Source organism: Polynucleobacter alcilacus, from assembly GCF_018881545.1.
Classification (GTDB): domain Bacteria; phylum Pseudomonadota; class Gammaproteobacteria; order Burkholderiales; family Burkholderiaceae; genus Polynucleobacter; species Polynucleobacter alcilacus.
This window is the reverse complement of record NZ_JACVQD010000001.1, coordinates 214,039-329,381: the sequence shown is the minus strand read 5'-3', so window position 1 is coordinate 329,381 and position 115,343 is coordinate 214,039. Positions and strand designations below refer to the sequence as shown.

The window sequence follows — 115,343 nt, the reverse complement described above, 5'->3', positions numbered from 1 at the left end:
CTCGATACGGTTTGCAAAGCGCAAGCAAAAAATAAAAACACTGAAGTCTGGGCATTTCATATTCACCATGGTTTACAAAAACCTGCAGATGAGTGGTTAATGTTTTGCGAGAAACTAGCCAAAAAATACAAAATTCATTTTGACTTTCGACTACTGCATTTCAGTACTCAGGAAAATATTGAGGCCAGAGCTAGGACGGCTCGCTATGAAGCCTTAGCCGATCTGTGTAATGAATACGGCATTGAAGACTTACTGCTGGCCCATCATCAGAATGACCAAGCAGAGACAGTGCTACTGCAGTTGCTGCGTGGCTCTGGCGTTGCTGGCTTAGCAGGCATGCCAAAAAATAGGGAGCTCGCTACTCAGGATCACCAGATTACGCTTTGGCGTCCCTTGCTTGAGCAAACCCGAAAAGAGCTCGAAGCATATGCGCAAGCCAACAAACTGCAATGGATTGAAGACCCCAGCAATCGCAATTCTAAATATCGGCGCAATGCGATTCGTCAAAAAATTCTGCCAGCACTGGAACAAATTCAGCCTGAAGCCATTGTTAATATGGCGCGCAGCGCAACTTTACTAGGTGAGGCACAAGCCTTGCTAGATCGATTGGCTCTTCTGGATGGTAAGACCATTTTTGTTAAAGAGAATATTCAGCTAAAGCCACTGCTGGGTCTTGCCAAAAAAGATATGCCAGCTGCGAATAATGTCTTGAGGTATTGGCTCAAGACTCGAGGACTTGGCATGCCTTCGCAAGAGCGACTAGCGGCATGGTGGCAAGACTTAAACGCTGTTAAAGCAGATGCTCAACTAGAGTGGGCTCATGATGTACAGAAAATCCGTCTCTGGCGTGGCTTACTCCAGATTGCTAAAGCAGAGGAGGGGGTGTGGGTCTTCAAACCTATCCTGAGTAATAGCCTAATCTTAGGCTTACCTAAAGCATGGGTTGAAGAGGCACAGCTAAAAGGACTCATCAGCCAGCAAGAGCGGATTGGATCAGAAAAGATCCAAATCAAGGCTAATACGCCACGTAAAACCCTTAAAAATCTCTATCAGGAGGCAGATATGCCGCCGTGGGAGCGCCAAGCACCGTTACTCTATATCCATGGTGAATTAATTGCAGTGGCTGGTGTTGGTGTAAGTTACCCACATTTAGTTTCTTCGGGTAAGCGGGTTTTACCCAAATGGACTAAGGCGTGATGCCAGATTCTTTTTGATGACGTATTGAGCAGATCAAAATAGAATTTTTTATTTCGTCCAAGCTATACATTGCTACATATCCAGATTTGCCTCTTGAGATAACTAGCTCTCTAAGATGGATATCGCATGCTCGACCTACAATTGGATGCTGCGACAGAATTTGAATCGCGCCCTCAATTAACTCGAGTGTTGCCAGTGCAGCATTTTTATCAATTTGAAGTAGAAAGTCAGTGAGTCGCTCGAGATCTTGTAAGGCCCTTGGTGTAAAAACAATTCTTACCAATTCGTTACTTTCAAAGTGGATCTTTTACTGGCAATGCGTGCTTTTAAATGTTTGAAGACCTTATCAGACTCATACACTTTGCCATCTTTTAAAACCAGAGTGCGTGCATTGTTTGAATCTTCAATTAATGAGCGGCGCAGCTCTGCATTGATGCTAGCCTGTTTAATTGCCTCCACCATAAAAGCATGCGGAGTAATACCCAAATCTTTTGCAGCAGTTATTGCTTGCAATTTCACCTCTTCAGATAATTTGAGGGATGTGGTGCTGACAGGGCTCATTGTTAGTCTCCAGGTGTCACTAAAGTAACACCAGCGTAATCTGGCAAGCACGCAAAGTCAAGGTCTTGGGCTTTACCCCCACAAAACCCTGTAAAATAGTCCTTTTTTAGACCTTCAGGAAAACAATTTCCTGTTAAAGATAGGTAAATAGACGGTTTTTATGGCTCTTATCGTTCATAAATATGGTGGCACCTCAATGGGCTCAGTTGAGCGCATAGCTAATGTCGCCAAACGCGTTGCCAAATGGATGCGTGCAGGCCACCAAGTGGTTGTGGTTCCTTCAGCGATGTCTGGCGAAACCAATCGCTTGCTTGGCCTAGCAAAAGAAATCAATCCAGATGCAAGTCCCCGTGAGCTTGATCAAATTGCCTCTACAGGTGAGCAAGTGAGTTCTGGCTTATTGGCTTTAGCATTAATTCAGGAAGGGATTGATGCGGTGAGTTATGCAGGGTGGCAGGTGACCGTGCATACCGATTCCGCATTTACTAAAGCGCGCATTAAAAGTATTGATGATAAAAAAATCCTTGCTGATTTGAATGCTGGCCGTGCAGTAGTGGTCACCGGATTTCAGGGCGTGGATCCTGATGGCAACATTACTACTTTAGGTCGCGGAGGATCAGATACTTCAGCAGTGGCAATGGCTGCTGCGCTAAAAGCGGAAGAGTGCTTGATTTATACCGATGTTGACGGCGTGTACACAACTGACCCCCGTGTTTGTGAAGATGCCCGCCGTCTCGACAAAATTACTTTTGAAGAAATGCTAGAAATGGCAAGCTTGGGATCAAAGGTATTACAGATTCGCTCAGTCGAATTTGCAGGTAAGTACAAAGTTAAAACCCGGGTTCTGTCTTCATTGACAGATCCCTTGATGCCTTTAGACATCGAAATGAAGTCAGGCACATTGATTACATTTGAAGAGGACAACACTATGGAAGCCGCAGCTATTTCCGGTATCGCCTTTGCACGTGATGAAGCAAAGATTACCGTTTTGGGAGTTCCTGATCGTCCAGGTATTGCTTATCAAATCTTGGGCCCCATCGCCGACGCGAATATCGATGTAGACATGATTATTCAGAACCAATCGGTTGACGGTAAGACCGACTTCACTTTCACAGTGCCGCGCGCTGAATATCAAAAAGCATTAGACCTGCTGAAGAACTCAGTGCAAGCACATATCGAAGCTAAAGAAATCTCCGGTGATCCGAAAGTTTCTAAAGTTTCCGTAGTAGGTGTTGGCATGCGCTCGCACGTAGGTATTGCGAGCAAGATGTTCCGCACTTTGTCAGAAGAGGGTATCAACATCCTCATGATCTCCACCAGTGAAATTAAGATTTCAGTGGTGATTGACGAAAAATATATGGAATTGGCTGTACGTGCCTTGCATAAGGCATTTGAGCTAGATCAGAAGTAAAACCCATTAAATCCCCATAGAAACGGTTATCCGTTAAACTGTGGGGCGTTGCAATAGTAAGAAGTGATGAAATACGGAGACGTGGCCGAGCTGGTCGAAGGCACTCCCCTGCTAAGGGAGCATCGGGGCTAAAACTCTGATCGGAGGTTCGAATCCTCTCGTCTCCGCCAAAATGTCAATAAGAATAAGGGTCTTTCGATCCTTTTTTCTTTTCTTCCCTCAGTTGCTCCCTCAGATTCTTTTGAGAACTAGCACGTGCTAGCTAATGTTTCCTCAATAAGATCAATTCCTTAGCTACATACTTCCACAACTCATAGTAGATAAGTCACTCACAGGAGTAAATCGTATCGCACCCTTAGTTAGCCCAATAGCAGCTGCTAGAAAAAAGAATTCAACCTCCTTTTATGGATAAAAAAGATTGACTAATAATTAAACCGTCGGCATTCTAAATTTTTATATTAATTATGAAAAGGATAATATGTGCCAATTGTGTGATGATAAATCTGAGTTAAACCATGAGCCGATGCAGCCAGCTAGACGTTCATTATTAAAGCTAGCTAGTTCAACACCTCTATGGGTTGCTGGTCTGGGTGCCTCAACAATGATGGTTGGTGCCAGAGCAGACGATGCACACCCAGTCCCGAAGCCAGGAAATGTGATTTCTCCTGATCAGGCGCTCGAAAGATTAATGAAGGGCAATGGCCGTTATGTAAACGGCAATATCAATACAGACGATTCATTTAAAAGTGCGGCAGCAGCACTAAAGAATGGACAAAACCCATATGCAATTATTTTATCCTGCGCAGATTCACGTGTTAGCCCAGAATTATGTTTTGATGAAGGTCCTGGAGATTTATTTGTAAACCGAATCGCTGGAAATTATGTCACTACAGATCTTCTTGGCAGCATAGAGTACGGCGCCTTAATACTGAAGGCTCCTCTGATCATGGTGCTAGGGCATACAGAATGTGGCGCCGTGAAAGCAGCCATGAAAGCGGAGGAGGACAATACTAATTTCCCGGGCCATATTCAATCCATTTCGTCTCATATAGGTGCAGCAGTACGGTCTGCAAAACTACAAGGGGGTAAGGTCACAACAACGGATGTAGTTAAGGCTAATATCAAACTGAACGTAGCCTACCTACAGCAATCTACCCCAATCATCAGGCAGTTAGTACAGGAAAATAAAGTAAAAGTTGTTGGTGGAATATATAACCTGGAAGATGGCACGGTAAGCATGGTCAACTAAATGCCTATGGGATGAGTTTTTAGGCCAAATAAGGGGCATTAGATTACAACACCCTTATTAATAATATCCTCAGCAAAACCACCTTCGGGTGGTTTTTTTATTTCAGTTAGCAAGTGCCATGCAATTTTTATCCAGCCCTTGTATATTTACATTTTTAGGCCTTTGAGCTGCTTTAGCCTCTTGCTAAGACTACCGCCAAAGTGTTGAAATAGTTCAATCCCGAGGGGTTTTATGAGTACCGCATTAAAAAAATATTTCTATTTGACCTGCAGATTTTTTAGGTATTTATCTTGTTTTTTTGTGAGCACTTCCTGTGTACTTATTTCACCTGCTGCATGGAGCCAAACATCTAGCGCAGAAGCCATTCAAAAAAGTAACGATAACGTTGCTTTTGAATTAACTAACCCACTCTCTAATTTGCAATTGTTCTCCCTTCAGTGGAACCATAATCGTGGGCTTGGCACCAATCAGGGCGGCACAAGTCAAACGTATCAGATTTCCCCAAAGGTAAAGATTGACATTTCAGAAGATTGGAAATCCCTTACTCGTGTTTATGTGAATGCTACAAAACTACAGAATGTGAATGGGGTCAATAATTCTGGGATGGGCCCTACACAGATTGAAACTTTTTTTGCCCCGAGGTCAAGCTCGGAAACAATTTATGGAATTGGCCCTTACTTCCAGATCCCGGGAGGGCAAAGCGCAGAATTTGGCAGTGCTCAATGGGGCGCCGGTATCCGAGCGGTATTTGTAACGATGCCTAGACCCTGGACTATTGGTGTTTATGCCCACCAATCATGGAGTTTAGGTGGTTCCGCTGGAGCTGGAACGGTAGCGAGCCCTGGCACCGGCACAGTGAACACGCTGTCTATTTGGCCTACAGTTTCCTATACAACTGACGATGCATGGATTTATAGTTTGGATTCTGAGTCGGTCTATAACTATGATGCGCGTAGAACCTATAACCCAGTAAATGCCACCATAGCAAAAGTCGTGCGCATTGATGGAGCACCAGTCAGCTTTGGCATCGGCGCACGTTATGACGTTAGTAGCTATCCTGCAACCCTACAATATCCGGGAACTCCTCGTGGGTGGGGTGCAAGAGCGCAAATTAACTTCATCCTGGGTCAATAAGCGGCCAGTGAGTCAAACCGGCTCAGATGACTCCAATTGGCCAATAACAGGCCTTTACTTGTATCCCAAAATGAACCCTCATAACAGCGCAGGGGGCTTACCCTAGGTTTGGACAGAAAAACCCCATTAATCAATTGACCAATATCGAATTCATTGGCATTCTAAGTCCAACAAAACTCTTCCTTCGGCTTAATTGTTCTAATTGCCTTATTTGAGAATTGGAACATTAAAAATACAGCTTAAAGACGTTTGTTGCTGATTTTAGGTATATGAAATCAAGCAGATGTATTTCTATAAATAGAAAATAGGATGGGTCTATGAAAATATCAAAAGTTTTAATCGTTGGAGTTGCGTTGGCAATAGTTGCCTATTTTGTGGTGAATGGCATGAATAGCGGTTCAGGAACTGATAAGGCGAAAGCAGGTTGGTTTACTAAGCTCGACGCTAATGGTGATGGCAAACTTTCCCCAGATGAGCTCAAAGCAATTGATACCAACGGGGATGGAAAAATATCCGCTGAAGAGGCTAAAGCCTACGGCATACCTGAAGGGCATTTCAATAAATTGGACGTCAATGGTGACGGGTTTATCACTCAAGATGAAATGAAAACCTATGGTGGTTAAACCATCTTTATAGACGTATACAATTTAGATTGAGCTTGCTAAGGCGCTCCAATTAGATGGGGCGCCTAATACTTCAACTGGATGAAGCGCTATCCTGATTTCTAAACTTTGGAATGTCATTCGAAAAGAGTTTAATAGTAGTCATGACGGAAGATAAAGTTTTCAATCTACACTGGTTATTAATTAAGGCAAAGCCGAGGCTTTTATACGCGGTTATTGTGGGAGTTACGGCATTCTTTCTTCTCGAAGGACATTACCTTTCAACCCGCTTTTTGATGGCCTGGAGTGCGGCGTCTGCAACTTACCTCATTTTAGTATTTGTAATGATGCAGTATTTCAATAGAAAAAAAATCTCTCATCTGAGCGCACGTCAAGACGATGGCCAATTGCTGATTTACATTATTTCTTTGTTGGCGAGTGCGGTCAGTTTGGTAGCTATTTTTGTTCATGTGGGAAGCACAACTGAAATCCCCATGAAGGAGAGGGTGCTGGGGGTATTGATGACGGGGGTAACCTTCGCTATTTCCTGGCTGGTATTACATACTGCCTATGCATTGCATTACGCCCATGCTTACTACACTTATCTAAAAGAGCCTCCTGAACTTACCCCTTTAATCTTCTTAGGCACCAGAAACCCAGCCTACTCGGACTTTTTTCATTTCTCCGTGGTGATAGGTATGACTTGTCAAACCGCCGATATTATTATTGTTGAGCCAGCCATTCGGAACTTAGTGACAACACATAGTCTTTTATCGTTTGTTTTTAATGCGACCCTCTTAGGTCTAACCATGAGCTTGGTGGGTGGACTCTTATCTTAGTCATGTGCGTGTATTTTGCAGAGTCTGCGCTTTAAAGGAATCTAAATCATGGATCAAATAGAGATCATTCGGGGTGTTAGTAATGTGATGGATGCCTTAGGGGTCTCTGTTGTAGCCATTGGTGTTCTTTGGGGTTTATATGGCTTTGCCAAAGCATTAATTACTCAGTCCTCAGATATTGCATATAAAACCTTTCGCGCTCAGATTGTCCGTTCATTAATCTTGGGTCTGGAGATATTAGTAGCCGGTGATGTCATTCGTACAGTGGCAATTAGTCCGACTTTAACCAGTGTGGCGGTTTTAGGACTGATCGTTCTGATTCGCTGTTTCTTAAGTTGGTCTTTAACGCTGGAAATCGATGGCCGCTGGCCATGGCAGCCCCCCAGAAATGGGTAGATTACCAATCAATCGTTAGTTTACATTTGAAGGATTCAATCATGATGGCTAAGAAAATTTCCCTAAGTAAAACACTACTTAAAATAGCATTAGCCAGTTTGATCTTTTCTGAGACGGCGTATGCACAGTGGATTTTTGCTGCTCGTCACATCGAAGGGCGGATTAATCAGATGACTCAAAATGACTCGAGTGGTGCACCAGCGGTTCAACTTGCTACGGTGATCATCAACGCACCCGCAAGTAAAGTGTATGCAACTGCCGTTAATGTGGCAAGCCAAAACCCCGCTTTAACGATTACCTCTCAAGATCCTCGCAGCTTCAAATTCAGTGTCACCGAGGGGGCGAAGAGTGCATCCATCAATGTAGTGGTACTAAGCGAACAGACATCTGAAATCATGATCTCCGCGACTGCTGCGCCGCAGGGTCAGGATCCCAGCACATCTGTCGCGACAAACACCATATTTAAAATTTGCAATCAATTGAATAAGGTTTGCAAGCTCGGGGCTAATTAATCCCATAGAGCATTAATTGGCCTAAATGCGCGTTTTGAGATTGATAGCCCATTTAGCGCTGGAGTAGGAATTCGGATTCAAAATACAGGGTATTTTTTAATAATGCTCAGCTTAGGGTATTCACTAATGAGGAATAAACCTATTATTTTCAATGGGTTATGACTATATTGTTGTTTATTATCCCTATCACCATACTTATTTTTATAAATAATTGTTGCAATGCCGCAAAATACTTCTTAAAATGGTGCATCGCAATAAATTGTTCAACTCACTTAAATAAGGAATAGATATCATGTTTCAAAACCAATTAAACGACCAGTACGCCACAGCACAAGCTAAAGCAATCGAAACAGCTAAACATTTAGCTCAAGTAGCTATTGAAAGCGCACAAGAATTAGCTGAAATCAACCAAGCCGCTGCTAAAGATGCTTTAGTAGTTGCTCAAGATGCAAGCACTCAATTGATGGCTGTTAAAGATCCAAAAGAATTGTCTAAATTAGCTCAGCCTGAAGCTGCTCAAGAAGTTGCTAAGTACGCTGCTGCTTACCAAGCTAAAGTAAATAAAGTACTTCGTAACGGTAACAAAGAAGTTGCTCAAGTAGTTGACGCTTCTATCGATGACGCACGTGCTGATTTGCTGAAATTTGTGAAAGAAGCTACTAAGTCAGCTCCTGCTGGTTCTGAGGCATTTGTTTCTGCCTTCAAAACTGCATTTGAAGCTTCAATTCAACAATTTGACCAAGTTCGCGCTACAGCTACTGATGCTTTTGCAAACTTTGAGAAGAGTGTTGACGCCGCATTGGAAAACATTCAAGGCCAATACGCTGTTACTAAGCCTGCTGCAAAAACAGCACGTAAATCTGTGTAATTTAGTCTTAACTCTAGTTGTCAAAAAAGCCACCTGCGGGTGGCTTTTTTATTGCCTAAGCGCTGATAGGATCCAGGCCTATGAGCTATAGACAAAAATAAAGGGGCAGTGAGAGCCCCTTTATCTATGTGAATCACACGGCATAGGCCTATGTATTAATAGTTAGTACCATCAACCGCTTTTAAATAACCCTTAATGTATTGCGAGGGTACAAAGACATCGGTATTGACACCAGTTTTAGAAGAAATAGTGAGCTGGAAGCCATTTTTTACACGGTCTTTCAAGAAGGCATCGCTTAACTGAATAGATAGCAATTCTTTAAAGATGCACCCTCTATCTTCACATACGCCTGCTTCCCTAGAGATGACCTTAAAGGAGGTAGCAGGGCTGGTCTCCAAAACTGCTGAATCGTAGTAACGCCATTGTGAGTAATAGGTCAGCATGACAACGAGTTCATAAGTTTTAACACCTGACTGAGACTGCGTACTTCTTAAATTAAACATCTCATACGTATTGTTGGCATCCATCGTATTGATTGGAGGGCCAACATAGGTTTTTTGTCCGGCAACTGCACTTGAGCTCACCATGGTTGCTTGATATACGTCATTCACTTCCCAGGCGCTGACTACCCTGTCGTTATTGTTGCAGGCGACGAGCCCAATGCTGGCGAGTAATAAAAAAACAATGCGGTACATTTTTAGCTCCTTTTGACCCTTTGAATCATACCTTGTCTGCCTTAAAACATTCGTTTTGCCTCAAATTTTGACGGTATTGGGCTGACTTTTCCTGAAATTGCCTGAATTCTTCTCGACTAGGTGTTTTTCCTTAGTAATTAAACTTCACAACTTCACAACTTCTGTAGTATAGTTATGTTACTGGGAGGTTAAATGAAGAGACAAATACCGAAAACACATCAAGCTTTGGAATGGGTAGGGAAGGGTATGACGGCAGCTCAAGCTGCGAGAAAGATGGAAATCTCAGAATCCAGCGTGTATGCCGCCCTCAGAAAAACGAAGGCAAAAGATTTGGGATGCTGTCCTACCTGTGGTCACAAAATAAGGAACTAAGATGAAAAAGACATTATTAGCCGCCGTATCAATCTCCGTTGCAGCCTATGCTTATGCCAATACACAATCTTCAGATTCTGCTGCGTTGATTAATCAGCAATGCAAAATTTCTGCTGAGGCAGTAGTAACCTTGAAGGGTCTGCGTTATGGCAATACCTCGATTAGGAAAGATGTTTCTAGTCTCATTAATACGCATCTGAAGACACTTGAAAATCGTGAAGAGGCACAAAAGGCTCTTAATCTCATGGTAGATGACAAATCGATTGATGCTGCTACTTTAGAAAGTAAATACTGTTCATAAAATTAGCCTTTTAAAGCACTATGACCATGTTATCTATTGCTGAGTGTCCCGACTGTGGGAACGCCAGGCCATTATTTGACCAATGCCCGCATTGTGGATCGCAAGAGACACCCATTCTGAGTTCAGATACTGCGGAAATCAATATTAAACAGGGTAGCCCATTGGTAGAGGATGCCCTGGAGCAACTGACGGAGCACTTGCGCAAATCGATAGACTTGGGCATCAAGGCCATTGTGTTAATACATGGATATGGATCTAGCGGGGAGGGTGGCCGCATCAAATGGGCGATTCAGGAGGCGCTTGAGAATAATCGCTATGCAGACCGGGTTGAAGAATACTTCTTTGGAGAACAGGTCGCCTTTGGTAGTGATTCATATCGAGCTCTATTGAAGCGCCGACCGGGTCTCAAAAGTTATTTACAGCGGTTTAAAGAAGGCAATGCAGGGATGACCGTTCTATTGTTGGGTACTTCACATAGAAATGCTTAGAATAGAACTACCTTAGAATAAATCGACCATAACGAAGGAAGCATTCCGATGACCACTAAAAAGTCAGAACATCTCATTTCTACTGAGGCAGTCTCTTCTGGGGCAGATCAGTTGATTGGCGAATTCAAGGCCCTCATGGCTGATGCCGAGGCCTTGATCCATGCGACAGAAGATCATCCTAGCGAAACCATTAGTTCTATTCGTAATAAAGCCTTGGAGACAATTGCTAGCGCAAAAGAAAGCCTCTCTGGTATCGAAGGCAAGTTCAGCGTTAAAGCAAAGGAAGTAGCTGAAGGTGCAGATGATTTTGTACATCGCAATCCATGGGAGGCTGTGGGCGTTGCGGCAGGCTTGGGCTTGTTAATTGGCCTTTTTATTCGCCGTCGCTAGGCTCATATGTCACAAGAAAACTTACTTTCCTCCATAAAAAATCTCTTTGCCTCTGGCGCTTCGATAGCCCAAACGCGTTTGGAGTTGCTTTCGATCGATGTACAAATTGCTAGAAGTAAATTTATTAGTTTGCTCATCATGATTGTTTGTGCTTTATTCTTTTTATTCTTTGGCCTAGTGATGTTGGCTTTATTGATTGTGATCTATAGCTGGGAAGCAGATCGCATGCTGGCCCTAGGCCTCTTAACCGGAGCCTTTTTAAGCATCGGCTTGATATTGATCTTGCTCATTGTCCAATCCCTCCGCACAATGCCTCAATTATTCGAAGCCTCGATCAGTGAGCTTGCTAAGGATCACGAGGCGCTGTCTAAATGAAGGATATTCAAGCGCTTGAACTACGTCGCCACCAATTAATGATTCAGGCGAGCCGCGAACGTAAAGAGTTTGCAGAGCACTTTGAGCCTTGGGAGAAGCCACTTTCTTGGGCTGATAAAGGCGTGGATGCTTTCAACTTCATTAAAGGTAACCCCATTTTATGGACCAGTGCATTTGCAGCATTGGCGCATTACAAGCCCAAATTAGCCAGCAAAGCGCTGGCAGTCGGTTGGGGTGCCATGAAATTATTAAAGGGTACCAAGAAACTAATCTAAGTTTTTTGAGTCATTCAACTCGGTAACAGAGATTGATTGGAGATGCTTTGCTGTTTCAAAATCTGACAACCATTCAAGAAAGTTATTTCTCATAAGGTAATGGCACAGCGTACTTCAAAACCTTGGCTTAAAAATTATCCTATAGGGGTGCCGCAAGAGATTGCACCTCTGGAAAACGCTTCCCTAGCGGATTTCTTTGACAAGTCACTAGCGCGTTTTGAAAATCGCAAAGCATTTGAAGCAATGGGACGTTTTTTCTCTTATAGAGAGATTGATAAGCTCTCTAAAGACTTTGCTGCTTATCTGCAGACCCTCAATTTAGAACCAGGCGCACGTGTAGCACTGATGTATCCCAATGTCCTTGACTATGTCATCGCCATGATTGGTACATTGCGCGCCGGGTATGTGGTGGTGAATATCAATCCACTCTATACCCCTAGAGAGCTAGAAGCCCAATTGCAAGACAGCGGAGCATCCGTCTTTGCCGTGCTAGAAAACTTTGCGCACATCTATCAAAAAATACTGCCCCAATCATCGATTCAGCAAGTGATCGTCAGCAGCCCCGGTGAATTACTGGGATTAAAAGGACATTTAATTAATTGGGTAGCTACACGAATAAAAAAGCTCATACCTGCCTGGGACTTCGCTCATATCCCCTTCAAAGAAGCATTGCGAATTGGTGGGGGGCATCCTTTTCAGAAGCCAGATATTGGTTTAGACGATATTGCCTTCTTGCAATACACCGGTGGCACAACCGGAGTTTCTAAAGGCGCTGTATTGCTGCATCGAAATATTCTCTCTAATGTCAATCAGATTGAAGCTTGGCTAAACCCGGGCCTGAAACAGAAACCTGATCAGCAGTTAGTATTTCTGTGTGCCTTACCTTTGACCCATATTTTTGCCCTGACTGCTTGTGCTTTTCTGGGGATCGCCAAAGGGGGCTTATTAATCTTAGTTCCCAATCCACGGGATATCACTGGCTTTATAAAAATGCTCAGTAAACATCCCAACATCAATATTTTCCCCGGCGTCAATACCTTGTTTCATGCATTGATTCATCGTCCTGAATTTAAAAAGGTGAAACTCCCCAATTTATTGGTCACGATTGGTGGCGGTATGGCGGTACATAAAAAAACTGCCGATCATTGGCAGGCACTGACTGGAGTGCCGATCGCCCAAGGTTATGGTTTATCCGAAACATCGCCAGTAGTGTGTGTAAATACCCCCTTAGAAAAGCATTTCACGGGCCACATCGGCATGCCTATCCCCAGTACAGACGTGGTGATCTTAGATGATGATGAAGTAGAGCTCCCCCATGGAACTGCAGGAGAGATTGCGATTAAAGGCCCACAGGTAATGCAGGGTTACTGGAATAAACCAGAAGAGACTGAGCATTGCATGACGGCAGACGGCTATTTCAAGTCAGGGGATATTGGCCTGATTACTGCTGAAGGCTTTGTGAAAATCGTTGACCGTAAAAAAGACATGATTGTGGTCGCAGGATTTAAAGTATTTCCAAATGAAGTTGAGGATGTTTTAACGCAAATGACGGGTATCAAAGAGTGCGCAGTGATTGGCGTACCGCATCGAAAGTTAGGGGAAATTGTTAAAGCGTATGTCGTCAGAGACAATCACCATTTGACCGAAGCGCAAATCTTGCAATACTGCAAAGAGCACATGACAAGCTATAAGCGCCCCATGAAAATTGTATTCTTAAACGATCTTCCCAAATCCAATGTGGGAAAGATTCTACGACGCGAACTCCGAAATCTTTGAGACCACAAAATCATAGTGGCATAGCAATATTAAGGAATTAGGCTTGAGGTGTTTTCCCTACCATCTTAACTGCCCTCAAGAAATCAAAGTCAACTCCTTGATCTGCTTGTGTCACCGTGTCTAAGAATAATTTTTTATAGCCTCGTTCTGCCGTTGGAGAAGTAATTGGATTCTCTTGAATACGCTTGGCTAATTCAGCATCAGAAATTAATAGGCTAATTTCTCGATTTTTAACACTCAGTCGAATGCGATCGCCATTATGAACATGGGCTAATGGACCGCCGATGGCAGACTCTGGAGTGACATGCAGCACAATTGTGCCAAAGGCAGTACCACTCATGCGCCCATCAGAAATGCGCACGATATCTTTGACACCCGCACGCGCGAGTTTCATCGGAATGGGGATATAGCCAGCTTCAGGCATGCCTGGAGCACCTTTGGGGCCGATATTTTTTAAAACCAAAATATCCTCAGACGTTACATCTAAATCTGGGCTATCAATGCGGTTTGCCAAGTCTGCTGCATTTTCAAAGACAACAGCACGGCCTTCATGTTCCATGAGTTTTTCATCTGCAGCCGATTGTTTGATGATGGCTCCACCTGGCGCTAGATTGCCATGTAATACGGCAATGCTGCCACGCGGGTAGATTGGATTATTGATCTTACGAACCACATCTTGTTTGAAGCTGGGGGGTGCAGCATCAATTTCTTCACCGAGCGTTTTTCCAGTGACTGTGAGGGCATTGAGTTTGAGTAATGGTTTAAGTTCACGAAGTAGGGTGGTCATACCACCTGCATCATGGAAGTTTTCCATGTAATGATCGCCAGATGGTTTTAAATCTACCAGGACAGGAGTTTCATTACCCATTTTGTCTAAAGCTTCTAAATCAATTTCTAAACCCATGCGACCTGCAATTGCAGCCAAGTGAACAAGGCCATTCGTAGAACCGCCGATCGCCAATAGCACCCGAATGGCATTTTCAAACGCATCTGCAGTCAATATCTTGTCGATCGTCAAACCCGTTTTAGCCATTTGCACTGCACAAGTTCCAGTTTCTTCTGCAACTCGGATACGATCTGCGGTAACCGCCGGGGGTGTTGCGCCACCAGGAACCGTCATACCCAAGGCCTCGGAGATACAAGCCATCGTGCTGGCTGTACCCATGACAGAGCAAGTGCCAACGCTGGCTACTAATTGGTCATTGACTTCATCTTTTTCGATTGCATCAATCTCGCCTGCTCTAAATTTGCCCCAGTAGCGACGGCAGTCAGTGCAGGCACCAACACGTTCACTCCGATGCGAGCCAGTTAGCATGGAGCCTGTAATCAGCTGAATGGCAGGTAAGCCTGCAGAAGCCGCGCCCATCATTTGGGCTGGAACCGTTTTATCGCAGCCACCAATCATCACTACAGCATCCATCGGCTGCGCGCGTAACATTTCTTCGGTATCCATCGACATGAGATTTCGCAAGTACATGCTAGTTGGTGCAGCAAAACTTTCATGAATAGAGATGGTAGGAAATTCCATTGGTAAACCACCAGCTAACATCACCCCACGTTTTACCGCCTCCAGTAACTGCGGCATATTTCCATGGCAGGGGTTGTAGGCGCTACCAGTATTAATGATGCCGATCACAGGACGATCTAATGCGCTATTGGTATATCCAGCGCCTTTGATGAAGGCTTTGCGTAAAAATAAAGAGAAGCCTTTATCGCCATAGCTAGTCAGACCTTTTCTTAAGCCGATCTCACTAGGCTTATCCGCATTGTCTTCAGCATTATTCTTAGGCTTTGCACTCATTGTTGTCTCAGTATTGTATTTATATAAATGGCGATGGATTCAATTGTAGCCACTCAGGTAGCAAGCTGGCTATGGATTGCCGCCCCAGCGATATTGCCAAGAAATTCCCAGCATGTCATAGCTATTGTTTGTCCGCGAATAGACGCCAGTGCTGCCTGACAGGCGGATGGAGTTTTGCTTATCGATAGGGTATGAAAAGGTACTACCGAAGCGCCAGTTTTCTTGCGAACCACTGACGGGCATGCCATTGACGTAAGTTTGCCCACCTGTAAAGTAAGTCGCATCTGCAGAGATCCACGCAGTGTTCGGAAAGTAATAGATTCCATGGGCTTCGGTGGAGTAAACCGGATTTTGGGATAGGGTGTTATTTCCCATATAGCTATTGTTGCTTGTATAAATTGTTGCCATACCCGCAAGTTCTAAGCGCCAAGGACCAATTGCTTGCGATAAACCAATGCCTGGCTGAATCAGTGAACGGTTAGCGCCCACATTCAGCATCTGATTGCTGTTGTAATTGCCCCATGGAATCGATGCCGCTAGGCTGGCACCAATAATGAGATCTTGTTGGTAGCTTTGAAACTCACTATTAGACAAAGCAGGAGCACCATAGAGGTTGACGGAAGCTTTGATCAGCGGATCAGATAAACCCTCAGCAGAGGCGTTAAGCCCTTGAGCACCCGCTCTGCCAGAGCCCGATAACTCGGCATAAGGGAGCACAAGAGTAAGTCTGCCTGATTGCCCAAAAACATCTAAGACATGAGTAAGACTCACGGCTTCAGTAGTTAGCTTATAAGAACCACTTTTAGCCTGCGCTATGCCCCCAGTAATGAAGTTCATGCCAACGGGTGCGTTGGAATAAGCCCGCGCTTCTATTTCTTGGGCAATAGAGGATTGAGAAAAAACACCAGCGAGGAAGCAGAATATAACTCCCTTTAAAAGGGCGTGGTGTGAACTGACCCTCAAAGTGACAGTCCCTAACTGGGTTTTTTAGGACCAAATAGAATCAACAGCGTAGCCGAAGAGCCTAAAGATAATTTAAATCCTGTAAAAATTAAGTAAGGCCAAACAATCAGCCAATACACAAGAGCCATAGCAAAAACATGCAAAGGATTTGATTCTCCAAAAGCAGCTAATGATGTAAAAAAGTTCTTTCCATGAATCAGACCATCCACACCTACTTCAAAATAATTCAGAGCAAGCACCACGATCAGATAAAAAATCGATTCGATAAAAAGAGATCTGACGATCCCATGTTGTGGATTGACTTTAATAGGAAAGATCGCCTGTCCAATCAGCATAAATTTTGCACATAAAGCAGCCTTAATCAAGGTAAACCAAAAGATCGTTAGGGGAATGGCTCTGATGTCTAGCGCTGTTTCTCCCAGAAAAGCAAGCGCGCAAAACCAAGTTCCAAAATACAAAAAAAGAACCGAAGCCTTTTTGAGCTCATCAATAATTTTCTCTTTGAGGGTGGGGGTCTTTGGAATGGTTTCTGTATTCATATTCGTTCAAGTTTTCTACGTTATACCCTCTAGTCTAGATGATGAATCAACAATTACTACAGGAGGCTGCTTCTTCGACTGGGGCTGGCTCATGGGTATAGCGCGCAATAAACGCATGTTTCCCTTTAAGTGGTAGCTTGATCCAGACGAAATGACCGGAGCCAGGTGCTACCTCAACCGATTCGCCCTTCATATTCCACATTTCCTCTAACACGATGTCTTGATTACCCTGTGGCTCAATAATCTCGAGCTTATCGCCGACTGAGAAACGATTTTTGACATCGACCTTTACTCGACCAGAAGCATGATCTATTTCTAGAGTTTCACCCACATACAGACTTCTTCCTGAGAGGGAGTATCCACGCATGTAGAGTTGATATTCTTTATCGTGATGGCGTTCGTAGAACCCATCGGTATAACCTCGGTTCGCTAAGCCTTCTAGATTGCCAAGTAAAGTGGTATCAAAAGGTCTGCCTGCAACAGCATCATCAATCGCTGTGCGATAGGATTGGCAAGTACGAGAAACATAGTAGGGCGATTTGGTGCGACCTTCAATTTTGAAGGAGTCCACACCCATCTTCGTTAGTCTTTCAATATGCTCAACAGCACGTAAATCTTTAGAGTTCATGATGTAAGTGCCATGCTCATCTTCTTCCATCGGCATTAAGTCATCGGGTCGTTTAGCTTCTTGGAGAAGAACGACGTCACCACTGGAAGTTTGTTGGCCAGGTTTGACTTTATAGTCCCAGCGGCAAGCATTGGTGCAAGCACCTTGATTAGGGTCGCGGTGGGACATATAGCCTGAAAGTAAACAGCGCCCTGAATAAGCAATGCATAAAGCGCCATGAACAAACACTTCAAGCTCCATCTCGGGACAGTCTTGCCGTACTTCTTCAATTTCATCAAAGGAAAGTTCGCGCGACAAAATGACTCTACTAATACCTACTGAGCGCCAAAATTTTGCAGATGCGCCATTCACTGTGTTAGCCTGCACTGATAAATGAATCGGCATATCTGGCCAAGCTTCTCTAGCCATCATGATGAGACCAGGATCAGACATGATGAGGGCATCTGGTCCAAGGGCAATGACTGGAGACATATCTTTAATATAGGTACGAGTCTTAGCACCGTGGGGAAGTAAATTAGAAACCAAATAAAACTTCTTCCCTAAGTCATGGGCTGTATCAATACCTTGCTGCAGGACTTCAATCTTGCCAAAATCATTGTTGCGCACACGCAAAGAGTAGCGCGGTTGGCCAGCATAAATAGCGTCCGCCCCGAATTCGAAAGCGGTATTAAGCATGGCAAGGCTGCCGGCTGGGGCGAGGAGTTCTGGAATCTTAGTCATAGGCGCTATTTTAGTGAATACGGGCGATCTTGCACGCTTTATGACTTTCTTGCACCCAGAGCCCGCTGCAGCTCAGTTAATTACTGTATTTGCAAATGAAGTGCCCCCAATCAAGAGTATCCTAAGGGGTCTATGGTGGGCATTATCAAGACGAGTAGGAGATTTTGCTATAACTTGCCACACGCAATTGAAGGCACTTACTAAAGAATTCAGAAAGAATGCAATGCCCAAACTCACATCCAAACCCATCCTGAAAAAAGCCAGCTTAATTCTCGCCAGAGAGTATGCATTACCTAAAGATATTGCCTGGGCTTGGGTTACCTTATTGCTTTCACAAGAAGAGCAAAAGCGCGATAGCGAAGATACGCGTTATAGCCGCATTGCAGAATTTGAAGCATGGATTTTAGAATTAAACCTAGCTACCGACCCTAAACAACTGGAAGCCGGAGTAGTGAGTCCTGAGGCTGTAAAAAATGCTGCAAGAAATGTTTATGAATGGCCACACGAATATATTTTTACAGAACCAACTACGCCCAATCATCCTGATGCAAAAATCACCTATAGCGATACGATTACAAAACCAATTTTGGATGCAATTAAAGATGCTGGAGGAGCAGATGATCGTGCTGCATTGATGGCTATCCTCGAAGCTTATGCAAGAAAAGGGAATGAGCCGTTTGCAAATGTCATACCAGAAGGTATTGAATGGAAGGGCAGCAATTGGGTTGAAGGGAATAAATATAATCTTCTCACGCTGAAGACATTAAATAATCGCTTAGCCAACCTGCGTAAAAAAGAATTAATCTAATTCCTTTGGTCCTAGCAAGACTATATTGATATTTTATTTACTACTACTTGAGGTTGTTTAAAACAATCTGAAGTATTTGCAAGCCTAGCAACAAGACCAGAGGCGATAAATCGATCGCGCCTAGATTGGGAAGGACCCGTCGAATAGGCGTAAGCAGAGGTTCTACTAAAAGAGATACTAAATACTGGATTTGAGAACCTGCGCCAACCCACGAGAGAATCACGCTTGCTAAAACTAGCCCAATGAGTCCAGAAAGCGTTAAATCCAGCAGGTCAATCAAAGCAAAAATGAGCCAAGACACTGTGAAGGGAGAAATCCCCACTATCAAAGATAGGACAACAATTTTTGCTAGGACCAAAAGATAGGCGGCAAGAAGACTCGCTACATCAAAGCGACCTATGCTGCGAGTAACTCGACGCAGTGGGAGAACGATCCAGTTCGTGAGTGGCAGCAAGTAAGCCCCAATCGAATTTCCTTGACCAGTCCCAAGATTAAAAGCAAGCCACTGAAAGTAGCAGCGTAGTAGGCAAGCTCCAGCGACGATGCTCACGGTAACTTGCAGAAGAAGATTAGCAATTTGTATCAACATGTCTAGATTGTAGGGGTAATTTGGATCAGAAGATATAAGTGGAGTTAGCTGGTTTAAAAGCCTGTTTACCTTTAACAACTACTGCTCTTAGCAAGCTTAGCGAGCCCTAAAGAAAAAGCCCTTAGATTGCTCTAAGGGCTTAACTTATTTGGCTCCTCGAGCTGGGCTCGAACCAGCGACCTACGGATTAACAGTCCGGCGCTCTACCAACTGAGCTATCGAGGAATAAGCCGATATTATAGCAAGATGAAATCATCTCTTCCTACTTCCGAACAGATAGCCAAAGTACTGACGATCGCTGGATCCGATAGCGGCGGCGGGGCAGGGCTTCAGGCCGATCTCAAGGTAATTAGTGCCCTGGGCGCTTATGGTATGTCTGTGATCACTGCCATTACCGCGCAAAATACCATGGGAGTGATGCGTATTCAGGATGTGGATCTTGAGGTAGTGGAAGCCCAAATGGATGCAGTCTTTTTGGATATCGGCGTTGATGTTGTCAAAATCGGTATGCTGTCCAGCCCAGAAATCGTGCGTGTGGTTGCAAAATCCTTACGTCGCCATGGTGCAAAACGCATTGTTCTAGATCCGGTTTTACGAGCTACATCGGGTGCTAGTTTAGGTGGTGACGATAGCGCGCAAGCCATGATCACGGATTTATTTCCGCTGGCGATATTGATTACCCCCAATTTAGAGGAAGCCTCTTTATTATTGGGTCGTGAAATTTCTACGCCACAAGATTTCAAGCTTGCTGCTGAAGAGTTGTTAGAGATGGGGCCTCAGGCTGTCTTAATTAAAGGCGGTCATTTAGATAGTTCTCATACCCAAATCACAGATTACTTAATGTGGCGCACGCTGGAAGATGGTCTTGAAGTCATCCAAGCGAAAGAGTTCAAGCACTACCGTGTCAGTACTCTCAATACCCACGGCACAGGTTGCTCACTTGCTTCCGCTATCGCTACGTACTTAGCAGATGGTCATGATTTAAGTCATGCAGTAGCAAAAGCAATCGCTTATGTCGAAGCAGGTTTAGAAGCAGGACGTTTCTTAAGCATTGGAGAGGGGCCGGGACCCTTATGGCATATGCACGAATTTTATCCAACGGCATTAGCAAATAAAGACAGTAAGGGCTAAATCGCTTAGGCGTTTATTGCATTAACACTATTGCATTAAACCTTGCAAGTGTTTGACCGCAGCCTTTGGATCTTTGGCTTCTGTAATGGCCCTGACAACCGCAACTGAACCTACGCCACTCTTAGATACTGCGCGAATGCTGTCTTGATCAATACCGCCAATTGCCACGAGTGGATAGTTGTTCATCAATTTTGCATACTGATAAAGACGACCTAGGCCCTGGGGTACAGTCACCATTTTTTTAAGATTGGTCGGGAAGATTGCACCCATAGCGATATAGCTAGGGCAAAAGCGGTCTGCATGCACCATCTCTGCATAGCCATGGGTACTTAGACCTAATCTCAATCCTGCCACCCGAATTTCTTCGAGATTGGCATCCTCTAAATCCTCTTGACCCAGATGAACACCATAGGCGCCAGCATCTATAGCCTCTTCCCAGTAATCATTAATAAAGAGCAGTGTCTTGCTTTCCTTGACTGCCTCAACCGCTGCTCTGACCTGTTTACGAATTTTAAAACGATCTTCAGACTTCAAGCGGAGTTGTACTGTTGGGAGCTCTGCATCAACCATGCGTTTCACCCACTCAGCATCTGGCATGATCCCGTATAAACCTAAATGTTTTGGGCATTCTGCAAAAGCATTGGGGTTCATATTGCGAGTCCAAGGGAGTAGATCGAAATGCTCAGGTCTGTTCGGCCATTTCAAAGCGTTGAAACCACCATCACCTTGGGCCATGCGTGACCACGCCTTGCCTAGAACTCTCGCATCCGCTTCAATAAAACCCATTTCAATCGCCGCCAGTGCACCGGCTAATTCATTGTGATCAACGGCAGCCTCGTTATCAATCATAGGAGGTGGGCAGTGAAGGCTAAATTGCGGAATCGGAATGCAAAGATCATCGTTGCCATGGGCGGCAACAATTTGATTAGCAAGGTCTCGAATCAGGCTCATCTTTTCAGTCTATCAACTTTGATGCCAAAAAGGAGTTCCCACCAATGGAGTGCTCGCTTGGGCAGATGCTTGGGGTTTCATGGCGCCCGATAAGTAGGCAGAACGGCCAGCATCTACAGCCTTTGCAAAGGCGTTGGCCATCACGACAGGGTCATCCGCTAAGGCAACCGCAGTATTTAATAGAACCCCATCAAATCCCCATTCCATCACTGTGCAGGCATGTGAAGGCAGGCCTAAGCCAGCATCTACTAGGAGTGGAACTTGGAGCCGGTCACGCAATAATTGCATGGCATAGGGGTTCAAAGGACCTTGACCAGTGCCAATGGGTGCAGCCCAAGGCATCACTGCTTGGCAGCCAACATCAACTAAGCGTTGGCACAAGATGAGATCCTCAGTGCAATAGGGCAGCACTTTAAAACCATCTTTAATTAATGTTTCTGCGGTCTGCACTAAGCGCAAGGTATCTGGTTGTAGGGTGTAGTCATCACCAATGAGTTCTAGCTTAAGCCAATCGGTTTCAAATACCTCACGGGCCATTTGCGCAGTGGTCATCACTTCCTGAGGGCTATGACAACCAGCAGTATTTGGGAGTACTGGCACTGCCATCTTTTTCAATAGATCCCAGAAGCCACTATGCGCTTCTGCCGTAGCGCTTCCTTGACGACGTAAGCTAACGGTGATCATTGCCGGATTGGAGGCTTGGATAGCATTCTCAAGTACTTGTGGTGATGGGTAACGTGAAGTACCCAGCAATAAGCGACTGGCAAAACTCTCTCCATAGAGAACCAGTGCATCAGCGCTATTGAGATTGTTTGGTAAAGGTGCTGTCATAAAGTGATTAATAGGGTATTTAGATTTGCTTATGTAGGCACATTAGCCACCAGTAACTGGGGCAATGACTTCAAGCTGATCATTCTCATTTAAGAGGTATTCACCATGTTTCGTTTTGGGAACAAAATGTAAATTCACTGCTACTGCATAGGGAGGCTTAGCCTCTATCAAACTCAGCGCATCCGTAATTACGCTTTCTTTCGGCAGTTCATACTCCACTTGATTGACGATTACGCGCATAAGGGAGCCTCTTGCTGATTGACATCTTTTGTCATGCTTAAACCCAATTCCAAAGCTGTATTACTCTCACCCTGTTCTAACAGTTCGAGAGTGCAGTCCAATATCGCTGGCGCAATCATAAAACCATGGCGATATAGGCCATTGATCATGATCAAATCCGTCAGCCCTTTTTCTTTGAGGGTTCTGATTTCAGGTAAGTTGTTCTTCAGGGTAGGGCGGCATTGAGTTGCCATTTCCAAAATGCGGGATTCAGCAAATCCACTATGAACCGTATAGACAGCACTGAGTAATTCCATGGCTGAACGCAAACTCATCTCTGATAAATCATCAGACTCAATCTCGGTAGCACCTACAACATAGATGTCATTCTCTTTTGGGGCGATGTAAATTGGATAGCGCGGGTGGATTAAGCGTGTCGGCCTTCTGAGTTTCACCTCTGGGGCATATAAGCGAACCACTTCACCACGCACACCCCGTAGAGTATTCGCTGAGCTGCTGGTTGCCCAAGACTCGATAGCACCCGTTCCGCGGCAATCAAAAACCAGTTGGTAATGCGACTTTTTACGCAGCTCTAGAGGGGCAACCGGAGTATTCCAATGACAATTTACTTTTAGTTGGTTTAACTCAACTAGCAAGGCATCTAATAATTGCCGATTATCTAATTGACCTTCATTTGGTAAATACAGGCCTTGAGTAAATTGCTCAGCAACACTTGGTTCAAGTTCACGTAGCGCATCAGTATTGAGTTTTTGAGGCAGGGCGAGTTGCGAGTTGTTACGACAATTACGCTCAAGGTGTGCAGTAAAGCGCTCTGCATCGCTAGCATCCTGCCGATGCCACAAAATTAAGGTGCCATCTTGCTGAAAAAATACAGGCGCTGAAAGTTCTGCCAGCATTTGCTTCCAACGCGGTAGACTATGAATGCCCATCCGCACGACAGAATCTTCCGTAATCACCGATTCTGCTAGTGGAGCAAGCATGGATGCGGCAATCCGGGCGGCAGCACCACTCGCAGCAGCATTCCCCTGATCAAATAAATCAACCTGAGCTCCACGCCGGGCAAGCGCAACTGCTAAGAGACGACCCATCAGGCCGCCCCCAACAATGGCATACTTGCTTTGCGAGAAAAAGGCGCTATTCATGATGAGCTTAAATACACTTATTGATAAATCTCGCTACCGCGTTTACGGAACTCTGCTGACATTTCTTCCATGCCTTTGGTTGCGTCAGTGGCTGCCGTCACTTCAGCAATTGGAATTACCTTAGGCGCTATTTTTGGATTGCCATCGGCATCCAAAGTGGCGGCATAATCGCGCACTTCTTGCGTGATCTTCATGGAGCAGAATTTAGGTCCACACATGGAGCAAAAGTGCGCAATCTTGGCACCTTCAGCAGGCAAGGTTGCATCATGGTACTCACGAGCGCGCTCAGGGTCTAAGCCCAAATTAAACTGGTCTTCCCAGCGGAATTCAAAACGGGCTTTAGAGAGGGCGTTGTCTCGAACTTGCGCACCAGGTAGGCCCTTAGCCAGGTCAGCACCATGAGCTGCAATCTTGTAAGTAATGATGCCTACGCGCACATCTTCCTTATCGGGTAGACCTAGATGCTCCTTAGGCGTGACATAGCACAGCATGGCAGTGCCATACCAACCAATTTGCGCTGCACCGATACCACTAGTAATGTGATCATAGCCAGGAGCAATATCGGTAATTAATGGTCCGAGGGTATAGAAAGGCGCCTCTAAGCAATGCTTCAGCTCTTCAGTCATGTTTTCTTCAATGCGTTGCATCGGTACATGACCAGGACCTTCGATCATGACTTGAACATCATGCTTCCACGCTTTAGCAGTGAGTTCACCAAGGGTATGAAGTTCGCCAAACTGCGCAGCATCATTGGAATCTGCAATACATCCAGGACGTAAACCATCACCCAAGCTAAAGGACACGTCATACGCTTTCATGATTTCGCAGATCTCATCAAACCGGGTATAGAGAAAATTCTCCTTGTGGTGAGCTAAGCACCACTTAGCCATGATCGATCCACCACGAGAAACAATGCCAGTAATGCGGTCAGCAGTTAAAGGCACGTAGCGCAGTAGCACGCCTGCATGGATAGTGAAGTAATCAACCCCCTGTTCGGCTTGTTCAACCAAGGTATCGCGGAACATTTCCCAGGTGAGGTCTTCGGCAATACCACCGGTTTTATCCAGCGCCTGATAAATCGGTACAGTACCAATTGGAACAGGTGAGTTACGAATAATCCACTCACGCGTTTCATGAATATGTTTACCAGTGGAAAGATCCATAATGGTGTCAGCACCCCAACGGATCGACCAGACCATCTTCTCAACTTCTTCGTTAATGGAAGAAGTTACAGCAGAGTTACCAAGGTTGCCATTAATCTTTACGCGGAAGTTACGACCAATAATCATCGGCTCTAACTCAGGATGATTAATATTCGCAGGAATAATCGCACGGCCAGCAGCAATCTCAGAGCGCACAAATTCACCCGTAACCAAATCGGGGAGGTTTGCACCATAAGATTTACCAGGGTGCTGCTTCAGTAATTGCTTATAGGCAGGATCTTTGCGTAGCTGCTCTAAGCCCATCGATTCACGCAAAGCAACATATTCCATTTCAGGGGTAACGATGCCTTGGCGGGCGTAATACATCTGGCTAACATTGCTTCCGGCTTTTGCGACGCGCGGTGCACTGATGTGGGCGAATCGTAAATTTTGGGTTGCTTCATCCTGTGAGCGAGCAACGCCATACTCAGAACTTGGACCAGATAGCTGAATGGTATCGTTGCGTTCCTCAATCCAACGATCGCGCAACCTAGGCAAACCATTTTCTAGATGGATCACGATATCGGGATCGCTATAAGGGCCTGAGGTGTCATATACCGGTACAGGTGGATTAGGGATCATTTCTTCGCCAACGCGGGTAGGCAATTGCTCAATCATCCGAATCGGCGCTTTGATATCCGGACGCGAACCTTGTAAATAGGTTTTGCTTGATGCGGGATAGGCAAACTTCTGGCTGAAGTCACGTTCCAAACTTTTTAAGCTTGGAATTTCCTGTTTAGTCTTTTGATTGTCTTTACTCACGTCCATCTCCTAGCTGTTTTAGATGGACGAAACCGGGTGTCGGTCTGATGTAACTTCCCACGCCAGAATTACCTGGATCGGGTTCTAGGGTCTTTCTCAGCGCCTCTAGGCAAAATCTGCCTACAGGGCACCCCTGTTTCATCCTTAATAATATTTAACCACGAATTGAGATCAGAGCCCATGGTCCTAATTCAGAGGGCATTTAGATGGCGTAGAACACCATTTAGAGTTACTTATTGCAGCGCAATATATAGTCAGCCGTCACAAATGCCGCATCGCTGGTGAGCTCATCAGCCAAAATACGTGCCGCTGCCTCTGCAAGGGAAACTTCAATAAAGCCGCTGACTTCACCATCATGATTGGTAGGAATAAAGTTGTCAGGAAGCGCTAAGTCATAAACATAGAGCTGTTCATCATGAAATCCCCGCCCCGCAATAGGTCGTCGCATATGGATTCGTCCCACGGGCTCAATTTGATCGGCAATATGCGCCGGTACGCCAGATTCTTCCCATAATTCTCTGCGAGCACACACCCAAGGTGTTTCATCAGCAGAAATACCTCCAGCAGCAATGTTGTCTAGTTTTCCTGGATCAGTTGATTTCGTTTCACTGCGTCTACTAAGCCAAATAGAACCGGAGTTAGTGTAGCCATTGATATGCGTTGCCATACTCCGAAAACCGAAGGTACGAAAGGCGGCTCGTTCTAAATGAAAGTATTGATGCCCATTCTGATCAACCCAAGCGAAATCTTCATTACGCCACCCAGGAATGTAACCGCCTAAACGCATTAGATCTGCTAGTTGGCTAAGACTCTTGGAGAGCTCTATAGGGCGTCCTGAATGAATTGTGATTCGATCATTACTAACGGAAATCAATGGAATTGAATCTTTGCTAATGGATTCTTGAAAGTAAGGAATGAATTCAGGATTTAAGTGACCAATAATCTCATCGCCCTGAGTGCCGCGTGATAAATAGATTGGCATAAAGTCTGCGGGAGCTGAGCGAGCTGTATTTTGGAGCATCTCCTCAAGGGCTGCTAAGGTGCTGGTTGAAAGATTGGTCATGGGGCTAAGTGTAAGGGAACTCATTGCTGGGTGCAGGGGATACGCATGCTCCGGCTAACATAAAAAGTCTAGAGCAGACAAGAAATATTTATTTGTGTGTGCAGCAATTTTGTAAATCAGCCCTGCTAATTATTTAAGCAACCTAGGTGAGACTATATAAATCTGCTACTTAGGGAAACTTTTATCAATTTATCCACAATGCCTGTGGATAAGTAAGCAGTAATTCTTGGTCCCGCCGACAGGAATCGAACCTGTATCCCACGCTTAGGAGGCATGTGCACTATCCATTGTGCTACGGCGAGAGTGAAACAAAATTAAACATGTGCTACCAGCCGCATAATGCCCAAACTTGATTGGTCATCGCCACCATCATATCCGGAGCATAGTAGGCAGAAAAAATCAGCAACAATACAAAAAAGGCGAAAATATAAAACATTCTTTGCAAGAGCCGTTTTCTCTTTAGAGATCCTGATAAGTTTTTGCTCACGCGCTTACCGTTCTTGAAATAGCCCGTTCTTTCACGGGTAGATTTACTAGAAAAGCAAAGACACCAAGAACAATGGCGATCTCCCATACAACTAAATAGGAGCCTGTGCGATCAAATAAATAGCCACCAAAAAAGGCACCACAAAAACTACCCAACTGATGCGAGAAGAATATTAATCCAGAAAGCATGGAGAGATATTTAACGCCAAAGATCTGCGCCACGATGCCATTGGTTAAGGGAATGGTGGAGAGCCATAAAAATCCCATGATGGCGGCAAAGATGTAGGTATTCATTGGGCTTAACGGTAGGAGTAAAAACCCAATAATGGCAATGGATCTGCCCAAATAAATGCCAGAGAGTAAGTAGCGTTTCGGAAAGCGTTGACCCAGCATACCTGCGCTATAGGTGCCAAATATATTGAACAAACCAATCAATGCAAGCGCAGTAGTGGCAACCATTGGTGCACCTACCTCAGGATAGGATGCAGAAAGATCTTTAAGATAGGGTGCTAGGTGAACCGCAATAAACACCACCTGAAATCCACAAACAAAATAGCCTAAGGTAAGCAATCGAAAGCTGCGATTTTTCATTGCTTCTTTTAGGGCTTGCTTGATCGTTTGATCACCTAAATTGTGCGTATGAACAAAATTTTTCTCACGCAACATAAATGCCGTGGGAATCATGAGGCTTGCCATGAGCGCTAACAGCAAAAGTGCATCTTCTGAACCAAAGGCACTGAGCAATCCCTGTTCAGCTGGAATCATTAAGAACTGACCGAAAGATCCAGCGGCTGCTGTAATGCCCATTGCCCAAACGCGTTTGTCTGCAGCAACGTTACGCCCTAAGATTCCGTAGACCACGCTATACGTAGTGGCAGTTTGGGCCAAACCAATCAGTAAGCCACCTGCCAAAGTGAAGTTCAACACATCGCTTGAAACAGCCATACCAGCCAAACCCAGTGCATACAAGACACCACCAGCAACCATGATCTTGAGAGCACCATAGCGATCAGCTAAAGCACCAGTAATGGGTTGGACTGCGCCCCAAATCAGATTCTGTAATGCAATGGTGAGGGCAAAAGTTTCTCGACCCCAACCATTGGCTGAGGTGATGGGTAGATTAAATAAGCCAAAACCATGTCGTATGCCCATGGAAAGTGTCACCATCAGGCCTCCAAAAATGAGAACCTGTTTTATGGATAAGCCAGTCTTGATAGCGGTCTTATGCATACTTTAGATAATCCCCTTACGACGGAGTTCTTCGATCATTTCAGAATTGAAGTGCAGTCGTTCGTGTAGGACCTCATTGGTATGTTGACCAAGAGTGGGTGGGGCCATGCGCACTTCTGTAGGTGTCTTCGACAGTTTCATGGGACTGGCTACCAATTTCATCGTTCCTGCAGTAGGGTGCGGTACATCAATCTGCACCTTTCTGGCAATTACCTGCTCATTTTCAAAAACTTCCTTAATATTATTAATAGGGCCACAAGGAACATTGGCTTTTTCTAATAAGGCAATCCACTCCCCCTTAGTTTTCTGACGCGTCATCACCTCTAACAATGGAATGAGTTGTTTGCGATGTTGAACGCGCAGGGGGTTCGTCACATAAAGTGGGTTATCCGCTAAGTGCGCTTCACCACCCACAGTAACAAAATGACGATACTGACCGTCATTACCAGCCCCCACAATCATCCAGCCATCAGATGTCGGAAAGGTTTGGTAGGGAACAATAATCGCTGAGGCATTACCCCAGCGTTTCGGAACTTCGCCTGAAGTGAGATAGGCGCTAGACACATTAGCCATCACGGCAATCTGGGTATCTAGAAGTGACATATCAATATATTGACCTTCACCAGTGTGATTGCGATGGACAATCGCAGCCAGAATCGCAGTGCTGGCATACATCCCTGTAAAAATGTCAGCAATGGCAACCCCTGATTTTTGAGGGCTAGCCCCTTCAAAATCTTCGGCTTCACCAGTAACACTCATAAAGCCACCCATGCCTTGAATAATGAAATCATAGCCAGGACGATTCGCATAAGGACCGGTTTGACCAAATCCAGTGATGGAGCAATAGATCAAGTCTGACTTTATCTTTTTCAGACTTTCATAATCAAGCCCGTATTTAAGAAGGGCGCTGACTTTGTAATTTTCAATAATGACATCTGATTCAGCAGCCAATTGGCGAATGATGTCTTGGCCTTCTGGCTTAGTGATATCGACCGTAATAGAGCGTTTATTTCGGTTAATGCAAATAAAGTAGGCAGACTCTTCGGTTTCCTTGCCCTGGGCATCTTTGACAAAAGGGGGAGCCCAATGGCGGGTATCGTCCCCGGAGCCTGGACGCTCGACTTTAAGGACATCGGCACCCAAATCCGCTAAATTCTGGGCGCACCAAGGGCCGGCCAGAACGCGGCTGAGGTCTAAAACACGGATATGACTTAAGGCTCCCATGCCTCAATTTTGGCATGGATGACAGGGGAATACCTGAAAATTTGAGCTTAGACTCCAGACATGACTACAATTTGCGCGCATGGCTACCCGTAAAACTTCCGAATACAGCGAATCCTCGATTCAGGTCTTAAAAGGCCTGGAACCAGTCCGTCAACGGCCGGGCATGTACACCCGCACCGATAACCCTTTACACGTCATCCAGGAGGTATTGGATAACGCATCAGATGAAGCCTTAGGTGGTTTTGGTAAGCAAATTATTGTCACTATGCATACTGATGGCAGTGTGAGCGTTGAAGATGATGGTCGAGGTATTCCAGTAGGAATGCATCCCACAGAAAAACTACCCGTTGTTGAGATTGTCTTTACCCAATTGCATGCTGGCGGTAAATTCGAAAAAGGTTCTGGTGGAGCCTATGCATTCTCAGGGGGTTTGCATGGTGTGGGTGTCTCAGTAACCAATGCTCTGTCTAAGCGATTAGAAGTCACTGTTTGGCGTGATGGGCAAGTCTCTACTTTGACCTTTGCTGATGGCAGAGTGATTGAAAAGCTTAAGACCAGACCCTCATCTAAAGAAGATAAATCGCACGGCACAAGAGTGCGTGCATGGCCAGATGGCAAGTATTTCGACAGCTCGACTATTCCAATGGCTGACCTGATTCGTCTCTTGCGTTCCAAGGCAGTGTTATTGCCTGGCGTGAAAGTGACCCTCATTCAGGAAAAGTCTGGCGAGAGCCAAACTTGGCAATACGCCCAAGGCTTACGCGGCTATTTAAATGAAGCGATTGCTCAAGCAGGACATGGTCCGGAAGTCATCCCCCCATTTGAAGGCGAGCAATACGCTACTGGCAATGGGGAAGATGATTCATTTGCGGAAGGTGAGGGCGCAGCCTGGGTAGTGAGTTGGACTGAAGATGGCGCACCCGTTCGTGAAAGCTATGTCAATCTGATTCCAACACCTGCAGGTGGTACGCATGAAAGCGGTTTACGCGAAGGCCTCTTTAATGCGGTAAAAGGTTTTATTGAGATGCATGCTTTGCAACCCAAGGGCGTGAAGTTAATGCCTGAAGACGTATTTGCAAGAGCCTCTTTTATCTTGTCTGCAAAAGTGTTAGATCCACAATTTCAGGGGCAAATCAAAGAGCGCCTGAATTCACGTGATGCTGTCCGTTTAGTTTCTGGCTATGCCAAATCGGCATTAGAGCTCTGGCTCAATCAACACGTGGATTACGGTCGCAAGCTAGCTGATTTAGTCATTAAACAGGCACAAGCAAGAACCAGAGCTGGCCAAAAGGTTGAGAAAAGAAAATCGTCTGGTGTTGCGGTATTGCCTGGTAAGTTGACTGATTGCGAAAGCCAAGATATCGCCATGAATGAAATCTTCTTAGTCGAGGGTGATTCAGCGGGTGGTTCAGCCAAGATGGGCCGCAATAAGGAATATCAAGCCATTCTGCCACTGCGCGGAAAGGTATTGAATACCTGGGAGGCAGAGCGCGATCGCTTATTTGCTAACAATGAAGTTCACGATATTGCGGTGGCGATTGGTGTAGATCCCCATGGGATCAATGACAACCCAGATTTATCAAACTTGCGTTACGGCAAGGTTTGTATTTTGTCGGATGCGGACGTGGATGGTGCGCATATACAAGTCCTTTTACTCACTTTGTTTTACAAGCACTTCCCCAAACTGATTGATTTAGGACATATCCATATTTCTCGTCCACCCCTTTTTAGGGTGGATGCACCAGCGCGTGGTAAAAAGCCAGCGCAAAAGATTTACGCCCTCGATGCCAATGAATTGCAAGCGATTGAAGATAAGTTACGTAAAGATGGTGTGAAAGAATCCGCATGGCAAATCTCCCGCTTTAAAGGTTTAGGTGAGATGAGTGCCGAGCAATTATGGGATACGACTTTAAATCCAGATACACGCCGTCTTTTACCGGTAACCTTGGGTTCATGGACGGAAGATGAAACTTTTAAAACCATGGATATGTTGATGGGTAAGTCTGAATCGGGCGCGCGACGCGATTGGCTTGAAGAGCGCGGTAATGAAGTTGAGGCAGATATTTAATGGCTATAAAGAAAACTCCAGGCAAGAATGAAGCTGCAGAGCAAGCAGATTTGTTTGCCAATCCAAGTGAGATAGATATTGTTGAGATTGATGAAACAGCTGTTGCAGCCGCACCTAAAGGCCCAAAAGACCCGCACGATCCCAAAACAATTGATTTAGATGAAGATGGTAAAGATAGTCTGACGCTGGCTGTCTATGCTGAACGCGCCTATCTGGATTACGCTATTAGCGTTGTCAAAGGGCGGGCGCTACCAGATGTAGCTGATGGACAAAAACCAGTGCAGCGCCGTATTTTATTCTCCATGAGCGAAATGGGATTGCGCGCTGATGCAAAACCAGTCAAGAGTGCGCGCGTGGTTGGCGACGTTCTTGGTAAGTTTCATCCCCATGGTGATCAATCTGCTTATGACGCTTTGGTGCGTTTGGCACAAAGCTTTTCATTGCGCTACCCATTGATTGATGGTCAGGGTAACTTTGGATCCAGAGACGGTGATGGGGCTGCCGCAATGCGTTATACCGAAGCCCGATTAACAAAGATTGCTGGACTCTTGCTGAGTGAAATCGATGAAGGCACAGTTGATTTCGCACCAAATTATGATGGTTCATTTCAGGAGCCGAAGCTACTCCCAGCACGTTTACCTTTTGTACTCCTCAATGGCGCCTCTGGCATTGCAGTGGGTATGGCTACTGAAATCCCATCACATAACTTGCGCGAAGTGGCTGCAGCAGCGATTGCCTTAATGAAGTCCCCTAAGATGTCGACGTCTGACTTGCTTGGAATCATGCCAGGCCCAGACTATCCAGGTGGTGGACAAATTATTTCATCAGCAACAGAAATTGCCCAGATTTATGAGGCAGGGCGTGGCAGTATCAAAGTACGTGCGCGTTGGTCAGTAGAAGAATTGGCGCGAGGCCAATGGCAGATTGTTGTTAATGAATTACCACCGGCAACCTCCTCACAGCGTGTACTCCAAGAGATTGAGGAAATTACCAATCCTAAAGTGAAGGTTGGCAAGAAAACCTTGACCCCTGATCAAAATAACCTCAAGTCCACCATCTTAAATGTCTTAGATGGAGTGCGTGATGAGTCTAGTAAGGATGCTGCTGTACGTTTGGTATTTGAGCCCAAGAGCAAAAACATTGATGTAAATGAATTCGTGAACCTTTTATTGGCCCACACCTCTCTCGAATGTAATGCGCCAATGAATTTGGTGATGATTGGGAATGATGGACGTCCACGTCAGAAGGGTCTCAAAGAGATTCTGATGGAGTGGGTCGAGTTCAGGGTGGCTACGGTTACTCGCCGTACTCAATATCGTTTAGGCAAAGTCAAAGACCGGATGCATATCTTGGAAGGGCGTTTAATCGTTCTTCTGAACATTGATAAGGTAATTAAGATCATTCGTAATAGCGATGAACCTAAAGCGGATTTGATTAAAGAATTTAAGCTGAGCGATCGACAGGCTGAAGATATTCTTGATATTCGTTTGCGCCAATTAGCGCGTCTTGAGGGTATCAAAATTGAGCAAGAGCTCAAAGATTTGAAGGCTGAGCGCGATGAATTAGAGGGGCTGCTACAAAGTGATACTGTATTACGTAAGCGCATCATTAAGGAAATTGAATCTGATATGAAGGACTTCGGTGATGAGCGTCGCACCCTCATTCAGGAAGATAAACGTGCAATTGCAGAAACGAAAGTCATTGATGAACCGGTGACGGTCATCGTTTCTCAAAAAGGCTGGGTACGCGTGCGTCAAGGGCATGAGCATGATGCCACTCAATTTAGCTTTAAAGCGGGTGATGCCATGTATACAACCTTTGAGGTTCGAACCATTGATGTCATACAAGGTTTTGGTAGTGATGGTCGGGTCTACACTGTTCCGGTAAGTGAATTGCCCGGTGCCCGAGGCGACGGTTCCCCTTTAACCAGTTTTGTGAACTTGGCTGCCGGCTCGCAAATGGTTGCTTACTATGCTGGTCAAGCCGATGATTTGGTCTTGCTTTCTACTAAAGCGGGTTATGGCTTCTTAGCCAATGTTGCCGATATGAGTACGCGTAATAAAGCGGGTAAATCGTTTGTTAGCATAGACGCCAAAGTTCCTGGAGATGCCCCTTTAGGTGCCGTTAAGGTTAAAGTAGGCATGAAGCAGGTTGCGTGTTTATCTGAGGTATCTAAGTTGTTGGTATTCCCATTGGAGGAGTTAAAGCGCCTACCAACTGGTGGTAAAGGTGTGATCTTAATGGGCTTGGACGATAAAGAATTTTTAGCTTCCGCAATTGCTGTAGGTCCAGATGGTGCTACTTATGCTGGCGCTGGACGTGCAGGTAAGCCAACAGAACTGAACTTGGATGCAAAGACTCTCAAATCATTTGCGGGCAATCGTGCGCGCAAGGGGCATTTTGTAGAGCCACGTCTAAAAGACGGCAAGCTCATAGCCAATTAAAGACACCCGGCGTTAATTTTTCTTTGGAATACTGACGCCATATTTAACCGCAATTACCTCTGCCAGAATAGATACAGCAATTTCTGGTGGTGTAAGAGCGCCAATATACAGCCCAACCGGACCATGAAGCCTATCGACTTGTTCTTGATTTAAATCAAACTCCAGAAGGCGATCTTTACGCTTCTGAGTATTTTTGCGACTACCTAGCGCGCCAACATAAAAAGCAGGGGAGCGGAGAGCCTCCATGAGAGCCATATCGTCTAACTTAGGGTCGTGAGTCAATGCGACCACTGCAGTATGAGGGTCGACACCAATTTCAAGTAAGACATCATCTGGCATACCTTTAATAAAGGTCAGGTCATTACGATTGAGGCCTTCGGCATATTCTTCACGGGGATCAATCACAATTACCTCAAAGTCAGAAGCGAGTGCAAAGTCAGCAGTGTAGAGTGATAGTTGGCCGGCACCAATGATGACTAAACGCCAACGCGGTCCATAGGTAGTTAGCATTTTTTGCTCGGTGCATACGAACTCATCGTTACGACTGCCGGTATCAAGAGTGGATTTACCTGTGAGTAAATTTACTGTGCGGCGCGTGATCTGATGGGTAGAGATGGACTCGAGTAATTTTTCTAAGATGGCTAATTCAGGTTTTGGCTCAACCAGTAGTCGCAGGGTGCCGCCACAAGGTAAGCCAAAGCGAGCAGCTTCTTGTTGACTAACGCCATATACAACCATTTCAGGGGTATCTCGCGTCAGAATCTCTGTTTGAACACGCCGAATCAAATCATCTTCAACACAACCACCGGAAACGGATCCGGCGACTTGACCATCTTCGCGGATAGCGAGCCATGAACCTACAGGGCGTGGTGCCGAGCCCCATGTTTGGACTACTGTAGCAATGGCAAGCGAGTGACCCGCTTTCAGCCAACTTACGGCAGAATTGAGAACGCTTAAATCAGTACTATTCATGCTGTGTTTTGTCTTTATTGTTTATTTTTCTAGATTCCTATTTATTATCACTCTAATGACCCCTTTAGGTAAGCCTTCTGCACGCTCCAACTTGCGCCTAGCAGTACTTTTGCTAGCAGCAGGCGAGGGCAGCCGCTTAGGCTCTATCCCCAAAGCCTTATTAAGCTTAGAGGGACACAGTCTGTTGCAACGCTTGTGCCAAACTGTACAAGTACTTTCCCCTGTAGAATTTCTTGTAGTGACAGGCTTTCATGCGCTTGCAATTGAAGCTGAAATACTTCAAGTGAAGCAAGAACTGGATCTATCCATCGGGTGGGTACGCAATCCCAATCCAGAGTTAGGTCAACCCTCCTCAGTACGACTTGGTCTAGAGTGCTTGAAGAGTGATTACGACGTTTTAGTGCTTGCTCTATGCGATCAACCTGCCATAGGGACAGGAGAGATCATTGCTCTACTGGAACAGTTTGAGAAGCGAACAGGTCAAGAAGAAATTATTTTGCCCATGTTTGATCAGCAACGTGGCAACCCCGTACTGTTTTCAAAAAAAGTGATTAAAGAAATTTTGGCTATTCCAGCAATGGTATGTAGACCCTTTATGGACCAACATCCAGAGCTTGTACACGTTTTTGAGACCGACAATAAGGCCTATGTACAGGATGTCGATACACCAGAGGACATCCAGAAATTGGGTTTAAAGCAACTCTAAATCTCAGCAATTAATTCAATTTCCACGCAAGCACCTTTGGGGATCTGTGCTACACCAAAGGCACTGCGGGCATGCTTGCCAGCATCACCAAATACGTCGAAGAGTAATTCTGAGCATCCATTCATCACCAGATGTTGCTCAGTGTATTCAGATGTGGAATTCACTAAACCCATCACCTTGACGATGCGTTTTACTTTATCTAATGAGCCTAGATGATTTTGCAAAGTAGAAATGAGATCGATCGCAATAGATCTTGCTGCGGCTTTGCCAGTCTCGGTATCCATATCCTTACCTAGCTTACCAACCCAAGGATTGCCATCTTGTTTGGCAATATGACCCGACAGAAATACCGTATTTCCAGTGCTTGTAGCCATCACATAGGCAGCGGCAGGTGGTCCCGGTGGTGGTAAGTCTATTCCGAGGGCTTTAAGGCGTTCGCTAATGTTTGTGCTCATTGTTTATTTCTAAAAAAGGAATGGAGGAATCAAAAAGAATCAAAAAGAATAAAAGAATAAAAGAATAACAATCTTACTTGGAAAGTTGCCGCATCGCGCTCTCAAGACCATTTATTGTTACAGGGTACATGCGATCCTTAAGAAGAGTTTTCATGATATCGATCGATTGACGGTATTCCCAAACCGCCTCTGGTTCTGGATTTAACCAAGCAAAATTTGGAAAATGATCTAGTAGTCGATTCATCCACACAGCCCCAGCCTCCTGGTTATTGTATTCAACTGAGCCATTAGAGCTGAGAATTTCATAAGGCGACATGGTTGCATCGCCAACAAAAATGAGCTTGTAGTCAGAACCATATTTGTTGATGATGTCTTGAGTAGCAGTGACTTGATCACGCCTACGTCGATTGCTTTGCCATACATGGTCGTACACACAGTTGTGAAAATAATAATGTTCTAAGTGCTTAAACTCTGCCTTGGCTGCGGAAAATAATTCTCCGATACGCAGGATATGATCATCCATAGAGCCACCGACATCCATCAACAAGATCACTTTGACTTGATTGTGTCGCTCCGGCCTCATCTGAATATCGAGCATGCCCGCATTCGCGGCAGTCGAGTGAATGGTTTTATCAAGATCTAGCTCAAGCACAGAGCCTTCGCGGGCAAAACGTCGCAAACGTCGTAACGCCACTTTGATATTGCGGGTCCCTAGGGCAAGATCACTATCATAGTCTTTGAACTCCCGAGCTTCCCAAACTTTGATGGCTCTCCGATTGCCAGCGCTCTCCCCGCCAATGCGGATGCCTTCAGGGTGATAGCCGCTATGGCCAAATGCAGAGGAGCCTCCAGCACCAATCCATTTATTGCCACCACCATGCCACTCTTTTTGTTCTTTAAGAAGCTCCTCAAGACGTTTTTTTAAGGCTTCTGGACCACCGAGTGTTTGCAGGGCTGCCTTTTCCTCATCAGTCAGAACGCGTTGTAATTTTTTTTCAAGCCAATCGAGCGGGATCTCTGGCGTGAGGGCAATGATTTGCTCTACGCCATTGAAGTAAGCGCCAAAGACTTGATCAAAGCGATCAAAGTGTTGCTCGTCTTTTACTAAAGTCATTCTAGAGAGTTGGTAAAACTCATCAATCGATGGATTAATGACTCCAGCCTTTAATGCTTCTAGTAGTGTTAAAAACTCCCGGACTGAAACTGGTACCTTGGCCTCTTTCAGTTGCAGGAAGAATTGAATCAGCATGGACTTAAGTTTTTAGCTACTAGCGATGATTACGGTTCATCATCACTAAGCGCTCAAAGAGATGAACGTCTTGCTCATTCTTGAGTAAAGCGCCGTGCAGCGGCGGAACTACCACTTTATCCTCTTGGCTGTAAAGCGCTTCTGTAGGAATATCCTCTGCCAGCAGGAGTTTTAACCAGTCAATCAACTCAGAGGTAGAGGGCTTCTTTTTCAGGCCAGGTAGGGAGCGTATTTGGTAGAAGGACTTTAAGGCCGCGTCTAGAAGGTCTTGTTTAATTTTAGGATGGTGGACATCCACAATACGTTGCATCGTCTCGGCATCGGGAAATGCGATGTAATGAAAGAAGCAGCGCCGTAAAAAGGCATCGGGCAATTCTTTTTCATTATTTGAGGTGATGATGACTAAAGGGCGATGTTTTGCTTTAATTAATTCACGTGTTTCATAAACATAAAATTCCATACGGTCAATTTCGCGTAAAAGATCATTCGGAAATTCAATATCTGCTTTATCTATTTCATCAATCAATAGAACAGTTGGTTCATCTGCTTCAAAGGCCTGCCATAAGATGCCTTTAATAATGTAATTGCGAATGTCATTGACTTTTTCATCACCCAACTGAGAATCGCGTAGACGGCTGACTGCGTCGTATTCGTACAAGCCTTGTTGTGCCTTAGTAGTCGATTTGATGTGCCATTGCAACAGGGGCATACCGAGAGCGGTAGCAACTTCTTCAGCCAACATGGTTTTACCGGTACCTGGCTCGCCTTTAATGAGAAGAGGGCGCTGCAATACTATCGCGGCATTTACCGCCAACTTGAGATCATCGGTAGCAACATAGCTCTTACTGCCATCAAAGCGCGCTTGGGAATGTTGGGAATGGGTGGCGGATTTAATCATATGGATTAGCTGAAAAAGTCATTAGAAAGGTGTTCCAGTATAGGTAAATGATGGCAAGCTTTCAGTATTTTTGCTGATTTCAGGCCCTGGAATAGCCAAATCTAGGCTCTGCAAGCATCTGTCCGCTATACTCTCTCAAATTGATTTTAAGCAAACTCATTAATACTGATTTCCATGAAAAAACTCTCCATTCTTCCTCAATTGGCTGTATCCGCCAGCCTAGTATTTGCTGGATTTACCGTTCAAGCTGATGAAGTTAAAGGTAATGCTGCGGCCGGTAACCCCAAAGTATGGTTGTGTGTTGGCTGCCATTCCATCCCTGACTACCGTGCAGATTACCCATTCGTATACAAAGTGCCCATGTTGGGAGGCCAAAATGCCGCCTATATCGCAAGCGCTCTAGCTGCTTACAAAAAAGGTGAAAGAAAGCATCCAACGATGCGCGCCATAGCCGGCAGTCTTTCTGATCAAGATATGGCTGATCTCGGCGAATACTATGCTGCGCAAACAGCCAGCTCACCTATCAACCCATTGAAGTGATATTTAGAGGCATTTTTATGAAAGTCGCACTAGTTACAGCAGTTTTGCTATCGAGCATCGGCCTGACGAATATGGCTAATGCTGCCAGCGTTGATAAAGGTCAAGCACTCGTTGAGAAAGCCAATTGCGCCTCTTGTCATGGTGCTGGCCTGAATGCGCCAATTTTGCCTATTTACCCTAAGCTTTCTGGGCAATATTCTGACTACGTCTACTATGCTTTGAAGGCATACAAGGTAGGCAATGGCAATGCCCAATACGGCAGAAATAACGCCATCATGGGATCCCAAGTACAAGTATTTTCTGATGCTGATCTGCAAGATATTGCCGCTTACATCGCTTCATTACCCGGAAATTTCGTTATTAAGAAGTAATTAAATATCATTTAGTAAATTCAAATAATGGCTTAGAATAATCTTCTAAGCCATTGTTACTTATGGGTTTATTGAATTACAACTAACTGAATTACCGATTTACCGAATAGCCTCAAGACCACGTGCCCAGTGCTTACGCATGGCAGCCTCGGCAGCTAGTTCATCGCGTTTGAGGATCGCTTTTAGGATTTCACGGTGCTCCATCAGGGAGTTCTGAATACGTCCAGTGCTAGTTAAAGACTCGCGACGGTGTAATTTCAACACCTTGCGCAGGTCATCAATAACGCCGTTCATCCAGCGATTTCCGGCAATTTCTTGGATTAATTCATGAAATTTGCTGTTTATCTCAAAAAATTGCTCTATATCTCGATCGGCAGCTGCCTTTTCAAGGCGGTGGTGCAGGTGGTCTAAGAGATTTAACTCGTCTTCACTAGCTTTTGTGGCCACTTCTTTAACCGCCTGGCTTTCAAGAAGGGATAAAACGGTATAAATTTGCTCCAAATCTCCCCGATTGACCTCAGTGACATAGGCGCCACGGCGCATTTTGATGGTGATCAGGCCCTCAGATGCTAGAACTTTAATTGCTTCCCGCATCGGCGTTCTACTAATTCCGAACTGTTTTGCCAGGGATTGCTCATCTAACCAGCTTCCAGGTGTGATTTGCTTGCTAAAGATCTGCTCACGAAGGCGATCGGCTACATCTTCGTATAGGGGTCTATTATTCAGTTTTGTATTCATAATTATGTATACATGATAACTAGACAAATTCGTAATAGTCAAGCAGAATTAGGATATTGGCTGCAATGCAACAAAACCAACCAGGAGTGCTCTGTGAGTTCAGATAGCAAAAGTTCTTCAAACAATGTATGGCCGCCTGTTCCAGATTCCAATCTAGACGCCTGGAAAAAGTCTGCTCAGAAATCCGCACCTCTTGGTGACGTAGATCAATTGGGCTGGAATACGCCTGACGGCATAAGGCTCAAAGCGCTCTATACAGCTGCAGATAACGAGGGATTGAATTACACCAATACCTTGCCAGGTTTCGAACCTTTTGTACGTGGACCGCAAGCGACTATGTATTCCGTTCGTCCGTGGACGATTCGTCAATACGCTGGTTTTTCAACCGCACAAGAATCAAACGCTTTCTATCGCCAAGCATTAGCGGCTGGTGGGCAAGGCGTTTCAGTGGCATTTGATTTAGCTACGCACCGTGGTTATGACTCCGATCATCCACGAGTGACTGGTGACGTTGGTAAAGCAGGTGTAGCCATTGATTCAGTGGAAGATATGAAGATCTTGTTTGATGCGATACCGCTGGATAAAGTATCCGTTTCGATGACCATGAACGGCGGTGTATTACCTGTGCTAGCGGGATATATCGTTGCCGGTGAAGAGCAAGGTGTAAAGCAGGAGCAGTTATCTGGAACGATTCAGAACGATATTTTGAAGGAGTTCATGGTACGCAATACCTACATCTATCCACCAGAGCCATCCATGCGGATCATTGGCGACATCATTGAATACACCACTCAGCACATGCCCAAGTTCAACTCGATATCTATTTCGGGTTATCACATGCAAGAGGCTGGCGCCAATCAAGTATTGGAATTGGCATTTACATTAGCTGACGGTAAAGAGTATGTCAAAACTGCTCTTGCAAAAGGATTGGATGTGGACGGCTTTGCTGGACGCCTGTCATTCTTTTTTGCTATTGGTATGAACTTCTACTTAGAAGTGGCTAAATTACGCGCTGCACGCTTATTGTGGTGGCGCATCATGAAGTCTTTTGAGCCAAAGAATCCAAAATCGTTGATGTTGCGTACCCATTGCCAAACATCGGGCTGGTCACTAACAGAGCAAGATCCATACAATAACGTAGTAAGAACCACCATTGAAGCGATGGCAGCGATATTTGGTGGCACACAATCTTTGCATACAAACTCATTTGACGAAGCTATTGCTTTACCTTCCGAGACCTCGAGTCGGATTGCTCGTAATACCCAGTTAATTCTTCAAGAAGAAACGCATATTACTAGCGTGATCGATCCTTGGGCTGGTTCTTACATGATGGAGAACCTCACCCAAGAGATGGCAGATAAGGCCTGGGAAATTATTCAAGAGGTTGATGCCATGGGTGGCATGACTAAGGCAGTCGAAAGTGGTTGGGCTAAATTGAAGATCGAAGCCTCAGCTGCTGAAAAGCAAGCCAAGATTGACTCTGGTTCTGATGTGATCGTGGGCGTGAATAAGTACAAACTTGAAAAAGAAGATTTGGTTGACGTATTAATGATTGATAACGATCGTGTACGAGAGGGACAAGTTACCCTCTTAAAAGAAATTAAAGCAAAGCGGAATACGCAGAAAGTAGAAGCCGCATTAGAAGCATTAACTAAAGCAGCCGAGGACAACACGGGTAATTTGTTGGAATTGGCTGTCAACGCGATGCGTTTACGCGCAACTGTTGGCGAAGTTTCTGATGCATTGGAAAAAGTTTACGGGCGCCATCGCGCCGATACTCAAAAGGTGACCGGAGTGTATGCAGCTGCCTATGACTCAGCCGAGGGCTGGGAAAAACTTAAAATAGAGATTGCCGAATTTGCGAAAGACTTTGGCAGACGTCCCCGTGTCATGATTGCTAAGCTCGGTCAAGACGGCCATGATCGTGGCGCGAAGGTAGTTGCCACAGCTTTTGCTGACTTAGGCTTTGACGTTGATATTGGACCCTTATTTCAGACGCCTGAAGAGTGCGCGCGTCAAGCGATTGAGAATGACGTTCATGCATTGGGTGTGTCAACCTTGGCAGCAGGCCATAAAACCTTGGTTCCTGCCATCATTGCCGAATTAAAAAAACAAGGCTCTGATGACATTATTGTCTTTGTTGGTGGAGTGATACCCAGACAGGATTATGACTTCCTCTACGAGTCAGGTGTAAAAGGGATCTACGGTCCTGGAACACCTATTCCTGCTTCGGCCAAGGACGTGCTTGAACAAATTCGCAAGTCCATCAAACCAGCTTAATACGGACTAGAAGAGCATGCTCGAAGCTGCCGATCAGACTTTAGTAAGCGATCTTACTGGCGCACCCTCGCTCAAACAGCGACGGGCATTGGCAAAGATCATCACCTTATTAGAGTCAACCCGCCTCGATCACCGCAAGCGGGCTGATGAGGTTCTCAATACCTTATTGCCTAAGACAGGCAACTCCTTTCGTCTCGGAATCTCCGGTGTGCCAGGGGTTGGGAAATCTACCTTAATTGAAACATTGGGCCTCTACCTGATAGCGAAAGGGCATCGTGTTGCAGTCTTGGCAATCGATCCATCGTCAAGTCTTTCTGGCGGTTCCATTCTGGGGGATAAAACTCGGATGGAGCGACTCTCTGTTCTAGAAGACGCCTTTATTCGACCGAGCCCATCCTCTGGCACCCTTGGAGGCGTTGCTGAGAAGACACGTGAGGCGATGTTGGTTGCTGAGGCTGCTGGGTTTGACATCATCATCGTTGAAACCGTTGGCGTGGGACAAAGTGAAATTGCTGTGGCTGGTATGACAGACATGTTCTTGTTATTGCAACTGCCAAATGCTGGAGATGATCTGCAGGCAATAAAAAAAGGCGTGATGGAAATTGCCGATTTGATTGCTATTAACAAAGTTGATATCGATCCCGATGCCGCTATGCGTGCGCAATTATTTATCACCAGCTCCTTACGACTACTGGGTTTCCAAGGAAATCCTGACCATGCTTCACACGATCAAGAATTTTGGCATCCCACAGTCATGGCTCTGAGTGCGCTCGAGGGCACGGGCTTACCTGAATTATGGGAGAAGGTGAGCCATTTTGAAAAGCTCCAACGTGCCAATGGCAGATTCGACTCTCGTCGTAAACAGCAATCCGGTGCATGGATGTGGGACCGTATCGATGCCGGATTAAAGAATGCATTTCGTAACAATTTAGCAGTGCAAGAGCTGTTACCAATCTTAAGTGCACAAGTTAATCAGGGAACCATGGCAGCTTCAGTGGCGGCAAGACGCTTACTGGAGTCCATGGGGCATGAATTTTTCTAAGGAGCAGCAAATGAAGGACATCATTCAACAACTGGAAGCCAAGCGTGAGCTGGCCCGATTGGGTGGGGGACAAAAGCGAATTCAGGCTCAACACGCAAAGGGCAAGCTAACTGCCCGTGAGCGCATCGAGTTATTGCTTGATGCTGGCACCTTTGAAGAATGGGATATGTTTGTTGAACATCGTTGCCATGATTTTGGTATGGCTGATCAAACCGTGCCGGGCGATGGCGTAGTGACTGGCTATGGAATGATTAATGGCCGCTTAGTTTTTGTATTCTCGCAAGACTTTACCGTTTTGGGCGGATCCTTATCTGAAGCCCATGCAGAAAAAATCTGCAAGATCATGGATCAAGCCCTGAAAGTGGGTGCACCAGTGATTGGCTTAAATGACTCTGGTGGTGCGCGTATTCAAGAGGGTGTAGCTTCTCTTGGTGGCTATGCTGAAATTTTCCAACGCAATGTCACTGCTTCTGGTGTTATCCCCCAAATTTCTTTGATCATGGGTCCATGCGCTGGTGGCGCTGTGTATTCACCTGCCTTGACTGATTTCATCTTTATGGTGAAAGACAGTTCTTATATGTTTGTTACGGGTCCTGAGGTAGTCAAGACCGTAACTCATGAGGACATTACAGCCGAAGAGTTGGGCGGTGCAGTGACGCACTCAACCATTTCTGGTGTTTGCGACTTGGCATTTGAGAATGATGTTGATGCCATCATGATGTTACGGCGCTTCTTTAACTACTTGCCGCTCTCGAATCGCGAGAAACCCCCATTAATCAAGGGTGCCAACCGAACTGAAGAACCTGATTTTTCCTTGGATACCTTAGTACCATCTAACCCCAATCAACCCTATGACATGAAAGAGTTGATTGAAAAAATTGTGGACGATGGTGAGTTTTTTGAGTTGCAGCCTGACTATGCAAAAAATATTGTCATTGGATTTGCCCGTATTGAGGGCCGCTCTATTGGCATTGTTGCTAACCAACCATTAATTTTGGCGGGTTGTCTGGATATTAAGGCCTCAATTAAAGCTGCTCGTTTTGTGCGCTTCTGTGATGCCTTTAATATTCCTGTAGTTACCTTAGTGGATGTTCCAGGCTTTATGCCGGGGACTGCACAAGAGTACGGCGGCATTATTAAGCATGGCGCGAAATTACTCTATGCCTATGCCGATTGCACAGTACCTAAAGTCACCTTGATTACGCGTAAAGCCTATGGTGGTGCTTATGATGTGATGGCTTCCAAGCATCTGCGTGGCGACGTGAACTTTGCCTGGCCTTCTGCAGAGATTGCGGTGATGGGGCCAAAAGGAGCAGTGGAAATTATCTTCCGCGAAGAAAAATCAGACCCAGAAAAAATTACTGCTCGTGAAGCTGAGTACAAGGCAAAGTTTGCTAACCCCTTTGTAGCAGGTCGTCGTGGCTATATAGAAGATGTGATTTTGCCCCACGAAACTCGTAAACGTATCGCACGTTCACTAGCGATGTTAAAAGACAAAGACATCAAGAATCCTGCGCGTAAGCACGGCAATATCCCTCTGTAAAGGCGCAGATAAATAATGACAACCAAAATGTTTAAAAAAATCTTGATTGCTAACCGGGGCGAAATTGCTTGCCGGGTGATGAAGACCGCCAAAAAGATGGGTATTAAGACCGTTGCCGTCTACTCTGAAGCAGATAAAGAAGCGCGTCACGTGCAACTCGCTGATGAGGCGGTATGTATTGGGCCGGCACCATCCCGTGAGTCTTACCTCTCAATAGACCGCATCATTCAGGCCTGCAAAGATACCGGCGCTGAAGCGGTCCACCCAGGCTATGGCTTTCTGTCTGAGAACGAGCAGTTTGCTAAACGCTGTGAAGAGGAAGGTATCGTCTTCATTGGACCAAAATACCAATCTATCGCGGCGATGGGTGACAAAATTGCCTCTAAAAAGCTTGCCTTAGCTGCTAAGGTAAACACCATTCCAGGTCATAACGAAGCAATTGCAACTACGGAAGAAGCGGTCAAGATTGCACAAGGCATCGGTTATCCAGTCATGATTAAAGCTTCGGCTGGAGGCGGCGGCAAAGGTTTACGCGTTGCTTTTAATGACAAGGATGCTGCTGAAGGTTTTGTAGCCTGTAAAACGGAGGCGCTGAATAGTTTTGGTGACGATCGCATCTTCATTGAGAAATTTGTTGAAGGCCCACGCCATATTGAAATTCAGGTTCTGGGGGATTCCCATGGCAACCTAGTATATTTAAATGAGCGTGATTGCTCTATTCAACGCCGTCACCAAAAGGTGATTGAAGAGGCACCATCGCCTTTTATTGATCCTGCAACCCGTAAAGCAATGGGTGAACAGGCCGTGGCCTTAGCTAAAGCCGTGAATTACCAATCTGCAGGGACTGTGGAATTTGTGGTTGGTAAAGATAAGTCTTTCTACTTCCTGGAAATGAACACCCGTTTGCAAGTTGAGCACCCAGTTACGGAAAGCATCACCGGTCTTGACTTAGTTGAGCAAATGATTCGGGTTGCTGCTGGAGAAAAGCTGGCATTTAAACAAGCAGATGTGAAGCTTGATGGCTGGTCAATGGAATGCCGTATTAATGCAGATGATCCATTTCGTAACTTCTTACCATCCACGGGGCGCTTAGTGAAATACCGCCCCCCAGAGTCTGAAAATGGTGTACGGGTAGATACTGGCGTGTACGAGGGCGGGGAAATTCCGATGTTCTACGACTCTATGATTGCTAAATTGATCGTTCATGGCAAAGATCGAAGCGAAGCTATCGAGAAAATGCGTTCTGCATTGAATGCGTTTGTGATTCGCGGCATTCATTCAAATATTCCATTTCAAGCAGCCTTATTGCAGCATCCGCGCTTTGTAAATGGAGATTTCACAACCGGCTTTATTGCAGAAGAATATCCAGAAGGCTTTCAGAAAGACTCAGTACAGCCGGCCGACCCTAAGCGTTTGGCTGCGCTAGCTGCATTCATGCGCTATCGCTATTTAGAGCACATTAAGATGATTGATGGCCAATTAGCTGGTCACGAGATGGTGATCGCTAAGAAGTTTGTAGTAGTGACTGGCATTAAATCAGGCTCGATGAAAGATCCAGTCGAAGTAGCTATTCGTGTTGAGCTTAAGGATGGTATTTATTCAGTCTATATCGATGAGGCAGATGGCGTTAGTCGCTATGACATCGAGAGTAATTGGCGTCCAGGACAAATTTGCTTACACGCAACCATTAACCGCACTAGCAAAATTACTGCGCAAGTTGAAAGACGGGGCGTTAAATTCTTCTTGGTACTCGATGGTGCTCAATACGAATGCATGGTGCTAAGCCCATTAGGTGCTGAGTTGCAACGCCGTATGCCAGTAAAGTTACCACCAGATACGTCGAAGTTGGTGATGTCTCCTATGCCTGGTCTTTTAACTAAGATCGCAGTGCAGGTTGGCGAGGCGGTGACTGCTGGTCAAAAGCTGGCATCGATTGAAGCAATGAAGATGGAGAACACCCTATCTGCAATGCAAGATGGTGTTGTTGCTGAGATCTGCGCTAAAGAGGGTGATAGCTTGGCGGTTGACCAATTAATCATGCGATTTGAATAAGGAATGCCAGATATGACAGCAAAGCCATTCAAAATTTTGGGTATTCAACAAATTGCTATCGGCGGTGAAAATAAAGAGCGTCTCAAAACGCTTTGGGTTGACATGCTGGGCTTCCAATATAAAAGTACTTTTATTTCTGAACGCGAAAACGTCGATGAAGATATTTGCGCCATCGGAACAGGGGCCCATGAAATTGAAGTAGATCTCATGCAGCCATTCGATATTGACAAAAAGCCTGCAGTTCATCAAACCCCCTTAAATCACATTGGCCTCTGGGTTGATGACCTGCCTAAGGCCGTTGAGTGGTTATCTGCTAAGGGCCTGCGTTTTGCACCTGGCGGTATACGTAAAGGGGCAGCTGGCTATGACATTACCTTTGTCCATCCCAAAGGCAACGATGAGTTCCCAATGAGCGGAGAGGGCGTTTTAATTGAGTTAGTTCAGGCGCCCCCTGAGGTGATTGCGGGATTGGGTTCATAATTTGGCTTTACAGGCAAAATAAAACGAGTTCGATTTGAAGCATATATTAGCCATCGACACCTCAACCGCTTGGTGTTCGGTGGCTTTATCATTGGGTGAAGCTGCACCTTTATTCCGACATGAGTTGGTATCGGCTGGCGCTAGCCAGCTGCTGTTGCCTTGGGTGGATGTTCTCTTGAAAGAGGCAAATCTCACACTGAAAGATCTCGCAGCAATCGCAGTGGGAATTGGACCTGGGGCCTTTACTGGGGTGAGACTGGGTGTTGCTGTTGTACAAGGGCTGGCCGTCTCCTGTGAGTTACCAATCTTGCCAGTTGCTAGTCTAGATGCCATTGCAGCACAAACAATGCATACCGCAGCATTTAAAAAAATCCAAGCCAAAAACTTGGTAATTGCAATTGATGCCCGTATGGATGAGATATATTGGGCTCATTATGAAACTTCACAAAATAATCAATCAGCAATTCGAATCGGGGATATTCATTTATCGAAACCAGAGGAAATCGATTTAAGTAACACCCCATATCTTGCAGGAAGCGCACTCAAGGCCTATGGAAACAGACTATTCACCAATGTCAGTAGCCCACTTCCACCAGCATCGCTAGATGCTGAAATCAATATCACCTCTCTTGGAGTATTGAACTGTGCACAGCAACTCTTGAATGAGGGCCGGCAGTGTGATGTAAGGCATCTTGAACCGATGTATGTGCGTAATAAGGTGGCCTTAACTACTGCAGAGCGGCAAGAGGCTTTTAAATAATGTCTGAAGCGCAAGATCATCAAGCCCACGAAAGTCTTGCTGAGCTCTCGTTTCTGCCTATGCAAGTTGCGGATTTAGAGGAGGCTCTTGGGATTGAGGCTGTATCGCATTTGCACCCTTGGACAAGGGGTAACTTTACAGATTCATTGGCTGCAGGACATTGGGCCTATTGCATACGTCCACAAGTAGAGCAGGCAATTAAGGGTTCTTATTTAGATCCATCTGTTTTGTGGGCTTATTGCATTTTATTTCCAGCAGTCGACGAATTACATCTACTCAACATCACGGTATCGCCGAAATTGCGCAAGCTCGGTTTAGGGTCACGAATCATGGCCTCAATTGAAAGCGTAGCCGCGCAGCAAAATATTCCTAGAATAATTCTTGAAGTAAGACCCTCTAATACAGCTGCTATTGGTTTGTATCACAAACTGGGCTACGAGCAAATTGGTATCCGGAAGAACTATTACCCAGCAAGCCCCAATTCTGGTGGACGTGAAGATGCGGTAGTCATGGCTAAATCGATTAAGCTAGAGCCATGAGCCAAACGCATTCTCTCTTTCTAAAAGAAATGGGCATTACTGAATGGAGTTCCAGAGATGGTTCTGCAGAGCAAACTACGCCCATGCAGACTTTGGGTACTACTCAGCAGAGTGCCCAAATAGAAGTTCAGGCTGCAGAACATGAGCCTCAAGGAAACTGGTGGTTTTTTGGTGCTCAACCGGAAGGGGACGCGCAGATCTTGTTTCAGAATCTCATTCGAATACTTGGTCTTAGTCCTCAAGAATGGAGCTGGAAAACTGCCACAGAGAATTTGGCTCAGCTCACCGCTCCAGACAATGGGATGCCAGTAGTCGCACTTGCTTTTGGCGCTTCTGTTGCGCAGAAAATTACTGGTGAAAGAGATCCATTACCCCAGTTGCGCGAAACGGTCTTCGCTTTAAATACGGGTAATGACCAAGAGATTCCAGTGATTGCGTCATTTGATTTAACTCAAGTCATTGCTAAACCTAGAGATAAAGCCTTACTTTGGCAGGATCTTCTACTGGCGAAATCAGTACTGCAAAACAGCTAGTTAGAAGTAAAAGTGCGACAACTTAAACAGAATTAATGTTTATGTTCGCCAATGAGATGCATTGAATCGTATTCAGCTTGGTTTTTAGCATGACGCTTTATTACCAGCCACATAATCAAACTGACAGCTAACCCAAACCCAATAATGACGTAAGTTACAGAGGCGTCGAGCCAAATGAGTAAGGAATACATTGCCAGCATCATGAGTACGGAAATATTTTCATTGAAGTTTTGTACTGCTATCGAATGGCCTGCAGACATGAGCACATGACCGCGATGCTGCAATAGCGCATTCATTGGTACGACAAAGTAACCAGCCAACCAGCCTACCAAAATTAATAAAAAATACGCCGGTAATAAATTGAGGGTGATGTGCATCTTTCCAATCGTAAAGATACTGGTATTAGGCAGCATATCTGAGTTGTAGACTGCCATCACGCAAACCACTATACCCATTGCAATACCGTAAGGTAGAACATTTAAAGATTTACGCAGAGGTATACGCCATGCCGCATACATGGCTCCTCCTGCAACACCTACTGCTGATACTGCTTGAAGAATAGCGCCTTGCGATAAATTCATATGCAGTGCGATTTGCGCCCACTTAATCACAATAAATTGTAGTGTTGCACCAGCCCCCCAAAATAAGGTGGTCACTGCTAAAGAAATTTGACCCAAACGGTCGTTCCATAAAGTCTTAAAGCAAACAGCGAAGTCCTTCACTAATTCAATGGGATTGGTTTTTTGAGAAACATAACGTGCACCGGTGTCCGGAATCTTCAAATTGATCAAAGCTGCCACTACATAAATCATCATGATGATCAGAATCGCGGATTCAGCTGGTGTGTCAATTCCTGTATCGAAAGTGGGGATATCTAAAGACAATAAGGTTTGAGAAACGGAGTTGCTAATCAGAATTCCACCCAAGACTGTCCCTAAAATAATTGAGCCAACCGTTAAGCCCTCGATCCAGCCATTTGCAGCCACTAATTTTTCTGGAGGCAGCAGTTCAGTCAAAATTCCATATTTAGCAGGAGAGTATGCCGCGGCACCCAGACCAACAATGGCATAGGCTAACAAGGGATGGCTGCCGAAGAGCATCACCACGCAACCAACAAATTTGATGGTATTCGTGATGAACATGACGTTGCCCTTAGGGCGGGAGTCCGCAAAGGCGCCCACGAAGGCGGCAAGTAATACATACGACAATACAAAGAATAATTTCAGCAAAGGAGTCATCCAGGCCGGAGCACTAAGCTGGGCCAAGAGGGCGATTGCTGCAATCAGCAGGGCGTTATCAGCAAGCGACGAAAAAAATTGCGCCGCCATAATGATGTAAAAACTGCGGTTCATTCGTACAATCTAGTCATTACTTCAATTAAAACATGAAAGGAGGGGTAAACATGGGTGCAGCAGCTAACGGTCTGATAAATAGACCAATTTTGGCATCTATCCATACTGAAGCCTTTCAGCACAATTTAAACAGAGTTCGGGAACTTGCACCTGAATCCAAAATTTGGTCTGTGATTAAGGCGAGAGCATATGGGCATTCCTTCGATGCAGCACTCACAGGTTTAGCATCTACAGATGGGTTTGCGCTCTTAGATGTGCAGGATGCAGCATGGCTAAGAGAACACGGCTGGAAGGGCCGTATTCTGCTACTAGAGGGGCTATTTCATGAAAATGAGCTGGCTTTAGTACAGGACTTAGCTTGTGATCTAGTGGTTCACTGTGATGCGCAATTGGAATGGCTTGAGCGCTTTAATGCCCATAAGCCTGTTAATGTTTTTCTGAAAATGAATTCAGGCATGAATCGCCTTGGATTTAAACCCATAGCCTATCGCACCGCTTTCCATCGCCTGCATGCTGCTGGATATCACATGCATCATATGACCCACTTTGCCAATGCGGATCAAGTGGATCAACAGCCTTCTGTTGGCAGTCAATTAGAAGTTTTTAATGAGGCTATTGAGGGTCTTGATGGATCTACTTCCTTAGCCAATTCTGCAGCCATCCTCTGGCATCGTAATGCCTTAGGTGATTGGGTGAGGCCAGGCATCATGCTCTATGGGGCATCCCCAACAGGCTTGTATGCGGATATAGAGCATGCTCACTTGCGCGCAGTAATGCAACTTCACAGTGAGATTATTGATATTCAGGAATTACAAGAAGGCGATCGGATTGGTTATGGTGGACGCTATGCAGCGCCAACATCCATGCGTATTGGTGTAGTCGCCTGTGGCTATGCAGATGGTTATCCCCGTCATGCTAAAGATGGCACGCCAGTATGGGTCAACAACGCTAGTAAGAATGGCGAAGGAGTGATTTGTCCCATCGTAGGCCGTGTATCAATGGATATGCTAACTATTGATCTTCGCAATGCACCGTTTGCACATATAGGTAGCGTTGTAGAGTTGTGGGGTGATCAAGTGCCCGTCGATACGGTTGCGCAGATGAGCGATACCGTCGGTTATGAACTTCTCTGCGCTGTAGCACCACGCGTACCAGTAGAAATCAAATAAGAACTACATTACTCCTTCAATTGATCGGAGTAATGTAGCTGAGCTTACTTATTCCAGAACTGCCACCACCGACGTTCCTTCTTAGCAGTTTGGCCGGTCTCTAGCATCTCACTCTCAGGAAAGTTGAGCTTGAAGACTCGGGCAGTATCGTTGGCAAGCTCCGTCATGCCTAGCTTTTGATAGGACGTATACAAAATATAGAGCGCCTCCTCTACAGCAGGAGCGCGATCGTAATCGCGGATCACTAACTGCGCGCGATTTGCAGAGGCTAAATAGGCACCGCGTTGATAGTAATAACGTGCTACAAGAACATCGGCTTGTGCAAGTGAATTGACAATGTAGCGCATGCGATCTAAAGAATCGGGAGCGTACTTGCTATTCGGGAAACGCTCTACCACTACCTTAAAAGATTCAAACGCTTCTTTAGCTGCCTTAGGGTCACGTTCGCTTAAATCTTGACCAGTAAATTTACCTAACCAACCTAAGTCGTCATTGAAAGTGATGAGCCCTTTAAGGTAATACGCGTAATCTAAATTGGGGCTACCTTGGTGCAGTTTAATAAAGCGATCGATGGCGACTAAAGCCTGAGCCTGTTCCTGGGCTTTCCAGTAGCAATAGGCAGCGTTAATTTGAGCCTGCTGGGAATAAGGACCAAAAGGAAAACGCGCTTCTAGCTTGTCAAAATATTTGCCACATTTTGCAAAGTCAGCATCGTTTAATTTATCGGTTGCCTCAGAGTACAGTTTTGCTTCAGACCAGATATCCGTATCGTCTTTTTGACCATCACTACCTGCACAGCCGCTCAAAAGGAGCAGGGCAGTTAGCAATACCAAAAGCAGAGCAAATGGGCTCACTCCAAAAAGAGCAGAATGATTTTGTGGGATAGAGTTCCCAGCAAGCCTTAAACTGGCGTCTGATATTCCGTCGGACATAACTGAAAGGCTTTCTAAGCGTGGCATTGCCGCAAACTCCTGATTCGAATCCCATTGATTATATCGATGAAGAGGATTTCATCTCACTAGATATCCCTTTGGAGATGGCTGGGGAGCGCCTTGACAAGATCTTGGCAAGCGCTTTGCCAGATTATTCTCGAAATCGGCTCAAGACTTGGGTTGAGGCTGGGGCAGTAATGGTCGACGGAAAAGTCACTAAAGCCCGGTATTTGCTGCGGGGCGGCGAGAGTGTGAAGGTATTTCCACAAGAAATGCCCGAGCAATTTGCCTTCAGTCCTGAAGACATCCCTTTGGATGTTGTATTTGAAGATGAATCCATCATTGTCATCAATAAGCCGCCGGGCCTAGTTGTTCATCCTGCGGCTGGAAATTGGTCAGGCACTTTATTAAACGGTCTTTTATTTCGCTTCCCGGAGCTCAAGTCATTGCCTCGCGCTGGCATAGTGCACCGCTTAGATAAAGACACTTCTGGGTTAATGGTGGTTGCTCGTACGTCCCAAGCTCAGACTTCGCTGGTAAGGCAACTGCAAGATCGCACGGTAGGGCGACGCTATTTAGCCTGGGTTTGGGGTGATGCACCAAGTCAAGGAAAAGTGCTTGCTTCGGTGGGTCGGGATCAGCGAGATCGCCTAAAAATGTCAGCTGGCAGCCCGCAAGGAAAACCTGCTGCCACGGTATTTCGTCGCCTAGCCAAAGGGGTATTTAACGAGGCGCCATTAGCTTTACTGGAGTGCCGATTGGAGACTGGCCGTACCCACCAAATCCGGGTTCACCTAGAGTCGCTTGGCTTTCCATTGCTAGGCGACCCCGTGTATCGCAAAAAAAATCCAGGAGTGGCAAAAACTCTTCCATTTGAGCGCCAAGCTTTACATGCCTATGCCTTAAGTCTTCAGCACCCCCTAAACCATGACTGGGTCACTTGGTTTCGTTTACCGCCCCTTGATTTATTGGAGTTATTGCCCCACCTTGCTATGGGAGCGGATGTGCTGCCTAAGGAAGAGGTTTTACTGGCCTCTATTGAAAACGATCACAAATCATGAGTTTTATAAAGCCCATTTGGCCTGCACCTGATTGTGTGCATTCCTTTGTCACAACTCGGCAAGGTGGTATTAGCAACCCACCTTATGAGAGCCTTAATCTGGCCCCTCATGTCGGCGACCAACTACCCAGAGTGATCGCGAATAGACAGATTCTAAAAAAACATCTTCCAACTGATCCGATTTGGTTAAACCAGACCCATAGCGTTCAAGTTAGCACGCCGAACAGCCGCTCTCAGGTCTTGAAGGGTCCTTTTGATGCTGATGCTGCTGTCACCAACATTCCCGATGAAGTCTTAGTAATCATGACAGCCGATTGTTTGCCAGTCCTGTTTTCCACAGCCGATGGAGCGGTTGTGGGCGTAGCGCATGCTGGCTGGCGTGGCTTATGTGATGGCATCCTCGAAAATACCATCAGCGAGATCTTGAAACTTGCACCTCAAGTAAGCGCATCAGACTTAATCGCCTGGTTTGGTCCAGCAATTGGTCCAGAATCTTTTGAGGTAGGCGAAGATGTGCGGGAGCGTTTCCAAGAAACGGGCTTGCATAGTGATGCTATTTGCTTTGTCCCCTTAGAAAATAAACCCGGTAAGCATTTAGCCAATATCTATCAGTTGGCACGGGATCGACTTCAGGCTCAAGGACTTCAGTCGATTTATGGCGGCGATTTATGCACCGTTGGTAATCCAGAACAATTTTTTTCTTACCGCCGCGATGGCGTCACAGGACGTTTTGCATCCCTCATTTGGATTTCCAGGTAATCATTTTTTCTATCGATAGCTTGGGGTAAATACTAGCTTCTTCCTTGGGCTAGGGTTATTGCGTATAACTCTATCTCCCTTATGGATGGAGAATGCTCTTAATTAATAAAAGAGACTACTATGTTTGCAGGCATGAATACTGGTGCTACGCCATCCTTGGCGCCCCACCATATGGCACTGATTCCACAAGAGCGTTTGGCAGAAATTCAGAAAGAATATTTTGCTGAACTAGCGCATATTTCTACCAATCCTGAGGCAATCGAACTTAAAGATCGTCGTTTTGCTGATAAAGCCTGGCACTCCTCATGGAGTAAGGTCATTGCAGCAACCTATTTGCTGAACTCCAAGCACTTAATCTCTTTGGCTAAAGCTGTCGATACAGATGACAAAATGAAACAGAAGATTCTGTTTACAACTGAGCAGATGATTGATGCACTGTCACCATCTAATTTTATTGCGACCAATCCTGAGGTTCTCGAAAACATTATTAGCACCCAAGGCCAATCGATTCAAAATGGTATTGCGAATTTACTTGGGGATATGAAGAAGGGCAAAGTTTCCCAAACCGATGAGAGCGCTTTCGAAGTTGGTAAAAATATAGCGACTACCGCAGGGCATGTTGTATTTCGTAATGCATTATTTGAGTTGATTCAATACACCCCGCTAACAGAGACTGTATTCGAGCGCCCTTATTTAATGGTGCCGCCCTGTATTAATAAATATTACATATTAGATTTACAACCAGATAATTCCGTTGTGCGTCACATGGTTGCGCAAGGCTACACCGTATTTTTAGTTTCTTGGAAGAACCCTGACGAATCTATGGCGGAAGTGAGTTGGGATGACTATGTCGGCAAAGGTGTGATTAAAGCGATCGATGTCGTTAAAGAAATTAGTAATTCCAAGCAAATAAACGTCTTGGGTTTTTGCGTTGGCGGTACGCTGACTGCTTCAGCTCTTGCAGTATTGGCAGCACGCAATGAGCACCCGGCAGCAAGCTTGACCTTATTCACCACCTTATTAGATTTCAAGAACAGCGGAATATTAGATGTCTTTATTGATGAAGGCATGGTGGAGATGCGCGAGAACTCGATTGGCGGTAAAGGCGGTAAGTACGGCATGATGTCGGGCTTAGACCTGGGGAATACTTTCTCATTCTTGCGACCAAATGATTTGGTCTGGAACTATGTAGTTGAAAACTATCTCAAAGGAAATTCACCGCCACCGTTTGATCTGCTGTATTGGAACGGCGACTCTACCAATCTTCCAGGCTCGATGTATTGCTGGTATCTGCGACATACTTATTTGCAAAATGATTTAGTGAAGCCTGGCAAGGTCAAAATCTGTGGAGAGAAAATTGATTTGGGCAAGATCAAGTGTCCAGCCTATATTTATGCGTCTCAGGAAGACCATATTGTTCCTTGGCAATCCGCATATGAATCTACCCATATTCTGAAGGGTAAAAATCGTTTCGTTCTGGGTGCATCTGGCCATATTGCTGGTGTGATCAATCCACCAGCGAAGAACAAACGTTATCACTTTGAAAATAACAAGATTGCTGCGAGCGCAAATCAATGGCTTGAAGGAGCAAAACAAATTCCGGGCAGTTGGTGGCCTAACTATACGAAATGGTTAGAGCAATTTGGGGGCGAACAGAAACCTGCTAGCACTACGTTTGGTAATGCGAAGTACAAAAAAATGGAAGCAGCACCTGGCGTTTACGTAAAAGAAAAATCGGCACCAGCGAAATAAATAGAACATCAATGAACACAAGTTTTTAAAAAGGGGAAAGTAATGTCTCAAAAAGTCGCATATGTAACTGGTGGTATGGGTGGTATTGGTACTGCTATTTGCCAACGCTTGGCGAAGGATGGTTTTAAAGTCATCGCGGGTTGTGGCCCTAATTCACCGCGTAAAGATCGCTGGATTGGAGAGCAAAAGGCGCTTGGCTATGACTTCATCGCCTCTGAGGGCAATGTTTCCGACTGGGATAGCACTGTTGCCGCCTTTGAAAAGGTGAGGGCTGATGTGGGTCGTGTAGACGTGCTAGTAAATAATGCTGGAATTACCCGTGACAGCGTATTCCGCAAAATGACTCCCGATGCCTGGAAGGCTGTTATCGACACCAATCTAAATTCTTTGTTTAACGTGACTAAACAAGTGATTGAGGGCATGGTCGAAAACAATTGGGGTCGCATTATCAATATTTCCTCTGTTAATGGCCAAAAAGGGCAGTTTGGCCAATCCAACTACTCAACAGCTAAAGCAGGTCTACATGGCTTTACGATGGCTTTGGCACAGGAAGTAGCCACAAAGGGCATCACAGTAAATACCGTTTCACCTGGCTATATTGGTACTGACATGGTGAAAGCGATTCGGGAGGATGTTCTAGAAAAGATCGTTTCTGGTATTCCGGTAAAGCGTTTAGGAACTCCGGATGAGATCGCATCAATTTGTTGTTGGATTGCCTCTGATGATGGCGGCTACGCCACTGGTGCCGACTTCTCACTAAATGGTGGTATTCACACTGGTTAATACTGCAGTGCAGCATTTATAGAATGGTAAGGATAGTGCAACGCAGCTTATTTAAGCTTTATTCAAACTAGAGATAAACTAGAATGATGTTGCGTTGCAGTATTCAGTAAGGAAAAAAATGGCTACCCGTACAAAAAGAGTTGGTGAAGATCGACTCATTAAGAAATACCCAAATCGTCGTCTTTACGATACCCAAACTAGCACCTATGTCACTTTATATGATATCAAGGGATTAGTAATGGCAAATGAGATTTTCAGAGTGGTCGACGCCAAGACCGATGAAGATCTCACACGCAATATTTTGCTGCAAATTATTCTCGAAGAAGAAGCTGGGGGCGCACCAGTATTTTCTTCCCAAATGCTTTCTCAAATCATTCGCTTCTATGGCAACTCCATGCAAGGCTTGATGGGAAATTATCTCGAAAAAACCATGCAGTCGTTTGTTGATATTCACAATAAATTAGGCGATCAATCAAAAGGCCTTGGAGCTGGTAGTACACCTGAGGCTTGGTCACAAATGCTCAACCTTCAAAATCCGCTCATGCAGGGCCTGATGGGAAACTACATGGAGCAAAGCAAAGATCTGTTTGTAAAAATGCAAGAGCAAATGCAAGGCTCACAAAGTTTGTTTGGCAGCTTTCCATTTACTCCACAGCCAAATAAAACCGAAAAAGAATAGTTGTGGCGGGGAAAATTGGTTTTGTTTCCTTAGGTTGTCCTAAGGCATTAGTAGACTCTGAACTTATTCTGACGCAGTTAAGTGCTGAAGGGTATGAGACTGCTAAAGATTATTCAGGCGCAGATCTCGTGGTTGTCAATACTTGTGGTTTTATTGATTCTGCTGTGGAAGAAAGTCTTGCTGCAATCGGTGAGGCACTTGCAGAAAATGGCAAGGTCATCGTTACTGGTTGCTTAGGCGCCAGAAAAAATGCGGATGGTACCGATCTCATTCAAAGCATTCACCCGAAGGTCCTTGCCGTTACTGGCCCCCATGCGACTGATGAAGTCATGCAGGCGATTCATCTGCATCTTCCTAAACCGCATGACCCGTTTACAGATTTAGTCCCTCCAATTGGGGTCAAGCTGACTCCAAAGCATTACGCTTACTTAAAAATCTCAGAAGGCTGCAACCATCGCTGTACATTTTGCATTATTCCAAGCATGCGAGGCGATCTTGTTTCTAGACCCATTGGAGAGGTGCTTTCAGAGGCAACAAGATTATTTGAATCTGGCGTTAAAGAATTGCTAGTTGTTTCTCAGGATACGAGTGCTTACGGGGTAGACATCCAATACCGCACCGGTTTTTGGGATGGCAAGCCAGTTAAAACGCGTATGTTTGATTTAGTCAATGCCTTGAATCAAATAGCACGCGAGCATCAAGCATGGGTGAGATTGCATTATGTCTATCCTTATCCGCATGTAGATGATGTCTTGCCTTTGATGGCTGAATTTTCGGAACATGGCTATGGCGTTTTGCCGTATTTAGATATTCCATTGCAGCATGCACATCCGGATGTTCTTAAAAGAATGAAGCGTCCGGCGAGTGGTGAGAAAAATGTCGAGCGTATTTTGGCTTGGCGAGCTGCCTGTCCTGACTTGGTAATCCGCAGTACTTTTATTGCGGGATTTCCGGGGGAGACTGAAGAAGAGTTCGAATATTTGCTGAACTTCTTAGATGAGGCTCAGATTGATCGCACGGGTTGCTTTGCTTATTCACCTGTTGAAGGCGCAACCGCAAACCAGTTAGAAAATCCTGTCCCAGATGCCACTCGAGAAGAGCGGCGAGCGCGCTTTATGGCGAAAGCAGAAGCCATATCGATTAAACGGCTTGCTAAAAAAGTAGGCAAACGAGTTCAAGTACTCATTGATCGCGTTGATGAATCCGGCGGCATTGGCCGAACTATAGGAGATGCCCCTGAAATTGATGGATTAGTAAGGGTTATGCCCCCGAATAAGCCTTCAAAACGCTATCGAGTCGGTGAGATTATCCGGGTAACGGTGATTAGCTCCCAAGGGCATGACCTAATAGCCGAAACTTGACGAATGTAATAAAAACGAAGGTTGTATTATTAATTAAGCCCATTTTTGGGCTCAGCTAAGGGGATTGATATGAGTCGTGATGTCGTTGTCTTAAGTGCAGTACGTTCCGCAATTGGTACCTTTAATGGTGCACTCAGTAGCTTTGAGCCTTCTGAACTCGGCGGAATCGTGATGAAAGAAGCGGTTGCCCGCTCTGGTGTTGATCCAGCACTCATAAATTACGTTACTGTGGGTAACACCATTCCCACGGATAGTCGCTATGCCTATGTAGCTCGTGTAGCGTCAATTCAGGCTGGATTGCCAATGGAATCCGTTGCCATGGCTTTGAACCGCCTATGTAGTTCAGGCTTGCAAGCGATTGTGACTACCGCTCAACAAATCATGCTCGGCGATTGTGACTATGGTGTTGGTGGCGGTGTAGAAGTCATGTCACGCGGTATGTATGGTTCACCAGCGATGCGCAGTGGTGCCCGTATGGGTGACACCAAAATGCTGGATTTAATGGTTGCCGTATTGACTGACCCATTCGGTGTTGGTCATATGGGAGTCACTGCTGAAAACCTCGTGGAAAAATGGAAGCTCACGCGTGAAGAGCAAGACGCTCTTGCAGTGGAGTCTCATCGTCGTGCCGCTCATGCTATTAAAGAAGGTCGTTTCAAGTCTCAAATCGTACCAATCACGATTAAGACTCGTAAGGGCGATATCGTGTTTGATACTGATGAGCATTGCAAGCCAGAGACCACTATGGAAACTCTTGGCAAGATGAAGGCTGTGTTCAAAAAAGAGGGTGGCTCAGTGACTGCTGGTAATGCTTCTGGTATTAACGACGGCGCAGCCTTCTTTGTGTTGGCTGATGCTGAAACCGCGAAGAAAGCTGGTCATAAGCCAATCGCCCGTTTAGTTTCTTACGCGGTTGCGGGTGTGCCGAATCACATCATGGGTGAAGGTCCAATTCCGGCAACCAAGATTGCCTTAGAGCGTGCTGGTCTGAAGTTGGATCAAATCGACGTGATTGAATCGAATGAAGCATTCGCAGCACAAGCATTGGCAGTGACGAAAGGTTTGGGTTTAGACCCCGCAAAAACCAACGTAAACGGCGGTGCAATTGCTTTGGGTCATCCAATTGGTTGTTCCGGTGCAGCAATTGCCACTAAAGCTATCCATGAATTGCATCGCGTTCAAGGTAAATATGCCTTAGTTACAATGTGTATTGGTGGTGGCCAAGGAATTGCGACGATTTTTGAGCGCCTGTAATTCCAGTCTTATTTAGAGCCCATTACGAACGATTTCTAAAGACAAGTTAAGAGATCAGCAATAAGGCAGCATCCAAGCCGACATGGTCAAAAGCCGCGTCGGCTTTTTCTTTAACGATAGGCTTAGCTTTGTACGCAACGCTAATGCCAGAGCCATTCATCATGATGAGATCGTTGGCGCCATCACCGATGGTGATGGAATTAGCTTTTGAACAGCCTAATGTACGACAAGCTTCATCTAGATAAGTTGCCTTAGCAAGCCCATCTACAACTTCCCCAAGGACTTGCCCAGTGAGTTTGCCGTCAATAATTTCCAAGGTATTGGCTTGAGTTTGTTTAAAGCCTAGCTGTTCACGCAATTTCTCAGTAAAGAAGGTAAAACCGCCAGATACCAGCAAGGTATAGATGCCGCGCTGATGAGCACCAGCAAGCAGTTCTGCTGCGCCAGGATTTGGTCGCAATCTTTCTTTGTATACAGCCTCAAGTGAGTCTGCAGATACGCCTTCAAGAAGCGCCACACGTCTACGCAAACTTTCTTTGAAGTCTTTAATTTCACCGCGCATTGTCGCTGCTGTAATTTCTGCGACTTCAGCCTTTTTGCCTGTGAAATCTGCAATCTCATCAATGCACTCGATATTGATCAAAGTGGAGTCCATATCCATTGCTAATACCTGAATATCACTTACCTTTAGGTCTGCTTGTAAAAAACATAGATCAGCATTAAAACGCCCGGCAATGAAACGCAATTGTTCTCTTTGTGAAATTTCTAAATGTTGATTCGCTTGCCAGCGCTCTGAATGGTAAGCGCCATTGGAAATTTGTCCATCAATGGTATGCAAAGAAACTCCAAACTGTAGCGCTTGATCTTTCAATTCAAAGGCGAGCCTTTCAGAAAGAGGTTCTTTAGAGAGGGCTACTAGGGTCTGGTAGTTTGGCATAACTAATAATACTAGGGAAGGATTAATGGACTTATGCAGGGCTCAGCACAGCTGATTCATTCAGTCTGCGTAAGATCTGCCGAATGGCATCTAAGCGCTGCTCTAGTTTTTCAAATTCACGGTCTTTTTGCGGCATTACCTTCAGCTTATCTTGACCATTTAATTGAATATGTTTGGAGCTCTGAATTAACTGAATAATTTTGAGTGGATCGATGGGTGGGTTGGGTATAAATTGAATCTGAATGGATGCGGGTGACGCATCAATTTTTTTAATTCCAAAGCCAGACATTTCGAGGCGGAGTCGATGGGTTTCATAAAACGATTTCGCTTGGTCAGGTAAGTCGCCAAAACGATCTACCAATTCTTCTCGTAAACCCATCAGTTCAGAAAAATCATTTGTACTCGCAAAACGTTTATATAAAGAGAGGCGTTCGTGAACATCAGGGCAGTAATCTTCTGGGAATAGGGCGGGCACACCCAAATTCACATCGGTTGTGGCTTGCAGGGGTGATAGCAAATCAGGTTCCTTGCCACTACGCAATGCTTTAACGGCGCGATTCAGCATTTCGGTATAGAGCTGAAAACCAATTTCATGAATTTCACCAGATTGCTTATCGCCCAATACTTCACCGGCACCGCGTATCTCAAGATCATGCATGGCCAGATAAAAGCCTGAGCCCAGTTCTTCCATCGCTTGAATGGCATTTAAACGCAATTGCGCTTGTTTACTAAGGGCTTCAGGATCTGGCACCAGTAAATAGGCATAGGCCTGGTGATGCGAACGTCCAACGCGGCCACGTAACTGATGCAATTGAGCTAATCCAAATTTATCTGCACGATGCATGATGATGGTGTTGGCTGTAGGCACATCAATACCGGTTTCAATAATGGTGGTACACAATAAAATATTTGTGCGTTGAGAAACAAAATCACGCATCACAGATTCCAGTTCACGTTCATGCATTTGACCGTGTGCAACACTAATACTCGCCTCAGGAATGAGTTCTTGTAATGCATGCTTGCGGTTTTGAATGGTTTCTACTTCATTATGTAAGAAGTAAACTTGGCCACCACGCTTGATTTCACGCAGAACTGCTTCCCGGATTACCCCGTCACCCTCTCGCCTCACAAAGGTTTTAATCGCCAAGCGTTTTTGTGGTGCGGTAGCGATGATAGAAAACTCCCGTAAACCTTCCATAGCCATACCCAGCGTTCGTGGGATTGGTGTGGCTGTGAGGGTCAAGATATCGACTTCAGCACGTAATGCTTTTAAAGCATCCTTTTGCCGCACACCAAAACGATGCTCCTCATCCACAATTACTAAGCCCAAGTTTAAAAACTGGGTTTCTTTGGAGAGTAGCTTATGCGTTCCAATGATGATGTCGGCATCACCCTTAGCGATTGCCTCTAGGGCCGCATTAATTTCTTTGGTAGTTTTGAAGCGCGAGAGTTCGACAATGCGAACTGGCCAATCGGCAAAACGGTCTTTCCAGGTCGCAACATGTTGCTCAGCAAGAAGGGTCGTTGGTGCAAGTATGGCAACTTGTTTCCCGCCCATCACTGCTACAAAGCTAGCCCTGAGGGCAACCTCCGTTTTACCGAAGCCTACATCACCACACACCAAGCGATCCATCGGATTACCACTTGTCATATCACCAATTACTGCCGCAATTGCATTGGCTTGATCTGGGGTTTCTTCAAAACCAAAGCTCTCAGCAAAAGCTGCGTAATCATGGGCTGAGAATTCAAATGCGTGACCCTTACGAATCGCTCTAGCAGCGTATAAGCTTAATAGTTCTGCCGCAGTATCGCGAATCTGCTGGGCTGCTTTACGTTTTGCTTTGTCCCACTGCCCGGAACCGAGTTGATGAAGTGGTGCTGAGTCTGGATCAGAGCCTGCGTAACGGGTCACCATTTGGAGTTGTTGCACTGGGACATAAAGAGTAGCGTCGCGTGCGTATTGCAGGTGTAAGAACTCCTCGAATAGGGGGGCTTCTTTTGGTGGTGCTAAGTTCAGTAGTATTAGCCCTTGGTAACGGCCAATGCCATGTTCAGCGTGTACTACCGGATCTCCAATTTTAAGTTCCGAAAGGTCCTTAAATAGCATGTCTGGATCAACTGTCTCAGACTCTTTCCCTTTACGTCTTTGTCTTGCCGTTGTTGTAAATAGTTCAGCTTCCGTTAGCAGGATTAAGTTTTGTGCAGGCCAAGAGAAACCATTGAAAAGTGGCGCGGTTACGAGGCCAAATGGAGAATTACTTTTAATAAAGTCAGCAACGGTCTCAAAACCTTCTGGCTTCAATGCATAAACAGGCTTGCCATCCTGGCCTGTAAGCGCATTACTTTCCTCTAATAGTTGACGGATCGATTCTTTACGTCCTGCACTATCACTGCAAATGAGAATACGAGGTTCTGCTTTGGTAACCAGAGTTCGCAGACGATTGATGGGATCTGCATCGCGGCGATGGATGGCAACATCCGGAACCGTTAAGAATTGCGCGGGCTCAGAAGTTTCTTTTTCTAATGCTAAACGGGCATGCGGTTTTGATATTGAAAAGAACTCATCGACATCCAAAAATAATTCTTTAGGAGGAAGAATCGGTCTATCCAGATCATGTTTTAAAAATTCGTAGCGAGAAAGCGTATCTTTCCAAAAACTTTTAATCGCTTCTTCAATATTGCCAGTACTGATAAGCCAAACAGGGTCGCCCGATCTGGGGAAGTAATCAAATACGCTCGATTGTTCTGTAAAGAACATCGGTAGATAAGATTCAATACCTGCACTAGGGATGCCTAAGTTGGCATCTTTATAGATCGAACACCGGCTAGGGTCGCCCTCAAAGACTTCGCGCCAGCGCCCTCTAAAGGCGGTTCGGGCTGCATCGTTAAAGGGAAATTCATGGCCTGGCAGCAGTCGAACTTCTTTGACGGGATAAAGACTTCTTTGGGTATCTGGATCAAATGCCCTGATTTGCTCAATTTCATCACCAAATAAATCTAATCGATAAGGTAGATTGGAGCCCATCGGAAATAAATCGATGAGTCCGCCTCGAATACTGTATTCACCAGGACGCATAACAGCGCTAACAGGATCATAGCCAGCTTGTTGAAGCTGTAGTTTTAAAGCAGCCTCATTCAGTTTGTCTCCTTGCTTGAAGAAGAAGGTATGGCCAGATAGAAAAGTGGGTGGCCCCAGTCTTTGCAATGCCGTTGTAACGGGCACTAAAACAATATCGCAACTGCCATTGAGTAATTCGTAAAGCGTGGCTAAGCGTTCAGAGACTAAGTCTTGATGGGGTGAAAAATGGTCGTACGGAAGAATCTCCCAGTCCGGCAAGAGACGGGTTTTTAATTGGGGGCCAAAAGCAGGAATTTCTTCTAGAAGGCGTTGCGCCTCTTGCGCTTGCGCGCAAAAGATCACCATGACAGAAAAATCCTTGCGATAGCGTAATGCCGTCTGCGCTATAAGCGCTGCATCTGCAGAGCCTACTAGGCCTGAAAAGGTAAAGCGCTGCCCAGCCCGCGGAGCAGGTATGGGGGTAACTAGATTTAATGCATCAGACATCTGTGCTCATTATAGAATCAGGTATGGGCTCTGGAAATCAAACCACTAAAAAATGCCACGCTTTACTGCCTACGGCCGGCACCGGATCTCGCCTTGGCGGTGAGTTGCCAAAGCAGTTTCAGCAGTTGGCTGGCAAGCCGATGCTGGCTTATGCTTTGGAAGCTTTTCTACATTCACCGCAGATTGAGTCAATTTGGATTGGGGTAGCACCCAGTTTTATTGATAACCCCATACTGAAGACTTTCGCTACTGGAGATAAGCCAATTCATTTTCTGCCTACGGGCGGACCTACACGCCAAGAGACCGTCAAAAATACCCTTGGCGCTTTATTAAAGGCTGGTATTCCAGTTGATGACTGGGTGTTGGTGCACGATGCAGCAAGGCCTGGGATTACTCCCGCACTAATTCAAAAATTGATTGACTCAGTTCACAGATCTATTTCAGGTGGCTTATTGGCTATTCCATTGGCTGATACCTTAAAGCGGGCAGATCTGGATTCGGTCATTGCTGGAAATGTACCGCACGCAGAAAAAACAATTCCCCGCGAACATCTATGGTTGGCTCAAACACCCCAAATGTTTGGCCTACAGAATTTATACGCAGCCTTGGAAGACGCGATTCGACTAGAGGCGGATGTTACCGACGAGGCAAGCGCAATGGAGTTAGCTGGGGCAAAGCCCTTATTGATAGAGGGCGCTACCCGAAACTTTAAGGTAACTCATGCGGCCGATTGGGAATTAATGCAATTGCTGCTTCAATCTAGCGCTAAATAATTAGAGAGCAAAATATGACGCAAAGTAACCCCCACACCCCACAGTTTCGTATTGGCCAAGGCTACGATGTTCATGCTCTAGTAATAGACCGCAAGCTTATTTTGGGTGGGGTACATGTGCCATATGAAAAGGGCTTATTAGGCCATTCAGATGCAGATGTCCTGTTGCACGCCTTAACAGATGCCTTGTTGGGTGCGGCTGGATTAAATGATATTGGCCAGTTATTCCCTGATACAGATCCTGAATTTAAAGATATGGATAGTCGTATCCTATTAAGGGCAGCCCTGCAAAAGGTCCAGGCGGCAGGTTTTCAGATTGGAAACGTAGATGCCACCATCATTTGCCAAAGACCAAAATTGGCTGATTTCTTACCGGAAATGGTACGCAATATTGCCGCTGATTTGGCTGTTACCCCAAGCCATGTCAACCTGAAGGCCAAAACCAATGAATCCTTAGGGCACTTGGGGCGGGGTGAGGGTGTCGCGGTACACGCTGTAGCTTTGCTCTACAAGGCCTAAAAGAAGCTCTAAAACCCCAAACATTGTAGAATGACGGTCTTTAGAGTGAAGTCTTAAGCTCGGCAGTGTTTGCGGATATCGCGAGGATGGCGAAATTGGTAGACGCACCAGGTTTAGGTCCTGACGCCAGAAATGGTGTGGGGGTTCGAGTCCCCCTCCTCGCACCACAAGATTGCTACTTGGCTTGGGCTTCACATATCCTGATTTCAATAAAGAGACGAGAATGGCTGTGCAGATAGAAAATTTAGGTTCACTAGACCGCAAAATGACTTTGGAATTCGCTCGTGCCGATTTGCTTAAAGCACGTGAGGCCCGTTTGGCGCAAGTTGCTAAGACCATGAAAGTGGCTGGCTTTCGCCCAGGCAAAGTGCCAAAGAATATGGTTGAGAAACAATACGGCATGCAAGTTGATTTTGAACTCCAATTTGATAAAGCCTCCGAATTGTTTTACGAGTTAAGTAAAAAAGAAGGAATCGTTTTAGCCGGTCAACCCCGTCTTGAGCCAAAGAGTGAACTCGACGCAGACAAGATAGTTTTTGATGCTTTTTTTGAAGTGCTGCCAGAAGTTAAGATTGGCGACTTCTCTCAAGCTGAAGTAACTAAGTACAGTACCGATATTGGTGAAGCCGAGATTGATCGTGCTTTAGATGTCCTGCGTAAGCAACAGGTGCATTACCACCCACGCGGCGAAGCCGGTGCCCATGGGGATGGCGGCTCTGATATTGCAGCTCAAACTGGTGATCAAGTAGTGATTGACTTTATTGGCAAGATCGATGGCGTAGAGTTTGCAGGCGGTAAAGCAGAAGACTTTGAATACGTTTTGGGTGAGGGTCGCATGTTGCCTGAATTCGAGGCCGCAACCTTGGGTCTTAAACCAGGCGAGAGCAAATCATTCCCATTGAGCTTCCCAGCTGATTATCATGGCAAAGATGTCGCGGGTAAAACAGCAGAGTTCACTATTACTGTTAAATCCGTGAACTGGGCGCATCTGCCAGTGGTTGATGATGCGTTTGCATTATCGATGGGTGTAACAGAAGGTGGCGTTACAAAAATGCGCGAAGAAGTTAAAGAAAACTTGGTTCGTGAAGTAAAACGCCGCATCACCTCTTTATTGAAAAATGAAGTGATGGAAAAACTCAACACCTTGTGCGAGCTCGATGTACCAAAATCCTTAGTCGCCTCTGAACAAGAACGCATGGTTGAAGGTGCTCGTCAAGACTTGATGCAACGCGGCGTTCCTAATGCCAAAGATGCGCCAATCCCTGCAGAATTATTTGCTGAACAAGCCAACAAGCGTGTGCGCTTAGGTTTGATTTTGAGTGATTTAGTAAAAAAGCAAAATTTGGCTGCTACTGCCGACCAAATCAAAGCAGAAATCGATGAGCAGGCTGCTACTTACGAAGATCCAAAAGAAGTGGTTCGTTGGTACTACAGCAACCCTGGGCGCCTTAAAGATATCGAAAACCTGGTCCTTGAAGACAATGTTATCAAGCATTTCACCTCCCTCGCTAAGGTAAGCGACAAGGCGATAAGCTTTGAAGAGCTAAGCAAGCTAAACTAAGTCTAGTCGCTAACAATCTACCCATAAGAGGATTTCCTATATGAACCCGAACCATTTTCAATCTGAATACCTAGAGCCACAAGGTTTAGGTTTGGTTCCAATGGTGATTGAAACCTCTGGCCGTGGTGAGCGTGCTTATGATATTTACTCCCGCCTTTTAAGGGAGCGAGTCGTTTTCTTGGTCGGCGAAGTCAATGATCAAACGGCCAATTTGGTGATTGCTCAGCTCCTATTCCTGGAGAGTGAGAACCCTGATAAAGAAATTTCACTTTATATCAATTCACCTGGTGGCTCTGTATCTGCAGGCCTGGCCATTTACGACACCATGCAATTTATTAAGCCGCACGTTAGTACTTTGTGTATGGGTATGGCTGCCAGCATGGGTGCCTTCTTATTATGCGCAGGTGAAAAAGGCAAGCGTTACGCCTTACCGAATTCACGTGTGATGATTCATCAGCCTTTGGGCGGAGCCCGCGGTCAAGCTTCGGATATTGAAATTCAAGCACGTGAAATTCTGTATTTGCGTGAACGCCTCAATCAGATTTTGGCAGATCGCACTGGGCAATCAATTGAAACCATTGCTAAAGATACTGATCGCGATAACTTTATGTCAGCAGAGCAGGCCCGCGATTACGGCCTGATCGATAAAGTAATCGATAAACGTCCTTAATTACTACATTTACTAAGCCCACATTTTGAGCGATATGCACACCCCGAATTCATCAGACAAAGTTCTGTATTGCTCTTTCTGTGGCAAAAGCCAGCATGAAGTGAGGAAACTAATTGCTGGACCTTCGGTGTTCATTTGCGATGAGTGTATTGATCTTTGTACAGACATCATTCAAGAAGAAATTGCAAAGCTTCCGAAAGAAGAGGGTGATGATTCTTTACCAACACCCCATAAGATTAGAGAAAACTTGGATCAGTATGTTATCGGTCAAGATCATGCTAAGAAGACTTTAGCAGTTGCCGTATATAACCATTACAAACGCCTTCAATATTTACCGAAGACTAAAAAAGAGAAGTTAGATAAAGACGGTAAGCCAGTAGATGCGGCTGTCAAAAAAGAATCCAAAGTACCTGCCAAGGCAATGGTTGATGGTGTTGAGTTAGCAAAGAGCAATATCTTGCTGATTGGACCAACAGGTTCAGGCAAAACCCTTTTAGCGCAAACATTGGCACGCATGTTGGATGTGCCATTCGTGATGGCAGATGCAACCACATTAACTGAAGCGGGTTATGTTGGTGAAGACGTTGAAAATATTATTCAAAAATTGCTTCAGGCTTGTGACTACAATGTCGAAAAAGCGCAGCGAGGCATTGTTTATATCGATGAGATTGATAAGATTTCCCGAAAGTCGGATAACCCTTCAATCACTCGTGACGTATCCGGTGAAGGTGTTCAACAGGCTTTACTGAAGTTGGTGGAAGGCACGATGGCCTCTGTTCCACCACAAGGCGGACGTAAACACCCAAACCAAGATTTCTTGCAGGTTGATACTACGAATATTTTGTTCATTTGCGGCGGTGCATTTGATGGCCTTGAAAAAGTGATTCAGCAACGTACTGCTAAGACTGGTATTGGATTCAACGCAACGGTTCCTGGCAAAGATGATCGTGGCGTAAGTGATCTCTTGATCGAAGTCGAGCCAGAGGATTTAATTAAGTTTGGCTTAATTCCTGAATTAATTGGTCGTTTGCCGGTTGTAGCAACGCTTGCCCAGTTAGATGAGGAAGCGCTTATCCAAATCCTCACCGAACCTAAAAATGCCTTAGTCAAGCAATATCAAGCCTTGTTGACTATGGAAGGTGCTGAGTTAGAAGTCCGTGTTGCGGCGCTATCTGCGATTGCCAAGAAAGCAATTGCCCGTAAGACTGGCGCTCGCGGCCTCAGATCGATCCTTGAAGGCTCCTTAATGGATGTCATGTATGACTTGCCATCCTTAAAGAATGTGCAGAAGGTTGTCATAGATGAAAGTAGTATTGCTGAGGGCGGAAAACCACTCCTCGTCTACAAACAAGATCCAGAACAAGCGGATTTAAGCAAAAAAGCCTGATTTCTCAGGGTTTTCGCTATTTTTGGGGCATATTCGCCCCTTTTTTGCACTTTTCCCCCTTGAATTTTCTTAAGAGCTACCCATATAGGTAGTATGCTACTCATGAATAATGTCTCTATTTAGTGGTTCATTACTTATAGAGATTTTTGAGGATTGATTACTTTGGAGGATTTGCCCTATGCCTGGCCACTTATTACTACCCTCTGAACCGATTCAACTACCTTTACTCCCATTGCGGGATGTAGTTGTCTTCCCTCATATGGTGATCCCCTTGTTTGTGGGACGCCCAAAATCCATTAAAGCCTTAGAAGCTGCGATGGAAACCGGTAAAAACGTCCTTTTAGTAGCACAGAAAACAGCCGCTAAGGATGAGCCCATCATTGAGGATCTGTATGAGGTTGGCTGTATTGCCAACATTCTGCAAATGCTCAAACTGCCAGATGGCACAGTGAAGGTGTTGGTAGAAGGAGTTCAGCGCGCTGAGGTGAGTCAAATTGAAGACAGCATGGGCTACTTTAATTGCGAAGCCACACCTACCGCCTTGAATGCGATTGATGCGCACGAAACCGAAGCGCTGCGTCGCGCCATCATGGCTCAGTTTGATCAATACGTAAAACTCAATAAAAAAGTACCGCAAGAAATTTTGTCATCACTCGGTGGCATTGATGACCCGAGTCGTTTAGCTGATACCATTTGCGCCCATTTACCTGTCAAGCTTGAGCAGAAGCAGCGTTTGCTAGAAATGACAGATGTCGTTCAGCGACTGGAAAGTCTCTTGGCTGATCTCGAAAGCGAAATTGATATTTTGCAAGTTGAGAAGCGCATTCGTGGACGCGTGAAGCGTCAAATGGAAAAGAGTCAGCGCGAATACTATCTGAACGAACAAGTTAAAGCCATTCAGAAAGAATTAGGCGAGGGTGAAGAGGGTGCTGATCTTGAAGAGCTTGAGAAGCGAATCAAAGCAGCGCGCATGCCTAAAGAAGCTTTGAAAAAGGCTGAGTCTGAGCTGAAAAAAATAAAGTTAATGTCGCCAATGTCTGCTGAAGCTACGGTGATTCGTAACTTCATTGATACCTTGGTGAATCTTCCTTGGAAGAAAAAAACCAAGATTAATAATGATCTTACCAATGCTGAAAAAGTATTAGATGAAGATCACTATGGTTTAGATAAGGTTAAAGAGCGCATTTTGGAGTACCTCGCAGTACAACAGCGTGTTGACCGGGTAAAGGCCCCAATTCTCTGTCTGGTAGGTCCTCCAGGTGTTGGTAAAACTTCCTTAGGGCAGTCTATTGCTCGTGCTACTAATCGAAAATTTGTACGTATGGCATTAGGCGGTGTGCGCGATGAGTCAGAGATTCGTGGCCATCGGCGTACTTATATTGGCTCGATGCCTGGCAAGATTTTGTCTAGTCTGACCAAGGTTGGCGTGCGCAATCCCTTATTCCTATTGGATGAAGTAGATAAGATGGGTATGGACTTTCGGGGTGACCCCGCTAGTGCTTTATTAGAGGTGTTGGACCCAGAGCAAAACCACACCTTTCAGGATCACTATGTCGAGGTGGACTTTGATCTGTCAGACGTCATGTTTGTGGCTACCTCCAACTCATTGAATATTCCAGGCCCTTTATTGGATCGTCTAGAAATTATTCGCTTGGCTGGTTATACAGAAGATGAAAAGACCAGTATTGCGATGAATTATTTAATTCCAAAGCAAATCAAAAATAATGGTTTGAAAAAGGATGAGCTCAAGATTGAAGAGAGTGCTGTCCGCGGCATGATTCGTTACTACACACGTGAAGCAGGTGTGCGTTCTTTAGAAAGAGAAATTAGCAAGATTTGCCGTAAGGTAGTTAAGCTCTTGCTCTTGAAAAAAGAGGCGGCGCCGATTGTGGTTAACGATGAAAACCTGGAGAAATTCTTATCAGTGCGGATGTATGACTTTGGACTGGCCGCTAAAGAGAATCAAGTAGGTCAAGTTACCGGTCTAGCCTGGACTGAAGTGGGTGGCGATCTTCTTACTATTGAGGCTGCAGTAATGCCAGGTAAAGGCGTTATTACTCGAACTGGTTCTATTGGTGATGTGATGAAAGAGTCTGTTGAGGCTGCACGTACCGTTGTACGCTCTAGATCAAAACGACTTGGTATTACTGATGAAGCATTTGAGAAGAAGGATATTCATATTCACTTCCCTGATGGTGCTACTCCCAAAGATGGTCCTTCTGCTGGTATCGCGATTACTACCGCTTTAGTCTCGGTGTTTACAGGTATTCCAATCCGATCTGACGTTGCAATGACAGGTGAAATCACTTTACGTGGCGAGGTTCTGCCGATTGGTGGGTTGAAAGAAAAACTACTAGCAGCTCATCGTGGTGGTATTAAGTTGGCCTTGATTCCTGAAGAGAACGTAAAAGATTTGATTGATATTCCGGATAACGTGAAGAATGCCATTGAGATTATTCCCGTTCGCTGGATTGATAAGGTGCTTGAACTTGCTTTAGAGAGAATGCCAGAAGCCTTGCCTGATCCCACACCAGAAGAGCTTGCTAAAAAGGCTACAGAAGCGAGTAAGGCTAATGAGAAGCTCTCTTCCGGAGAGGTTCTCAAGCATTAAATATAGAGCGTTTTTCCGTCTGTTCTGCTTGTGTATTTAGGGTGGATTAGACGGAAAACCCTCATATTTTGGTCACTTAGGTTACAATTCTCCCTGTAATAATTTTGGGGCGCTTAGCTCAGTTGGTAGAGCGTCTGCCTTACACGCAGAATGTCGGCGGTTCGAACCCGTCAGCGCCCACCAAATTTATTCATGCCCCCTCTATTCAAGGTATTTCAAACCTGAAGATCCCTCTGCCTAGTACACTTGTATCAATAACTTATTTATACATCCATCACTAGCGACCTAATTCATGTTTGATATTGTCCGTAAGCACCAAAAGATTCTTCAGTTTGTATTGATGCTGTTTATCGTTCCGTCCTTTGCGATGTTTGGTATTTCTAGCTACTCCAGTTTCATGGATAAAGAGACAGACTTAGTAAAGATCAATGGAAAAGCTATCTCTGAACAAGAAGTCGATAACGCTGCTAAGCGTCAAGCTGAACGTGTTGGTGGCAATGTACAGATTGCCCAAAGCTTGCAATTTAGACAGGCAATATTGAATGAGCTATTACAGCAACGCATCTTAGGGTTTGCTGTTTCAAACCTGCGCCTTCAAGTAAGCAAAGATGAGCTTGTTAAAAGTTTGCAAAATATTCCGCAAATTCGGGCACTCTATAAACCGGATGGCAGCTTTGATGACGCTCGCTTTAAACAGCTTTTGGCAGGTAATGGTATTAATGAAGAGCAGTTTTATGCTGGCCAAGCCTTTGATCTCAAAATCGGACAACTCGTTAATTCAGTTGCGCGTACAGAGCTTGGAAGCCCTAAGCTCTCCGAAATCGTGTCAACACTCTATGAATCAGAGCGTCAAATTCAGACATTGCAATTTGACGCAAAAAGTTATTTATCCAAGGTCAATCCGAGCCAGGAAGAGCTCCAAGCTTTTTATAGTGCCAATGCAACATTGTTTGAAAGTCCTGAGTTCATCGATGTTGAATACATCGTACTAAAAGCTGATCCGAAGGAAGATGCTAAAGCCTTTAACGAAAGAGCAGATCAATTTGTCAATCTCACTTATGATCAAGCTGATAGCTTAAAGCCCGCTGCCGATAAGCTAAAGCTCAATATTCAAAGTCAAAAGGGGATGACTCGTTCTGGCGCAGTTGGAGTTTCGCGCGATCATCCTTTGGCTAACCCTAAGGTTGCACAAGCACTCTTTGGGGATGATGCCGTAAAAAATAAACGCAATATTGAAGCTGTTCAGACATCACCTGGAGTCTTTGTATCTGCACGTGTAGTGGTTTTCCATCCCGCGCAGACTTTGCCATTTCAGGATGTTGCTGCAGAAGTGAGACGTCAGGTGAGTCAGCGTGCTGCTGAAAAGCTGGCTGTAGCCGCTGCTGCAGAACGTTACGCAGCCCTAGAAAAAGATCCGAAGAATGCCAGTGGTTTTGCTAACCCAGTTTGGGTTTCTCGAAATAAGCCTGCCAATCTTGTGGGTAGTGCTCTTGATGATGTGATGTCAATTAATCCGGATACATTCCCTGCGTATGTTTCAGTAGCCAATTCAGGCGTTGGCACCACGATTTACCGTATAGATCAGGTACGTCAACCCAGTGCTGGTGATGCCAAAGTGCGTAAGGCACAGGCACAACAAATTCAATCATTAGCAGCCCAATCTGAGTTTGCTGGTTTTATGGCTTACTGGCGCGATACGGCAAAGGTCAAAGTGATTAACCCGCTTAAGGCAAGCACTAACAGTGCTGGCGGTTAGTTCGCTGGTTTACTATTGAGTAGCGACTGATAGGAGGCCATTGCGCTCCAGACGTTTTGATACAGCTGGGCCTGTGCTTTTTCATTTGGATGAATATTATCGGCTTGAAAGAATGATGCATTGCTTGCTACGCCTGCCATAAAAAAGGGTAGCAATTCAATGCCTTCCTGCGAAGCAAGCCTTGCGTAGATCTCTTTAAATTGCTTGGTATATTTTTGGCCATAGTTAGGCGGTATTTGGATACCAAATATTAAGACCTTTGCCCCAGCTTTTTTACTCAGTTGAATCATTCTGCGTAGATTTTTTTCTGTTTCATTCACAGATAAGCCCCGCAAAGCATCATTTGCACCCAGCTCTAGCAAGACAATACCTGGCTTCTTTTGCTCAAGCAGTGTTGGCAAGCGGGTTAATCCACCGGAACTGGTTTCACCACTGATGCTGGCATTAAAGACGGTCCACACACTGCCTTGTTTTTGAAGTTGCTCCTCGAGAAGCTTGACCCAACCAGTTCCCCTTGCTAGGCCATACTCTGCAGAGAGGCTATCACCCATCACCAAAATGACTTGATTTGGACTGGCTAATGCGGCAAAGGAGATTAACAGGCAAAATAAGCCTGTTGAAATTGTTTTTACTTTCATTAAGGTCGACCAGCTATCTTGCTTCATCTCTTACATTACCTTAGGGCTCACGGCCCTCTATTTCTATGAGTACTTCAGTCCAGGTTCTGAGTGCCAATCATCTAGGAAAGCGTGTAGCAACTAGTGATGGCAACTTAAGCATTTTGCACGACATTTGCTTTGCTATAAACCAAGGTGAAAGTGTTGCAATTACTGGCTCATCTGGATCGGGTAAGAGTACCTTGCTCGGGCTTTTAGCCGGCTTGGATTTACCTAGTTCCGGAAATGTCACCTTAATGGGGCAAGATCTTAGTAGCCTAGATGAGGATGGACGTGCCAAATTAAGGGCTTTACAAGTTGGCTTTGTATTTCAGTCATTCCAGTTGCTACCGCATTTAACAGCCCTAGAAAACGTCATGTTGCCTGCCGAACTAAATGGCATGAACAATGCCAAAGAAAATGCGCAAGCTTGGTTAGGGCGGGTCGGTCTGGCAGAGCGCTTCCAGCATTTTCCCAAGACCCTCTCAGGCGGGGAGCAACAACGGGTGGCTTTGGCTCGAGCCTTTATTACTCAGCCCGCACTCTTATTTGCTGATGAGCCTACTGGTAGTCTTGATGAAAGTAGCGGAAATCGGGTGATTGAGCTCCTTTTTGAGCTCAATACTGCCAATCAATCAACCCTGATCTTGGTTACCCATGATCCAGCCTTGGCCAGTAGATGCCAACGCCAAATACATCTTCAAGGTGGGCGATTGCTGTAGGCAAAACCTTATAATCTAGGGATGTCTTTTTTTCACTTTTTGCCTGGCGCAGATGCGCTTTCCTCCTTCCGTCAACAACGACTTTTAGCTTCATTAGAAGCCCAAGGTATCGACCTGGAGTCGCTTGAGGCTCAATTTATCCACTTCATTTGGTCTGATGCCGAGTTAAGTGCCGCTAATAAGGACATTCTTTCTAGTCTATTGACCTATGGTCAGCCTTTTGTATCCAGCCTTCAGCAAGGTAAAGCTTGGTTTGGTAAAGCGGACAACGCGGACCAGGTAGCTATTGTCATTCCTCGCCTTGGCACAGTATCCCCATGGGCCAGTAAGGCAAGCGATATTGCGCGTCAGTGTGGTCTAGATGTCTTGCGTATTGAACGCGGTGTTCAGTTTGCATGGAAGAGTAAAAAAGTATTGAGCGCAGAGCAAAAGCAACTTGTGCTCGCTGCTGTTCACGATCGCATGACGGAGTCTGTAATTGATTCCATAGATGATGCTAATGCGCTTTACCAAACCTTGAACGATCGTCCATTAAGTCGCATTCCGGTATTAAGTGAAGGTAGGGCTTCGTTAGATGCTGCTAATCAGGAGCTTGGCTTGGCTTTATCTGCTGATGAAGTGGATTATTTGACAGAAAGCTTTATTCGTTTGAAGCGTAATCCAAGTGACGTAGAGCTCATTATGTTTGCTCAAGCCAATAGCGAGCACTGTCGTCACAAAATCTTCAATTCAAGCTGGACGATTGATGGGGATGATCAGGAGCGCTCCCTGTTTGCCATGATTCGCAACACCCATCAGCTGCAGCCAAAAGGTACCATCATTGCCTATTCCGATAACTCTGCTGTTATGGCGGGTTGTGAGTCAGAGACTTGGGTTCCTCAAGGAGCTGATCATCGCTATGTAAAAGATACTCGTCTAGTTCATACCTTGATGAAGGTTGAAACCCATAATCACCCAACAGCAATTGCACCATTTCCAGGGGCTTCTACAGGAGCTGGTGGTGAGATTCGGGATGAAGGTGCAACTGGGGTAGGGGGACGTCCAAAAGCTGGTCTTACTGGCTTTTCCGTCTCTAACCTCAATATCCCTGGTACAGATTTGCCATGGGAGAGTGAAAAATACGGTAAGCCAGAGCGGATAGCAACACCGTTACAAATTATGATCGACGGCCCATTGGGTGGCGCTGCTTTTAATAATGAATTCGGTCGCCCCATTTTAGGTGGCTACTTCCGAGTATTTGAGCAAACATTAGACGGCACCCGTCGCGGTTATCACAAGCCAATCATGATTGCCGGTGGGATTGGCAGTATTGATTCTATTCACACTGAGAAAAAGGCAATACAAGCTGGCCATTTACTGATTCAGTTAGGTGGTCCTGGTATGCGGATTGGTATGGGCGGCGCAACGGGGAGTTCTGTTGCCACCGGAACCAATACGGCAGACTTAGACTTTGACTCTGTCCAACGGGGTAACCCAGAGATGGAACGCCGTGCACAAGAGGTGATCAATGTTTGCTGTGCCATGGGTGCAGATAATCCCATTGTCTCAATCCATGACGTTGGAGCTGGTGGCTTATCCAATGCATTCCCAGAGCTTGCTGATGGTGCTGGCTTAGGTGCCAAATTTCAATTACGCAACATTCCCCTCGAAGAGAGCGGTATGAGCCCCGCTGAAATTTGGTGTAACGAATCTCAAGAACGCTATGTACTAGCAATTGAAGCAAAGGACTTAGAACTCTTTAAATCCTTATGTGAACGCGAACGTTGTCCATTTACAGTAGTAGGTGAGGCTACAGCAGAACGTCAATTGCAGTTAAATGACTCTAAGCAGATCCCGGGATCGGATGAATCTTTACCAATCGATATGCCGATGGAAGTGCTTTTAGGTAAGCCTCCGCGCATGCATCGTAATGTGCAGCGCGTTGAACAGCAATTTACTGAACTTAATGTTACCGATACAGAATTAGCCCAATGTATTGCTTGGGTTTTGCAGCAACCTACCGTTGCAAGCAAGTCCTTTCTCATCACAATTGGCGATAGGACTGTTGGCGGATTAAATGCGCGTGATCAATTTGTTGGTCCATGGCAAGTTCCAGTCGCTGACTGTGCTGTTACCCTGATGGATTACAAAGGGTATCGTGGCGAAGTCATGGCTATGGGTGAAAGAACGCCTATAGCAGTCATTGATGCTCCAGCGGCTGCTCGTATGGCGGTAGGTGAGGCGATTACCAATTTATTAGCGGCAGATATTCGCAGCCTTGAGGATGTCAAATTGTCAGCCAACTGGATGGCGGCTTGTGGCGCGCCAGGTGAGGACGCTAAGCTGTATGACTCAGTCAAAGCAGTTGGTATGGAATTATGTCCTGCGCTCGGAATTTCGATTCCTGTTGGTAAAGATTCATTATCAATGGCGACAGCGTGGCAAGAAGGTAGCCAATCTAAAAAAGTAGTGGCTCCGGTTTCATTAATTATTTCAGCATTTGCATCAGTGCAAGATGTTCGTAAAACCTTGACTCCATTATTGAAGTTGAAGACTCAAGATGGAACTACGCTAGACACGGAGTTAATTCTGATTGACCTTGGTCGAGGTAAAAACCGCATGGCAGGTAGCATCCTGGCTCAAGTGTTAAACCAATCTGGCAAAACTGCCCCGAACCTTGATTACCCAGAAGATTTAAAGAATCTTGCCGCAGCAATCATTGAGTTACGTAAAGAAGATCAACTGTTGGCTTATCACGATCGTTCTGATGGTGGCTTACTGGCTTGTGTTACTGAAATGGCTTTTGCATCTCACTGTGGCATTTCAATAAATGTCGACATGATTGCAGTCGATGTAGGACAAGAGCCTGATTATGGAGATGCCAAGAATTGGGCCCAGCAAGTTTCAGGTCTTCGTCACGAGCAAACGATGCGTGCCTTATTTAATGAAGAGCTTGGTACAGTGATACAGGTTCGTAGAGAAGATCGCGATGCGGTGTTTGCGGTGTTACGTAAGTTGAACCTCAGCGCTTGTAGTCATGTAATCGGTAAACCCAACACGACTGGACGTATTGAAATTTGGCGTGATGCTAAAAGTATTTTTGCAGAGCCGCGTGAAGTCTTACAGAAGATGTGGACCAACACCAGCTACCAAATTGCCCGTTTGCGCGATAACCCTGCTTGTGCTGACAGCGAGTTTGCTCTCTTAGATGACTTGGCAGACTCTGGTATGTCTCCAAAGCTCACCTTCGATCCGTCTGAGGATATTACTGCTCCATTTATTCAAAAAAATGTTAGGCGAAAAGTCGCTATTTTGCGTGAGCAGGGGGTTAATTCCCATGTGGAGATGGCTTATGCCGTTAACTGGGCTGGCTTTGATAGCTATGATGTTCATATGTCCGATCTTCTGAGTGGAAAAGCCAAGTTGGATGATTTCCGGGGTTTAATTGCTTGCGGTGGTTTTAGTTACGGGGATGTATTGGGTGCTGGTGAAGGTTGGGCTAAAACGATTCTCTTTAATCAACGATTGCGTGATCAGTTTTCAGCATTCTTTAATCGCCAAGATAGTTTTGCATTGGGCGTTTGCAACGGTTGCCAAATGATGAGCAATCTTTCCGGAATTATTCCTGGAGCACAAGCATGGCCCAAATTTACTCGTAATCAATCTGAGCAATATGAGGCTCGATTGGTCATGGCTGAAGTGCTTCCGTCACCATCGATCTTTACTCAAGGCATGGAAGGCAGTCAATTACCCATTGCGATTGCGCATGGCGAAGGCTTTGCCAACTTTAGCCAGCAAGGTAATTTGGCGCAATTACAAAAGCAGGGTTTAGCTACGCTTCGGTTTGTTGATCACCAAGGTAAGCCGACAGAAACCTATCCAATGAATCCCAATGGCTCTCCTGGAGGTTTAACTGGTGTAACTACACCGGATGGCCGCTTCACAGTCATGATGCCTCACCCTGAGCGGGTGTTCCGTGCAGCGCAGATGAGCTGGTGCCCACCTGAGTGGCTAGATACCCCAGATGGTGCTAGCCCCTGGTTGCGTTTATTCCGCAATGCACGCCTTTGGGCGAAATAATTCCTAAGCTATCCGTGTTGATGGAGCCTGTCACCTTTTCAGAAAGCGGGGGCGTTCGCTATCTGCATTTTGGTAGTGAATTAATTCAGGGGGCAATGCGCATTCGTGACCCTAATGAAATCTACCTAGAGTACAACCAACAAATGATGGCTTGGCTCTTATTCTTAGAGTCAAAACCCGGAATGCGTGCGGCTCAACTCGGTTTAGGAACAGGCGCTCTCACTAAATTCACCCATCTCCATTGTCCAGCAGTAAAGTCTACTGTTGTTGAGCTAAACCCTGCAGTAATTATTGCTGCTAGAAGTATGTTTTCCATGCCAGATGATGATCGTCGATTAGAAACCATACAAACAGACGCTAAGATTTTTGTAAAAAGCTCGCAGTATCAAAATCGATTTGATGCGGTTCAGGTGGATTTATACGATGCGATTTGTGATGGACCATCTGCCAGTACCCTAGAGTTTTATCAGGGCTGCTATAACATCCTCAAAAGTCCGGGTGTGATGACCGTCAATCTCTTTTCGCGTCACAAGAGCTTTAAGGTGAATCTACAAAATATTTGCGAGGCCTTTGATAATCGGGTGTTGTTGTTTCCGGAATCACACGATTGCAATGTAGTTGCCATTGGCTTCAAGGGACCCAAATTAGAGGCTGAGTGGAAAGAGGTCTCTCGTCGGGCAAAGCTCATCAAAGAAAAGACCGACTTACCAACCAATAAATGGGTATCTGGCATTAGCCATGAAAACGCCCGTCAAGAATCAAAGTTATCTATCTAATTTAATCTGAGATAAGAAAAAAGGCGATCAGTTGATCGCCTTTTTATCTGCCAAGCGTAGCGCAAGATATGCTTGGAGGTAACTGATACAGTCCTTATACAGTCACAGTATCAGCTACATCACTAAATGACTTCAATTTATCAAAGCTCATGTATTGATAAACTTCACTTGCTTTTGCATCGAGTGCCTTCACCTGCTCTAGATATTCAGCAGGAGTAGGTAAGCGCCCTAAGAGAGCGGCAACCGAAGCTAGTTCAGCAGAAGCGAGATACACACGCGTATCAATACCTAAGCGGTTAGGGAAGTTACGTGTAGAGGTAGATACTGCAGTAGAGCCCTTACGGATTTGCGCTTGGTTACCCATACAGAGTGAGCAACCTGGACTTTCCATACGAGCACCTGTGGCACCCAAAATACCGTAGTAACCTTCTTCCATTAGGACCATAGCGTCCATCTTGGTTGGAGGTGCAATCCATAAGCGTGTAGGCATATCTTTCTTGCCTTGCAGCACTTGCCCAGCGGCACGGAAGTGACCAATATTAGTCATGCAAGAACCAATAAAGACTTCATCAATCTTGTCGCCTGCCACTTCAGACAATATTTTCACATCATCTGGGTCGTTAGGACACGCCAAAATAGGCTCTTTGATTTCATCAACATTGATTTCGATAATCTCTGCATAGTCAGCGTTTGCATCTGCTTTGAGAAGTTGTGGATTAGCGATCCAAGCTTCCATGGCTTTAATACGGCGACCTAAAGTGCGCTTATCTTCGTAACCATTGGCAATCATCCACTTCATTAAAGTGATATTGGATTGCATATACTCAATGATCGGTTCTTTATTCAGATGAACAGTACAACCACCAGCAGAACGCTCTGCAGATGCATCAGATAATTCAAAAGCTTGTTCAACTTTCAGATCCGGCAAACCTTCGATTTCTAAAATACGGCCAGAGAAAATATTCTTCTTATTTTGTTTTTCAACGGTCAAGAGACCTCTTTTGATGGCATACAAAGGAATAGCATTCACCAAGTCACGTAAAGTGATACCGGGCTGCATTTTTCCTTTGAAGCGAACTAAAACAGATTCAGGCATATCCAAAGGCATGACACCAGTTGCAGCTGCAAAGGCAACTAAGCCAGAACCTGCAGGGAAAGAGATGCCGATTGGAAAGCGCGTATGACTATCACCGCCGGTACCGCAGGTATCAGGCAATAGCAAACGGTTTAACCAACTGTGAATCACGCCATCACCTGGACGTAATGCAACGCCACCGCGATTGGTCATGAACGGTGGCAATTCGTGTTGAGTGCGAATATCTACTGGCTTCGGATAAGCAGAGGTATGGCAGAAAGACTGCATTACTAAATCTGAAGAAAAGCCGAGGCAAGCCAAGTCTTTTAATTCATCGCGTGTCATAGGGCCAGTAGTGTCTTGTGAACCAACCGTAGTCATGTGGGGTTCGCAGTAGGTACCAGGGCGAATACCTTGACCTTCGGGTAAGCCACAAGCACGTCCAACCATCTTCTGTGCCAAGGTAAACCCTTTTTTATTATCAGGGGGGCTAATAGGCACACGAAAGTCGGTAGAAGCAGGCAAGCCCAATGCAGCGCGAGCTTTAGCGGTCAATCCGCGGCCTACGATTAATGGAATACGACCACCAGCACGTACTTCATCCAAAATGACCGGTGATTTCAGGGAGAAACTTGTGATCTCGCTACCATTTTTAAATACTTTTCCTTCATAGGGGCGCAATTCAATTTCATCGCCCATATTCATTTGGGAAACATCTAATTCGATTGGCAATGCGCCGGAATCTTCCATGGTGTTGAAAAAGATTGGCGCAATATTAGTGCCGAGACAAACGCCTCCAAAACGTTTGTTTGGAACGAATGGAATATCTTGACCAGTCCACCACAATACGGAGTTAGTAGCAGACTTACGTGATGAGCCAGTGCCGACAACATCACCTACGTACGCAATTTGGTTGCCTTTTTTCTGGAGGGCGGCGATTTGTTTCATCGGGCCGCGGACACCAGTTTCATCAGGCTCAATACCAGGACGGGGATTTTTAAGCATGATGGTGGCGTGCAATGGAATATCGGGGCGACTCCAGGCGTCAGGAGCGGGTGATAAGTCATCAGTATTAGTTTCACCAGTCACTTTGAAAACCGTCAACTTCATGTTTTCTGGAACGGCAGGGCGACTTGTAAACCATTCAGCATCTGCCCAGCTCTGCATTACTGCTTTAGCATTGGCATTGCCTTTTTCGGCTAACTCCTGAACATCATTAAAGTAGTCGAACATCAAGAGTGTTTTCTTGAGCGCTTCAGCTGCTGCTGCACCACATTCGGGGTCAGTTAACAGTTCAACCAAAGGTTTGATGTTGTAGCCGCCAAGCATGGTCCCTAATAATTCAGTAGCATGAATGCGAGTAATCAAAGGAGACTTTTCTGTTCCTTTTGCAACCGCATCTAAAAATTCAGCCTTTACTTTAGCCGCTTCATCTACACCTGCAGGTACGCGGTTGGTAATGAGTTCAATTAGCTCTGCTTCTTTACCGGCTGGTGGGCTCTTCAGCAATTTCACCAATTCAGCGGTTTGATCCTTAGTGAGCGGCAGGGCTGGAATACCGAGGGCTGCGCGTTCTGCAACGTGGGCGTTATAGGCTTCTAACATTGTGTTTCCTATGAGGTAAATATGGTCAACAGAAAGGCCAATTGGGAATTTTCTCCCGATTCTCTAAATTATAGTGACTAATTTAAGTCTTATATAAGAGTTTCAACCCTAAAATTTGGCTAAATTGCTTTAAAACCGTGAAATGGGGACTTTTTAAGGCCCTAAAGGCCTGAATCGGCAGTATAGAGTCGCAAACTTAAATAATTTGTTCATCCTTTAAGGCCCACACCAGAGCTACAACCCAACCGATTAAAGACCAGCCTAAAAAGAGATTTAAGGCAAAAATAGCGCCAGTATTAGCCCTTTTCTTATGAAATGCGATGGCGAAAGGTAGAAAGTAGAAAAGGGATAAAAGGCTTATAAGAATCGCAAATAAGAGGCGCATAAATAGGAAAGAGGGCTAAAAAAGTTCAATATTGAGGGATATGCAATAGGTATTACCGAATTTGAAATTTACTAGAAATTGGTGGCTATCGTTATAATTACTTTTTCCAACAGAGCTTAAGCGATGACCAAATACGTTTTTGTCACTGGTGGTGTGGTTTCTTCCTTAGGGAAAGGAATCGCAGCTGCCTCGCTTGCCGCGATTCTCGAATCCCGCGGTCTGAAAGTCACCCTCCTAAAATTAGATCCATATATCAACGTTGACCCGGGCACAATGAGCCCTCTGCAGCATGGTGAGGTTTTCGTCACTGAAGATGGTGCTGAAACAGACTTAGATCTAGGCCACTACGAGCGCTTTGTCTCTGCGAAGATGCGCAAAAGCAATAACTTCACCACAGGTCAGATTTATGAATCGGTGATCAGCAAAGAACGTCGCGGTGAATACCTCGGAAAGACAGTTCAAGTTATCCCCCACATCACAAATGAGATTCAGGCTTTTGTAGAGCGTGGTGCCAAGGCAAGTCATGATGGTCATGCGGATGTGGCTATTTGTGAGATTGGTGGAACTGTTGGTGACATTGAGTCACTTCCTTTTCTAGAGGCTGCGAGGCAGATGAGCTTACGTTTACCGGTTCATAGCTGCGCCTTTGTCCATTTAACCTTAGTACCCTATATCACTAGTGCTGGCGAGCTTAAGACTAAGCCAACTCAGCATTCTGTCCAAAAATTACGTGAGATTGGCATCATGCCAACGGTATTGCTGTGTCGTGCTGACCGTCCTATTCCGGAAGATGAGCGTGCCAAGATTTCTCTTTTTTCCAATGTGCGTGAACAGGCTGTAATCTCGGTATGGGATGTAGATACGATATACAAAATTCCTGAAATGCTCCATGCCCAAGGGATGGATGATTTAATCTGTCGCGAGTTAGAAATTACTGCAAAGCCTGCTGATCTTTCTGTATGGGCTAAATTGGTTTATGAGATGGCCAACCCACAATATGAAGTCACTATTGGCATGGTTGGTAAGTATGTTGAGTTAACAGAATCCTATAAATCGTTGATCGAGGCCTTGCGTCATGCCGGTATTCACACACATACTCGCGTCAATATTAATTACATTGACTCTGAAGTCATTGAAAAAGATGGCGTGGATTGCTTAAAACAATTAGATGCCATCTTAGTCCCCGGGGGCTTTGGTAAGCGAGGTACAGAGGGTAAGATATCTGCGATTCGCTATGCTCGAGAAAATAATGTGCCTTATTTAGGCATCTGTTTGGGAATGCAGTTAGCCGTTATTGAGTTTGCCCGTCATGTAGCTCATATTTCTAAAGCAAACAGTACTGAGTTTGATCCTCAGACTGAATCACCAGTGGTTGCATTGATTACTGAGTGGCTTGATAGAGAAGGTCGTGTAGAGATTCGTAGCAATGATTCAGATCTTGGTGGAACCATGCGCTTAGGTTCACAGCGTTGTCCGGTGAAACCAGGAACGATGGCACATCGCATATACGGCTCCGAAGTAAATGAGCGCCATCGCCATCGCTATGAGGTCAATAATATTTATGTGCCAAAGTTAGAGGATTCTGGTTTGATCATTTCAGCTAGAACTCCTAATGAGGCATTGCCTGAGATGATGGAGCTTCCTGAATCAATGCACCCTTGGTTTTTTGGCGTGCAATTCCACCCAGAATTCACCTCAACACCTCGAGATGGACATCCTTTGTTCTCATCATTTATCACTGCAGCGCTGATACGTCAAAACACTGCTTTAACGCAGGCCGCCTAAGAGGATTTATGAGTACATTAAAACTGTGCGGATTCGATGTTGGCCTTGATCAGCGTTTCTTTCTGATTGCTGGCCCATGTGTGATCGAGTCTGAGCAATCTGCAATTGATATTGCTGGTCAGCTAAAAGAAATAACTACAGCTCTGAAGATCCCCTTTATCTATAAATCTTCATTCGATAAAGCGAATCGTTCTTCAGGCACATCCTTTCGGGGTCTGGGCATGGAGAAGGGCTTAGAAATTCTGGCTAAAGTGAAAAAAGAAGTCGGCGTTCCAGTTCTGACCGACGTACACGATATAAGCGAGATTCAAGCGGTTGCTAAAGTAGTGGACGTGCTTCAAACCCCAGCATTTCTGTGCAGGCAAACGGATTTCATCCGCGCTTGTGCCCAAAGTGGCAAGCCAGTAAATTTCAAAAAAGGACAATTCCTTTCACCACACGAGATGCTTAATGTGATTGAGAAGGCGCGTGCTGCTGCCAAGGAAATGAACCTTCCAGACCAGTTTATGGTTTGTGAACGTGGCGCTTCATTTGGCTATAACAATCTAGTTTCAGATATGCGCAGTCTTGCTATTTTGCGTGAATCAAATGCACCGGTAGTATTTGATGCGACCCATTCTGTGCAACTACCTGGCGGTCAGGGTAATGCCAGCGGTGGTCAAAGAGAATTCGTACCCGTATTGGCTCGTGCGGCAGTCGCTGTTGGTATTAGTGGACTCTTTATGGAAACCCACCCAGATCCTGCTAAGGCCCTTTCTGACGGCCCCAATGCAGTACCACTAGATCGCATGAAAGACTTACTTGAATCGCTGGTTGCGATTGATACTGTAGTGAAAGCTTCCGATATCTATTTAGAGAACAGTTTTCAGTTTTAGTTGTTGAATAAGCCCCATTTCATATTGTTTTAAGGAGAAGGTGCATGAGCGCCATTGTTGACATCATCGGTAGAGAAATTTTAGATTCACGCGGTAATCCAACTGTAGAGTGTGATGTATTACTTGAGTCTGGTGTGATGGGTCGTGCCGCAGTTCCTTCGGGGGCATCTACGGGATCGCGTGAAGCAATTGAATTACGTGACGGCGATCAGTCTCGCTATCTTGGTAAAGGCGTTCTCAAAGCAGTCCAGAACATCAATGTTGAAATTGCCGAAACTATTCTTGGTTTGGATGCTAGCGAACAGGCCTTCTTAGACCATACGCTGATTGATTTGGACGGTACCCATAACAAAGCACGTTTAGGAGCTAATGCTACATTGGCTGTATCTATGGCTGTTGCCAGAGCAGCTGCAGAAGAAGCTGGCCTCCCCTTGTATCGTTATTTTGGTGGCTCAGGTGGTATGCAACTGCCCGTACCCATGATGAATATTGTCAATGGTGGTGCCCATGCAAATAACAGCTTGGATATTCAAGAATTCATGATCATGCCTGTTGGCGCAGAAAATTTTCGTGAAGCTTTGCGTTGTGGTGCAGAAATATTCCATGAGCTGAAGAAGATCCTCGGCACTCAAGGTATGCCCACTACGGTAGGGGATGAGGGTGGTTTTGCACCAAACTTTAAAAGTAATCAAGAGTGCTTGCAAACCATTATGAAAGCCATTGAAGGCGCTGGTTACCAGGCGGGTGAAGATGTTCTGTTAGCCTTAGATTGTGCTGCTAGCGAGTTCTATAAAGACGGCAAATACCATTTGTCTGGCGAAGGCCTGCAGCTAAGCTCAAGTGAGTTTTCTGATTACTTAGGTAATTTGGCAGATCAATTTCCGATCGTATCCATTGAAGATGGCATGCATGAAAGTGATTGGGATGGCTGGGCTGATATTACCCAAAAACTGGGCAAGAAAATCCAACTGGTTGGTGATGATCTTTTTGTTACTAATACCCGCATATTGAAAGAAGGCATTGAGAAGGGGATTGCCAATTCCATTCTCATTAAGATCAATCAGATTGGCACATTGACTGAAACTTTTGCAGCTATTGAGATGGCAAAACGCGCTAACTACACAGCCGTCATCTCCCATCGCTCCGGTGAAACTGAGGACAGTACTATTGCTGATATTGCCGTTGGTACTAATGCAGGGCAAATCAAAACCGGCTCGCTGTCACGCTCAGATCGGATTGCTAAGTACAACCAACTCTTGCGTATTGAAGAAGACTTGGGTGATGTGGCTACTTACCCAGGAAAATCCGTTTTCTATAACCTCAAGCGCTAACTAACTCGATTCTATTGAGCTTATGCGTATCATCATCTATTCCATGTTGGTATTGCTCATAGCAATTCAATACCCGCTTTGGTTAGGCAAGGGTGGATGGCTCAAGGTTTATGAAATGGAAAAACAAGTAGAGCTTCAAGAGGCTAAGAATAGCCTCTTAGCTTTACGGAATGCCAAGTTAGCGGGCGATGTGAAAGACTTAAAAGATGGGACGCGTGCAATCGAAGAGCGTGCTAGAGCAGAACATGGCCTAATCAAAGAAGGTGAATTCTTCGTCCAAATCTTGCCAGTTGATAAGGCAAGTACATCAAATGATGTGGGTCTTAAAGCTGCACCTAAACAATAGCTAAGGCGTATTTAGTCATAAATAATTTAGTGACCGCTAGATGGTGGCCTTGTGGCATCACTCAATAAATTGGTTTTAAATACTTGCAAGCAATCCACTGCATCAAACCGATATGGTTTTGCGCAAAATTCACAGACAGTCTCTACTGCACCCTGTTCTGCCAGAATACTGTCGACTTCCTCTTCGCCTAGCATTCTTAAAATATCTGCTACCTTGGAGCGCGAGCAGCGACAGAAGAAGCGAATGGAGCGAGCCGGAAAGCTTCGCACTCCATTTTCAGTCGATTCTTCTAAAAATAGACGCCTTAAGATTGTCTCTGGAGAAAGTGTTAATAGCTCTTCGTTGGTAATAGTGTCTCCCAAAGTCTGAATTCGCGACCATCCTTCCAGTGCGGTTTGAGGATCCAGATGGGCATGCCCACCTGAGTCGGGCAAGCGTTGTAAAAGTAGGCCACCAATATGGGTGTCATTAGAAGTTAGCCATATCCGAGTATCTAGCTGCTCCGAGTTTTGCATATATAGGCCGATTGCTTCTGCAGCACTAGTTACCGGCATGATTTTGCCGCCACGATGCTCCTGAAGGGCAACAATTCCTTGGTAAGGAGCTTGTCCTGGCTCACGATCGGATGGATCTAAGGTAATGACCAATCTACCACTGTGGGAAGCATCTAAGAGCTCTCCAAGACTGGCATCAGCGGAAATTTCTGAAGGCTCTACAGAGAGCTTGACGGTGGCTCGCATGGATAGATCTGACTTACATTCCACCACGAGGAGCTGAATGGGTCCCTTACTTTGGGCTTGGATGATTAAGGTGCCGTCAAACTTTAAACTGGCACTTAAAAGGGTGGCAGCACCTACAAAGTCACCCAAGATACGGCGAACAGCAGGAGGGTCGTCACGGCGCTCTAAAATGGCTTGCCAGGCTGAGCTGATGGATACAATCTCTCCGCGCACAGGGGCGCCATCACAGATAAAAACAAGTAATTCATTCATAGCTCAAAGTATCCCTGTTTTTCAACTTTGCCGTCAATTTGCCCGACCTGAGATAATGCCATTTATGCATATTCGTACACGTTTCGCCCCCAGTCCCACGGGCTTCATTCATCTGGGTAATCTCCGCAGTGCTCTATATCCATGGGCTTTTGCACGACACAATCAAGGTGACTTCATTCTTCGCATTGAAGATACGGATCTAGAGCGCTCTACACAAGAAGCGGTTGACGTCATTATTGAAGGCATGGCTTGGCTTGGGCTCGATTTAGATGAGGGTCCCATCTATCAGATGCAACGGATTGATCGCTATCGCGAAGTGATTCAGCAGATGGTAGATGCAGGACTTGCGTACCCTTGTTATATGAGTGAAGCAGAGTTGAATCAGCTTCGTGAGCAACAAATGACCAATAAAGAAAAGCCGCGCTATAACGGTTTATGGCGCCCCGAACCCGGAAAGACATTACCCGCTATTCCGGAAGGCGTGCTTCCGGTTATTCGGTTTAAGAATCCTATCGGTGGCTCCGTAATTTGGGAGGACGCTGTTAAAGGGCAAATTGAGATCAGCAATGATGAGTTAGATGATTTAGTGATTGCGCGTCCTGACGGTACTCCGACATACAATTTCTGCGTAGTGGTGGATGACTTAGATATGAAGATTACTCACGTGATTCGGGGGGATGATCACGTTAACAACACGCCGAGACAAATTAATATCATGCGGGCGCTGAATGGAACGCCGCCTGTTTATGCCCATTTACCTACCGTTTTAAATGACGCTGGTGAAAAGATGAGTAAGCGTAACGGCGCTATGAGTGTTCGTGATTATCAAAAAGCAGGGTACTTGCCAGAGGCTATCTTGAATTACTTGGCACGCTTAGGCTGGTCTCATGGTGATGCTGAAATATTTACTAAAGAACAGTTTGTGGATTGGTTCGATTTAGAAAGTCTAGGTCGTTCACCAGCGCAACATAATCCAGAAAAATTGCTATGGTTAAACCATCAATATATTCAAAATGCGGATGTAGGCAGATTGGCTGAAGCCACTAAGCCATTTGCACATCAATTAGGTATTGATACAGAGCGTGGACCAGACTTTGTTCAGGTTGTCGGGCTATTAAAAGATCGCGCAAATACCTTGCTTGAAATTGCTGAAGGTGCCAAGTTATTCTATTCACCAGCACCGTGTCATAGCTCTGAACAAATCGCTGCCAATATTCCAGAAGCGGTAGCCCCTGCGTTAAAAGATCTCATTGATGCGCTGAGGAATTCAGAGCCAAGTAAAGAGGCTTATGGCGCAGCTTTTAAGCAAGTACTAGCCAAGCACCAGCTCAAAATGCCTGCATTAGCGATGCCTGTTCGCTACGCTTTATTTGCCACGACACAGACTCCTGCCATTGATTCTGTATTGGTCGTGTTGGGAAAGGATGAGGCTATTCAACGGCTCACGAAGGTAGTCCTATAGGCAATTTGCGCAGTTGCACAAAAATAGGCTAAAATCTTGGATTGTTTTGAGTGTCTTGCGGTTTTATTGTGGGATTACGGGGGTATAGCTCAGCTGGGAGAGCGCTTGCATGGCATGCAAGAGGTCAGCGGTTCGATCCCGCTTATCTCCACCAAGCATTTAAAATAGCAGTTTGTTGTAGTCCAGGTCCCCATCGTCTAGAGGCCTAGGACATCACCCTTTCACGGTGAGTACGGGGGTTCGAATCCCCCTGGGGACGCCAGTTTTTTTTGGTTGTATTACCAGCAGTAAAAAGTATTACTCGAAGTTATTTGGAGCGGTAGTTCAGTTGGTTAGAATATCGGCCTGTCACGCCGAGGGTCGCGGGTTCGAGTCCCGTCCGCTCCGCCAAATTCATCGGTATTGCAAGGAATTGTATTTATGCAACTTCCTTGATACTCGTAGCACTAGAAAGCCATCCTTTGGGGTGGCTTTTTTATTTCAAAAGAATTAAAAAAGCCCTCCTAAGAGGGCTCTTTAATTAATGCGGGTAAGGATTACTTTTTCTTAGGGGTAGTGATTGATGCTGCCATCGCATCGTAGTAAATCACCTTCACTTGCTCGCCAACATTCACATCAGCTAGTAATGCTGGGTTCTTAACCATTACAGTAGTAACTTTGCCGCTAGGGCCCTTCACAGAAACCAATTTCTTTTCGCGATCAACGGAAATAATATCGGCAATGATGGTTGTCTGATTGGCAATCGTTTCTGAAGGCTTTTCATTTGCCTTAGATTGGGTAACAGTGCTTGTTTCTACTTTGCTACGGATACCATCACTCTTAGTTTTGATGAGTTCAATGGCTACTGCCAACTCATAAGATACATTGACACGATCCCCTTTTTTGATTTGATCAAAATTGGTAATTTCAGGGCCTGCAACAAACTTAGATTCACCTTCCTTATTTTTAAAGGTAAGGGTACGGGTCTTTTTGTCAATTTTGACAACCTCACCTTCGTACAGCTGGTAACGGTTATCGACGACGGCCGCATCTATGACCATTGGCTTGCTGGCACCAGCATTAGCAGGCTGTGTTTGAGCCATGACTGCGGATGAGCTGGCCAAAACGGCTAGAAGAGCTAAATGAATGGGAGTAAATTTCATATTCGTTATTTTCCTTATTATTAAATGCTGCTTAGTAAGATATTAGCTCACTTTTATCATTTATTAGCCTTCAGCAAGGGTCTGGGGCTACTGAAGACCAAAGCCTGCATCTTTGTTAAGATCTTTCACTAATCACTTAACCCAAAGAAGGGTCTGAAATGCCTCAATTTGCTGCCAACCTCACCATGCTTTATAACGAAGTGCCTTTTTTAGAGCGCTTCGAGCGAGCCGCTAATTCAGGGTTTAAGGCAGTGGAATTTTTATTTCCCTATGCCTATGAGGCTACTGAAATCAAAAATTTATTAGAGAAGCATCAGTTAAAGCTGGTGCTCCACAATCTTCCAGCTGGAGATTGGGATGCGGGTGATCGCGGAATCGCTTGTCATCCAGGCAGGGTAGAAGAGTTTCGTGCCGGTGTAGCCAAGGCAATTGAATATGCTAACTACCTCAATGTTGGTCAGGTCAATTGCTTGGCTGGAAAAGCACCTGTTGGAGTTGATGCCAAACTAGCCCACGATACTTTTGTCAGTAATTTGAAATACGCTGCTGAGCAGTTAAAGCAAGTGAAGATTAAATTGCTAATTGAACCCATTAATACATTCGATATTCCCGGTTTCTTTTTATCTAAAACACAACAGGCTTTGGATATTTTGAGTGAGGTTGGGGCTGACAATCTTTTTATTCAATACGATATTTACCATGCACAGCGTATGGAAGGAGAGTTATCCAATACGATTGAAAAGAATCTTTCTAAAATTGCCCATATTCAGTTAGCAGATAATCCGGGTCGCAATGAACCCGGTACTGGTGAAATTCATTATCCCTATCTATTTAAGATGCTCGATCGTATTGGTTATCAGGGTTGGATAGGGTGTGAATATAAACCTGCCACAACAACAGAAGCGGGTCTGTCATGGATGCAGAAGTAAACTAATCATAAATACAAATAAACAGATGGAGATCAAATGAGTAATAATTTAAAACTAGGATTTGTAGGTCTTGGCATCATGGGCGGCCCAATGGCTGGGCACCTCGTTAATGCAGGTCACGAAGTGTTTATCACTACCCGTAGCAAAATTCCAACCGAGCTAGCATCATCAGCGGCTATTCAGTGTGCTAGCCCATCCGAGGTTGCGCAGAAAGCCGACATCATTTTCATCATGGTCCCCGATACGCCTGATGTTGAGAAAGTATTGTTTGGTGCAAACGGCATAGCGGCAGGTTTATCTAAAGGCAAGGTAGTTGTGGATATGAGTTCGATCTCTCCAATTACTACCAAAGAGTTTGCTAAAAAAATCAATGCTTTGGGCTGTGACTATCTCGATGCTCCTGTTTCTGGTGGCGAAGTCGGGGCAAAGAATGCAACCCTATCGATTATGGTTGGTGGCGATGACGCTGTGTTCGAAAGAGTAAAACCTGTATTTGAGTTGATGGGTAAAAATATTAACTTGGTAGGCAAAAACGGAGATGGTCAAACCGCTAAAGTAGCAAATCAAATTATTGTGGCACTGAATATTGAAGCGGTTGCTGAAGCGCTCTTGTTTGCTGCGAAAGCAGGAGCAGATCCTGCTAAGGTACGTCAAGCTCTCATGGGCGGTTTTGCTGGCTCGAAAATTTTGGAGGTTCATGGGGAGCGCATGGTCAAGCGCACATTTGATCCTGGCTTTCGGATTGAACTACATCAAAAGGATTTAAATCTTGCCTTAAATAGCGCTCGAGCTTTAGGAGTATCACTTCCCAATACAGCTACTGCTCAAGAGTTGTTTAACTCCTGCTCTGCACATGGTGGCAAAGCATGGGATCACTCGGCCATGGTGAAGGCTTTAGAAAAGCTAGCCAACTTTGAGATCGGCCAAAAAGCATAAAGATTTCACCCATGTCGTTAACCTTATTAGTCTATTTGCATGGCTTTCGATCTTCTCCAAGATCGAGTAAGGCGGTGATGACTGGAGATGCTATTCAAGCGCTGGCAACTGCGGAACAGAAGATTGAGTGGTATTGCCCACAGTTGCTGGCATCCCCAAAACAAAGTATGGACATGGTTACCCAGTACATTGATCAGTCGCGGGCAGATCGTATTGTGATGATTGGCTCTTCGCTTGGTGGTTTTTATGCCAACTATTTAGCTGAAAAGTATGGGTGTCGAGCCGTCACTCTGAATCCTGCTGTCAGAGCCGCTAGAGAGCTAGCCCCCCATGTAGGCATGATGACTGCTTACGATAGTGAAGAACCATTTGATTTCCGCCCTGAATATATTGATGAACTTAAGACCCTTCAAGTTGAGGGGATTTCTAATCCAGAGCGTTATTTATTGATCGCCGCCAAAGGGGATGAGCTCTTGGATTGGAAGGAAATGGTCGAGTTCTACAGGGGCGCTAAACAGTTGGTTTTAGAAGGAAGTGATCATGGTATTGCTGACTATGCTGACCATTTATCAAAAGTTCTGGAGTTTATATCCCTTAGATGATTGATTGACACAAACTTCTTCTGTAAGATGGTTTAAACGATCGACGGCTTTGCTGAGGTCTAGAAAGGAGAGTTTGTGCTGAGCATCTTGAAATTGGACGCTGGTGGAATTCCCCAGGGTTGGGTAAATGCTGAAGAAGCGACAAAACACTATGCTGATAACAGCGTCTTGTGGACGCTAGGTGACCCCGTCAAGAGAATGCGTGGCGGCATCTCTAGAGCTAGTGGCGTTCAGTCAGTAATTGAATTGCACTCCATTATTGCGATTAAAGGTAGTGCAAAAATCAATTTATTTGATGTGGTGCCCGTACTCACAAAACATAAGCTCTTTAAACGGGATCGTGGTCTTTGCGCCTACTGTGGCGATAGTATTCATGAAAACCAGGCGGAAGCTGAACACATCATTCCCAATAGTCGTGGCGGAAAATATTCTTGGATGAACTTGGTCATCTCCTGTCGGCCTTGTAATCAGCACAAGGGTAATCGCACTCCCGAACAAGCTGGTATGGGTCTTCTATATACGCCTTATCTACCTAGTCTTTATGAAGATATGATCCTCAAAGGGCGCAATATTCTTGCTGACCAAATGGATTTTCTTGCTGCGAACTTACCCAAAAATAGCCGCTTACTCGAGGCCCCTTTCTGAGCTTGGGGTTTACGCAGTCAGAGGACGGTAGTTTGACGCACAAAAAATCTCTGTGGCTGATTCTCGTTGCCTTGACCCTGTCTTTGCTCGGGCACTTCATATTGTTTTTTGGGATTCCTTTTTTATCATTTGGCTCTTCAGAAGATATTCCTGAAGAATTGATTATTCGTACAGAATTAAAAGCTGAGCCTCCCAAAAAAATTCAAATGGCGAAGGCACCCAAGAAAAAAATTCGGGAGCAAGATTCCTCCTCTGCAAAGGTTGACGATAGTCAAAGCCTGAATTCGGGAGAGCAGGGTGGCGCGGCAGACCAACAAGGCGTCGCATTTAAGCTTCCAGAATCAGGAATCATTTATTACGACGCTTTTGTAGATGGCCAAAAATACCAAACCGGAGAAATTGACTGGATAGTTGAAGGCAATAGTTACCGCTTGCATATCAATATTCCGTACGCATTTGTGGGCCCCTTTGTTTTTGAATCTCGAGGCTTTGTAGACGCTTATGGTGTGGCGCCTACGATTTATTGGACTCAACGAGGCACTAAACCCCCACGTTATTCCCGTTTTGACAGAGATACCAAGGGAGGAGGGCAGATGTTTTTTTCTGAAAAGCCTGAATTCACCCCAGCATTACTGCCAGGCACCCAAGATCGCTTCAGTTTGATGTTTCAGTTTGCTGCATTATTAAATGGCGATAGCAAAATAGATGAAGCCGGTAGTATTCGCGCCTTACCGGTAGTTGACTACAACACTCTAGAGATGTGGCAATTTAAGAGTTACGGTGAGGTGATCTCTGAGGATATTCCCAGTTTAGGTAAGTCTGTAAATCGCCATTACGCTTTGATGCAACGTGAGAATGATCCATACAAACGCCAGGTGGACATCTGGCTAGCCAAAGATTTAGAGTGGTTGCCAGGGCGCATTCGCTCGCGCGAAGCCAATGGCAGAGTGCTTGAGCTTGTATTTAAGCAAAGAGCGCCGTTACCATCCTCAATGACGGTTAATTAGCATTCTGTGAGGCATTCTTGCTAGGACCTTGACTGTTATTGACTGATAACAGGGAGCACATCATTGAGTACAAGGCGGCGCCTGACATCGAAACGGAAAAGATTCCCGAAAACGAAATGATGATTGGCAGTATTCGCCATTTTTCACTTAAGTTGTATGTTCCATAGCCTACTGTTGTGTACATTTCTCCAGAAAAATAAAGGGCTTGAGGATCTGAGGAGAAGACTTTTAGGGCAACACAGATATAAGCCCAAGCGACAATTTCAGAAAGGTGACTCATAATGACTAGGAGTATGGCCACGAAATAGGAAAAGAAGCTCGCAGCAAAGATGCGTTTTCTAGTCATTAAGCGGTCCATAAAGTGATATGCGCCAGCAATACCAAGTACCGCAACTCCATGAACAGCAAGCATGCCACAAGCAAATATTAAGATACTCCAAATCTGACTATTTCCCATGTCAACATTGATTTCATGGAACAAGGTTAAAAAGCTGGGTAGGTCAGCATTACGAAGAAGGTCTAAGATTGGCATCGTTCTTTTGAATCAAGTGAGATAGCTGTTGGCTAAGCGTGATGGAGCGGGTGAAAGTGATCTTAATATTTTGTTTGACATAATAATGATTATACGCAGATAGACCAACTCAGGATTTAGACCCTTTAGCTTTCGGTGGCCCTGGATATGGCTGCTTATATAGCTTCTGCCAACGGGACCTTAAGCCCTCACTGATCCCCGGCTTGTCATAAATATCCGCAATATCGATAGCACTTAAGCCATTTGCATTGCGTAGTTGAATGTCAGCACCTTTATCTAAAAGGAGTTTTACAAGCTGCTCGTTCCCCGATTGCACGGCCATCATGAGCGACGTTGTATTGCCAGGACTTAAGCCATCCACAATCGCTCCATTAGCTATCAAAAAATGGGAAACCTCCAGATTTCCCTTGGTGCACGCGTAATGGAGAGGCGTCCAGCCAATATGATTGACCATAGCCTTCTTTTGTAGAACCAAGGTCTTCACAACGGGTAAATCACCGTCTATCGAAGCCATCATTAAGGGTGTTTCACCGTATTTATTGGATAGGTCCACATCGGTACGTTTGTCATTAATAAGGAGCTCAGTCACCTTAGTGGACTTATCCTTAATTGCCAAAATGAGCATTGGATTGCCCCTGGAATCAACTGTATTTGGGCTAACACCTTTAGCTAAAAGCGCTGTCACCGTGGAAACATCGTCAAACTTGGCTGCTTTTGCAAAATCAGTGACCTGATCCTCCGTTTGCGCAAATACTGGCAAACTAAGCATCACTATCGATAGAGAAACTAGAAAAGTATTTTTAAAGCAATTACTCATGAACTAGCTCTATCTATCTGAAAACAATCATAAAAATTCTGTGATGTGGCCTTAGCCAGATCCTCAAGTGGGAGCCCTTTTAGATTTGCAATAAATTCACCAACCTTAGCCACCCAGGCGGGCTCATTGGTTTTGCCTCGATAGGGAATCGGCGCCAAATAAGGGGAATCGGTTTCTATAAGCATCCGCTCCAAAGGCACTTTTAAGCAGGTTTCTTGCAAGTCTTTCGCGCTTTTGAAGGTAACAATGCCTGAAAAAGAGATATAAAAACCCATCTCCATAGCGGCTTTTGCTACATCAAGACTTTCAGTGAAACAGTGCATTACCCCACCGATACGATCAGCACCCTCCTCTTTTAAGATTTGAATGGTATCTACCGAAGCCGATCGGGTGTGGATGATAAGGGGCTTGTGAGAGGCAATTGAGGCGCGAATATGCGTTCTAAAACGTTCCCGTTGCCATTCCATGGACTCATAGCTGCGCTCGCCCATACGGTAGTAATCCAGACCAGTTTCTCCAATAGCAATGATTTTGGGATGCTTTAAAGCGGTCTCTACTAAGAAATCAAAGCTTGGCTCAGGCGTATCTTCATAATCTGGATGCACGCCTACTGAGGCATATAAATGGGGATGATCTTGGGCGAGCTTCAACACCTTAGGAAAGTCTGGCAAGTCAACGGAAATACAGAGCGCATGGCTAACATTAGCTGATTTCATATTCGCCAGCACTTCAGGCAAGCGGGATTGAAATTCAGGGAAGTCGAGATGGCAATGAGAGTCTATAAACATGACTCGCTATTTTAGTCTGCCTCGAGCTCGATTAAGTCTCAAAAACTTGTTGATATTGGGAAAGCAAGGCTTCAAGCTGAATGCGGCTAGCTAAGGGGTGGTTCTCATGGCGCCGGGCTTGAACTAAGGCTTTCCAAAAATGATGCAGTTTGGGAGTACGCGCCGATTGGGATAAGCCCTTGAGCGTAGTTAAATGCTTTGGGTAGTAGCGTGGATTGCCACCTTGTAAGACGGCCTGCAAATCTGAGGTCCAACGCTGCATTGCTGCCAATAAAAAGGAATATTGCGCCTTATGGGTTTTTTCAGCGGCATCCAACCAATTGATACGACCACCTTGGGACATGGATTGCAGCAAATAGCGTGAGGCTTGGATGGCAATTGTTAATTCATCCTTTTCGTCTTTATTATTCCGCGCCATTAAAGAATTGAGAACGGAATAAGGCGCACCACCCTGCTCGTCATAAATAGATGCAATATCGGCATCACTCACTTTTAGTCCAGAGTGTTGCAATAGCTGGTTTTGTAGCCAGATCAAGCCTTGTGCACGATCTGGGCGTGGCGCTGTGAGCAAACGACAACGAGAGCGAATCGTGGGGAGAACCCGATCAAGGCGATCGGCCAGCAGAATAAAAATAGTATTTGCTGGGGGTTCCTCTAAGGATTTCAGCAAGGTGTTGGCTGCGTCAGAGCGCATCAATTCCAAAGGGTAAATTAATATAACGCGCTTGCCACCTCGATGAGACCCAATCGAAAGGCTTTCAATCGCGCTTCGTGTTTCCTCAATAGAGATATTTTTCTTTTCTTTCTTTTCATTAGCCTCACCATCAGAATCATCTTGTGCGGCCTTGCCTTTTCTAGGAGATTCATCCGCTTCGTAATCAGCGTGTGGCAAGCGTTTTCGGTGCGTCTCTGGAACAAGAGCAATGAAGTCGGGATGATTGCCAGCATCAAACCAATGACATGCCTCACATTGATTGCAAGGACGCGACAGGTCTTGGGAACCCTCGCAGAGGAGTGACTTAGCTAGCGTCACAGCAAATTCAAACTTCCCAATTCCGGACTGGCCATGCAGCAAGATCGCATTGGGTATCTGAGCAAAATCCATGCTATCCCATAAGGGCTGCAACCAGGGTGCTACTGATTTTTGTTGCACATTGGCAGCCATCAAATCACCCATTTAGATTTGGAGCTCAAGTTGTTTCAATCCATTCCAGATAGCTTCAGGGGTTTGGGTTGCATCTACCAAATGAAAGCGCTTTGGATCCGCTTTTGCTCTACGTAGATATTCTTGGCGAACTTTTTCAAAAAAATCCAAATCCATTTTTTCAAATTTATCGGGTGCTCGCACTTTAGATCGTCGTGCTTCAGCAACCTCTCCTGGCAAATCAAAGAGGAACGTAAGATTGGGTTGCAATAAGGAGCCATCGGGACGGCCTTGTACCCAGCGCTCTAGGGAGTTTAATTTGTCTAAACTTAATCCGCGACCTCCGCCCTGATAAGCAAAGCTAGCATCGGTAAAACGATCAGAGATCACTATTTTTCCGGCTTTCAGTGCTGGCTCAATCACCTGGGCAATATGTTCGCGACGCGCAGCAAACATCAATAAAGCCTCTGTTTCTAAATTCATTGGGGCGTCTAATAAAAGTGCTCTCAACTGTTCACCTAAGGGAGTGCCACCAGGTTCCCGCGTCATAACAACTTCACGGTCTGGATGGCGCTCTTGCATTAACTTCTTGAAGGATTCGATGTGAGTGCTTTTGCCAGCGCCATCGATGCCTTCAAAGCTAATGAAAAATCCTGGGATGATTGATGTCATAAAAATTCAAACGCGATTCAATTAATTGGTAGCGGTTTTAGAGCTGGCTTTTGGAGTTAACTTGCGTTGGTAGCGATCAACCGCTGCTTCATGTTCACCTAGGCTTTGGGAAAAATGACTCGTGCCATCGCCTTTAGCAACAAAATATAAAGCTTTGCTGGTAACAGGATGGATAGCAGCTTGGATAGATTCCTTACTGGGCATGGCAATGGGTGTTGGGGGTAATCCTTTATGCATATAGGTATTGTAGGGAGTGTCTTTGCGTAAGTCCCCTTTTCTTATATTGCCATCAAATTTAGGGCCAATGCCATAGATTACAGTGGGATCAGTCTGCAACAACATTCCTTTATTGAGTCGATTAGTAAATACAGCAGCTACTAAGGCCCTGTCACTTGAGCGTCCGGTTTCTTTTTCTACAATAGAGGCCAAAATTAATAGCTCATAGGATGATTTCAGCGGGGAGCCATCCTCTTTTTTAGCCCATGTCTGAGAAAGTTGTTTTTGCATCGCTTGAGCGGCTCTACGATAAATATTGATATCGGGTTCATCGGGGTCAAAAATATACGTGTCAGGCAGAAAAATACCCTCGTCATTCGCATAATTAAGGTTCAGGGTTTGCAGAAGCTCTTTTGAGCTCATTCCCTTAGTTTGGTGAATGATTGCAGGGTGGGAATCAAGCAGCTTTCTCAGTTGCCAAATCGTCATCCCCGGAATAATGGCAATACTTTCCCTGACCCGATCGCCACGAGCAATTTGAAGCAGGATTTTTCCCATACTGGCCCGTGTTGGTAAAAGATAGGTTCCTGGTTTGAGTTTGGCGCCGATAAACAAAGCCCGTGCACTTAATTGAAATGGAAGTGAAGAAGTAGAGACACCCTGCTCTTGAAGTTGCTCTGCAATGCTGGCTAAACTCGATTGGGGTTTGATCTTCACTTTGTACACCGGTGAATCGCTGACGTTTCCGCTGGTGGGAACGACTGGCCATAAAAATATAGCGCCATACATGATCGTGATGCATGCAATTAAGACATACAAGCAAACCCTCAATCCTGGCGTATTCATTTTTTTCTTTAAAAAAAGACTTCTTCTCTGAATTTTTCTGCTCATCAGGCTATGATAAAAGGTCATGACAAAAAACCCTCAAAACACACCTAATCTATCTGGCACAGACCCCCTCGCCCACTCCTTACTTCCTGAATGGGGTTTAATCTTTGTAGAAGGGCTTGATGCGGCTAGTTTTTTACAAAATCAGTTGAGTAATTCTGTTTTAGGTCTGCAAAGAACTGCTTCTGCTCAGGTAGCCCAATCCCATGAATCAGTAAGGCTGGTCGGTTATTGCAGCCCTAAAGGAAGACTCATCGCAAGCGCCTGGCTTGCTTTATTTCCGAGCACTGACAATGGCGAGGATCGGTTTGCCTTATTTATCTCTAAAGATATTGCCGCAGTCACTGCAAAACGTCTTTCAATGTATGTATTGCGCTCTAAGGCCAAGGTTACAGATATGTCTTCATCCTGGACTGTCGCTGGATTTTATGGAAATGATCAAGCTATGGCGGCACTAAAAATAGAAAAAACAGAGATTGCCCTGCGCCTACCGGATGTTCTCTCTAACAATCAATCTGATGCTCGAGTACTGATTGGTAAGCCAAATGCTGAGCCTGAAAAGATAGGCAACGAACATTTAGTAAGCTGGAATCACTTAGAGGTGATGAGTGCCATACCCAGAATTGTTTTGGCTACTCAGGAACAGTTTGTGCCGCAGATGATTAATTTTGAATCCGTTGCTGGTGTGGATTTCCAAAAGGGTTGCTATCCAGGGCAGGAAATTGTTGCCCGTAGCCAATATCGTGGCGCTATCAAGAGGCGGCTTCAATTAGCCCATATTTCTGCAGACTCTCTAGGAAATCAAGAATATGGTCCTGGGGTGGAGCTTTTTCATACAAGCGACCCCGCTCAGCCAGCTGGCATGGTGGTCCTGGCATCCCCAAGTCCATCAGACCCATCCAGAATCGACCTCCAAGCCGAATGCAAACTAGATGCGCTTCAAAGTGGGGAAATTCATCTAGGAAGCGTTCATGGACCTGTGTTAAAAATAGATTCATTACCCTATCCTTTAATCGAAATTTAAACCCACTCCTCTTACCCCACTTACTCCACCTACTCCATTTTTATGTGCCTCATTCTTTTCGCTTGGCAATCGCATCCCGACTATCCTTTAGTTGTTGCAGCCAATCGCGATGAGTTTTATGAGCGTGATACCGAAGGTATATCTTGGTGGGATGAGCATCCCCATGTTTTGGCAGGTAGAGATCGCGCAGATGTATTAGGCAGTCCTGGCACATGGTTGGGTTTTACAAAAACGGGAAGATTTGCAGCCTTAAGTAATGTTCGTGCCCCGAGTGAAAAGAATCCAGATTCGAGAACACGCGGCGAACTTTCAATGATGTATTTAGCTGGCAAAGAACGCCCTACTGATTTCATCCAAGGCAATACAAAGCGTTTTCAGAATTACAACGGATTTAATTTGCTGATGGCTGATCTGAGTGATCCTGAGAACGCAGAAATGCATTGGGTGAGTAACCGCATGATGATGGGTCAGAATATACGTCCACGTAAAGTATTTCCCCATCAACCCTTGGAGCCTGGTGTTTATGGCCTCTCCAATGCAATGTTGGATACACCCTGGCCCAAAGTGAATCATCGAGTGGCCGCGTTCGCCCAAACGCTAGCGATGGATCAAGGCCAATTGAAAAATGCCGACCAATATTTAAAGCTCTTGGCTGATACCCACCATGCAAGTGATCATGAGCTCCCGAATACCGGTGTTAGTCGCGAATGGGAAAAGGCCCTATCACCTGCTTTTATAAAGACTAGCTCTTATGGCACTCGCTCAAGTACCGTTCTACGAGTTCGCAAAGATGGCCAGTTCGAGATGGTAGAGCGTCGCTTTGATGCAAATGGTGCAGTTGGTCATGACGTTGTAACTGGGGCTCTGAGCGCAGCTCCAGGATCTAATCTGTCGGTTTAAGGACTCTTTTTATTCAAAGCGAAGATCGTCGTTGACAACCCGATCGCCCTCGGCATTTCGAGTGGCTAGGCGTTTCAGGTATTTAAAAGTTCCCGTGGCCATGCAACAAACCTCACCTTGGTCGTTATAAAGTTTGGCTTCACAAAATGCCATGGTAGCCGTTCTGCGCACGGTATCAGCTTTTACTCGCAATATGCCAGTAGCAGCTTGCATAAAATTGTTTTTCATTTCGATAGTGACAACACTGCGGTCACCTGGGTCGCCTGACCTTGCGGCAACTGCCATAGCGACATCCATTAAGGTGAGTAATACGCCACCATGCGCTACTGCCCAAGTATTCGTATGCTCTGGTTTAAGTGCTAAAAGGATTTCTCCTTTGCCCATCTCGGCGCTAATGAATCGAACACCGAGGAGCTTCAAAAACGGTACGTTTAATTCCTCGCCTAAATTAGCGAGTTGGGTTTGGGGGTTAATCTGGACTTGTTTATTCATGTGATTATTTTAGAGGCTTGCACATCTTTTGTGAAATCCCCCTAGAATCAAACTTATGGCCTTTACTTTAAGCGGCGCTGACGCCATCCACCCTGTACTTCCCAGCCCTGTTCCAGCACCCTACTGGGTAGGATTTTCACCATCAGCAGCAAAACTGATTGACATCCCCTTAAACGCTGCTGGACTGCCACAAGATCCAGCCTGGTTAGCGGTACTAGCAGGAAATAGCCTTGATGTAGGGTCACTACAATTTTCTCATCCCATAGCTACCGCCTATAGCGGGCACCAATTTGGCGTGTGGGCTGGCCAACTAGGTGATGGTAGAGCGATATTGCTTGGTGATATTGCCGGCCAAGAATTGCAATTAAAAGGCGCAGGTAAAACACGCTACTCACGTATGGGCGATGGTCGGGCTGTATTACGTTCTTCTATACGCGAATTTCTGTGTAGCGAAGCAATGCATTCTTTGGGAATTCCTACTAGCAGAGCGCTTTCTGTTGTGGGATCTGATTTAGCAGTCCGGCGTGAGGCTGTAGAAACGGCAGCAATCTGCGCTAGGCTAGCACCTAGCTTTATTCGTATTGGGCATTTTGAACATTACGCAGCATTACAGAATGTAGAGCGCTTGAAAGAACTAGCAGATTTACTTGTTAAAGATCACTATCCTGATTGTCAATCTAGTAATGAGCCTTACCTTGAACTATTTAAGCAAATCAGCGCTCGTAATGCAAAGTTAGTTGCACAGTGGCAAGCCGTTGGATTTTGCCATGGAGTATTAAATAGTGACAACATCAGCGCCTTAGGCTTAACTATTGATTACGGCCCATTTGGTTTCCTAGACCATTTTCAGATCGATCATATTTGCAACCACAGTGACCAAGGAGGTCGCTACGCTTATCATCGCCAACCGCAAATCATGCATTGGAATATGGCCTGCTTAGCCAGTGCCCTCATCCCCCTTTTAGCTTTGAATCACTCTGAAGAAGAGGCGCAAACCCTTCTAAAAGAAGCACTGGATGAGTTCTCCACTATTTATGCTCAAGCTTGGCAAGCTCTTTTCAGATCAAAATTAGGCTTTAGCTCATCTGAGGATGACGACATCCAACTGATTGAAAGACTGCTTCAGGCCATGCACGACTCTAGGGTGGATTTCACAAACTTCTTTCGCAACTTGAGTTCAGTCAGCCTGAGCTCAACTATCGATTCCATCGCCCTGCGTAATGATTTCATTGATAGGCCGCTGATTGATCAGTGGTTTACCGATTACCTTGTCCGTCTGAGAGCAGAATCTAGCGATGATCTACAGCGCAAACACAGGATGAATCTAGTGAATCCTAAATATATCTTGCGCAATCATCTAGCTCAAGCTGCGATTGAACAGGCTCAAAAGAAGGACTTTTCTGAAGTAGCAAGACTGCTCAAGCTATTGCAGAATCCATTTGATGAGCAAGCTCAATTTCAGGCCTACGCCATTGCACCACCACCCAATCTAGCCGCTATTGAAGTAAGCTGCTCTTCTTAATTGACTTCTCCAAACGAGCTCCATCAAGTCCATATGAAAAAAACAGATCAAGAATACAAAGAATCGCTGAGTGAAATTGAGTACCGCGTCACTCGTGAGGCTGCTACCGAAAGACCATTTACTGGAAAGTACTGGGATCACTGGGATCAGGGTAGGTATTCATGCGTCTGTTGCGGCACCCCCCTCTTTTTATCCGATACCAAATTTGATGCTGGTTGTGGTTGGCCGAGCTATAACAAGCCAGAGGAAGAGTCTGCAATCAAGGAAATCCGCGATACCACCCATGGGATGGTGCGGACTGAGGTCCGCTGTGCTCAGTGCGACGCCCATCTTGGGCATGTATTCAATGATGGGCCACAGCCTACTGGCTTACGTTATTGCATTAATTCTGCATCCTTGAACTTTGAACCCAGCGCGAATGTGAAACATAGCAAAGATGCGTAATTGAGGTCTAAAAATCAAATAGCTGGATAATCCCCTTTATGAAATTTCTATTCGACCTATTTCCCATCATTCTGTTTTTTGTTGCCTTTAAATTTGGTGATATTTACACCGCTACCATTGTTGCCATGGTTGCGACCATCGGCCAAATCCTCTGGGTGTACTACCGTCATCGCAAAATCGATGCTATGCAATGGGTAAGTCTGGTTATGATTATTGTCTTTGGTAGCCTGACCATTTTTTTACATGACAAAACCTTTATTCAACTAAAACCAACGGCTTTGTACTGGCTATTCTCAGGCGCCTTATTGATTAGTGCCCAATTCTTCAATAAGAATTGGATTCAAGTTTTAATGGGAAAACAAGTTACTCTAAAAGAACAAAGTTCGCATTCTGTATGGCATCGCTTAAATATGGCTTGGGCTGTATTCTTTTTTCTCATGGGTGCTCTTAATCTGTATATTGCCTTTAACTACTCTGAAGAGGCTTGGGTTAACTTCAAACTTTTTGGTAGCACTGGCTTACTAGTCGTGTTCGTTATTCTCCAGGGTATTTGGTTAACTCGGCATATGGAGCACCCTTCCGAATGAGCGTGAATCAAGAGCGTATTGCCCTCTTTACAGCAGATCTTCATCAAGCGTTTAAGATAGATAGTCTTCAGATTGATGATGAAAGTCATCTGCATGCAGGTCATGCTGGTGCCGCGAGTGGCGGCGGCCATTTCAAGTTGATGATTGTGGCCCCAGAATTTAGAGGTATGAATCTCGTAGCTAGGCATCGTGCGATCTATGCTGCCCTAAATCGTCACATCCCTGCTGAAATCCATGCCCTAACCATCGTGGCCTTAACGCCAGAAGAAATCAGCGCCTAAGCTGCAGTAAACTGCGGCCTTCCCTTTAACCAACTACTTATTGCGACATGCTTAATACACGACAAATCCTCACGATCAGCATACTGAGTGCAAGCTTTTTATCAGCAACTGCCATTGCACAAAATGCCGTTATCGTGAATGGCAAATCTATTCCAAAAGCGCAGCTAGATAAATTGGTACAAAAATCGGGTCAGCCTGATAACCCTCAAGTTCGTAACCAAGCACGAGAAATGCTAGTTACACGAGAATTAATTTTGCAAGAAGCGGATAAGCGTGGCGTGATTCAAAAAGAATCTGTACGCGACCAATTAGAGCAATCTCGTATGGGTATTCTGGTTGCCGCAGTTTTTGAAGACTACATTGAAAAAGAGGGGGTTACTGAATCTGACCTCAAGGCCGCTTATGAAACGGTGAAGTCTCAATACACCGGTAAGGAATATCACGTTGAACATATCTTGGTTGAAAAAGAAGCTGATGCTAAAGCCATCATTGTTCAAATTAAAGGCGGTGCTAATTTTGAAGACATCGCTAAGGCAAAATCCAAGGATCCTGGATCTGCTAAAGATGGTGGTGATTTAGGCTGGGTAAGCGATAAGGCACTGGTACCAGAATTTTCCAAAGCAATGGTTCAGTTAAAGAACGATCAAGTTACCGATAAGCCAGTTAAATCCCAATTCGGTTGGCATGTGATTAAGGTGATCGATACACGCGATGTAAAAGCACCAAGTATGGAAGAAATCAAGGACCAGTTAAAGCAAATGATTGCTTCAGATCAAAACTGGCAAAAGGCGAAGTTCACTGAAATGATGCAAAAGCTCCGCGCTAAGGCAAAAATTCAGTAAGCATAGGGAGTAAATTCTCTTTTAACTGTCTGGCTTGCTTAGATTGCGCTGCGGTCTGAGTTTTTGGATTGCCATTCCTGCCATGCCGCAGGCAAAAGCAGCCATCACAAATACATCCCTTGGCTGTGACAATTCCCAAATCCAACCTGCACAGAGCCCGCCTAAGGTGCCTCCTAGACCATAGGATACGGTTGCCATCACTGCCTGCCCCCTAGCCTGAAGGGGTCCAGTAAACCAACGTTGTAACAATTTCGTTGCAGCGCTATGGTGGGCAGCAAAGGTTCCCGCATGAAGAATCTGTGCAAAGATCAGAACAGGGGTAATGGGTAAAAAGGCAATCAAAATAAAGCGCACTACCCCAATTCCAAATGCTCCTTGAAGAACTACTTCCGCATCGACACGACTCAATACTTTGCTTTGGAAATAAAAAAAGATCACCTCAGCAAAAACACCTAAAGCCCAAAATAATCCAATTTGAAACTTACCGTAACCAAGATCCGCCAAGTACAGGGAGTAAAAGACGTAGAGTGCAGCATGAGCAAAGATCATAAAAAATCCCGATAGCAAAAACCAACGCACATCCGGATTAACTAAAACAACTAACATTTCGCCTTTGACCATTTTGCGGCGTTCCATCTTCGGTTCACGCAAACAAAAACTGATCACTGCCAGTAAAAGCAATACGATCATCCCAACAATTGGGTAGAGCTCGATGGATTTACGCTGGAATAATTCACCCGCTACAAGCACCATGACAATAAAGCCAATTGACCCCCACAAGCGTAGGCGACCATAGCGTTTATCAAAAGAGTTATCTTTAAATAAGGCATGAACCGTTGCAGACTCCCCTAGTGGCATCAGGCTGCTGAGGACGGTATGGAGAACAAACATCCAAATAAAAAAACCAATATAGCTTTGCAAGAAGAAAATGAAGGCAAAAACCAGCGCCGCTAGACAAGCACAAAAGCGGATGATGCCGACGCGATTAGATAAATAGTCAGAGAGCCAGCCCCATGAAAAAGGCCCAACAATACGCGTAACTTGCAACATCGACATCAGGACAGCAATCTCAATGACACTAAAGCCGCGATCTAAAAAGAATAGGCTGGCATAGGGAGAAACCAGACCCACATACGCAAAATATAAAAAGAAAAAGGACCCGAAGGCCCAGCGCAACGAAGGCGTCATCTAAGCAAAGCTTTCAATCCCGTTTCGAGCCAGGACGTGCTGACGGAATAGCAGCGATTGCCAATGTCACATCAGCGCATTGGGCACGATGACGCAGCGCATGATCCATCAATACCAATGCCAACATGGCCTCGGCAATAGGTGTAGCACGAATACCTACGCAAGGGTCATGTCGACCTTTAGTCTGAAGTGTAATTGGCTTGCCATCCAAATCAATCGATTGCTTAGGACTCATGATGCTAGAGGTGGGCTTGATGGCTATAGAAACGCGCAAGTCTTGTCCGCTACTAATGCCTCCCAATGTGCCACCAGCATTGTTGCTCGCAAAGCCATCGGGATGCATTTCATCCCCGTGTTCGCTACCGCGCTGTGTAACAGATTTGAAGCCAGCACCGATTTCGACGCCTTTCACAGCATTAATCCCCATCATGGCGTGCGCAATGTCAGCATCCAGCTTGTCAAAGAGAGGTTCTCCTAAACCAATCGGTACATTCCGTGCACGCACTTCGATACGCGCGCCACAGGAATCCCCTGCCTTACGCAATTCATCCATATAGCTTTCTAGCTTTGGAATGATTTCTGCGTTCGCAGCAAAAAATAGATTCTTTCCAATCTCAGCAAGATCTTGAAACGGAATTTCTATTTCACCCAATTGGCTCATATAGCCGTAAAACTCAGTACCGTGTTTTTCATACAACCACTTTTTAGCAATCGCTGCCGCAGCTACTACCGGAGCTGTAAGACGTGCCGAAGAACGTCCACCACCACGGGGGTCGCGTAGACCATATTTATGGTGGTATGCATAGTCAGCATGACCAGGACGAAAAGTTTGCAGAATATCGCCATAGTCTTGGCTGCGGTGATCAGTATTTCGGATCAAAAGAGCAATTGGGGTACCGGTAGTTTTACCTTCAAAGACACCAGATAAAATTTCTACTTTATCTTCTTCCTTGCGCTGGGTAACGTGGCGAGAGGTACCCGGTTTACGACGATCCAAATCCAGTTGCAGGTCAGCTTCTGAAAGCAGCATGCCTGGTGGGCAACCATCCACGACAGCCCCAATAGCGGGACCATGTGACTCACCAAAAGTAGTGACTGTAAAGAGGAGGCCTAAGGTATTTCCTGACATATCGACATTATGTCATTTGTCAGCAATATTGGGCTAGAACGGCTAGGTAGTGACCTTTTCTGTATCTTCTGGCCAGTCCCGAATATAAGCCTTGAGCATGGTGTTTTCAAAATCTTGCGCTTCTACGACAGATTTAGCAACGTCGTAAAAAGAGATGACGCCCATGAGCATTTTTTGATCTACGACTGGTAGATAACGCGCATGGTCAACCAACATCATGCGGCGGACCTCGTCGATCTCGGTTTCCATATTGCAAGTCAAGGGTTTTTGATTCATCACTGCACTTACCTGAATGCCGTCTAATTTGCCATGGTGTTTTGCCAAAGCAGAAATGACTTCTCTGAAAGTGAGAATACCAACTAGCTTGTCATACTCCATGACGACTAAAGAACCGATGTCATGTTCGCTCATGACCAGCACGGCAGTTTGCAACGCAGTGTCAGGAGCTACTGTAAATAAAGTGCTCCCCTTGACGCGCAATATGTCACGAACTTTCATCTGATCTCCCAAAACGATGTGTTTATAGCTTCAATATATCCCCAAGCCCCCTTTGAATCAAGGACTTCAGGCAATGATTTAGTAACGAATAACCCTAATGACACCACTACGAATATTGGGAAGATTGGCCACCAGTACCGCGCCAGCGAGGGTGATCCACCAAGTGAGATAGATCCAGAGTAAGCCCAAGGGGAAGATAGCAAAGGCGCCATAGACCGTCTTGTAGAATGCGGTATGGCTGAGGAAAATGACGAATCCAAACTTCATCAATTCAAAGGCTAGCGCTGCAAACAAGGCGCCAGCGAAGGCGTCCGACCATAGGATCTTGGCATAAGGAAGAAATTTGTAGACAACGGCAAAAACCAAAACAGCTAGGATGACGGGTGCAATCGTTGCTACAAGACGAAAGCCAAATGAAATGGCCATAATCCAACCCTCTGAAGCACTGAACAAGATACCGGTGAGATAAACCCCTAAGCCCAAGACAATTGGCCCCAAAATAGTGGCTACACCATAAATCAGAGCCTTCTTTAGTAAAGTTCGGGCTTCCTGAACTTTGAATATTTGATTAAAGGCATCCTCAATAACGGCTAGCGTCATGAGGGTTGTAATCAATAGTCCGGCCAATCCAATCAAAGTGAGCCCACGAGCCTGCGCAGAAAATTGATCCAAATAGATAAATACCTGCTGGTTCAAACCACCAGGCATATAGGTATCCAATAGCCAGGTTTTAAAGTCATTTTTTACTTGAATCACACTGGGTAGATAGCCAACCAAGAGAGTGGCTATTGTTAACATGGGGACCAGGGATAAGGTGGTCGTATAAGAGAGGCTAGCAGCGATTTGATTCAGGTTTTGGCCGCGATTACGCTCCCAGATCTCTTTGCCGAGAGAGAGCCATAATTGGGGGTTACGAATAATGCGCATCGCCGTATCATAAGAGAAGAATATGAGCCAACACGATATTTTAGTTTTGTACTACTCCCGTCATGGTGCTACTAAGGATTTGGCACGCCTGATCGCGGAAGGAATTGAGAGCGTTCCGAGCGCAAATGCTAGATTGCGCACAGTACCTGCTATTTCTGCTGTTTGCGAAGCAACTGAGCCTAGCGTGCCCCAAACAGGCGCTCCTTATGTGGAATATTCTGATTTGCAGGAATGTATTGGCCTAGCCTTAGGCTCTCCTACCCGTTTCGGCAATATGGCCGCGCCCATGAAGTATTTCTGGGATGGCAGTTCTGCAGAATGGTTTAATGGCGCGCTCATCGGCAAACCGGCTTGTGTATTTACTAGCACTGGCAGCATGCATGGTGGCCAAGAAAGTACGCTACTCACTATGATGATTCCTCTCTTGCATCACGGCATGATGATTATTGGGCTGCCCTATAGTGAGTCTGATTTAATGTCTACCAAAAGTGGTGGAAGTCCTTATGGCGTATCTCATCTCGCGCATGTTGATACTCAATTACCTATTAGTCTAGAAGAGCAACGTTTAGCCAAGGCACAAGGTAAACGTTTGGCTGAAACTGCTCTCAAGCTTGCGAGGAACAATTGATCCCGATATTGAAAAAAGCACTTGATAAGAACCCTTATCAACTATTAGCCACTGCAGCATTTGTCGATTTATTTATTCTCTGTGTTTGTTGGGAATGGTTTATATCGCCCTTACGCCCAGGTGGCTCCTGGTTGATATTGAAAGCGGTGCCATTGCTTTTTGCAATACCTGGTCTTTGGAAAGGCAAGGTTTACACCATGCAGTGGGCGTCCATGTTGATCCTGCTCTATGTCACCGAAGGCTTAGTACGAATTCTTGAAACAGGTAGCAACTTTTGGATGGCTCTTTTAGAAACGATCTTAGCAACGACGGGCTTTGTCTGTTTATTAATTTATCTCAAGCCGATTAAGAAGGCAGCGAAAAACTTGGCTAAACAAAAAGCACAAACAAAGTAAGGATGCAAAATCTCATTGATCAACTTGGGCAGCTTCTAGGTCAGCAATTTGTTTTGACTGATGATCAAGAGAAGTCGCCCTATCTCACAGACTGGCGAAAACGCTTTACTGGTAAGGCTTTAGCAGTCGTACTTCCAAAAACAACTACAGAAGTTGCTCAAATAGTCCAACTATGCGCTGCTGCGAATGTAGCTATTGTTCCCCAAGGTGGCAATACTAGTTTTTGTGGGGGCGCTACGCCAGACGATTCGGGCAAACAAATTCTTCTGAGTTTGAAGCGGATGAACCAAATCCGTGAACTTGATGTCGCTAATCAAACCATCACTCTGGAGGCGGGTTGCATATTGCAATCTGTGCAAGAGAAAGCGGCAGCGCAAGATTTCCTCTTTCCATTAAGTCTTGGCGCTGAAGGTAGCTGCATGATTGGTGGCAATTTAGCCACCAATGCTGGTGGTACTAATGTCCTGCGTTATGGGAATACGCGCGACCTTTGTCTCGGCCTAGAGGTCGTCACAGCTAAAGGTGAAATCTGGGATGGTATGAAAGGTCTACGCAAAGACAATACCGGTTATGACTTACGAGACCTGTTTATTGGTTCTGAAGGCACCTTAGGGATCATTACTGCCGCAGTGATGAAACTCTATCCACTGCCGATCTCGCAATGGACAACCTTAGTGGCTACCCAAGATATTGCTTCGACGATCGCCCTTCTCAATCTATTTCAAAAGCGAGCCACCTCCTTGCTGACCGGTTTTGAAATGATGACTCAAGAATCCCTTGAGTTAAATGAAAAACACTTTCCACAAATGGCTAACCCTTTAAAAGGTAAACCAGCCTATACCGTATTAATCGAACTTTCTGATCACGAAAGTGAAGAGCATGTCAGGCAATTATTAGAGGCTATTTTGGAGGAAGCATTTAAGGCAAATATTGTTACGGATGCAGTTATTGCCAGCAACTTAAGCCAAGCAAATTCATTCTGGCAGATGCGCGAACACATCACCTTGGCACAAGCTGAAGAAGGCGCCAACCTCAAAAATGACATTACCATCCCCTTATCCTCACTGGATCGTTTTATCCAAGAAACCGATCACCTAATGAGGACTCAATATCCAGGGGTGCGCATAATCAATTTTGGTCACTTGGGCGATGGCAACCTCCACTACAACATTGCCCCACCACTTGGAGTAGATGCTAAATCATTCAATGTAGACCATGAAAAGGCAATTTATGCGCTTGTGAATGCTCAAGTTGAGCGCTGCAAGGGTTCTATTTCTGCTGAACATGGGATTGGCCAGCTCAAATTAGGCGACCTAAGAGACCATAAAGGGGTTGTTGCCCATGACCTGATGAAGGCGCTAAAAGCCGCTTTAGACCCCCAAAACATCCTCAATCCCCATAAAGTAGTGTCAATCTAGCCAATAAACCCGCTTTTTTCTCAATTTGTTAAATATTTTGTAATTCCTGTCATCTCGCCCTATTTACTGTGCGTTGTATGGACATGGAGGTGACAAATATGTCAACAAGACTTAAACGTTGGGCCCGTTCTATTCAAGAAATCGACTTGTCCAGCAGGACGCCTGAGATTGCTATTGGCTATCTAGATAGTAAATATCGCGATATCGCTTGGCGTTACATTCGCATTTTAGGCTTTGAACGTACTATCAGCTTCATGGCCAGCAATAACTTTCATCCAGAGTAATACTTTAAGAATAGAACCTAAATAACTGAATTATTTAGGTTTTTTTATTTATTAGCACTGGTTCTTGTGGTTTAAACACCCACAGAACTAGCAGTATTACGGCCAAGGTAGAGCAAGCGCCTGAAAAGAGAAATGCCGCCGTTGGACTGAAGGATTCATATAGCCAGCCAAATATCAATGAGGCCGGCAAGAGCATGATTCCTGAACAAAGGTTGAACCAGCCAAATGCTGTTCCTGTAAGACCCTGAGGGGCTAAATCAGCAACAAAAGCCTTCTCTACTCCTTCTGTAGCGGCTTTAAATAAACCATAAAATACAAATAAGACGCATAGCCAGCCAATCGTCAGGCCTGAATAACTCATCCCGGTGTAAATTAAGGCATAGGCAGCCCACGCTATTGCAATGAAATATTTTCGACTAAACCGATCTGAAAGAGCAGAAAGCGGCGTACCAAATACGGTAGTAATTAGTGAAATACCTGCCCAGAGCAATGGTATTTGCTCTTGCGGAACACCGAGTTCCCTTGCCCTAAGAAGCAAAAACATATCGGATGAGTTGCTTAGTGCAAATAGACCAACAGCAAATATATAACGCTTAAATTGAACAGGCATCCCCTCCAATGTCCAGGAGAACTTTGCTGGCGGAGTCAAAGACTTGTCGGGAGGCTCTTTTAAACAAAGCGCCAAGCCAACAGTGATGGCGCCCGGAATAACAGCCCAAAGGAATATATCTTTTAATGGAACGTTAATGGCAAGTAAATAAGCGGCGAGCAAGGGTCCAATAACAGCACCTGCGTTATCCATCGAGCGATGCAGACCATAAGTAATCCCCCGTTGATTTGAGGGAACGCTTTCAGCTAGTAATGCATCTCTAGGAGAGCTTCTCAGTCCCTTGCCCAATCTATCAGCAAAGCGGATTAACAGCACTCCAAACCAAGAACTTGCAAAAGCAATGAGGGGTCTACCAAAACCTGCGAGCGCATACCCAAATACGATCCATATCTTCGTATTCTTAGTTTTATCGACAATTACTCCAGAAATGAGCTTGAATAAGCTAGAAGTTGCTTCGGCAATGCCCTCAATAATTCCAATGGCTTTAGGACCAGCCATCAGAACAGAGGCTAAATACAGCGGCATTAATGGGTAAAGCATCTCACTAGCAGAATCGTTAACGAGGCTAATTAGTCCAATTAACCAAACGGTTTTGGGGAGAGATAAAAGGGTTTTAAACATGCGCATTTAATTTATCATCAATTCTCGTAAAGGCTAAAAAGAGGCTTAGATTGTCATATTTGCTTGATTCAAGGCACAATAGAACGTAGGATGAGTTATCTCAAATACAAAGTAACGCAAGTCAAAGGAAAAAATCATGAGTCAAAAAAAATTAGTAAAAGATTTATTCAAGAAACTCGACAAATTAGAAGCTGACCGTGAAAAGTTGATTGATAAGCTCTCTAAAGCGCTAGAAAAGTTGGAGAAAAAAGTAGTTGCTAAAAAGGCTCCTGCGAAAAAAGTGCCAGCAAAAAAAGCTCCTGCAAAAAAGGTAGCAGCAAAAAAGGCTCCTGCGAAAAAAACAGCAGCCAAGAAAGTTCCTGCTAAGAAAGCCCCTCCTGCTCCAGTCGCCAGTAATGAGTAAAAAGGCTGAAGCAGCCGATCACGAAAAAGACTACGAGCAAGAATTAAGACTGTTGCAAATTGAGTTGGTCAAATTGCAACGCCAGATTATTTCTGGGAACTTACGTTTATTAGTCATTCTTGAAGGGCGCGATACTGCCGGAAAAGATGGCACCATTAAACGCATTGTCGAGCACTTAAGCCCCCGCGAGACCCGTGTTGTGGCACTAAATAAGCCCTCCTCACGCGAAGAAGGTGAATGGTATTTTCAGCGCTATGTTGCAGAACTCCCTTCCGCAGGTGAGTTTGCAATATTTAACCGCAGTTGGTACAACCGAGCTGGCGTTGAACAGGTAATGGGGTTTTGTACCGAAGTGCAATACAAACAATTCATGGGCTCAGTTAATGAGTTCGAGAGTTTGTTAGTTGATTCTGGCACTCAGATCATGAAGTACTATTTAGATATTGACAAAAAAGAGCAAGCA

113 protein-coding genes, 8 tRNA genes and 1 riboswitch (1 of these 122 running past the window's edge) are annotated in these 115,343 nt (G+C 45.3%); of the genes, 77 read left to right on the top strand and 44 right to left on the bottom strand.

What is annotated here, in order from left to right; translation table 11 throughout:
• Positions 1–1,197, top strand: the 3' portion of a protein-coding gene (tilS, locus tag ICN45_RS01700) for a tRNA lysidine(34) synthetase TilS (RefSeq protein ID WP_216172369.1). The gene continues 90 nt to the left of window position 1, outside the view; 1,197 of the gene's 1,287 nt are visible here — the last part of the coding sequence; its start codon lies beyond the left edge, outside the window; its stop codon occupies positions 1,195–1,197.
• On the opposite strand, the gene ICN45_RS10490 is transcribed toward tilS, so the two are convergent.
• Positions 1,187–1,480, bottom strand: coding sequence for a type II toxin-antitoxin system RelE/ParE family toxin (locus ICN45_RS10490; protein WP_216172367.1), 294 nt, complete (start codon positions 1,478–1,480; stop codon positions 1,187–1,189). The genes tilS and ICN45_RS10490 overlap by 11 nt on opposite strands.
• Positions 1,474–1,758 (bottom strand): hypothetical protein, encoded by a 285-nt coding sequence (locus tag ICN45_RS01690; protein WP_216172365.1) that lies wholly within the window; start codon positions 1,756–1,758, stop codon positions 1,474–1,476. The genes ICN45_RS10490 and ICN45_RS01690 overlap by 7 nt, the downstream gene beginning before the upstream one ends.
• Before the next feature lie 160 nt (positions 1,759–1,918).
• On the opposite strand from ICN45_RS01690, the gene ICN45_RS01685 reads away from it, so the two are divergent.
• The 9 genes from ICN45_RS01685 (at position 1,919) to ICN45_RS01645 (ending at position 8,769) form a co-directional block, all read left to right on the top strand.
• Positions 1,919–3,169: an aspartate kinase gene (locus tag ICN45_RS01685; protein WP_216172364.1), complete on the top strand. Its 1,251-nt coding sequence runs from the start codon at positions 1,919–1,921 to the stop codon at positions 3,167–3,169.
• A gap of 75 nt (positions 3,170–3,244) precedes the next feature.
• Positions 3,245–3,339, top strand: a tRNA-Ser gene (locus ICN45_RS01680).
• 308 nt (positions 3,340–3,647) lie between these two features.
• Positions 3,648–4,418, top strand: a complete 771-nt coding sequence (locus ICN45_RS01675) for a carbonic anhydrase (protein WP_216172361.1) — start codon at positions 3,648–3,650, stop codon at positions 4,416–4,418.
• Positions 4,419–4,649: 231 nt separating this feature from the next.
• A complete protein-coding gene (locus ICN45_RS01670; protein WP_216172359.1) occupies positions 4,650–5,552 on the top strand; it encodes a hypothetical protein in 903 nt (300 codons plus the stop codon).
• A gap of 317 nt (positions 5,553–5,869) precedes the next feature.
• Positions 5,870–6,175 (top strand): EF-hand domain-containing protein, encoded by a 306-nt coding sequence (locus tag ICN45_RS01665; RefSeq protein WP_216172357.1) that lies wholly within the window; start codon positions 5,870–5,872, stop codon positions 6,173–6,175.
• A 143-nt stretch (positions 6,176–6,318) separates the two neighbouring features.
• Positions 6,319–6,993, top strand: coding sequence for a DUF1345 domain-containing protein (locus tag ICN45_RS01660; protein ID WP_215306018.1), 675 nt, complete (start codon positions 6,319–6,321; stop codon positions 6,991–6,993).
• Between the two features lie 48 nt (positions 6,994–7,041).
• Positions 7,042–7,389: a DUF1622 domain-containing protein gene (locus ICN45_RS01655; RefSeq protein WP_216172355.1), complete on the top strand. Its 348-nt coding sequence runs from the start codon at positions 7,042–7,044 to the stop codon at positions 7,387–7,389.
• A gap of 41 nt (positions 7,390–7,430) precedes the next feature.
• On the top strand, positions 7,431–7,901 hold the full coding sequence (locus ICN45_RS01650) for a hypothetical protein (protein WP_216172354.1): 471 nt from the start codon (positions 7,431–7,433) through the stop codon (positions 7,899–7,901).
• A 292-nt stretch (positions 7,902–8,193) separates the two neighbouring features.
• Positions 8,194–8,769: a phasin family protein gene (locus tag ICN45_RS01645; protein WP_216172352.1), complete on the top strand. Its 576-nt coding sequence runs from the start codon at positions 8,194–8,196 to the stop codon at positions 8,767–8,769.
• Positions 8,770–8,924: 155 nt separating this feature from the next.
• Here ICN45_RS01645 and ICN45_RS01640 read toward each other — a convergent pair whose 3' ends face one another.
• Positions 8,925–9,464 (bottom strand): hypothetical protein, encoded by a 540-nt coding sequence (locus tag ICN45_RS01640; RefSeq protein WP_216172350.1) that lies wholly within the window; start codon positions 9,462–9,464, stop codon positions 8,925–8,927.
• A 373-nt stretch (positions 9,465–9,837) separates the two neighbouring features.
• Here ICN45_RS01640 and ICN45_RS01635 point away from each other — a divergent pair, with 373 nt between their 5' ends.
• From ICN45_RS01635 to ICN45_RS01610, 6 genes are all read left to right on the top strand, one after another.
• Complete coding sequence (locus ICN45_RS01635; RefSeq protein WP_216172348.1) at positions 9,838–10,137, top strand: hypothetical protein; 300 nt, start codon at positions 9,838–9,840, stop codon at positions 10,135–10,137.
• Between the two features lie 20 nt (positions 10,138–10,157).
• Positions 10,158–10,625, top strand: a complete 468-nt coding sequence (locus ICN45_RS01630) for a Smr/MutS family protein (protein WP_255531045.1) — start codon at positions 10,158–10,160, stop codon at positions 10,623–10,625.
• Between the two features lie 48 nt (positions 10,626–10,673).
• Positions 10,674–11,015: an ElaB/YgaM/YqjD family protein gene (locus ICN45_RS01625; protein WP_216172346.1), complete on the top strand. Its 342-nt coding sequence runs from the start codon at positions 10,674–10,676 to the stop codon at positions 11,013–11,015.
• A 6-nt stretch (positions 11,016–11,021) separates the two neighbouring features.
• Positions 11,022–11,390, top strand: coding sequence for a phage holin family protein (locus ICN45_RS01620; RefSeq protein WP_216172344.1), 369 nt, complete (start codon positions 11,022–11,024; stop codon positions 11,388–11,390).
• Complete coding sequence (locus tag ICN45_RS01615; RefSeq protein WP_216172342.1) at positions 11,387–11,665, top strand: YqjK family protein; 279 nt, start codon at positions 11,387–11,389, stop codon at positions 11,663–11,665. Before ICN45_RS01620 ends, ICN45_RS01615 begins: the two co-directional genes overlap by 4 nt.
• A gap of 99 nt (positions 11,666–11,764) precedes the next feature.
• Complete coding sequence (locus ICN45_RS01610; protein ID WP_216172340.1) at positions 11,765–13,441, top strand: AMP-binding protein; 1,677 nt, start codon at positions 11,765–11,767, stop codon at positions 13,439–13,441.
• A 37-nt stretch (positions 13,442–13,478) separates the two neighbouring features.
• Here the strand turns inward: ICN45_RS01610 and ICN45_RS01605 are convergent, their stop codons facing one another.
• From ICN45_RS01605 to ICN45_RS01590, 4 genes are all read right to left on the bottom strand, one after another.
• Positions 13,479–15,242: an IlvD/Edd family dehydratase gene (locus ICN45_RS01605; protein ID WP_216172338.1), complete on the bottom strand. Its 1,764-nt coding sequence runs from the start codon at positions 15,240–15,242 to the stop codon at positions 13,479–13,481.
• A 69-nt stretch (positions 15,243–15,311) separates the two neighbouring features.
• On the bottom strand, positions 15,312–16,205 hold the full coding sequence (locus tag ICN45_RS01600) for a transporter (protein ID WP_216172336.1): 894 nt from the start codon (positions 16,203–16,205) through the stop codon (positions 15,312–15,314).
• A gap of 11 nt (positions 16,206–16,216) precedes the next feature.
• Complete coding sequence (locus tag ICN45_RS01595) at positions 16,217–16,744, bottom strand: hypothetical protein (RefSeq protein WP_216172334.1); 528 nt, start codon at positions 16,742–16,744, stop codon at positions 16,217–16,219.
• 46 nt (positions 16,745–16,790) lie between these two features.
• Positions 16,791–18,092, bottom strand: a complete 1,302-nt coding sequence (locus ICN45_RS01590) for a peptidase U32 family protein (protein WP_216172332.1) — start codon at positions 18,090–18,092, stop codon at positions 16,791–16,793.
• Between the two features lie 13 nt (positions 18,093–18,105).
• On the opposite strand from ICN45_RS01590, the gene ICN45_RS01585 reads away from it, so the two are divergent.
• Positions 18,106–18,900, top strand: coding sequence for a hypothetical protein (locus ICN45_RS01585; RefSeq protein WP_255531044.1), 795 nt, complete (start codon positions 18,106–18,108; stop codon positions 18,898–18,900).
• A 43-nt stretch (positions 18,901–18,943) separates the two neighbouring features.
• Here the strand turns inward: ICN45_RS01585 and ICN45_RS01580 are convergent, their stop codons facing one another.
• Positions 18,944–19,489, bottom strand: coding sequence for a YggT family protein (locus ICN45_RS01580; RefSeq protein ID WP_216172331.1), 546 nt, complete (start codon positions 19,487–19,489; stop codon positions 18,944–18,946).
• 149 nt (positions 19,490–19,638) lie between these two features.
• A tRNA-Asn gene (locus ICN45_RS01575) sits at positions 19,639–19,714 on the bottom strand.
• Between the two features lie 21 nt (positions 19,715–19,735).
• Here ICN45_RS01575 and thiD point away from each other — a divergent pair.
• The gene (gene thiD / locus ICN45_RS01570) at positions 19,736–20,620 is read left to right on the top strand and encodes a bifunctional hydroxymethylpyrimidine kinase/phosphomethylpyrimidine kinase (RefSeq protein WP_216172329.1); all 885 of its coding nucleotides are present in this window, start codon (positions 19,736–19,738) and stop codon (positions 20,618–20,620) included.
• Between the two features lie 27 nt (positions 20,621–20,647).
• On the opposite strand, the gene ICN45_RS01565 is transcribed toward thiD, so the two are convergent.
• From ICN45_RS01565 to ICN45_RS01525, 9 genes are all read right to left on the bottom strand, one after another.
• Positions 20,648–21,571 carry a thiamine phosphate synthase gene (locus ICN45_RS01565; protein ID WP_216172327.1) on the bottom strand — a complete coding sequence of 308 codons (924 nt, stop codon included), beginning with the start codon at positions 21,569–21,571 and terminating at the stop codon, positions 20,648–20,650.
• A gap of 12 nt (positions 21,572–21,583) precedes the next feature.
• Positions 21,584–22,402, bottom strand: a complete 819-nt coding sequence (locus ICN45_RS01560; protein ID WP_216172325.1) for a thiazole synthase — start codon at positions 22,400–22,402, stop codon at positions 21,584–21,586.
• A gap of 42 nt (positions 22,403–22,444) precedes the next feature.
• Complete coding sequence (gene thiS, locus ICN45_RS01555) at positions 22,445–22,642, bottom strand: sulfur carrier protein ThiS (RefSeq protein WP_216172323.1); 198 nt, start codon at positions 22,640–22,642, stop codon at positions 22,445–22,447.
• The gene (locus ICN45_RS01550; protein ID WP_216172322.1) at positions 22,633–23,784 is read right to left on the bottom strand and encodes an FAD-dependent oxidoreductase; all 1,152 of its coding nucleotides are present in this window, start codon (positions 23,782–23,784) and stop codon (positions 22,633–22,635) included. The genes thiS and ICN45_RS01550 overlap by 10 nt, the downstream gene beginning before the upstream one ends.
• Positions 23,785–23,801: 17 nt before the next feature.
• Positions 23,802–25,715: a phosphomethylpyrimidine synthase ThiC gene (gene thiC, locus ICN45_RS01545; protein WP_439650791.1), complete on the bottom strand. Its 1,914-nt coding sequence runs from the start codon at positions 25,713–25,715 to the stop codon at positions 23,802–23,804.
• A 70-nt stretch (positions 25,716–25,785) separates the two neighbouring features.
• Positions 25,786–25,893, bottom strand: a riboswitch (TPP riboswitch).
• 84 nt (positions 25,894–25,977) lie between these two features.
• Complete coding sequence (locus tag ICN45_RS01540) at positions 25,978–26,811, bottom strand: NUDIX hydrolase (protein ID WP_216172320.1); 834 nt, start codon at positions 26,809–26,811, stop codon at positions 25,978–25,980.
• 227 nt (positions 26,812–27,038) lie between these two features.
• Positions 27,039–27,113: transfer RNA gene (locus tag ICN45_RS01535), tRNA-Arg, on the bottom strand.
• Positions 27,114–27,294: 181 nt separating this feature from the next.
• Positions 27,295–28,527 carry an MFS transporter gene (locus tag ICN45_RS01530; RefSeq protein ID WP_216172313.1) on the bottom strand — a complete coding sequence of 411 codons (1,233 nt, stop codon included), beginning with the start codon at positions 28,525–28,527 and terminating at the stop codon, positions 27,295–27,297.
• Between the two features lie 3 nt (positions 28,528–28,530).
• The gene (locus tag ICN45_RS01525) at positions 28,531–29,751 is read right to left on the bottom strand and encodes a CaiB/BaiF CoA transferase family protein (protein ID WP_216172311.1); all 1,221 of its coding nucleotides are present in this window, start codon (positions 29,749–29,751) and stop codon (positions 28,531–28,533) included.
• A gap of 79 nt (positions 29,752–29,830) precedes the next feature.
• On the opposite strand from ICN45_RS01525, the gene ICN45_RS01520 reads away from it, so the two are divergent.
• Positions 29,831–31,819: a DNA topoisomerase IV subunit B gene (locus ICN45_RS01520; protein WP_216172309.1), complete on the top strand. Its 1,989-nt coding sequence runs from the start codon at positions 29,831–29,833 to the stop codon at positions 31,817–31,819.
• Between the two features lie 71 nt (positions 31,820–31,890).
• Positions 31,891–34,263 (top strand): DNA topoisomerase IV subunit A, encoded by a 2,373-nt coding sequence (parC, locus tag ICN45_RS01515; RefSeq protein WP_369411475.1) that lies wholly within the window; start codon positions 31,891–31,893, stop codon positions 34,261–34,263.
• Between the two features lie 12 nt (positions 34,264–34,275).
• On the opposite strand, the gene ICN45_RS01510 is transcribed toward parC, so the two are convergent.
• Entirely contained in the window at positions 34,276–35,235 is a 960-nt protein-coding gene (locus ICN45_RS01510) for an XdhC family protein (RefSeq protein WP_216172307.1), read from the bottom strand.
• A 55-nt stretch (positions 35,236–35,290) separates the two neighbouring features.
• On the opposite strand from ICN45_RS01510, the gene ICN45_RS01505 reads away from it, so the two are divergent.
• The gene (locus ICN45_RS01505; protein ID WP_216172305.1) at positions 35,291–35,941 is read left to right on the top strand and encodes a nucleotidyltransferase family protein; all 651 of its coding nucleotides are present in this window, start codon (positions 35,291–35,293) and stop codon (positions 35,939–35,941) included.
• On the opposite strand, the gene ICN45_RS01500 is transcribed toward ICN45_RS01505, so the two are convergent.
• The 3 genes from ICN45_RS01500 to ICN45_RS01490 form a co-directional block, all read right to left on the bottom strand.
• Entirely contained in the window at positions 35,938–36,396 is a 459-nt protein-coding gene (locus ICN45_RS01500) for a RidA family protein (RefSeq protein WP_216172303.1), read from the bottom strand. The two genes, ICN45_RS01505 and ICN45_RS01500, sit on opposite strands and share 4 nt — an antisense overlap.
• A gap of 73 nt (positions 36,397–36,469) precedes the next feature.
• A complete protein-coding gene (locus ICN45_RS01495; RefSeq protein WP_216172301.1) occupies positions 36,470–37,645 on the bottom strand; it encodes a vWA domain-containing protein in 1,176 nt (391 codons plus the stop codon).
• Between the two features lie 19 nt (positions 37,646–37,664).
• Positions 37,665–38,543 (bottom strand): AAA family ATPase, encoded by an 879-nt coding sequence (locus ICN45_RS01490; protein ID WP_216172299.1) that lies wholly within the window; start codon positions 38,541–38,543, stop codon positions 37,665–37,667.
• 174 nt (positions 38,544–38,717) lie between these two features.
• Between ICN45_RS01490 and ICN45_RS01485 the strand changes: the two genes are divergently transcribed.
• Together ICN45_RS01485 and ICN45_RS01480 are read left to right on the top strand one after the other, a co-directional pair.
• Positions 38,718–39,083, top strand: coding sequence for a c-type cytochrome (locus tag ICN45_RS01485; protein WP_216172297.1), 366 nt, complete (start codon positions 38,718–38,720; stop codon positions 39,081–39,083).
• Between the two features lie 17 nt (positions 39,084–39,100).
• Positions 39,101–39,454 (top strand): c-type cytochrome, encoded by a 354-nt coding sequence (locus tag ICN45_RS01480; protein ID WP_216172296.1) that lies wholly within the window; start codon positions 39,101–39,103, stop codon positions 39,452–39,454.
• A gap of 99 nt (positions 39,455–39,553) precedes the next feature.
• Here the strand turns inward: ICN45_RS01480 and ICN45_RS01475 are convergent, their stop codons facing one another.
• Complete coding sequence (locus tag ICN45_RS01475) at positions 39,554–40,192, bottom strand: GntR family transcriptional regulator (protein ID WP_216172294.1); 639 nt, start codon at positions 40,190–40,192, stop codon at positions 39,554–39,556.
• Positions 40,193–40,285: 93 nt separating this feature from the next.
• On the opposite strand from ICN45_RS01475, the gene scpA reads away from it, so the two are divergent.
• The 8 genes from scpA to ICN45_RS01435 are packed head-to-tail and all read left to right on the top strand — an operon-like array spanning position 40,286 to position 49,421.
• Positions 40,286–42,472, top strand: coding sequence for a methylmalonyl-CoA mutase (gene scpA / locus ICN45_RS01470; protein WP_216172292.1), 2,187 nt, complete (start codon positions 40,286–40,288; stop codon positions 42,470–42,472).
• Between the two features lie 16 nt (positions 42,473–42,488).
• On the top strand, positions 42,489–43,514 hold the full coding sequence (gene meaB, locus ICN45_RS01465; protein ID WP_216172290.1) for a methylmalonyl Co-A mutase-associated GTPase MeaB: 1,026 nt from the start codon (positions 42,489–42,491) through the stop codon (positions 43,512–43,514).
• A gap of 10 nt (positions 43,515–43,524) precedes the next feature.
• Positions 43,525–45,057, top strand: a complete 1,533-nt coding sequence (locus tag ICN45_RS01460) for an acyl-CoA carboxylase subunit beta (protein WP_216172288.1) — start codon at positions 43,525–43,527, stop codon at positions 45,055–45,057.
• Between the two features lie 27 nt (positions 45,058–45,084).
• Positions 45,085–47,109 (top strand): acetyl-CoA carboxylase biotin carboxylase subunit, encoded by a 2,025-nt coding sequence (gene accC / locus ICN45_RS01455; RefSeq protein ID WP_216175575.1) that lies wholly within the window; start codon positions 45,085–45,087, stop codon positions 47,107–47,109.
• A gap of 12 nt (positions 47,110–47,121) precedes the next feature.
• A complete protein-coding gene (locus ICN45_RS01450) occupies positions 47,122–47,589 on the top strand; it encodes a VOC family protein (RefSeq protein ID WP_216175574.1) in 468 nt (155 codons plus the stop codon).
• A gap of 34 nt (positions 47,590–47,623) precedes the next feature.
• The gene (gene tsaB, locus ICN45_RS01445) at positions 47,624–48,349 is read left to right on the top strand and encodes a tRNA (adenosine(37)-N6)-threonylcarbamoyltransferase complex dimerization subunit type 1 TsaB (protein ID WP_216172286.1); all 726 of its coding nucleotides are present in this window, start codon (positions 47,624–47,626) and stop codon (positions 48,347–48,349) included.
• Positions 48,349–48,888 carry a ribosomal protein S18-alanine N-acetyltransferase gene (rimI, locus tag ICN45_RS01440; RefSeq protein WP_216172285.1) on the top strand — a complete coding sequence of 180 codons (540 nt, stop codon included), beginning with the start codon at positions 48,349–48,351 and terminating at the stop codon, positions 48,886–48,888. Before tsaB ends, rimI begins: the two co-directional genes overlap by 1 nt.
• Positions 48,885–49,421, top strand: coding sequence for a uracil-DNA glycosylase family protein (locus ICN45_RS01435; RefSeq protein ID WP_216172283.1), 537 nt, complete (start codon positions 48,885–48,887; stop codon positions 49,419–49,421). The genes rimI and ICN45_RS01435 overlap by 4 nt, the downstream gene beginning before the upstream one ends.
• A 32-nt stretch (positions 49,422–49,453) precedes the next feature.
• On the opposite strand, the gene lplT is transcribed toward ICN45_RS01435, so the two are convergent.
• Positions 49,454–50,773 (bottom strand): lysophospholipid transporter LplT, encoded by a 1,320-nt coding sequence (gene lplT / locus ICN45_RS01430; protein ID WP_216172281.1) that lies wholly within the window; start codon positions 50,771–50,773, stop codon positions 49,454–49,456.
• 74 nt (positions 50,774–50,847) lie between these two features.
• On the opposite strand from lplT, the gene alr reads away from it, so the two are divergent.
• On the top strand, positions 50,848–51,942 hold the full coding sequence (gene alr / locus ICN45_RS01425) for an alanine racemase (protein ID WP_216175573.1): 1,095 nt from the start codon (positions 50,848–50,850) through the stop codon (positions 51,940–51,942).
• Between the two features lie 44 nt (positions 51,943–51,986).
• Here the strand turns inward: alr and ICN45_RS01420 are convergent, their stop codons facing one another.
• Positions 51,987–52,874, bottom strand: coding sequence for an outer membrane protein assembly factor BamD (locus ICN45_RS01420; RefSeq protein ID WP_216175572.1), 888 nt, complete (start codon positions 52,872–52,874; stop codon positions 51,987–51,989).
• 20 nt (positions 52,875–52,894) lie between these two features.
• Here ICN45_RS01420 and ICN45_RS01415 point away from each other — a divergent pair, with 20 nt between their 5' ends.
• The 7 genes from ICN45_RS01415 (at position 52,895) to ICN45_RS01385 (ending at position 60,522) form a co-directional block, all read left to right on the top strand.
• Positions 52,895–53,935, top strand: a complete 1,041-nt coding sequence (locus ICN45_RS01415; protein WP_216172279.1) for an RluA family pseudouridine synthase — start codon at positions 52,895–52,897, stop codon at positions 53,933–53,935.
• Positions 53,932–54,693: a peptidoglycan editing factor PgeF gene (gene pgeF / locus ICN45_RS01410; RefSeq protein ID WP_216172278.1), complete on the top strand. Its 762-nt coding sequence runs from the start codon at positions 53,932–53,934 to the stop codon at positions 54,691–54,693. Before ICN45_RS01415 ends, pgeF begins: the two co-directional genes overlap by 4 nt.
• A gap of 120 nt (positions 54,694–54,813) precedes the next feature.
• Complete coding sequence (phaC, locus tag ICN45_RS01405; RefSeq protein WP_216172276.1) at positions 54,814–56,445, top strand: class I poly(R)-hydroxyalkanoic acid synthase; 1,632 nt, start codon at positions 54,814–54,816, stop codon at positions 56,443–56,445.
• Positions 56,446–56,487: 42 nt separating this feature from the next.
• The gene (locus ICN45_RS01400; RefSeq protein WP_216172274.1) at positions 56,488–57,228 is read left to right on the top strand and encodes a 3-ketoacyl-ACP reductase; all 741 of its coding nucleotides are present in this window, start codon (positions 56,488–56,490) and stop codon (positions 57,226–57,228) included.
• Between the two features lie 118 nt (positions 57,229–57,346).
• Positions 57,347–57,907 carry a polyhydroxyalkanoate synthesis repressor PhaR gene (gene phaR / locus ICN45_RS01395; RefSeq protein WP_216172272.1) on the top strand — a complete coding sequence of 187 codons (561 nt, stop codon included), beginning with the start codon at positions 57,347–57,349 and terminating at the stop codon, positions 57,905–57,907.
• Positions 57,908–57,909: 2 nt separating this feature from the next.
• Positions 57,910–59,268: a 30S ribosomal protein S12 methylthiotransferase RimO gene (rimO, locus tag ICN45_RS01390; protein ID WP_216172270.1), complete on the top strand. Its 1,359-nt coding sequence runs from the start codon at positions 57,910–57,912 to the stop codon at positions 59,266–59,268.
• A 69-nt stretch (positions 59,269–59,337) separates the two neighbouring features.
• The gene (locus ICN45_RS01385) at positions 59,338–60,522 is read left to right on the top strand and encodes an acetyl-CoA C-acyltransferase family protein (RefSeq protein ID WP_216172268.1); all 1,185 of its coding nucleotides are present in this window, start codon (positions 59,338–59,340) and stop codon (positions 60,520–60,522) included.
• A gap of 46 nt (positions 60,523–60,568) precedes the next feature.
• On the opposite strand, the gene serB is transcribed toward ICN45_RS01385, so the two are convergent.
• Both serB and mfd read right to left on the bottom strand, forming a co-directional pair.
• Entirely contained in the window at positions 60,569–61,459 is an 891-nt protein-coding gene (serB, locus tag ICN45_RS01380) for a phosphoserine phosphatase SerB (protein ID WP_216172266.1), read from the bottom strand.
• Between the two features lie 31 nt (positions 61,460–61,490).
• A complete protein-coding gene (mfd, locus tag ICN45_RS01375; RefSeq protein ID WP_216172264.1) occupies positions 61,491–65,024 on the bottom strand; it encodes a transcription-repair coupling factor in 3,534 nt (1,177 codons plus the stop codon).
• A gap of 2 nt (positions 65,025–65,026) precedes the next feature.
• On the opposite strand from mfd, the gene ispD reads away from it, so the two are divergent.
• From ispD to ICN45_RS01330, 9 genes are all read left to right on the top strand, one after another.
• On the top strand, positions 65,027–65,797 hold the full coding sequence (gene ispD, locus ICN45_RS01370) for a 2-C-methyl-D-erythritol 4-phosphate cytidylyltransferase (RefSeq protein ID WP_369411453.1): 771 nt from the start codon (positions 65,027–65,029) through the stop codon (positions 65,795–65,797).
• A gap of 14 nt (positions 65,798–65,811) precedes the next feature.
• A complete protein-coding gene (gene ispF / locus ICN45_RS01365) occupies positions 65,812–66,315 on the top strand; it encodes a 2-C-methyl-D-erythritol 2,4-cyclodiphosphate synthase (RefSeq protein ID WP_216172262.1) in 504 nt (167 codons plus the stop codon).
• A gap of 80 nt (positions 66,316–66,395) precedes the next feature.
• Positions 66,396–66,482, top strand: a tRNA-Leu gene (locus ICN45_RS01360).
• Positions 66,483–66,538: 56 nt separating this feature from the next.
• Positions 66,539–67,876: a trigger factor gene (tig, locus tag ICN45_RS01355; protein ID WP_216172260.1), complete on the top strand. Its 1,338-nt coding sequence runs from the start codon at positions 66,539–66,541 to the stop codon at positions 67,874–67,876.
• Between the two features lie 40 nt (positions 67,877–67,916).
• The gene (clpP, locus tag ICN45_RS01350; RefSeq protein WP_216172258.1) at positions 67,917–68,546 is read left to right on the top strand and encodes an ATP-dependent Clp endopeptidase proteolytic subunit ClpP; all 630 of its coding nucleotides are present in this window, start codon (positions 67,917–67,919) and stop codon (positions 68,544–68,546) included.
• 34 nt (positions 68,547–68,580) lie between these two features.
• Positions 68,581–69,933 (top strand): ATP-dependent Clp protease ATP-binding subunit ClpX, encoded by a 1,353-nt coding sequence (clpX, locus tag ICN45_RS01345; RefSeq protein WP_216175570.1) that lies wholly within the window; start codon positions 68,581–68,583, stop codon positions 69,931–69,933.
• Positions 69,934–70,111: 178 nt separating this feature from the next.
• Positions 70,112–72,544 carry an endopeptidase La gene (gene lon, locus ICN45_RS01340; RefSeq protein WP_216172256.1) on the top strand — a complete coding sequence of 811 codons (2,433 nt, stop codon included), beginning with the start codon at positions 70,112–70,114 and terminating at the stop codon, positions 72,542–72,544.
• Between the two features lie 107 nt (positions 72,545–72,651).
• A tRNA-Val gene (locus tag ICN45_RS01335) sits at positions 72,652–72,727 on the top strand.
• A gap of 109 nt (positions 72,728–72,836) precedes the next feature.
• Positions 72,837–74,300 (top strand): peptidylprolyl isomerase, encoded by a 1,464-nt coding sequence (locus ICN45_RS01330; RefSeq protein WP_216172255.1) that lies wholly within the window; start codon positions 72,837–72,839, stop codon positions 74,298–74,300.
• On the opposite strand, the gene ICN45_RS01325 is transcribed toward ICN45_RS01330, so the two are convergent.
• The gene (locus tag ICN45_RS01325; protein WP_216172248.1) at positions 74,297–74,965 is read right to left on the bottom strand and encodes an arylesterase; all 669 of its coding nucleotides are present in this window, start codon (positions 74,963–74,965) and stop codon (positions 74,297–74,299) included. The genes ICN45_RS01330 and ICN45_RS01325 overlap by 4 nt on opposite strands.
• 38 nt (positions 74,966–75,003) lie before the next feature.
• On the opposite strand from ICN45_RS01325, the gene ICN45_RS01320 reads away from it, so the two are divergent.
• From ICN45_RS01320 to ICN45_RS01310, 3 genes are read left to right on the top strand one after another with little or no spacing between them, the layout of a single operon-like run.
• Positions 75,004–75,678: an ABC transporter ATP-binding protein gene (locus ICN45_RS01320; protein ID WP_216172246.1), complete on the top strand. Its 675-nt coding sequence runs from the start codon at positions 75,004–75,006 to the stop codon at positions 75,676–75,678.
• A 21-nt stretch (positions 75,679–75,699) separates the two neighbouring features.
• Positions 75,700–79,737 (top strand): phosphoribosylformylglycinamidine synthase, encoded by a 4,038-nt coding sequence (gene purL / locus ICN45_RS01315; protein ID WP_216172244.1) that lies wholly within the window; start codon positions 75,700–75,702, stop codon positions 79,735–79,737.
• Between the two features lie 20 nt (positions 79,738–79,757).
• A complete protein-coding gene (locus tag ICN45_RS01310; RefSeq protein WP_216172242.1) occupies positions 79,758–80,513 on the top strand; it encodes a spermine/spermidine synthase domain-containing protein in 756 nt (251 codons plus the stop codon).
• Between the two features lie 94 nt (positions 80,514–80,607).
• Here ICN45_RS01310 and ICN45_RS01305 read toward each other — a convergent pair whose 3' ends face one another.
• Together ICN45_RS01305 and ICN45_RS01300 are read right to left on the bottom strand one after the other, a co-directional pair.
• Complete coding sequence (locus ICN45_RS01305) at positions 80,608–83,193, bottom strand: bifunctional aconitate hydratase 2/2-methylisocitrate dehydratase (RefSeq protein ID WP_216172240.1); 2,586 nt, start codon at positions 83,191–83,193, stop codon at positions 80,608–80,610.
• A 196-nt stretch (positions 83,194–83,389) separates the two neighbouring features.
• The gene (locus tag ICN45_RS01300; protein ID WP_216172238.1) at positions 83,390–83,578 is read right to left on the bottom strand and encodes a superinfection immunity protein; all 189 of its coding nucleotides are present in this window, start codon (positions 83,576–83,578) and stop codon (positions 83,390–83,392) included.
• A gap of 123 nt (positions 83,579–83,701) precedes the next feature.
• Between ICN45_RS01300 and pyrG the strand changes: the two genes are divergently transcribed.
• From pyrG to ftsB, 4 genes are read left to right on the top strand one after another with little or no spacing between them, the layout of a single operon-like run.
• The gene (pyrG, locus tag ICN45_RS01295; RefSeq protein ID WP_216172236.1) at positions 83,702–85,363 is read left to right on the top strand and encodes a CTP synthase; all 1,662 of its coding nucleotides are present in this window, start codon (positions 83,702–83,704) and stop codon (positions 85,361–85,363) included.
• 8 nt (positions 85,364–85,371) lie between these two features.
• On the top strand, positions 85,372–86,238 hold the full coding sequence (gene kdsA / locus ICN45_RS01290; protein WP_216172234.1) for a 3-deoxy-8-phosphooctulonate synthase: 867 nt from the start codon (positions 85,372–85,374) through the stop codon (positions 86,236–86,238).
• A 44-nt stretch (positions 86,239–86,282) separates the two neighbouring features.
• A complete protein-coding gene (gene eno / locus ICN45_RS01285) occupies positions 86,283–87,569 on the top strand; it encodes a phosphopyruvate hydratase (protein ID WP_216172232.1) in 1,287 nt (428 codons plus the stop codon).
• A 22-nt stretch (positions 87,570–87,591) separates the two neighbouring features.
• On the top strand, positions 87,592–87,915 hold the full coding sequence (gene ftsB, locus ICN45_RS01280) for a cell division protein FtsB (protein WP_216172230.1): 324 nt from the start codon (positions 87,592–87,594) through the stop codon (positions 87,913–87,915).
• A gap of 26 nt (positions 87,916–87,941) precedes the next feature.
• On the opposite strand, the gene hslO is transcribed toward ftsB, so the two are convergent.
• Positions 87,942–88,907, bottom strand: a complete 966-nt coding sequence (gene hslO, locus ICN45_RS01275; RefSeq protein ID WP_216172228.1) for an Hsp33 family molecular chaperone HslO — start codon at positions 88,905–88,907, stop codon at positions 87,942–87,944.
• 55 nt (positions 88,908–88,962) lie between these two features.
• Between hslO and gltX the strand changes: the two genes are divergently transcribed.
• The 4 genes from gltX to ICN45_RS01255 all read left to right on the top strand — a co-directional run bounded on the left by gltX (position 88,963) and on the right by ICN45_RS01255 (position 90,759).
• A complete protein-coding gene (gltX, locus tag ICN45_RS01270) occupies positions 88,963–90,369 on the top strand; it encodes a glutamate--tRNA ligase (protein ID WP_216172226.1) in 1,407 nt (468 codons plus the stop codon).
• A gap of 78 nt (positions 90,370–90,447) precedes the next feature.
• A tRNA-Ala gene (locus ICN45_RS01265) sits at positions 90,448–90,523 on the top strand.
• Between the two features lie 32 nt (positions 90,524–90,555).
• Positions 90,556–90,631, top strand: a tRNA-Glu gene (locus tag ICN45_RS01260).
• A 51-nt stretch (positions 90,632–90,682) separates the two neighbouring features.
• A tRNA-Asp gene (locus tag ICN45_RS01255) sits at positions 90,683–90,759 on the top strand.
• Between the two features lie 146 nt (positions 90,760–90,905).
• Here ICN45_RS01255 and ICN45_RS01250 read toward each other — a convergent pair.
• Entirely contained in the window at positions 90,906–91,511 is a 606-nt protein-coding gene (locus tag ICN45_RS01250; protein WP_216172224.1) for a hypothetical protein, read from the bottom strand.
• Positions 91,512–91,669: 158 nt separating this feature from the next.
• Here ICN45_RS01250 and hyi point away from each other — a divergent pair, with 158 nt between their 5' ends.
• The 5 genes from hyi to ICN45_RS01225 all read left to right on the top strand — a co-directional run bounded on the left by hyi (position 91,670) and on the right by ICN45_RS01225 (position 95,630).
• Entirely contained in the window at positions 91,670–92,440 is a 771-nt protein-coding gene (hyi, locus tag ICN45_RS01245; RefSeq protein WP_216172222.1) for a hydroxypyruvate isomerase, read from the top strand.
• 36 nt (positions 92,441–92,476) lie between these two features.
• The gene (gene glxR / locus ICN45_RS01240; protein WP_216172220.1) at positions 92,477–93,376 is read left to right on the top strand and encodes a 2-hydroxy-3-oxopropionate reductase; all 900 of its coding nucleotides are present in this window, start codon (positions 92,477–92,479) and stop codon (positions 93,374–93,376) included.
• 11 nt (positions 93,377–93,387) lie between these two features.
• Positions 93,388–93,978 (top strand): YqiA/YcfP family alpha/beta fold hydrolase, encoded by a 591-nt coding sequence (locus ICN45_RS01235; protein ID WP_216172218.1) that lies wholly within the window; start codon positions 93,388–93,390, stop codon positions 93,976–93,978.
• 75 nt (positions 93,979–94,053) lie between these two features.
• The gene (locus ICN45_RS01230) at positions 94,054–94,623 is read left to right on the top strand and encodes an HNH endonuclease (protein WP_439650761.1); all 570 of its coding nucleotides are present in this window, start codon (positions 94,054–94,056) and stop codon (positions 94,621–94,623) included.
• A gap of 32 nt (positions 94,624–94,655) precedes the next feature.
• Positions 94,656–95,630: a DUF3108 domain-containing protein gene (locus ICN45_RS01225; protein ID WP_216172216.1), complete on the top strand. Its 975-nt coding sequence runs from the start codon at positions 94,656–94,658 to the stop codon at positions 95,628–95,630.
• Here ICN45_RS01225 and ICN45_RS01220 read toward each other — a convergent pair.
• The 6 genes from ICN45_RS01220 to mltG all read right to left on the bottom strand — a co-directional run bounded on the left by ICN45_RS01220 (position 95,623) and on the right by mltG (position 100,645).
• Complete coding sequence (locus ICN45_RS01220; RefSeq protein WP_216861702.1) at positions 95,623–96,162, bottom strand: ion channel; 540 nt, start codon at positions 96,160–96,162, stop codon at positions 95,623–95,625. The genes ICN45_RS01225 and ICN45_RS01220 overlap by 8 nt on opposite strands.
• A 109-nt stretch (positions 96,163–96,271) precedes the next feature.
• A complete protein-coding gene (locus tag ICN45_RS01215) occupies positions 96,272–96,979 on the bottom strand; it encodes an ankyrin repeat domain-containing protein (protein WP_216172214.1) in 708 nt (235 codons plus the stop codon).
• Positions 96,976–97,767, bottom strand: a complete 792-nt coding sequence (locus ICN45_RS01210; protein ID WP_216172212.1) for a TatD family hydrolase — start codon at positions 97,765–97,767, stop codon at positions 96,976–96,978. The genes ICN45_RS01215 and ICN45_RS01210 overlap by 4 nt, the downstream gene beginning before the upstream one ends.
• Positions 97,768–97,798: 31 nt before the next feature.
• The gene (locus tag ICN45_RS01205) at positions 97,799–98,944 is read right to left on the bottom strand and encodes a DNA polymerase III delta subunit-related protein (RefSeq protein ID WP_255531038.1); all 1,146 of its coding nucleotides are present in this window, start codon (positions 98,942–98,944) and stop codon (positions 97,799–97,801) included.
• Positions 98,945–99,583: a dTMP kinase gene (gene tmk, locus ICN45_RS01200; RefSeq protein WP_216172210.1), complete on the bottom strand. Its 639-nt coding sequence runs from the start codon at positions 99,581–99,583 to the stop codon at positions 98,945–98,947.
• A gap of 21 nt (positions 99,584–99,604) precedes the next feature.
• The gene (gene mltG / locus ICN45_RS01195) at positions 99,605–100,645 is read right to left on the bottom strand and encodes an endolytic transglycosylase MltG (RefSeq protein WP_255531037.1); all 1,041 of its coding nucleotides are present in this window, start codon (positions 100,643–100,645) and stop codon (positions 99,605–99,607) included.
• Positions 100,646–100,709: 64 nt separating this feature from the next.
• On the opposite strand from mltG, the gene ygfZ reads away from it, so the two are divergent.
• Positions 100,710–101,711: a CAF17-like 4Fe-4S cluster assembly/insertion protein YgfZ gene (gene ygfZ / locus ICN45_RS01190; RefSeq protein ID WP_216172207.1), complete on the top strand. Its 1,002-nt coding sequence runs from the start codon at positions 100,710–100,712 to the stop codon at positions 101,709–101,711.
• Between the two features lie 42 nt (positions 101,712–101,753).
• Positions 101,754–102,611 carry an NRDE family protein gene (locus ICN45_RS01185; protein WP_216172206.1) on the top strand — a complete coding sequence of 286 codons (858 nt, stop codon included), beginning with the start codon at positions 101,754–101,756 and terminating at the stop codon, positions 102,609–102,611.
• 9 nt (positions 102,612–102,620) lie between these two features.
• On the opposite strand, the gene ICN45_RS01180 is transcribed toward ICN45_RS01185, so the two are convergent.
• Positions 102,621–103,103, bottom strand: a complete 483-nt coding sequence (locus tag ICN45_RS01180) for a PaaI family thioesterase (RefSeq protein WP_216172205.1) — start codon at positions 103,101–103,103, stop codon at positions 102,621–102,623.
• A 55-nt stretch (positions 103,104–103,158) separates the two neighbouring features.
• Here ICN45_RS01180 and ICN45_RS01175 point away from each other — a divergent pair, with 55 nt between their 5' ends.
• From ICN45_RS01175 to ICN45_RS01155, 5 genes are read left to right on the top strand one after another with little or no spacing between them, the layout of a single operon-like run.
• Positions 103,159–104,625 (top strand): protein adenylyltransferase SelO, encoded by a 1,467-nt coding sequence (locus ICN45_RS01175; protein WP_216172204.1) that lies wholly within the window; start codon positions 103,159–103,161, stop codon positions 104,623–104,625.
• 33 nt (positions 104,626–104,658) lie between these two features.
• The gene (gene msrB, locus ICN45_RS01170) at positions 104,659–105,069 is read left to right on the top strand and encodes a peptide-methionine (R)-S-oxide reductase MsrB (protein WP_216172203.1); all 411 of its coding nucleotides are present in this window, start codon (positions 104,659–104,661) and stop codon (positions 105,067–105,069) included.
• Between the two features lie 38 nt (positions 105,070–105,107).
• Positions 105,108–105,656, top strand: coding sequence for a septation protein A (locus ICN45_RS01165; RefSeq protein WP_216172202.1), 549 nt, complete (start codon positions 105,108–105,110; stop codon positions 105,654–105,656).
• Complete coding sequence (locus ICN45_RS01160; RefSeq protein WP_216172201.1) at positions 105,653–105,937, top strand: BolA family protein; 285 nt, start codon at positions 105,653–105,655, stop codon at positions 105,935–105,937. Before ICN45_RS01165 ends, ICN45_RS01160 begins: the two co-directional genes overlap by 4 nt.
• Before the next feature lie 47 nt (positions 105,938–105,984).
• A complete protein-coding gene (locus ICN45_RS01155) occupies positions 105,985–106,779 on the top strand; it encodes a peptidylprolyl isomerase (RefSeq protein WP_216172200.1) in 795 nt (264 codons plus the stop codon).
• Between the two features lie 21 nt (positions 106,780–106,800).
• On the opposite strand, the gene ICN45_RS01150 is transcribed toward ICN45_RS01155, so the two are convergent.
• The 4 genes from ICN45_RS01150 to ICN45_RS01135 form a co-directional block, all read right to left on the bottom strand.
• Positions 106,801–107,967: an MFS transporter gene (locus tag ICN45_RS01150; protein WP_216172199.1), complete on the bottom strand. Its 1,167-nt coding sequence runs from the start codon at positions 107,965–107,967 to the stop codon at positions 106,801–106,803.
• 13 nt (positions 107,968–107,980) lie between these two features.
• Positions 107,981–109,096 carry a chorismate synthase gene (gene aroC, locus ICN45_RS01145; RefSeq protein WP_216172198.1) on the bottom strand — a complete coding sequence of 372 codons (1,116 nt, stop codon included), beginning with the start codon at positions 109,094–109,096 and terminating at the stop codon, positions 107,981–107,983.
• Positions 109,097–109,138: 42 nt separating this feature from the next.
• The gene (locus ICN45_RS01140) at positions 109,139–109,594 is read right to left on the bottom strand and encodes a CBS domain-containing protein (RefSeq protein WP_216172197.1); all 456 of its coding nucleotides are present in this window, start codon (positions 109,592–109,594) and stop codon (positions 109,139–109,141) included.
• Positions 109,595–109,672: 78 nt separating this feature from the next.
• On the bottom strand, positions 109,673–110,521 hold the full coding sequence (locus tag ICN45_RS01135) for a YhjD/YihY/BrkB family envelope integrity protein (RefSeq protein WP_216172196.1): 849 nt from the start codon (positions 110,519–110,521) through the stop codon (positions 109,673–109,675).
• A 22-nt stretch (positions 110,522–110,543) separates the two neighbouring features.
• On the opposite strand from ICN45_RS01135, the gene wrbA reads away from it, so the two are divergent.
• The 4 genes from wrbA (at position 110,544) to ICN45_RS01115 (ending at position 113,246) form a co-directional block, all read left to right on the top strand.
• Positions 110,544–111,149, top strand: coding sequence for an NAD(P)H:quinone oxidoreductase (wrbA, locus tag ICN45_RS01130; protein ID WP_216172195.1), 606 nt, complete (start codon positions 110,544–110,546; stop codon positions 111,147–111,149).
• An 8-nt stretch (positions 111,150–111,157) separates the two neighbouring features.
• Complete coding sequence (locus tag ICN45_RS01125) at positions 111,158–111,544, top strand: DUF2069 domain-containing protein (protein ID WP_255531036.1); 387 nt, start codon at positions 111,158–111,160, stop codon at positions 111,542–111,544.
• Between the two features lie 2 nt (positions 111,545–111,546).
• On the top strand, positions 111,547–112,962 hold the full coding sequence (locus tag ICN45_RS01120; protein WP_216172194.1) for an FAD-binding oxidoreductase: 1,416 nt from the start codon (positions 111,547–111,549) through the stop codon (positions 112,960–112,962).
• 98 nt (positions 112,963–113,060) lie between these two features.
• Positions 113,061–113,246 (top strand): hypothetical protein, encoded by a 186-nt coding sequence (locus tag ICN45_RS01115; protein WP_216172193.1) that lies wholly within the window; start codon positions 113,061–113,063, stop codon positions 113,244–113,246.
• Between the two features lie 34 nt (positions 113,247–113,280).
• Here the strand turns inward: ICN45_RS01115 and ICN45_RS01110 are convergent, their stop codons facing one another.
• Positions 113,281–114,477, bottom strand: coding sequence for an MFS transporter (locus ICN45_RS01110; protein WP_216172191.1), 1,197 nt, complete (start codon positions 114,475–114,477; stop codon positions 113,281–113,283).
• Positions 114,478–114,613: 136 nt separating this feature from the next.
• On the opposite strand from ICN45_RS01110, the gene ICN45_RS01105 reads away from it, so the two are divergent.
• Both ICN45_RS01105 and ICN45_RS01100 read left to right on the top strand, forming a co-directional pair.
• A complete protein-coding gene (locus ICN45_RS01105; RefSeq protein WP_216172190.1) occupies positions 114,614–114,880 on the top strand; it encodes a serine/threonine protein kinase in 267 nt (88 codons plus the stop codon).
• Positions 114,873–115,343, top strand: a 471-nt coding sequence (locus ICN45_RS01100; RefSeq protein ID WP_500797052.1) for a polyphosphate kinase 2 family protein, incomplete at its 3' end; no start/stop codon positions are given. The genes ICN45_RS01105 and ICN45_RS01100, both read left to right, overlap by 8 nt.

Bases quoted from the DNA above. Each gene is read 5' to 3' on its own strand.
- tig (WP_216172260.1), top strand. From the start codon at position 66,539: ATGGCTGTGCAGATAGAAAATTTAGGTTCACTAGACCGCAAAATGACT.
- ICN45_RS01215 (WP_216172214.1), bottom strand. From the start codon at position 96,979: ATGAGTAATTGCTTTAAAAATACTTTTCTAGTTTCTCTATCGATAGTG.
- ICN45_RS01580 (WP_216172331.1), bottom strand. From the start codon at position 19,489: ATGTTGATACAAATTGCTAATCTTCTTCTGCAAGTTACCGTGAGCATC.
- ICN45_RS01525 (WP_216172311.1), bottom strand. From the start codon at position 29,751: ATGGGAGCCTTAAGTCATATCCGTGTTTTAGACCTCAGCCGCGTTCTG.
- ICN45_RS01640 (WP_216172350.1), bottom strand. From the start codon at position 9,464: ATGTACCGCATTGTTTTTTTATTACTCGCCAGCATTGGGCTCGTCGCC.
- ICN45_RS01615 (WP_216172342.1), top strand. From the start codon at position 11,387: ATGAAGGATATTCAAGCGCTTGAACTACGTCGCCACCAATTAATGATT.
- ICN45_RS01330 (WP_216172255.1), top strand. From the start codon at position 72,837: ATGTTTGATATTGTCCGTAAGCACCAAAAGATTCTTCAGTTTGTATTG.
- ICN45_RS01475 (WP_216172294.1), bottom strand. From the start codon at position 40,192: ATGAATACAAAACTGAATAATAGACCCCTATACGAAGATGTAGCCGAT.
- ygfZ (WP_216172207.1), top strand. From the start codon at position 100,710: ATGACAAAAAACCCTCAAAACACACCTAATCTATCTGGCACAGACCCC.
- serB (WP_216172266.1), bottom strand. From the start codon at position 61,459: ATGCCAAACTACCAGACCCTAGTAGCCCTCTCTAAAGAACCTCTTTCT.
- ICN45_RS01175 (WP_216172204.1), top strand. From the start codon at position 103,159: ATGGCCTTTACTTTAAGCGGCGCTGACGCCATCCACCCTGTACTTCCC.
- rimI (WP_216172285.1), top strand. From the start codon at position 48,349: ATGTCTGAAGCGCAAGATCATCAAGCCCACGAAAGTCTTGCTGAGCTC.
- clpX (WP_216175570.1), top strand. From the start codon at position 68,581: ATGCACACCCCGAATTCATCAGACAAAGTTCTGTATTGCTCTTTCTGT.
- ICN45_RS01495 (WP_216172301.1), bottom strand. From the start codon at position 37,645: ATGCTGATTCAATTCTTCCTGCAACTGAAAGAGGCCAAGGTACCAGTT.
- hyi (WP_216172222.1), top strand. From the start codon at position 91,670: ATGCCTCAATTTGCTGCCAACCTCACCATGCTTTATAACGAAGTGCCT.
- ICN45_RS01540 (WP_216172320.1), bottom strand. From the start codon at position 26,811: ATGACCAATCTTTCAACCAGCACCTTAGCAGCCCTTGAGGAGATGCTC.
- ICN45_RS01505 (WP_216172305.1), top strand. From the start codon at position 35,291: ATGACCCCTTTAGGTAAGCCTTCTGCACGCTCCAACTTGCGCCTAGCA.
- ICN45_RS01120 (WP_216172194.1), top strand. From the start codon at position 111,547: ATGCAAAATCTCATTGATCAACTTGGGCAGCTTCTAGGTCAGCAATTT.
- ICN45_RS01250 (WP_216172224.1), bottom strand. From the start codon at position 91,511: ATGAAATTTACTCCCATTCATTTAGCTCTTCTAGCCGTTTTGGCCAGC.
- ICN45_RS01665 (WP_216172357.1), top strand. From the start codon at position 5,870: ATGAAAATATCAAAAGTTTTAATCGTTGGAGTTGCGTTGGCAATAGTT.
- glxR (WP_216172220.1), top strand. From the start codon at position 92,477: ATGAGTAATAATTTAAAACTAGGATTTGTAGGTCTTGGCATCATGGGC.
- ICN45_RS01210 (WP_216172212.1), bottom strand. From the start codon at position 97,767: ATGTTTATAGACTCTCATTGCCATCTCGACTTCCCTGAATTTCAATCC.
- ICN45_RS01305 (WP_216172240.1), bottom strand. From the start codon at position 83,193: ATGTTAGAAGCCTATAACGCCCACGTTGCAGAACGCGCAGCCCTCGGT.
- kdsA (WP_216172234.1), top strand. From the start codon at position 85,372: ATGAGTACATTAAAACTGTGCGGATTCGATGTTGGCCTTGATCAGCGT.
- pgeF (WP_216172278.1), top strand. From the start codon at position 53,932: ATGAGTTTTATAAAGCCCATTTGGCCTGCACCTGATTGTGTGCATTCC.
- ICN45_RS01510 (WP_216172307.1), bottom strand. From the start codon at position 35,235: ATGAATAGTACTGATTTAAGCGTTCTCAATTCTGCCGTAAGTTGGCTG.
- ftsB (WP_216172230.1), top strand. From the start codon at position 87,592: ATGCGTATCATCATCTATTCCATGTTGGTATTGCTCATAGCAATTCAA.
- ICN45_RS01690 (WP_216172365.1), bottom strand. From the start codon at position 1,758: ATGAGCCCTGTCAGCACCACATCCCTCAAATTATCTGAAGAGGTGAAA.
- lon (WP_216172256.1), top strand. From the start codon at position 70,112: ATGCCTGGCCACTTATTACTACCCTCTGAACCGATTCAACTACCTTTA.
- ICN45_RS01385 (WP_216172268.1), top strand. From the start codon at position 59,338: ATGAGTCGTGATGTCGTTGTCTTAAGTGCAGTACGTTCCGCAATTGGT.
- eno (WP_216172232.1), top strand. From the start codon at position 86,283: ATGAGCGCCATTGTTGACATCATCGGTAGAGAAATTTTAGATTCACGC.
- ICN45_RS01490 (WP_216172299.1), bottom strand. From the start codon at position 38,543: ATGATTAAATCCGCCACCCATTCCCAACATTCCCAAGCGCGCTTTGAT.
- ICN45_RS01650 (WP_216172354.1), top strand. From the start codon at position 7,431: ATGATGGCTAAGAAAATTTCCCTAAGTAAAACACTACTTAAAATAGCA.
- purL (WP_216172244.1), top strand. From the start codon at position 75,700: ATGTCTTTTTTTCACTTTTTGCCTGGCGCAGATGCGCTTTCCTCCTTC.
- ICN45_RS01595 (WP_216172334.1), bottom strand. From the start codon at position 16,744: ATGAATACAGAAACCATTCCAAAGACCCCCACCCTCAAAGAGAAAATT.
- ICN45_RS01550 (WP_216172322.1), bottom strand. From the start codon at position 23,784: ATGAATAGCGCCTTTTTCTCGCAAAGCAAGTATGCCATTGTTGGGGGC.
- thiD (WP_216172329.1), top strand. From the start codon at position 19,736: ATGAAATCATCTCTTCCTACTTCCGAACAGATAGCCAAAGTACTGACG.
- ICN45_RS01635 (WP_216172348.1), top strand. From the start codon at position 9,838: ATGAAAAAGACATTATTAGCCGCCGTATCAATCTCCGTTGCAGCCTAT.
- ICN45_RS01110 (WP_216172191.1), bottom strand. From the start codon at position 114,477: ATGTTTAAAACCCTTTTATCTCTCCCCAAAACCGTTTGGTTAATTGGA.
- meaB (WP_216172290.1), top strand. From the start codon at position 42,489: ATGCTCGAAGCTGCCGATCAGACTTTAGTAAGCGATCTTACTGGCGCA.
- ICN45_RS01325 (WP_216172248.1), bottom strand. From the start codon at position 74,965: ATGAAGCAAGATAGCTGGTCGACCTTAATGAAAGTAAAAACAATTTCA.
- phaR (WP_216172272.1), top strand. From the start codon at position 57,347: ATGGCTACCCGTACAAAAAGAGTTGGTGAAGATCGACTCATTAAGAAA.
- ICN45_RS01320 (WP_216172246.1), top strand. From the start codon at position 75,004: ATGAGTACTTCAGTCCAGGTTCTGAGTGCCAATCATCTAGGAAAGCGT.
- ICN45_RS01155 (WP_216172200.1), top strand. From the start codon at position 105,985: ATGCTTAATACACGACAAATCCTCACGATCAGCATACTGAGTGCAAGC.
- ICN45_RS01605 (WP_216172338.1), bottom strand. From the start codon at position 15,242: ATGAGTGCAAAGCCTAAGAATAATGCTGAAGACAATGCGGATAAGCCT.
- ICN45_RS01185 (WP_216172206.1), top strand. From the start codon at position 101,754: ATGTGCCTCATTCTTTTCGCTTGGCAATCGCATCCCGACTATCCTTTA.
- ICN45_RS01625 (WP_216172346.1), top strand. From the start codon at position 10,674: ATGACCACTAAAAAGTCAGAACATCTCATTTCTACTGAGGCAGTCTCT.
- tmk (WP_216172210.1), bottom strand. From the start codon at position 99,583: ATGACATCAATCATCCCAGGATTTTTCATTAGCTTTGAAGGCATCGAT.
- ICN45_RS01235 (WP_216172218.1), top strand. From the start codon at position 93,388: ATGTCGTTAACCTTATTAGTCTATTTGCATGGCTTTCGATCTTCTCCA.
- ICN45_RS01530 (WP_216172313.1), bottom strand. From the start codon at position 28,527: ATGCATAAGACCGCTATCAAGACTGGCTTATCCATAAAACAGGTTCTC.
- ICN45_RS01630 (WP_255531045.1), top strand. From the start codon at position 10,158: ATGACCATGTTATCTATTGCTGAGTGTCCCGACTGTGGGAACGCCAGG.
- ICN45_RS01105 (WP_216172190.1), top strand. From the start codon at position 114,614: ATGAGTCAAAAAAAATTAGTAAAAGATTTATTCAAGAAACTCGACAAA.
- ICN45_RS01660 (WP_215306018.1), top strand. From the start codon at position 6,319: ATGACGGAAGATAAAGTTTTCAATCTACACTGGTTATTAATTAAGGCA.
- ICN45_RS01480 (WP_216172296.1), top strand. From the start codon at position 39,101: ATGAAAGTCGCACTAGTTACAGCAGTTTTGCTATCGAGCATCGGCCTG.
- ICN45_RS01560 (WP_216172325.1), bottom strand. From the start codon at position 22,402: ATGACAGCACCTTTACCAAACAATCTCAATAGCGCTGATGCACTGGTT.
- clpP (WP_216172258.1), top strand. From the start codon at position 67,917: ATGAACCCGAACCATTTTCAATCTGAATACCTAGAGCCACAAGGTTTA.
- ICN45_RS01115 (WP_216172193.1), top strand. From the start codon at position 113,061: ATGTCAACAAGACTTAAACGTTGGGCCCGTTCTATTCAAGAAATCGAC.
- gltX (WP_216172226.1), top strand. From the start codon at position 88,963: ATGCCATTTATGCATATTCGTACACGTTTCGCCCCCAGTCCCACGGGC.
- ICN45_RS01135 (WP_216172196.1), bottom strand. From the start codon at position 110,521: ATGCGCATTATTCGTAACCCCCAATTATGGCTCTCTCTCGGCAAAGAG.
- ICN45_RS01675 (WP_216172361.1), top strand. From the start codon at position 3,648: ATGTGCCAATTGTGTGATGATAAATCTGAGTTAAACCATGAGCCGATG.
- msrB (WP_216172203.1), top strand. From the start codon at position 104,659: ATGAAAAAAACAGATCAAGAATACAAAGAATCGCTGAGTGAAATTGAG.
- ICN45_RS01180 (WP_216172205.1), bottom strand. From the start codon at position 103,103: ATGAATAAACAAGTCCAGATTAACCCCCAAACCCAACTCGCTAATTTA.
- pyrG (WP_216172236.1), top strand. From the start codon at position 83,702: ATGACCAAATACGTTTTTGTCACTGGTGGTGTGGTTTCTTCCTTAGGG.
- ICN45_RS01400 (WP_216172274.1), top strand. From the start codon at position 56,488: ATGTCTCAAAAAGTCGCATATGTAACTGGTGGTATGGGTGGTATTGGT.
- accC (WP_216175575.1), top strand. From the start codon at position 45,085: ATGTTTAAAAAAATCTTGATTGCTAACCGGGGCGAAATTGCTTGCCGG.
- mfd (WP_216172264.1), bottom strand. From the start codon at position 65,024: ATGTCTGATGCATTAAATCTAGTTACCCCCATACCTGCTCCGCGGGCT.
- lplT (WP_216172281.1), bottom strand. From the start codon at position 50,773: ATGAACCGCAGTTTTTACATCATTATGGCGGCGCAATTTTTTTCGTCG.
- ICN45_RS01150 (WP_216172199.1), bottom strand. From the start codon at position 107,967: ATGACGCCTTCGTTGCGCTGGGCCTTCGGGTCCTTTTTCTTTTTATAT.
- phaC (WP_216172276.1), top strand. From the start codon at position 54,814: ATGTTTGCAGGCATGAATACTGGTGCTACGCCATCCTTGGCGCCCCAC.
- ICN45_RS01590 (WP_216172332.1), bottom strand. From the start codon at position 18,092: ATGACTAAGATTCCAGAACTCCTCGCCCCAGCCGGCAGCCTTGCCATG.
- thiS (WP_216172323.1), bottom strand. From the start codon at position 22,642: ATGCGCGTAATCGTCAATCAAGTGGAGTATGAACTGCCGAAAGAAAGC.
- ICN45_RS01300 (WP_216172238.1), bottom strand. From the start codon at position 83,578: ATGCGCCTCTTATTTGCGATTCTTATAAGCCTTTTATCCCTTTTCTAC.
- ICN45_RS01420 (WP_216175572.1), bottom strand. From the start codon at position 52,874: ATGTCCGACGGAATATCAGACGCCAGTTTAAGGCTTGCTGGGAACTCT.
- ICN45_RS01160 (WP_216172201.1), top strand. From the start codon at position 105,653: ATGAGCGTGAATCAAGAGCGTATTGCCCTCTTTACAGCAGATCTTCAT.
- mltG (WP_255531037.1), bottom strand. From the start codon at position 100,645: ATGAATACGCCAGGATTGAGGGTTTGCTTGTATGTCTTAATTGCATGC.
- ICN45_RS01655 (WP_216172355.1), top strand. From the start codon at position 7,042: ATGGATCAAATAGAGATCATTCGGGGTGTTAGTAATGTGATGGATGCC.
- ICN45_RS01435 (WP_216172283.1), top strand. From the start codon at position 48,885: ATGAGCCAAACGCATTCTCTCTTTCTAAAAGAAATGGGCATTACTGAA.
- ICN45_RS01670 (WP_216172359.1), top strand. From the start codon at position 4,650: ATGAGTACCGCATTAAAAAAATATTTCTATTTGACCTGCAGATTTTTT.
- ICN45_RS01520 (WP_216172309.1), top strand. From the start codon at position 29,831: ATGGCTACCCGTAAAACTTCCGAATACAGCGAATCCTCGATTCAGGTC.
- ICN45_RS01685 (WP_216172364.1), top strand. From the start codon at position 1,919: ATGGCTCTTATCGTTCATAAATATGGTGGCACCTCAATGGGCTCAGTT.
- ICN45_RS01310 (WP_216172242.1), top strand. From the start codon at position 79,758: ATGGAGCCTGTCACCTTTTCAGAAAGCGGGGGCGTTCGCTATCTGCAT.
- ispF (WP_216172262.1), top strand. From the start codon at position 65,812: ATGACGCAAAGTAACCCCCACACCCCACAGTTTCGTATTGGCCAAGGC.
- ICN45_RS01460 (WP_216172288.1), top strand. From the start codon at position 43,525: ATGAAGGACATCATTCAACAACTGGAAGCCAAGCGTGAGCTGGCCCGA.
- aroC (WP_216172198.1), bottom strand. From the start codon at position 109,096: ATGTCAGGAAATACCTTAGGCCTCCTCTTTACAGTCACTACTTTTGGT.
- ICN45_RS01620 (WP_216172344.1), top strand. From the start codon at position 11,022: ATGTCACAAGAAAACTTACTTTCCTCCATAAAAAATCTCTTTGCCTCT.
- ICN45_RS01610 (WP_216172340.1), top strand. From the start codon at position 11,765: ATGGCACAGCGTACTTCAAAACCTTGGCTTAAAAATTATCCTATAGGG.
- ICN45_RS01485 (WP_216172297.1), top strand. From the start codon at position 38,718: ATGAAAAAACTCTCCATTCTTCCTCAATTGGCTGTATCCGCCAGCCTA.
- wrbA (WP_216172195.1), top strand. From the start codon at position 110,544: ATGAGCCAACACGATATTTTAGTTTTGTACTACTCCCGTCATGGTGCT.
- ICN45_RS01565 (WP_216172327.1), bottom strand. From the start codon at position 21,571: ATGAGCCTGATTCGAGACCTTGCTAATCAAATTGTTGCCGCCCATGGC.
- ICN45_RS01165 (WP_216172202.1), top strand. From the start codon at position 105,108: ATGAAATTTCTATTCGACCTATTTCCCATCATTCTGTTTTTTGTTGCC.
- ICN45_RS01220 (WP_216861702.1), bottom strand. From the start codon at position 96,162: ATGCCAATCTTAGACCTTCTTCGTAATGCTGACCTACCCAGCTTTTTA.
- ICN45_RS01500 (WP_216172303.1), bottom strand. From the start codon at position 36,396: ATGAGCACAAACATTAGCGAACGCCTTAAAGCCCTCGGAATAGACTTA.
- ICN45_RS01450 (WP_216175574.1), top strand. From the start codon at position 47,122: ATGACAGCAAAGCCATTCAAAATTTTGGGTATTCAACAAATTGCTATC.
- ICN45_RS01645 (WP_216172352.1), top strand. From the start codon at position 8,194: ATGTTTCAAAACCAATTAAACGACCAGTACGCCACAGCACAAGCTAAA.
- ICN45_RS01205 (WP_255531038.1), bottom strand. From the start codon at position 98,944: ATGGGTGATTTGATGGCTGCCAATGTGCAACAAAAATCAGTAGCACCC.
- hslO (WP_216172228.1), bottom strand. From the start codon at position 88,907: ATGAATGAATTACTTGTTTTTATCTGTGATGGCGCCCCTGTGCGCGGA.
- ICN45_RS01140 (WP_216172197.1), bottom strand. From the start codon at position 109,594: ATGAAAGTTCGTGACATATTGCGCGTCAAGGGGAGCACTTTATTTACA.